This is a genomic window from Actinomycetospora sp. NBC_00405 (assembly GCF_036044095.1).
GTDB classification, from domain to species: Bacteria; Actinomycetota; Actinomycetes; order Mycobacteriales; family Pseudonocardiaceae; genus Actinomycetospora; species Actinomycetospora callitridis.
This window is the reverse complement of record NZ_CP107938.1, coordinates 4,083,061-4,195,228: the sequence shown is the minus strand read 5'-3', so window position 1 is coordinate 4,195,228 and position 112,168 is coordinate 4,083,061. Positions and strand designations below refer to the sequence as shown.

Annotated in this window: 117 protein-coding genes, 2 tRNA genes and 3 pseudogenes (2 of these 122 running past the window's edge); 65 read left to right on the top strand and 57 right to left on the bottom strand. The window is 73.2% G+C overall.

Features of this window, described 5'->3' with window-relative positions; all coding sequences use genetic code 11:
- The 3 genes from OG774_RS20725 to OG774_RS20715 form a co-directional block, all read right to left on the bottom strand.
- On the bottom strand, positions 1–125 hold the 5' end (the start) of the coding sequence (locus OG774_RS20725) for a glycosyltransferase family 87 protein (RefSeq protein WP_328303885.1). Its footprint begins 1,507 nt before the window's first position; the window shows 125 of its 1,632 coding nt (coding positions 1–125); the start codon lies at positions 123–125; its stop codon lies beyond the left edge, outside the window.
- A 30-nt stretch (positions 126–155) separates the two neighbouring features.
- Positions 156–2,684 carry a transglycosylase domain-containing protein gene (locus OG774_RS20720; RefSeq protein WP_328303883.1) on the bottom strand — a complete coding sequence of 843 codons (2,529 nt, stop codon included), beginning with the start codon at positions 2,682–2,684 and terminating at the stop codon, positions 156–158.
- A gap of 332 nt (positions 2,685–3,016) precedes the next feature.
- A complete protein-coding gene (locus OG774_RS20715; protein ID WP_328303881.1) occupies positions 3,017–3,424 on the bottom strand; it encodes a DUF5318 family protein in 408 nt (135 codons plus the stop codon).
- 173 nt (positions 3,425–3,597) lie between these two features.
- Here OG774_RS20715 and OG774_RS20710 point away from each other — a divergent pair, with 173 nt between their 5' ends.
- Entirely contained in the window at positions 3,598–4,293 is a 696-nt protein-coding gene (locus tag OG774_RS20710) for a PadR family transcriptional regulator (protein ID WP_328311067.1), read from the top strand.
- Between the two features lie 54 nt (positions 4,294–4,347).
- On the top strand, positions 4,348–5,424 hold the full coding sequence (locus OG774_RS20705; RefSeq protein WP_328303879.1) for an inositol-3-phosphate synthase: 1,077 nt from the start codon (positions 4,348–4,350) through the stop codon (positions 5,422–5,424).
- Positions 5,425–5,506: 82 nt separating this feature from the next.
- On the opposite strand, the gene OG774_RS20700 is transcribed toward OG774_RS20705, so the two are convergent.
- Both OG774_RS20700 and OG774_RS20695 read right to left on the bottom strand, forming a co-directional pair.
- Entirely contained in the window at positions 5,507–6,457 is a 951-nt protein-coding gene (locus tag OG774_RS20700; RefSeq protein WP_328303877.1) for a hypothetical protein, read from the bottom strand.
- Positions 6,458–6,705: 248 nt separating this feature from the next.
- Positions 6,706–9,609 (bottom strand): leucine--tRNA ligase, encoded by a 2,904-nt coding sequence (locus tag OG774_RS20695; RefSeq protein ID WP_442873897.1) that lies wholly within the window; start codon positions 9,607–9,609, stop codon positions 6,706–6,708.
- A 152-nt stretch (positions 9,610–9,761) separates the two neighbouring features.
- On the opposite strand from OG774_RS20695, the gene OG774_RS20690 reads away from it, so the two are divergent.
- Positions 9,762–10,232 carry an SdpI family protein gene (locus OG774_RS20690; protein ID WP_328303875.1) on the top strand — a complete coding sequence of 157 codons (471 nt, stop codon included), beginning with the start codon at positions 9,762–9,764 and terminating at the stop codon, positions 10,230–10,232.
- Between the two features lies 1 nt (position 10,233).
- On the opposite strand, the gene OG774_RS20685 is transcribed toward OG774_RS20690, so the two are convergent.
- Both OG774_RS20685 and OG774_RS20680 read right to left on the bottom strand, forming a co-directional pair.
- Positions 10,234–10,722, bottom strand: a complete 489-nt coding sequence (locus tag OG774_RS20685; RefSeq protein ID WP_328303873.1) for a DUF427 domain-containing protein — start codon at positions 10,720–10,722, stop codon at positions 10,234–10,236.
- Positions 10,723–10,828: 106 nt separating this feature from the next.
- Positions 10,829–11,419 (bottom strand): YqgE/AlgH family protein, encoded by a 591-nt coding sequence (locus OG774_RS20680; RefSeq protein WP_274192131.1) that lies wholly within the window; start codon positions 11,417–11,419, stop codon positions 10,829–10,831.
- A gap of 203 nt (positions 11,420–11,622) precedes the next feature.
- On the opposite strand from OG774_RS20680, the gene OG774_RS20675 reads away from it, so the two are divergent.
- Positions 11,623–13,077, top strand: a complete 1,455-nt coding sequence (locus OG774_RS20675) for an MFS transporter (protein WP_328303869.1) — start codon at positions 11,623–11,625, stop codon at positions 13,075–13,077.
- A 545-nt stretch (positions 13,078–13,622) separates the two neighbouring features.
- Here OG774_RS20675 and OG774_RS20670 read toward each other — a convergent pair.
- Complete coding sequence (locus OG774_RS20670) at positions 13,623–15,113, bottom strand: CCA tRNA nucleotidyltransferase (RefSeq protein ID WP_328303867.1); 1,491 nt, start codon at positions 15,111–15,113, stop codon at positions 13,623–13,625.
- A 191-nt stretch (positions 15,114–15,304) separates the two neighbouring features.
- Here OG774_RS20670 and OG774_RS20665 point away from each other — a divergent pair, with 191 nt between their 5' ends.
- The 9 genes from OG774_RS20665 (at position 15,305) to OG774_RS20625 (ending at position 26,889) form a co-directional block, all read left to right on the top strand.
- Entirely contained in the window at positions 15,305–15,733 is a 429-nt protein-coding gene (locus OG774_RS20665; protein ID WP_328311064.1) for an NUDIX hydrolase, read from the top strand.
- On the top strand, positions 15,730–18,042 hold the full coding sequence (locus OG774_RS20660; protein WP_328303865.1) for a DUF6049 family protein: 2,313 nt from the start codon (positions 15,730–15,732) through the stop codon (positions 18,040–18,042). The genes OG774_RS20665 and OG774_RS20660 overlap by 4 nt, the downstream gene beginning before the upstream one ends.
- A gap of 626 nt (positions 18,043–18,668) precedes the next feature.
- Positions 18,669–20,468: a murein biosynthesis integral membrane protein MurJ gene (gene murJ, locus OG774_RS20655; RefSeq protein ID WP_328303863.1), complete on the top strand. Its 1,800-nt coding sequence runs from the start codon at positions 18,669–18,671 to the stop codon at positions 20,466–20,468.
- A 131-nt stretch (positions 20,469–20,599) separates the two neighbouring features.
- The gene (locus tag OG774_RS20650; protein WP_328303860.1) at positions 20,600–22,573 is read left to right on the top strand and encodes a protein kinase family protein; all 1,974 of its coding nucleotides are present in this window, start codon (positions 20,600–20,602) and stop codon (positions 22,571–22,573) included.
- A 60-nt stretch (positions 22,574–22,633) separates the two neighbouring features.
- Positions 22,634–23,284, top strand: coding sequence for an RNA polymerase sigma factor SigM (gene sigM, locus OG774_RS20645; protein ID WP_328303858.1), 651 nt, complete (start codon positions 22,634–22,636; stop codon positions 23,282–23,284).
- A complete protein-coding gene (locus OG774_RS20640; protein ID WP_328303856.1) occupies positions 23,281–23,982 on the top strand; it encodes a hypothetical protein in 702 nt (233 codons plus the stop codon). Before sigM ends, OG774_RS20640 begins: the two co-directional genes overlap by 4 nt.
- A gap of 49 nt (positions 23,983–24,031) precedes the next feature.
- On the top strand, positions 24,032–25,138 hold the full coding sequence (trxB, locus tag OG774_RS20635) for a thioredoxin-disulfide reductase (protein ID WP_328303854.1): 1,107 nt from the start codon (positions 24,032–24,034) through the stop codon (positions 25,136–25,138).
- 37 nt (positions 25,139–25,175) lie between these two features.
- Entirely contained in the window at positions 25,176–25,502 is a 327-nt protein-coding gene (gene trxA / locus OG774_RS20630; protein ID WP_274197712.1) for a thioredoxin, read from the top strand.
- 229 nt (positions 25,503–25,731) lie between these two features.
- Positions 25,732–26,889: an N-acetylmuramoyl-L-alanine amidase gene (locus tag OG774_RS20625; protein ID WP_328303849.1), complete on the top strand. Its 1,158-nt coding sequence runs from the start codon at positions 25,732–25,734 to the stop codon at positions 26,887–26,889.
- Positions 26,890–26,916: 27 nt separating this feature from the next.
- On the opposite strand, the gene OG774_RS20620 is transcribed toward OG774_RS20625, so the two are convergent.
- The 8 genes from OG774_RS20620 to OG774_RS20585 form a co-directional block, all read right to left on the bottom strand.
- A complete protein-coding gene (locus tag OG774_RS20620) occupies positions 26,917–27,600 on the bottom strand; it encodes a GNAT family N-acetyltransferase (protein WP_328303847.1) in 684 nt (227 codons plus the stop codon).
- Between the two features lie 197 nt (positions 27,601–27,797).
- Complete coding sequence (locus OG774_RS20615) at positions 27,798–28,934, bottom strand: ParB/RepB/Spo0J family partition protein (protein WP_328303846.1); 1,137 nt, start codon at positions 28,932–28,934, stop codon at positions 27,798–27,800.
- A complete protein-coding gene (locus tag OG774_RS20610) occupies positions 28,931–29,821 on the bottom strand; it encodes a ParA family protein (RefSeq protein WP_328311062.1) in 891 nt (296 codons plus the stop codon). Before OG774_RS20610 ends, OG774_RS20615 begins: the two co-directional genes overlap by 4 nt.
- 127 nt (positions 29,822–29,948) lie before the next feature.
- Complete coding sequence (gene rsmG / locus OG774_RS20605) at positions 29,949–30,740, bottom strand: 16S rRNA (guanine(527)-N(7))-methyltransferase RsmG (protein WP_328303845.1); 792 nt, start codon at positions 30,738–30,740, stop codon at positions 29,949–29,951.
- Between the two features lie 57 nt (positions 30,741–30,797).
- A complete protein-coding gene (locus tag OG774_RS20600; protein ID WP_328303843.1) occupies positions 30,798–31,376 on the bottom strand; it encodes a Jag family protein in 579 nt (192 codons plus the stop codon).
- A 151-nt stretch (positions 31,377–31,527) separates the two neighbouring features.
- Positions 31,528–32,757 carry a membrane protein insertase YidC gene (gene yidC, locus OG774_RS20595; protein ID WP_328303841.1) on the bottom strand — a complete coding sequence of 410 codons (1,230 nt, stop codon included), beginning with the start codon at positions 32,755–32,757 and terminating at the stop codon, positions 31,528–31,530.
- A complete protein-coding gene (yidD, locus tag OG774_RS20590) occupies positions 32,751–33,146 on the bottom strand; it encodes a membrane protein insertion efficiency factor YidD (RefSeq protein ID WP_328303839.1) in 396 nt (131 codons plus the stop codon). The genes yidC and yidD overlap by 7 nt, the downstream gene beginning before the upstream one ends.
- The gene (locus tag OG774_RS20585) at positions 33,136–33,258 is read right to left on the bottom strand and encodes a hypothetical protein (RefSeq protein ID WP_328303837.1); all 123 of its coding nucleotides are present in this window, start codon (positions 33,256–33,258) and stop codon (positions 33,136–33,138) included. The genes yidD and OG774_RS20585 overlap by 11 nt, the downstream gene beginning before the upstream one ends.
- A 71-nt stretch (positions 33,259–33,329) precedes the next feature.
- On the opposite strand from OG774_RS20585, the gene OG774_RS20580 reads away from it, so the two are divergent.
- On the top strand, positions 33,330–34,100 hold the full coding sequence (locus tag OG774_RS20580) for an FkbM family methyltransferase (protein WP_328303834.1): 771 nt from the start codon (positions 33,330–33,332) through the stop codon (positions 34,098–34,100).
- Here the strand turns inward: OG774_RS20580 and rnpA are convergent.
- Together rnpA and rpmH are read right to left on the bottom strand one after the other, a co-directional pair.
- Complete coding sequence (gene rnpA / locus OG774_RS20575) at positions 34,090–34,512, bottom strand: ribonuclease P protein component (RefSeq protein WP_442873896.1); 423 nt, start codon at positions 34,510–34,512, stop codon at positions 34,090–34,092. The genes OG774_RS20580 and rnpA overlap by 11 nt on opposite strands.
- A gap of 76 nt (positions 34,513–34,588) precedes the next feature.
- Positions 34,589–34,732 (bottom strand): 50S ribosomal protein L34, encoded by a 144-nt coding sequence (gene rpmH, locus OG774_RS20570; RefSeq protein ID WP_274197702.1) that lies wholly within the window; start codon positions 34,730–34,732, stop codon positions 34,589–34,591.
- Positions 34,733–35,128: 396 nt separating this feature from the next.
- Between rpmH and dnaA the strand changes: the two genes are divergently transcribed.
- The 10 genes from dnaA to OG774_RS20520 all read left to right on the top strand — a co-directional run bounded on the left by dnaA (position 35,129) and on the right by OG774_RS20520 (position 49,554).
- Positions 35,129–36,778 (top strand): chromosomal replication initiator protein DnaA, encoded by a 1,650-nt coding sequence (gene dnaA, locus OG774_RS20565; RefSeq protein WP_328303832.1) that lies wholly within the window; start codon positions 35,129–35,131, stop codon positions 36,776–36,778.
- 726 nt (positions 36,779–37,504) lie between these two features.
- On the top strand, positions 37,505–38,743 hold the full coding sequence (gene dnaN / locus OG774_RS20560; RefSeq protein WP_328303830.1) for a DNA polymerase III subunit beta: 1,239 nt from the start codon (positions 37,505–37,507) through the stop codon (positions 38,741–38,743).
- A gap of 86 nt (positions 38,744–38,829) precedes the next feature.
- A complete protein-coding gene (gene gnd / locus OG774_RS20555) occupies positions 38,830–39,729 on the top strand; it encodes a phosphogluconate dehydrogenase (NAD(+)-dependent, decarboxylating) (protein ID WP_328311057.1) in 900 nt (299 codons plus the stop codon).
- Positions 39,730–39,796: 67 nt separating this feature from the next.
- Positions 39,797–40,975: a DNA replication/repair protein RecF gene (gene recF, locus OG774_RS20550; protein WP_328303828.1), complete on the top strand. Its 1,179-nt coding sequence runs from the start codon at positions 39,797–39,799 to the stop codon at positions 40,973–40,975.
- Between the two features lie 319 nt (positions 40,976–41,294).
- Complete coding sequence (locus tag OG774_RS20545; RefSeq protein ID WP_442873895.1) at positions 41,295–41,696, top strand: DciA family protein; 402 nt, start codon at positions 41,295–41,297, stop codon at positions 41,694–41,696.
- 216 nt (positions 41,697–41,912) lie between these two features.
- Positions 41,913–43,934: a DNA topoisomerase (ATP-hydrolyzing) subunit B gene (gyrB, locus tag OG774_RS20540; RefSeq protein WP_328303826.1), complete on the top strand. Its 2,022-nt coding sequence runs from the start codon at positions 41,913–41,915 to the stop codon at positions 43,932–43,934.
- Between the two features lie 176 nt (positions 43,935–44,110).
- Positions 44,111–45,511 (top strand): MFS transporter, encoded by a 1,401-nt coding sequence (locus OG774_RS20535; protein ID WP_328303824.1) that lies wholly within the window; start codon positions 44,111–44,113, stop codon positions 45,509–45,511.
- A gap of 179 nt (positions 45,512–45,690) precedes the next feature.
- On the top strand, positions 45,691–48,198 hold the full coding sequence (gyrA, locus tag OG774_RS20530; protein ID WP_328303822.1) for a DNA gyrase subunit A: 2,508 nt from the start codon (positions 45,691–45,693) through the stop codon (positions 48,196–48,198).
- 37 nt (positions 48,199–48,235) lie between these two features.
- Positions 48,236–49,405, top strand: coding sequence for a DUF3566 domain-containing protein (locus tag OG774_RS20525; RefSeq protein ID WP_442873894.1), 1,170 nt, complete (start codon positions 48,236–48,238; stop codon positions 49,403–49,405).
- A gap of 75 nt (positions 49,406–49,480) precedes the next feature.
- A tRNA-Ile gene (locus OG774_RS20520) sits at positions 49,481–49,554 on the top strand.
- A gap of 80 nt (positions 49,555–49,634) precedes the next feature.
- Here OG774_RS20520 and OG774_RS20515 read toward each other — a convergent pair.
- The 4 genes from OG774_RS20515 to OG774_RS20500 form a co-directional block, all read right to left on the bottom strand.
- Positions 49,635–50,048 (bottom strand): histone-like nucleoid-structuring protein Lsr2, encoded by a 414-nt coding sequence (locus OG774_RS20515; RefSeq protein WP_274187552.1) that lies wholly within the window; start codon positions 50,046–50,048, stop codon positions 49,635–49,637.
- 116 nt (positions 50,049–50,164) lie between these two features.
- Complete coding sequence (locus tag OG774_RS20510) at positions 50,165–50,608, bottom strand: SRPBCC family protein (RefSeq protein ID WP_328303819.1); 444 nt, start codon at positions 50,606–50,608, stop codon at positions 50,165–50,167.
- The gene (locus OG774_RS20505; RefSeq protein ID WP_328303817.1) at positions 50,608–51,468 is read right to left on the bottom strand and encodes a phosphoenolpyruvate hydrolase family protein; all 861 of its coding nucleotides are present in this window, start codon (positions 51,466–51,468) and stop codon (positions 50,608–50,610) included. The genes OG774_RS20510 and OG774_RS20505 overlap by 1 nt, the downstream gene beginning before the upstream one ends.
- On the bottom strand, positions 51,465–52,658 hold the full coding sequence (locus OG774_RS20500; protein WP_328303815.1) for a Tm-1-like ATP-binding domain-containing protein: 1,194 nt from the start codon (positions 52,656–52,658) through the stop codon (positions 51,465–51,467). Before OG774_RS20500 ends, OG774_RS20505 begins: the two co-directional genes overlap by 4 nt.
- 125 nt (positions 52,659–52,783) lie before the next feature.
- Here OG774_RS20500 and OG774_RS20495 point away from each other — a divergent pair, with 125 nt between their 5' ends.
- The 9 genes from OG774_RS20495 (at position 52,784) to OG774_RS20455 (ending at position 58,373) form a co-directional block, all read left to right on the top strand.
- Positions 52,784–52,906, top strand: a complete 123-nt coding sequence (locus OG774_RS20495; RefSeq protein WP_328303813.1) for a DLW-39 family protein — start codon at positions 52,784–52,786, stop codon at positions 52,904–52,906.
- A 7-nt stretch (positions 52,907–52,913) separates the two neighbouring features.
- Positions 52,914–52,986 (top strand) — tRNA-Ala (locus OG774_RS20490).
- Between the two features lie 252 nt (positions 52,987–53,238).
- A complete protein-coding gene (locus OG774_RS20485) occupies positions 53,239–54,144 on the top strand; it encodes a site-specific integrase (RefSeq protein ID WP_328303811.1) in 906 nt (301 codons plus the stop codon).
- Between the two features lie 125 nt (positions 54,145–54,269).
- Entirely contained in the window at positions 54,270–54,470 is a 201-nt protein-coding gene (locus OG774_RS20480; protein ID WP_328303809.1) for a GntR family transcriptional regulator, read from the top strand.
- A gap of 294 nt (positions 54,471–54,764) precedes the next feature.
- The gene (locus tag OG774_RS20475) at positions 54,765–55,031 is read left to right on the top strand and encodes a metal-sensitive transcriptional regulator (RefSeq protein ID WP_328303807.1); all 267 of its coding nucleotides are present in this window, start codon (positions 54,765–54,767) and stop codon (positions 55,029–55,031) included.
- A 100-nt stretch (positions 55,032–55,131) separates the two neighbouring features.
- The gene (locus tag OG774_RS20470; protein ID WP_328303805.1) at positions 55,132–56,511 is read left to right on the top strand and encodes an MBL fold metallo-hydrolase; all 1,380 of its coding nucleotides are present in this window, start codon (positions 55,132–55,134) and stop codon (positions 56,509–56,511) included.
- Positions 56,512–56,587: 76 nt separating this feature from the next.
- Positions 56,588–57,226: a rhodanese-like domain-containing protein gene (locus tag OG774_RS20465; protein WP_328303803.1), complete on the top strand. Its 639-nt coding sequence runs from the start codon at positions 56,588–56,590 to the stop codon at positions 57,224–57,226.
- Positions 57,223–58,017 (top strand): sulfite exporter TauE/SafE family protein, encoded by a 795-nt coding sequence (locus OG774_RS20460; RefSeq protein ID WP_328303800.1) that lies wholly within the window; start codon positions 57,223–57,225, stop codon positions 58,015–58,017. Before OG774_RS20465 ends, OG774_RS20460 begins: the two co-directional genes overlap by 4 nt.
- 41 nt (positions 58,018–58,058) lie before the next feature.
- Positions 58,059–58,373, top strand: a complete 315-nt coding sequence (locus OG774_RS20455) for a rhodanese-like domain-containing protein (protein WP_328303798.1) — start codon at positions 58,059–58,061, stop codon at positions 58,371–58,373.
- A 143-nt stretch (positions 58,374–58,516) separates the two neighbouring features.
- On the opposite strand, the gene OG774_RS20450 is transcribed toward OG774_RS20455, so the two are convergent.
- From OG774_RS20450 to OG774_RS20440, 3 genes are read right to left on the bottom strand one after another with little or no spacing between them, the layout of a single operon-like run.
- Positions 58,517–59,044, bottom strand: a complete 528-nt coding sequence (locus OG774_RS20450; RefSeq protein WP_328303796.1) for a DinB family protein — start codon at positions 59,042–59,044, stop codon at positions 58,517–58,519.
- Positions 59,045–59,068: 24 nt separating this feature from the next.
- On the bottom strand, positions 59,069–59,806 hold the full coding sequence (locus OG774_RS20445) for a methyltransferase domain-containing protein (RefSeq protein WP_328303794.1): 738 nt from the start codon (positions 59,804–59,806) through the stop codon (positions 59,069–59,071).
- A gap of 1 nt (position 59,807) precedes the next feature.
- A complete protein-coding gene (locus tag OG774_RS20440; protein WP_328303792.1) occupies positions 59,808–60,332 on the bottom strand; it encodes an ArsI/CadI family heavy metal resistance metalloenzyme in 525 nt (174 codons plus the stop codon).
- Between the two features lie 88 nt (positions 60,333–60,420).
- Between OG774_RS20440 and OG774_RS20435 the strand changes: the two genes are divergently transcribed.
- The 4 genes and pseudogenes from OG774_RS20435 to OG774_RS20420 all read left to right on the top strand — a co-directional run bounded on the left by OG774_RS20435 (position 60,421) and on the right by OG774_RS20420 (position 62,674).
- Positions 60,421–60,849 (top strand): ArsR/SmtB family transcription factor, encoded by a 429-nt coding sequence (locus OG774_RS20435; RefSeq protein WP_328303790.1) that lies wholly within the window; start codon positions 60,421–60,423, stop codon positions 60,847–60,849.
- Positions 60,846–61,967 (top strand): ACR3 family arsenite efflux transporter, encoded by a 1,122-nt coding sequence (arsB, locus tag OG774_RS20430; protein WP_328303788.1) that lies wholly within the window; start codon positions 60,846–60,848, stop codon positions 61,965–61,967. The genes OG774_RS20435 and arsB overlap by 4 nt, the downstream gene beginning before the upstream one ends.
- A pseudogene (locus OG774_RS20425) lies at positions 61,964–62,233 on the top strand (three-helix bundle dimerization domain-containing protein); the annotation flags it as partial. The gene arsB and the pseudogene OG774_RS20425, both read left to right, overlap by 4 nt.
- A gap of 30 nt (positions 62,234–62,263) precedes the next feature.
- A complete protein-coding gene (locus OG774_RS20420) occupies positions 62,264–62,674 on the top strand; it encodes an arsenate reductase ArsC (protein ID WP_328311053.1) in 411 nt (136 codons plus the stop codon).
- 33 nt (positions 62,675–62,707) lie between these two features.
- Here OG774_RS20420 and OG774_RS20415 read toward each other — a convergent pair whose 3' ends face one another.
- Positions 62,708–63,034, bottom strand: coding sequence for an ArsR/SmtB family transcription factor (locus tag OG774_RS20415; RefSeq protein WP_328303786.1), 327 nt, complete (start codon positions 63,032–63,034; stop codon positions 62,708–62,710).
- Positions 63,035–63,099: 65 nt separating this feature from the next.
- Between OG774_RS20415 and OG774_RS20410 the strand changes: the two genes are divergently transcribed.
- Positions 63,100–63,717 (top strand): cation transporter, encoded by a 618-nt coding sequence (locus OG774_RS20410; RefSeq protein ID WP_328303784.1) that lies wholly within the window; start codon positions 63,100–63,102, stop codon positions 63,715–63,717.
- 77 nt (positions 63,718–63,794) lie between these two features.
- Here OG774_RS20410 and OG774_RS20405 read toward each other — a convergent pair whose 3' ends face one another.
- Positions 63,795–65,153: a bifunctional PIG-L family deacetylase/class I SAM-dependent methyltransferase gene (locus tag OG774_RS20405; RefSeq protein WP_328303782.1), complete on the bottom strand. Its 1,359-nt coding sequence runs from the start codon at positions 65,151–65,153 to the stop codon at positions 63,795–63,797.
- Between the two features lie 168 nt (positions 65,154–65,321).
- Here OG774_RS20405 and OG774_RS20400 point away from each other — a divergent pair, with 168 nt between their 5' ends.
- A complete protein-coding gene (locus tag OG774_RS20400; RefSeq protein ID WP_328303780.1) occupies positions 65,322–65,786 on the top strand; it encodes an ArsI/CadI family heavy metal resistance metalloenzyme in 465 nt (154 codons plus the stop codon).
- A 47-nt stretch (positions 65,787–65,833) separates the two neighbouring features.
- Here the strand turns inward: OG774_RS20400 and OG774_RS20395 are convergent, their stop codons facing one another.
- Positions 65,834–66,454 carry a sigma-70 family RNA polymerase sigma factor gene (locus OG774_RS20395; RefSeq protein ID WP_328303778.1) on the bottom strand — a complete coding sequence of 207 codons (621 nt, stop codon included), beginning with the start codon at positions 66,452–66,454 and terminating at the stop codon, positions 65,834–65,836.
- Positions 66,455–66,676: 222 nt separating this feature from the next.
- On the opposite strand from OG774_RS20395, the gene OG774_RS20390 reads away from it, so the two are divergent.
- The 4 genes and pseudogenes from OG774_RS20390 to OG774_RS29865 all read left to right on the top strand — a co-directional run.
- Complete coding sequence (locus tag OG774_RS20390; protein WP_328303776.1) at positions 66,677–67,837, top strand: MFS transporter; 1,161 nt, start codon at positions 66,677–66,679, stop codon at positions 67,835–67,837.
- Positions 67,834–68,625, top strand: coding sequence for a helix-turn-helix domain-containing protein (locus OG774_RS20385; RefSeq protein WP_328303774.1), 792 nt, complete (start codon positions 67,834–67,836; stop codon positions 68,623–68,625). The genes OG774_RS20390 and OG774_RS20385 overlap by 4 nt, the downstream gene beginning before the upstream one ends.
- Positions 68,626–68,684: 59 nt before the next feature.
- On the top strand, positions 68,685–68,948 hold the full coding sequence (locus OG774_RS20380) for a YnfA family protein (RefSeq protein WP_328311051.1): 264 nt from the start codon (positions 68,685–68,687) through the stop codon (positions 68,946–68,948).
- A 159-nt stretch (positions 68,949–69,107) separates the two neighbouring features.
- Positions 69,108–69,365, top strand: a pseudogene (locus tag OG774_RS29865) (HD domain-containing protein); the annotation flags it as partial.
- A gap of 253 nt (positions 69,366–69,618) precedes the next feature.
- Here the strand turns inward: OG774_RS29865 and OG774_RS20370 are convergent.
- Positions 69,619–70,527, bottom strand: coding sequence for an alpha/beta fold hydrolase (locus tag OG774_RS20370; RefSeq protein WP_328303770.1), 909 nt, complete (start codon positions 70,525–70,527; stop codon positions 69,619–69,621).
- Between the two features lie 216 nt (positions 70,528–70,743).
- Complete coding sequence (locus OG774_RS20365; protein WP_328303768.1) at positions 70,744–71,766, bottom strand: L,D-transpeptidase; 1,023 nt, start codon at positions 71,764–71,766, stop codon at positions 70,744–70,746.
- A 481-nt stretch (positions 71,767–72,247) separates the two neighbouring features.
- Between OG774_RS20365 and OG774_RS29860 the strand changes: the two genes are divergently transcribed.
- Entirely contained in the window at positions 72,248–72,538 is a 291-nt protein-coding gene (locus OG774_RS29860) for a maleylpyruvate isomerase N-terminal domain-containing protein (protein ID WP_442873893.1), read from the top strand.
- A 197-nt stretch (positions 72,539–72,735) separates the two neighbouring features.
- On the opposite strand, the gene OG774_RS20360 is transcribed toward OG774_RS29860, so the two are convergent.
- Entirely contained in the window at positions 72,736–73,080 is a 345-nt protein-coding gene (locus OG774_RS20360; RefSeq protein ID WP_328303766.1) for a DUF6223 family protein, read from the bottom strand.
- A gap of 242 nt (positions 73,081–73,322) precedes the next feature.
- On the opposite strand from OG774_RS20360, the gene OG774_RS20355 reads away from it, so the two are divergent.
- From OG774_RS20355 to OG774_RS20345, 3 genes are all read left to right on the top strand, one after another.
- Positions 73,323–74,498 (top strand): sensor histidine kinase, encoded by a 1,176-nt coding sequence (locus OG774_RS20355; protein ID WP_328303764.1) that lies wholly within the window; start codon positions 73,323–73,325, stop codon positions 74,496–74,498.
- Positions 74,495–75,187 carry a response regulator transcription factor gene (locus OG774_RS20350; RefSeq protein WP_328303762.1) on the top strand — a complete coding sequence of 231 codons (693 nt, stop codon included), beginning with the start codon at positions 74,495–74,497 and terminating at the stop codon, positions 75,185–75,187. The genes OG774_RS20355 and OG774_RS20350 overlap by 4 nt, the downstream gene beginning before the upstream one ends.
- A gap of 212 nt (positions 75,188–75,399) precedes the next feature.
- A complete protein-coding gene (locus tag OG774_RS20345; RefSeq protein WP_328303760.1) occupies positions 75,400–75,609 on the top strand; it encodes a hypothetical protein in 210 nt (69 codons plus the stop codon).
- Positions 75,610–75,638: 29 nt separating this feature from the next.
- Here OG774_RS20345 and OG774_RS20340 read toward each other — a convergent pair whose 3' ends face one another.
- Complete coding sequence (locus OG774_RS20340) at positions 75,639–77,687, bottom strand: fatty acid desaturase (RefSeq protein WP_328303758.1); 2,049 nt, start codon at positions 77,685–77,687, stop codon at positions 75,639–75,641.
- Between the two features lie 108 nt (positions 77,688–77,795).
- Here OG774_RS20340 and OG774_RS20335 point away from each other — a divergent pair, with 108 nt between their 5' ends.
- Positions 77,796–78,398: a TetR/AcrR family transcriptional regulator gene (locus tag OG774_RS20335; RefSeq protein WP_328303756.1), complete on the top strand. Its 603-nt coding sequence runs from the start codon at positions 77,796–77,798 to the stop codon at positions 78,396–78,398.
- 34 nt (positions 78,399–78,432) lie between these two features.
- On the opposite strand, the gene OG774_RS20330 is transcribed toward OG774_RS20335, so the two are convergent.
- Together OG774_RS20330 and OG774_RS29855 are read right to left on the bottom strand one after the other, a co-directional pair.
- Positions 78,433–78,576, bottom strand: coding sequence for a hypothetical protein (locus OG774_RS20330; protein WP_328303754.1), 144 nt, complete (start codon positions 78,574–78,576; stop codon positions 78,433–78,435).
- Positions 78,577–78,627: 51 nt separating this feature from the next.
- Positions 78,628–79,092 (bottom strand): SDR family NAD(P)-dependent oxidoreductase, encoded by a 465-nt coding sequence (locus OG774_RS29855; RefSeq protein ID WP_442873892.1) that lies wholly within the window; start codon positions 79,090–79,092, stop codon positions 78,628–78,630.
- A gap of 274 nt (positions 79,093–79,366) precedes the next feature.
- Here OG774_RS29855 and OG774_RS20325 point away from each other — a divergent pair, with 274 nt between their 5' ends.
- On the top strand, positions 79,367–80,011 hold the full coding sequence (locus tag OG774_RS20325; RefSeq protein ID WP_328303752.1) for a hypothetical protein: 645 nt from the start codon (positions 79,367–79,369) through the stop codon (positions 80,009–80,011).
- A 14-nt stretch (positions 80,012–80,025) separates the two neighbouring features.
- On the opposite strand, the gene OG774_RS20320 is transcribed toward OG774_RS20325, so the two are convergent.
- Both OG774_RS20320 and OG774_RS20315 read right to left on the bottom strand, forming a co-directional pair.
- On the bottom strand, positions 80,026–80,457 hold the full coding sequence (locus OG774_RS20320) for a hypothetical protein (protein WP_328303750.1): 432 nt from the start codon (positions 80,455–80,457) through the stop codon (positions 80,026–80,028).
- Between the two features lie 91 nt (positions 80,458–80,548).
- Complete coding sequence (locus OG774_RS20315; RefSeq protein WP_328303748.1) at positions 80,549–80,971, bottom strand: CBS domain-containing protein; 423 nt, start codon at positions 80,969–80,971, stop codon at positions 80,549–80,551.
- 1,003 nt (positions 80,972–81,974) lie between these two features.
- Between OG774_RS20315 and OG774_RS20310 the strand changes: the two genes are divergently transcribed.
- Positions 81,975–82,430, top strand: coding sequence for a PRC-barrel domain-containing protein (locus tag OG774_RS20310; RefSeq protein WP_328303746.1), 456 nt, complete (start codon positions 81,975–81,977; stop codon positions 82,428–82,430).
- 85 nt (positions 82,431–82,515) lie between these two features.
- Positions 82,516–83,379 (top strand): sulfurtransferase, encoded by an 864-nt coding sequence (locus OG774_RS20305; protein WP_328303744.1) that lies wholly within the window; start codon positions 82,516–82,518, stop codon positions 83,377–83,379.
- A 61-nt stretch (positions 83,380–83,440) separates the two neighbouring features.
- Here the strand turns inward: OG774_RS20305 and OG774_RS20300 are convergent, their stop codons facing one another.
- The 6 genes from OG774_RS20300 to OG774_RS20275 form a co-directional block, all read right to left on the bottom strand.
- A complete protein-coding gene (locus tag OG774_RS20300) occupies positions 83,441–83,860 on the bottom strand; it encodes a nitrile hydratase accessory protein (RefSeq protein WP_328303742.1) in 420 nt (139 codons plus the stop codon).
- The gene (gene nthA, locus OG774_RS20295) at positions 83,857–84,465 is read right to left on the bottom strand and encodes a nitrile hydratase subunit alpha (RefSeq protein WP_328303740.1); all 609 of its coding nucleotides are present in this window, start codon (positions 84,463–84,465) and stop codon (positions 83,857–83,859) included. The genes OG774_RS20300 and nthA overlap by 4 nt, the downstream gene beginning before the upstream one ends.
- A gap of 8 nt (positions 84,466–84,473) precedes the next feature.
- A complete protein-coding gene (nthB, locus tag OG774_RS20290) occupies positions 84,474–85,169 on the bottom strand; it encodes a nitrile hydratase subunit beta (protein ID WP_328303738.1) in 696 nt (231 codons plus the stop codon).
- Positions 85,170–85,211: 42 nt separating this feature from the next.
- Positions 85,212–86,768 carry an amidase gene (locus OG774_RS20285; protein WP_328303736.1) on the bottom strand — a complete coding sequence of 519 codons (1,557 nt, stop codon included), beginning with the start codon at positions 86,766–86,768 and terminating at the stop codon, positions 85,212–85,214.
- 137 nt (positions 86,769–86,905) lie between these two features.
- Positions 86,906–88,351 carry an ABC transporter substrate-binding protein gene (locus OG774_RS20280; RefSeq protein WP_328303734.1) on the bottom strand — a complete coding sequence of 482 codons (1,446 nt, stop codon included), beginning with the start codon at positions 88,349–88,351 and terminating at the stop codon, positions 86,906–86,908.
- A gap of 22 nt (positions 88,352–88,373) precedes the next feature.
- The gene (locus OG774_RS20275) at positions 88,374–88,712 is read right to left on the bottom strand and encodes an ArsR/SmtB family transcription factor (protein WP_328303732.1); all 339 of its coding nucleotides are present in this window, start codon (positions 88,710–88,712) and stop codon (positions 88,374–88,376) included.
- Positions 88,713–88,877: 165 nt separating this feature from the next.
- Here OG774_RS20275 and OG774_RS20270 point away from each other — a divergent pair, with 165 nt between their 5' ends.
- From OG774_RS20270 to OG774_RS29850, 7 genes are all read left to right on the top strand, one after another.
- Entirely contained in the window at positions 88,878–89,531 is a 654-nt protein-coding gene (locus tag OG774_RS20270; RefSeq protein WP_328303730.1) for a GntR family transcriptional regulator, read from the top strand.
- Between the two features lie 247 nt (positions 89,532–89,778).
- On the top strand, positions 89,779–91,179 hold the full coding sequence (locus OG774_RS20265) for an MFS transporter (RefSeq protein WP_328303728.1): 1,401 nt from the start codon (positions 89,779–89,781) through the stop codon (positions 91,177–91,179).
- 26 nt (positions 91,180–91,205) lie between these two features.
- Positions 91,206–92,084: a transketolase gene (locus OG774_RS20260; protein WP_328303726.1), complete on the top strand. Its 879-nt coding sequence runs from the start codon at positions 91,206–91,208 to the stop codon at positions 92,082–92,084.
- Complete coding sequence (locus tag OG774_RS20255) at positions 92,081–93,130, top strand: transketolase family protein (protein ID WP_328303724.1); 1,050 nt, start codon at positions 92,081–92,083, stop codon at positions 93,128–93,130. The genes OG774_RS20260 and OG774_RS20255 overlap by 4 nt, the downstream gene beginning before the upstream one ends.
- A gap of 25 nt (positions 93,131–93,155) precedes the next feature.
- The gene (locus OG774_RS20250) at positions 93,156–93,917 is read left to right on the top strand and encodes an SDR family NAD(P)-dependent oxidoreductase (protein ID WP_328303722.1); all 762 of its coding nucleotides are present in this window, start codon (positions 93,156–93,158) and stop codon (positions 93,915–93,917) included.
- A 195-nt stretch (positions 93,918–94,112) separates the two neighbouring features.
- Positions 94,113–94,316: a hypothetical protein gene (locus OG774_RS20245; protein WP_328303720.1), complete on the top strand. Its 204-nt coding sequence runs from the start codon at positions 94,113–94,115 to the stop codon at positions 94,314–94,316.
- A gap of 29 nt (positions 94,317–94,345) precedes the next feature.
- Positions 94,346–94,777, top strand: coding sequence for a hypothetical protein (locus OG774_RS29850; RefSeq protein WP_442874005.1), 432 nt, complete (start codon positions 94,346–94,348; stop codon positions 94,775–94,777).
- 47 nt (positions 94,778–94,824) lie between these two features.
- Here the strand turns inward: OG774_RS29850 and OG774_RS20240 are convergent, their stop codons facing one another.
- Positions 94,825–95,565 carry an ANTAR domain-containing protein gene (locus OG774_RS20240; RefSeq protein WP_328303718.1) on the bottom strand — a complete coding sequence of 247 codons (741 nt, stop codon included), beginning with the start codon at positions 95,563–95,565 and terminating at the stop codon, positions 94,825–94,827.
- 265 nt (positions 95,566–95,830) lie between these two features.
- Positions 95,831–95,965, bottom strand: a pseudogene (locus tag OG774_RS20235) (GNAT family N-acetyltransferase); the annotation flags it as partial.
- Positions 95,966–96,187: 222 nt separating this feature from the next.
- Here OG774_RS20235 and OG774_RS20230 point away from each other — a divergent pair.
- Genes OG774_RS20230 through OG774_RS20220 form a run of 3 tightly spaced genes read left to right on the top strand, consistent with a single transcriptional unit; the run spans position 96,188 to position 99,052 of the window.
- A complete protein-coding gene (locus OG774_RS20230) occupies positions 96,188–96,943 on the top strand; it encodes an enoyl-CoA hydratase-related protein (protein ID WP_328303717.1) in 756 nt (251 codons plus the stop codon).
- Between the two features lie 46 nt (positions 96,944–96,989).
- Positions 96,990–98,177 (top strand): CaiB/BaiF CoA transferase family protein, encoded by a 1,188-nt coding sequence (locus OG774_RS20225; protein WP_328303715.1) that lies wholly within the window; start codon positions 96,990–96,992, stop codon positions 98,175–98,177.
- Positions 98,177–99,052, top strand: a complete 876-nt coding sequence (locus OG774_RS20220) for an FAS1-like dehydratase domain-containing protein (RefSeq protein ID WP_328303713.1) — start codon at positions 98,177–98,179, stop codon at positions 99,050–99,052. The genes OG774_RS20225 and OG774_RS20220 overlap by 1 nt, the downstream gene beginning before the upstream one ends.
- Before the next feature lie 162 nt (positions 99,053–99,214).
- On the opposite strand, the gene OG774_RS20215 is transcribed toward OG774_RS20220, so the two are convergent.
- Positions 99,215–99,466, bottom strand: a complete 252-nt coding sequence (locus OG774_RS20215; protein WP_328303711.1) for a hypothetical protein — start codon at positions 99,464–99,466, stop codon at positions 99,215–99,217.
- 150 nt (positions 99,467–99,616) lie between these two features.
- Between OG774_RS20215 and OG774_RS20210 the strand changes: the two genes are divergently transcribed.
- Positions 99,617–100,201, top strand: coding sequence for an amphi-Trp domain-containing protein (locus tag OG774_RS20210; protein WP_328303709.1), 585 nt, complete (start codon positions 99,617–99,619; stop codon positions 100,199–100,201).
- A gap of 72 nt (positions 100,202–100,273) precedes the next feature.
- Here OG774_RS20210 and OG774_RS20205 read toward each other — a convergent pair whose 3' ends face one another.
- The 9 genes from OG774_RS20205 to OG774_RS20165 form a co-directional block, all read right to left on the bottom strand.
- On the bottom strand, positions 100,274–101,317 hold the full coding sequence (locus tag OG774_RS20205) for an alcohol dehydrogenase catalytic domain-containing protein (RefSeq protein WP_328303707.1): 1,044 nt from the start codon (positions 101,315–101,317) through the stop codon (positions 100,274–100,276).
- 163 nt (positions 101,318–101,480) lie between these two features.
- Entirely contained in the window at positions 101,481–103,349 is a 1,869-nt protein-coding gene (locus tag OG774_RS20200; protein WP_328303705.1) for a helix-turn-helix domain-containing protein, read from the bottom strand.
- A gap of 40 nt (positions 103,350–103,389) precedes the next feature.
- The gene (locus OG774_RS20195) at positions 103,390–103,800 is read right to left on the bottom strand and encodes a VOC family protein (RefSeq protein WP_328303703.1); all 411 of its coding nucleotides are present in this window, start codon (positions 103,798–103,800) and stop codon (positions 103,390–103,392) included.
- Between the two features lie 90 nt (positions 103,801–103,890).
- On the bottom strand, positions 103,891–104,688 hold the full coding sequence (locus OG774_RS20190) for a maleylpyruvate isomerase N-terminal domain-containing protein (protein WP_328303701.1): 798 nt from the start codon (positions 104,686–104,688) through the stop codon (positions 103,891–103,893).
- A 26-nt stretch (positions 104,689–104,714) separates the two neighbouring features.
- Positions 104,715–105,116, bottom strand: a complete 402-nt coding sequence (locus OG774_RS20185) for a thiol-disulfide oxidoreductase DCC family protein (protein WP_328303699.1) — start codon at positions 105,114–105,116, stop codon at positions 104,715–104,717.
- A gap of 14 nt (positions 105,117–105,130) precedes the next feature.
- Entirely contained in the window at positions 105,131–105,274 is a 144-nt protein-coding gene (locus OG774_RS20180; protein ID WP_328303697.1) for a hypothetical protein, read from the bottom strand.
- Positions 105,275–105,293: 19 nt separating this feature from the next.
- Positions 105,294–105,671, bottom strand: coding sequence for a VOC family protein (locus OG774_RS20175; protein ID WP_328303695.1), 378 nt, complete (start codon positions 105,669–105,671; stop codon positions 105,294–105,296).
- Positions 105,672–105,686: 15 nt separating this feature from the next.
- Positions 105,687–106,742, bottom strand: a complete 1,056-nt coding sequence (locus OG774_RS20170; RefSeq protein WP_328303693.1) for an IS110 family transposase — start codon at positions 106,740–106,742, stop codon at positions 105,687–105,689.
- Positions 106,743–106,980: 238 nt separating this feature from the next.
- Positions 106,981–107,823 carry a helix-turn-helix domain-containing protein gene (locus OG774_RS20165; RefSeq protein WP_328303690.1) on the bottom strand — a complete coding sequence of 281 codons (843 nt, stop codon included), beginning with the start codon at positions 107,821–107,823 and terminating at the stop codon, positions 106,981–106,983.
- 47 nt (positions 107,824–107,870) lie between these two features.
- On the opposite strand from OG774_RS20165, the gene OG774_RS20160 reads away from it, so the two are divergent.
- Together OG774_RS20160 and map are read left to right on the top strand one after the other, a co-directional pair.
- Positions 107,871–109,352: a flavin-containing monooxygenase gene (locus tag OG774_RS20160; RefSeq protein ID WP_328303688.1), complete on the top strand. Its 1,482-nt coding sequence runs from the start codon at positions 107,871–107,873 to the stop codon at positions 109,350–109,352.
- Between the two features lie 102 nt (positions 109,353–109,454).
- Positions 109,455–110,240: a type I methionyl aminopeptidase gene (gene map, locus OG774_RS20155; protein ID WP_328303686.1), complete on the top strand. Its 786-nt coding sequence runs from the start codon at positions 109,455–109,457 to the stop codon at positions 110,238–110,240.
- A gap of 20 nt (positions 110,241–110,260) precedes the next feature.
- Here map and OG774_RS20150 read toward each other — a convergent pair whose 3' ends face one another.
- Complete coding sequence (locus OG774_RS20150; protein WP_328303684.1) at positions 110,261–110,878, bottom strand: hypothetical protein; 618 nt, start codon at positions 110,876–110,878, stop codon at positions 110,261–110,263.
- Positions 110,879–110,965: 87 nt separating this feature from the next.
- Here OG774_RS20150 and OG774_RS20145 point away from each other — a divergent pair, with 87 nt between their 5' ends.
- Positions 110,966–111,529 (top strand): ester cyclase, encoded by a 564-nt coding sequence (locus tag OG774_RS20145; RefSeq protein WP_328303682.1) that lies wholly within the window; start codon positions 110,966–110,968, stop codon positions 111,527–111,529.
- Here OG774_RS20145 and OG774_RS20140 read toward each other — a convergent pair.
- Positions 111,526–111,765 (bottom strand): helix-turn-helix domain-containing protein, encoded by a 240-nt coding sequence (locus OG774_RS20140; RefSeq protein WP_274196815.1) that lies wholly within the window; start codon positions 111,763–111,765, stop codon positions 111,526–111,528. The two genes, OG774_RS20145 and OG774_RS20140, sit on opposite strands and share 4 nt — an antisense overlap.
- A gap of 151 nt (positions 111,766–111,916) precedes the next feature.
- On the bottom strand, positions 111,917–112,168 hold the 3' portion of the coding sequence (locus tag OG774_RS20135; protein WP_328303678.1) for an MT-A70 family methyltransferase. Its footprint extends 441 nt past the window's final position; only the last 252 of its 693 coding nucleotides appear in the window; the start codon falls outside the window, past its right edge; it ends in the stop codon at positions 111,917–111,919.

The window sequence follows — 112,168 nt, the reverse complement described above, 5'->3', positions numbered from 1 at the left end:
AGCGACGCGACGAACGGGTCCTCGTGGGTCGGGCGGACGCGCTGGTCCGGGCCGAGCGAGGCGGGGTCGTGGGTGCGGGCGCGCCCCGACGTCGGGACGCCGCTGCGGGTGGGCGCCCCGGTCACGGCGTGCCGTCCTGAGGGCGCCCGTCAGCCCTAGAAGAGGGCACCGTCGCCGCCCTGTTGGCCGCCGCCCTGGTCACCGCCCTGGTCGCCCTGTCCCTGATCGCCGCCATCTTGGTTGCCCTGGCCCTGGTCGCCGCCGCCCTGGTCGCCGCCGAACTGGCCCTGATCGCCGCCGTCGCCGCCCTCGTCACCCTGACCCTGGTCACCGAAGAAGCCGCCCTGGTCACCCTGACCCTGGTCGCCCTGGCCCTGGTCGCCGCCCTGGTCCTGGTTCTCCGGCGGGCACGGCTGGCCCTCGACGCAGCCCGGCTGGTTGGGCGGCGCCGCAGGTGTGGTCTGCGGCGGGGTGCCGATCGGCCGGAAGTCCGAGAACTGCTCGACCGGGTCGCCGCGCAGGGCGTCGTTCATGTAGCCCTGCCAGATCTGGCCGGGCACGCCGCGCCCGTAGATCGGGCGCCCGTCGCCGTTCTTGATCGGGGTGTTGTCGTCGGTGCCGACCCACACGGCGGTCGAGATCGACGGGGTGGAGCCGACCATCCAGGCGTCGTTGTTCTGGCCGTCGACCGAGGACTGCACGGTGCCGGTCTTGGCCGCCACGGGACGACCGCCCGAGAGCGGGATCTCGGAGTGGTCGGCCACCGGCAGCATCGCCTCGACGACGTTGCGGGCGAGCTGCTGGGTCATCCGCGTCTCGCCGGCCGGCACACCCGCGTCGAAGAGCACGCGACCGTCGGCCGTCGTCACCCGGCTCACGAGGTGCGGCCGGTGGTAGACGCCGTCCGCCGCGAACGTCGCGTAGGCCGCGGCCATGTCGCTGGGCCGGACCTCGCGGTCACCCAGCGAGATACCGCCGCTGGGCGCCTCGAGCGGCGCGGAGACGCCCGCCTGGTGCGCCGCGTCGGCGACGCGCTGCGGGCCGACCTGCACGCCGAGCTGGTAGAAGACCGTGTTGATCGACTGGGTCATCGCCGTGCGCAGGTCGCAGTTCCCGCAGTTCTCGCCCTCGTTGTTCTCCACCTCGGTGCCCGCGATCGTCTGCGGGCTCGAGCCGTCGAACGTCGTGCCGAGGCCGATCGGGTTGGGGTTTCGCTGGAGCCCGGCGAGCAGCACGAACGGCTTGAACGACGACCCGGGCTGGCGCTCGCTCTGCGCGTAGTCGAAGCCGGACCCGTCCTCGCCGCCGTAGTAGGCCAGCACCGCTCCGGTGCGCGGGTCGACCGACACGAGCGCCGTCCGCAGGTTCGCCGGCTGACCGCGCAGGCGTCGTTCGACCGACTCGACGGCCTGGTCCTGCCGGCGCGGGTCGATCGTCGTCGTCACCTGCAGGCCCTCCTGGTTCACCTGGGTCTCGGTGATGCCGTAGGAGTTCAGCTCCGCGCGCACCGCGGACACGATGTGGCCGCGGTCGTTGTCGGGGATGCCGCTGCGCCGCGGCTGCGGCGGGATGGCGGCCGGGAACGTCTGCGCGCCCCGCTCGGCGGCCGGCAGCCAGTTCTGGCCGACCATCCCGTCGAGGACGAAGGCCCACCGCTGCTCGGACATCCCGCGGTCGACCGCCGGGTCCCAGCGCGACGGGGACTGGATGAGGCCCGCGAGCATCGCGCCCTCGGAGACCGAGAGCTGCGAGACGTCCTTGTCGAAGTACGACTGGGCCGCCGCCTGGATGCCGTAGGCACCGCGACCGAAGTAGATCGTGTTGAGGTAGTTGCCGAGAATCTCCTCCTTGCTCTGCTCCTGGGAGATCTTCGCCGCGATCACCACCTCGCGGTACTTGCGCCACAGCGAGTACTCGTCGCCCACGAGCACGTTCTTCACGTACTGCTGAGTGATCGTCGAGCCGCCGCCGCTGCCGCCGGTGGCCTGGTTGAACGCCGCGCGCAGGATGCCGACCGGGTCGAAGCCGAGGTTCGAGTAGAACGACCGGTCCTCGGCCGAGAGCACCGCCTGCTGCACGTGCAGCGGGACCTGGGTGATCGGCACCTTGATCCGGTTGCCCTGCTCGGGCACCAGCGAGGCCAGCGAGGTCCCGTTGGCGTAGGAGATCGTCGCGACCTGGTTGTTGGTCGCGTCGTCGGGCGTCGGCACGCGGAAGAAGATCCAGCCGACGGCGAAGGCCAGGACCGGGCCGAGCACGAGCAGCCCGATCAGCAGGAAGACGATGCGCCGGATACGGCGCTTGCGGCCCCTGGGCTCGGGCGCGGAGCCGTCGCGTCCCGGGCGGCGTCCGCGGGGCGGCTCGTCGTCGTCCCCGCCCCGACCGGGACGGGCGGGTCGCGGGGACACCGCCGTGCCGGACAGGCCGCCGCTCGCCATCGCCGAGCGCGAGGTGGCGGCCGTCGCGGTGGGGGCCATCGCCCGCGTCGCGCTGCCGGTGCCGTTGCGGCTGCCGGTGCGCCCGCTGTCGTGCGTCAGCAGACGCGGCTCGCGGGTCCGGCCGGCGCCCTCGGGGGGCGTGACCGTGCCGACCGCGCTGCGACGCGTCGCGCCGACGGCCTCGGTGTTGGTGACGGTCGGCTCGTCGAAGGCGGAGTGGTGGGTGGGGTTCTGCGACGGGGGCACCGGCCGCCAGCCTGCGGGCAGGGCGCCGTCGGGGGCGGGAGACGGGGGTGGGCCTGCGGGGCGGCCGTGTCCTCCGTTGCGTGGACCGGGGGAACCCTGCGGAGGACGGGGCGGTCCGGGCGGTGGGCCGGGTGGGCCCTGCGCGGTGCGCGGTGGGCCGGGCGGGGCACCTCGCGCGTCACCTCGCCCGTCTCCGCGCCCGTCTCCGCGGGCCGGGGGTCCGGGCGGGGTGGCGCCGGGTCTGGCACCGGGGGGTCGTTCTCCCCCGCGGTCCGTGCGCCGCTCGTCGTCCACCGATCGCCTCCCGGTATCGGGTGGTTCTCTCCGAACCGTCAGGGCGAGGCGGTCCGGCGGCGCCGGCGGCCCCCTCCCGACGCGTCGTCGGTTCCCAGGACGTATGACTGTACGAGGTGGTTCCACCGGCACGACCGGCAGACCTCCACGACGTGCACGGTGAACTCGCTGACCGCATCCGCCAACCGGCTGATCTCGTCGGCAGACCGGGCGGATCCGGCGGCCCCGCCGAGGCGCTCCCCGAAGATCCAATGCACCTCGACGAGGGGATCGCGCCGGCAGAGCGGGCAGGTCCGGGTGGTCGGGCGGCCGTGGTGCGAGGCGGCCTGGAGCAGGTAGACCCCCGCGTCGCAGGCGTCCGCGGTGGCCACGCGGCCCGCCGACACGTCGGCCAGGAGCGCACGGCGCTGCAACGCGTAATCGACCACCTGACGGACTCCCGGCACGGAGACCAGCGTAGCCACGACGGCACCGGACGTCCCCTGCTCCGGCGAGGTCCCGGCACCCGGCGGGGGTGTGACGTGATCGTCGATGCCCGACGCCTGATGTATCGCTCCGATATGGTCGGGCGGTGCTCGCGGAGATCGCCGTGGGCGATCCGGTGACCGAGGGGGTGTCCGTGCTCGAGCTCGCGGTGCTCGGCCTTCTCCACGAGTCGCCGATGCACGGCTACCAGCTGCGCAAGCAGCTGCACGCCCGCCTCGGGACCTTCCGTGCCTTCTCCTGGGGGTCGCTCTACCCGACCCTGCGCCGGCTCCAACGTGCCGGCCTGATCGCCGAGACCGACGAGCCTCCCCCGGACGACACCGCCGACGAGGGCGAGCCGGCCGGGTCCGCCCGGTCGCGGCCGGCGTCCCGCGGCTCGTGGGGGCGGCGCGGCCGCCGGACGTTCGAGCTCACCGCCGAGGGCAAGGACCGGTTCGAGGAGCTCCTCGGCGACGCCGGCCCGCAGACCTGGGACGACGAGAGCTTCGGCGTCCACCTGGCCTTCTTCTCGCGGACGCCGGTCGAGGTGAGGATGCGCATCCTCGAGGGCCGGCGCCGTCGTGTGGAGGAGCGCCGTGAGGGCCTGCGGTCGACCCTGGGCCGCGCGGGCGAGCAGATCGACCACTACACCCGCGAGCTCCACCGCATCGGGCTGGAGTCCACCGAGCGCGAGGTCCGGTGGCTCAACGAGCTCATCGCCGCCGAGCAGGCCGCGGAGCCGGTGGCCGACACACGGCCGCCCGGCTCCCCCGACACCGGCCCTGATCCCGGGCCCGACTCCAGCCCCGACGACGGCGGCATCCGTCCGCCGTCACCCCGCGACGCCTGAGCCCCAGGTCCGTCCGACACCTGTCACCGAGAAAGAGACAAGAGGAGAACTGCCATGGGTTCGGTCCGAGTGGCGATCGTGGGCGTGGGGAACTGCGCCTCCTCACTCGTACAGGGCGTGCATTACTACGCCGACGCCGACCCGGCCGCGCGCGTGCCGGGCCTCATGCACGTCGACTTCGGCGGCTACCACGTGGGCGACCTCGAGTTCGTCGCCGCGTTCGACGTGGACGCCAAGAAGGTCGGCCAGGACCTCGCCGACGCGATCTCCGCGTCCGAGAACAACACCATCAAGATCGCGGACGTCCCGCCGACCGGCGTGACGGTGCAGCGCGGTCACACCCTCGACGGTCTCGGGAAGTACTACCGCGAGATCATCACCGAGGCCGACGGCGACCCCGTCGACGTCGTCGCCGCCCTGCGCGAGGCCCGCGCCGACGTGCTCGTGTCCTACCTGCCGGTGGGCAGCGAGGACGCCGACAAGTTCTACGCGCAGTGCGCCATCGACGCGGGCGTCGGCTTCGTCAACGCCCTGCCGGTGTTCATCGCCTCCGACCCCGAGTGGGCGGCCAAGTTCACCGCGGCCGGCGTGCCGATCGTCGGTGACGACATCAAGTCGCAGGTCGGCGCGACGATCACCCACCGCGTGCTCGCCAAGCTCTTCGAGGACCGCGGCGTGCAGCTCGACCGCACGATGCAGCTCAACGTCGGCGGCAACATGGACTTCCAGAACATGCTCGAGCGCGAGCGCCTGGAGTCGAAGAAGACGTCCAAGACGCAGTCGGTGACCTCGCAGGTCGACCGTGAGATGGGCAAGGGCAACGTCCACATCGGCCCGTCGGACCACGTGCCGTGGCTCGACGACCGCAAGTGGGCCTACGTGCGCCTCGAGGGCCGCGCGTTCGGCGACGTCCCGCTGTCGCTCGAGTACAAGCTCGAGGTCTGGGACTCCCCGAACTCCGCGGGCATCATCATCGACGCCGTCCGCGCCGCGAAGATCGCGATGGACCGCGGCATCGGCGGTCCGCTGCTCGGCGCCTCGTCGTACTTCATGAAGTCCCCGCCCGAGCAGTACCGCGACTCGGTGGCCTACGACCGCGTCGAGTCGTTCATCCGCGGCGACGACAGCTGACCGGGCGCGTTCCGGGTTTCGCGCGAAGGGCACCTTCAGCCGGATAGAGCGGCGGAAGGTGCCCTTCGCTGTCTCGTGCTGATCACCGGCGCCGGATGGCCGGACGCGGGCGGGTGCGGGCCTGGGCGAGCGCCTCCCAGAGCAGTCGCTTCACCGTCTCCGGCTCGTCACGGAGCTGGCGGGGCGTCACCGGCACGAGCAGCACGCCGGCGGCGATGAGGCGGGCCTGGCGCCTCATGGTCTCGTCGAACGCCTCCGGGTCGCCGTGGTGCTCGAACGACTGGATCTCGATCGCCAGCGCGACGCCGTCGACGAACCCGTCGACGCAGGCGAGGAACGTCCCGTCGGCGTGCTCGAGGCCGGCGTTCCAGATCACCGGCGGGAAGCCCGGCATCTCCGCGACGATCATCCGGCACCAGGCCTCGGCGACGGACCGCACGCCGTCCTCGATCTCGACGAGGACCCGTCGTACGAGCGCCGTCCCGCGGCCGGAGCCCTCCTCGAGCTCGCCACGCAGGGCCACCACCGCGGTGAGGCGGCGCTGCACGGCCTCGGCCAGGAGCGCACGGACGTCGTCGATCCGGCGCATCCGCCGCGCGGCATCCAGTACCGCGCGGTGGACCGGGGCCACGGGCACGTCGTCCCGATGGTGGGGACGGGGCAGCCGCAGGGTGCGCTCGGCGAGGACGAACCGCTGCGAGCGTCGGCGCGTGGCGTGGGGTACGAGGACGTGGACGGTGTCGTCGTCCGGGAGGCGTCTCAGGCCGTACAGCCGGCAGGCGGCGACGCCGGTGACCAACGCCCGCGGGCCGGCGTAGAGCAGCGCGGCGGCGAGGCGCTGGCGACGGGTGAGCACCCCGCGGGTCAGCGCGATGACGCCCGAGATCACCCGCACCCAGATGCCCCCGGGGACGCACCGGGAGGAGATGGTGCTCGACGGGACGCCGAGCTGGGCGAGGTCGCGGAGATGGATGACGTCGAAGGGGGCGGCCGCCGCGACAGCAGCCCAGTCGACTCGGGAACGTCGGGGCACATCGTGTTCGACGCACGCCGGGCTCCGCCGGATCCATCGACGTCGCCGCGGGCGGACCTCACCGGGCGCGCCGATCCGGCGAAGGGGCACCCTCGCCGCTCTAGCCGCGCGAAGGGCACCTTCGGCCGAAACGGCGGCGCCCCGCCGCGCCCCGCCCGCGCGCCGGACCCCGTCAGCGAAGGGCACCCCTCGCCGCTCTATCCGGCTGATGGTGCCCTTCGCGCGGAACTTCGAGACGCGCTCCGGCGTCAGCGGACGACGTTCACCAGGCGGCCGGGGACGACGATCACCTTGCGCGGCTCGGCGCCCGCGAGCAGCTCGGCGACCTTCGGGTCGGCGAGGGCCGCGGTGCGGACCTCGTCCTCACCGGCCGCCGCGGGCACGGTGATGCGCGAGCGCACCTTGCCGTTGACCTGGATCGGGTATTCGGTCGAGTCCTCGACCAGCAGGGCCGGGTCGGCCTCGGGGAACGGCGCGAACGCGAGCGTGTCCGGGTGCCCGAGACGCGACCACAGCTCCTCGGCCAGGTGCGGGCACAGCGGCGCGAGCATGAGCACCAGCGGCTCGACGACCGAGCGGGGCGTGCCACCCGACGGGTAGGTCTTCGTCAGGTGGTTGGCCAGCTCGATGAGCTTCGCGACCGCGGTGTTGTAGTGCATCGCGGGCAGGTCGGTGCGCACGCCGTCGATCGCGCGGTGCAGCGCGGTGAGGGTGTCGCGGTCGGGCTCGGTGTCGGCGACGCGCAGGTCGCCCGTCTGCTCGTCGATCACCAGGCGCCACACCCGCTGCAGGAAGCGGTGCGAGCCGACGACGTCGCGGGTCGACCAGGGGCGCGAGGCCTCCATCGGCCCGGTGGACATCTCGTAGAGCCGGAAGGTGTCCGCGCCGTAGGCGTCGCACATCTCGTCGGGGGTCACGACGTTGCGCAGCGACTTGCCCATCTTCCCGTACTCCTGGCGCACGGCTTCGCCGTTCCACGTGAATCCGGACGCCGCGTCACCCGCCACCTCCTCGGCCGGCACGTAGACGCCACGGGCGTCGGTGTAGGCCCAGGCCTGGACGTAGCCCTGGTTGAACAGGCGCCGGAAGGGCTCCGACGACGAGACGTGGCCGAGGTCGAAGAGCACCTTGTGCCAGAAGCGCGCGTACAGCAGGTGCAGCACCGCGTGCTCGACGCCGCCGACGTAGAGGTCGACACCGCCCGGGTCGCCCGGCCCCTGCGGACCCAGCCAGTAGCGCTCGACGTCGGGGTCGACGAAGCGCTCGGTGTTGTGCGGGTCGAGGTAGCGCAGGTAGTACCAGCAGGAGCCGGCCCACTGCGGCATCGTGTTGGTCTCGCGCAGGTACTCGGTCCAGCCGTGCTCGGGGTCCGACGCGAGGTCGGCCTCGAACGCGACCCACTCCGTGGCGCGGGCCAGGGGGGACTCCGGCGAGGAGTCCCGGTCGTCCGGCGCGAACGACTTCGGCGAGTAGTCCTCGACGTCGGGCAGCAGCACGGGCAGGTCGGCGTCGGGCAGCGCGCGCGGGATCGAGGGCCCGCCGTCGGTCTCGCCCTCCGCGACGTAGGCGACCGGGAACGGCTCGCCCCAGTAGCGCTGGCGGGAGAACAGCCAGTCGCGCAGCTTGTACTGCACCACCGACTCGCCGGCCCCGCAAGCGGCCAGCCACGCGACGATCGCCGTCTTGGCCGCGTCGACGTCCAGGCCGTTGAGGCTGACCTCGTCGTTCGCGGAGTTGATGGCCGCGCCCGCGCCGACGTAGGCCTCGCCGTCGAAGTCCTCCGGCGGCTGCACGGTCCGGCGGATCGGCAGGCCGAAGACGGTCGCGAAGTCCCAGTCGCGCTGGTCCTGGCCCGGGACGGCCATGATCGCGCCGGTGCCGTAGCCCATGAGGACGTAGTCGGCGACGAAGACGGGCAGCGCCTCGCCGTTGACCGGGTTGGTGGCCCACGCGCCGGTGAAGACACCGGTCTTGTCGCGAGCCTCCTGGCGCTCGAGGTCCGAGCGCGACGCGACGACGCTGCGGTACTGCGCGACCGCGTCGGCCGGGGTGTCGGCGCCGCCGGTCCAGCGCCCGTCGAGCTCCTCGCCGGTGGGCGGCGACGGCCAGGCGGCCGGCACCAGCGCGTCGACCACCGGGTGCTCGGGGGCCAGCACGAGGTACGTGGCGCCGAACAGGGTGTCCGGGCGGGTGGTGAACACCTCGATGTCGCCGGCGTCCGACGCGAACCGCACCTGCGCGCCCTGCGAGCGCCCGATCCAGTTGCGCTGCATCGCCTTGACCGAGTCCGGCCAGTCGATGCCGTCGAGGTCGTCGGCCAGGCGGTCGGCGTAGGAGGTGATCCGCATCATCCACTGGCGCAGGTTGCGCCGGAAGACGGGGAAGTTGCCGCGCTCCGAGCGCCCGTCGGCGGTGACCTCCTCGTTGGAGAGCACCGTGCCCAGCGCCGGGCACCAGTTCACCGGGGCGTCGGCCAGGTAGGCCAGGCGGTGGTCGTCGAGGACGCGGTCCTGCTCGGGACGCGACAGCGTCGTCCAGTCGCGGCCGTCGGGCAGCGCGCGGATCCCCGCCGCCAGCTCCTCCTCGAGCTCCGTGATCGGGCGTGCGCGGTCGGCCTCGCTGTCGTACCAGGCACCGTGGATCTGCAGGAAGATCCACTGGGTCCACCGGTAGAAGTCGATGTCCGTGGTGGACACCGAACGGTGCTGGTCGTGCGCGAGCCCGAGCTGGCGGATCTGCTGGCGGTACCGGGCGATGTTCGCCTCGGTGGTGGTGCGCGGGTGCGTGCCCGTCTGCACCGCGTACTGCTCGGCCGGCAGGCCGAACGCGTCGAAGCCCATCGTGTGCAGCACCGTGCGCCCGGTCATGCGCAGGTAGCGGCCGAGGACGTCGGTCCCGATGAACCCCAGCGGGTGCCCGACGTGCAGTCCCGAGCCGGAGGGGTACGGGAACATGTCCATCAGGTAGAACTTCTCGCCCGCCGGCGCGGGGGGCGGGTTCGGCACGGCGAACGTGTCCGCGGCCTCCCAGCGGTCCTGCCAGCGCCGCTCGATCGCTCCGGCGAGCGCGGCGGTGTAGCGGTGGGGCGGCACACCGGAGGCACTCTCGGCGTCGGGTCGCACGTCCGGCGCCACCTCGGGCTCGGCGGTCACGGGGGTTCCTCCTGGTCTCGACCGGCGGTCCTCGCCCTCCGGATGCGGCCGGTCGGCACCTGCCACGGCATCCGCCGTCGACCCGGGGCCACGCCCCGGCGAGGGGGGCACCGCGGATCCCGCGAGGACCACATCGAGCCTACTCTGGGGGTGTGATCGTCCCGGCCCTGGTCCTGACCCTCGCGGCGCTCGTCGTGGGCGGCGCAGGCGTGCTCGCCCTCCTCCACCGGCTGCCCCGCAACCGCGTGCTCGGGGTCCGGACGCTGTGGACCATGGGCAGCGTCGACGCCTTCCGCCGCGCGAACCGTGCCGCCGCGCCGGCGTTCGTCGGCGCGGGCCTCGTCGGGCTCGCGGGGGCCGGCGCCGCGCTGCTGTCGGCGACGACGGTCGCGGGTGTGACGATGCTGGTGCTCGGCGGCCTCGGGCTCGTCGGGCTGCTGGGGGCCGGCGGCATCGTGGGCGCGCGCTTCGCCGCCGCCGAGGAGGCCGAGCACGAGGCCCTCGCCGCCCTGCCGCCGACGTCGTGCATGCCGCCCGAGCCTGCCGAGCCGGACTGCGCGCCCGCCGCCGGGGTGTGCGGCGGCTCGTGCGCGATCTGCCCGCGCGACCGGACCCAGGCCTGACTCACCAGCCCCAGGTGCCCGGGCTGCCCTTGAAGGGGCCGACGACGTCCGCGGTGATCCAGCCGCCGTAGAACCCGCCGGGCTGGGGCTCGACGCGCTCGCCGTCGAGGGTGATCTCGCCGAACGGCGCGGGATAGAGCGCGACACGGTCGGCGAGCACGGGGTAGACCGCGTCCTGCGGGTACCACCAACCGATGTCGCGCAGCGGCTCCACGCCGGGCACGACGATGTCGACGTAGCGCGCCGTGCCCTTCCACTCGCACACCGTCCGCCGCTGCGCGGGGCGCAGGACGCCCTCGGTGAACGCGGTGCGCGGCAGGTACCAGGTCGGCGGGTGGCTGGTCTCGAGCACGCGGACCACGTCGTCGGTGTCGGCGACGACCGTGCCGCCGTGGGTCACGACCGCGCGCCGGTGCACCGCCTCGGCCCGTGGCGGGCGGGGGTAGTCCCACACCGATTCCTGACCCGGACCTGGCTCGACACGTCGCACCGGGACGACGCTAGGCGCGGTCGGCGGGCCCGGCGCGGCGAGCGAACGGGGAGTTCGCGCGCATAGAAGCAGCGAACAGCGCGTTCGTTGCCCCAGAAGGGCGCGCTCAGTTCCGGCGGGGCTCGGCGAGGTGGGTGGCGAGGAGGGCGAGGGGGACGCCCTGGCGGCGCAGGACGCCGCCCCAGAGGTCGTAGCCGGGCGGGGCCAGGACGTCGTCGGGCAGGGCGGGGACGACGTACCAGTCGCCACGCCCGATCTCGCCGGCGAGCTGGCCCCGGTCCCAGCCCGAGTAGCCCGCGAAGACCCGCAGGCCCCGGACGCGGGGGGCGAGGTCGTCGGGGTCGCCGTCGAGGTCCACGAGCGCCACGGGCCCGCGCACGCCGACGACACCGCCGGTGCGCGCCGGGTCCTCGCCGGCGCGCAGGGCCGCGAGGCACAGGGCCGTGCGCTGCTCGACCGGGCCGCCGACGAACACGGCGTGCGGCGTCGAGGTGTGCGGGCCCCAGGTGGGCAGGACGTCGGCGACCGAGACCTCGCTGGGCCGGTTGAGCACGACGCCGAGGGTGCCGGCCGGCCGGTGGTCGATCACGAACACGACCGACCGTGCGAAGTTGGGGTCCGTCAGGGTCGGCGCGGCGACGAGCAACGTCCCCGCCTCGACCTCGGCCTGCTGATGTTCCTCCACACCACTGGCCACGACGCCCATCGTCGCACCGCCGGGAGGGCGGGCGGCAGGCACGGTGGGGTGTTCGGCGGCACGCGTGCCGGGCGCGTCACCGCGCGGTCACACACGGATGACAGCGGCGTCGCGAGCGCGGGAGGACGGCCGCCGGGGGTTGCGCCGGGCGGACGCCGGAGCACCACGCCGCAGGACGCAACGGACGCGTAGCGTGGGCCCCCGTGCCCGTCGCGTCCGATACGACCGCAACCACGGTCGGGGGCCCGTCGCCGGCCCCGGGGCGCGCCGGACGCCTGCGCGAGCTGCTCCTGCACCCCGGGTTCGGCCGCCTGCTGACGGTCCGGCTGGCCGCCCAGTGGGGCGACGGCGTGTTCCAGGCCGCGCTGGGCGGGCTGGTGCTGTTCAGCCCCGAGCGCGAGGCCGACCCGGTCATGGTCGCCCTCGGCCTGGCGACGGTCCTGCTCCCGTACTCCCTGATCGGCCCGTTCGCCGGCGCCCTGCTCGACCGCTGGGACCGCCGGCGCGTCCTCGTCGTCGCGGGTGCCCTGCGCGGCGTACTGACGCTCGCCACCGCCGGCGTCGTGCTCGCCGGGATCACCGGTCCACCCCTCTACCTCGGCGCCCTGGCGACGATCGGCGTGAGCCGCTTCATCCAGGCCGGGCTCTCCGCCGCGCTGCCCCACGTCGTGTCCTCCGAGCACCTCGTCGGTGCGAACTCGCTGGTCACGACGTCCGGAGCCGTCGCGGCAGCGATCGGCGCCGGCTGCGCGATCGGCCTGCGCGGGCTCCTCGGCCCGGCGGACGTCGACGCCGCGTGGACGACGATGGTCGCGGGCATCGGGTCGGTTGTCATCGTCGTGGTGGCGACGACGATCGCCCGCGGCTCGCTGGGGCCCGACGAGCGCCGCGAGGCCGCGCAGGCCCTGCGCGCGGTGGCCTCGGGGCTCGCCGACGGCGCCCGGGCCGCCCGCGACGCCCCCGGCGTCGTCGCCGCGTTCTGCGCGGTCGCCGCGCACCGCCTCGCGTTCGGCGTCACGACGCTCGTGGTGCTGCTGCTCATGCGCAACTCGCTCACCGACGTCGGGCCGTTGAAGGCCGGGATCGCCGGCCTGGGCGAGGTGGTGGTGGCCGCGGCCGCCGGTCTCGGTGTCGCCGCGGTGGTGACGCCGTGGCTCACCGGGCGCGTCGGGCGCACCGGCACCGTGCGGATCATGCTCGTGCTCGCCGCGGTGGCCCTGCTCTCGCTCGGCCTGCCGATGACGCTGCCGACGATCCTCGGTGGGTCGTTCGTGCTCGGGCTCGTGGGCCAGGCGATCAAGCTGTGTTCTGACGCCGCGGTGCAGACGGAGGTGGGCGACGCGGTGCGCGGGCGGGTGTTCTCGCTGTCGGACACCACGTTCAACGTCACCTACGTCATCGCCGTGGCGGGCGCCGCGTTCCTCGCCCCGCCGAGCGGCCGCTCGCCGCTCCTGCTGGCGCTCGCAGCCGGCCTCTACCTGCTGGGTCTGGTGGTGCACGAGCTCGCCCTGCGCAGCCGGGCGTGCGGGCCGGCTCAGGGCGGGACCCAGCCCACCGCCCCTTCGGCGACCAGCGTGTCCACCGCCCCGTCGGCGTCGGTGTCGGTGAGCAGCACGTCCCAGCGGGCCGAGGGCGAGCCCGGCGCCGACGACAGGTAGGCGAGCTCCGCCCGGCCGTCGTGGTCGGCGTCGACGAGCAGCTGCTCGGCGCGCCCGTCGCCGTCGAGGTCGCACACCACCTCGGTGCCGTCCTCGTGGTCGGCCTCCACGGTCGCGCCGTCGAGCGCCCCGTCGCCGTCGGTGTCGACCGCGGGAGCAGCGCTCGCGGACCGGCCGCGGACGTCGCTCCAGGTCAGCGCGGCGCCGGCCGTCACCGGGTCGGGCCCGGCCGCGAACGGCACGCGCGCGTCCCACAGCCCCTGCCCCGAGGGATCGGCGTAGGCGTGGTCGGGACGGCCGTCGTCGTCGAGATCGAGCACCGAGCGGTCGGCGGCGCCGTCGCCGTCGGCGTCCCAGAGGGCGTCGTCGACGCGGCCGTCGCCGTCGAAGTCGAGGGCCACGGCGTCCCGGAGGCCGGCCGGACCCAGCGCGACGTCGGCGGGGGAGACGTGGTGGTGCACCGGGTCCTGCCCGGTGCCGAAGACGTAACTGATCGCAGGGGATCCCACACGGGGTTCGACGCAGCCGCCCCCCGACCGGTTCCGTCAGCTCTCCGGTTCGCCCTCGTCGTCCGGAGCCCCGATCCCCTCCGCCCCGATCCCCTCGTGGGCCGCCCACCGCAGCAGCTCCGCGCGGGCCTCGTCGTCGTCGAGCGGGCCGCGCTCGAGACGGACCTCCTTGAGGTGCCGCCACGCCCGCCCGACCAGCGGACCCGGCGGGATCCCGAGCAGCTCCATGATCGCGTTGCCGTCGAGGTCGGGGCGGACGCGGGCGAGGTCCTCCTCCTCCGCGATCCGGGCGATCCGCTCCTCGAGATCGTCGTACGACCGCTGCAGGGCCGCGGCCCGGCGCTTGTTGCGCGTCGTCGAGTCCGAGCGCACGAGCTTGTGCAGCCGCTCCAGCAGGGGGCCGGCGTCGGTGACGTAGCGCCGCACCGCGGAGTCGGTCCACTCACCCTTGCCGTAGCCGTGGAAGCGCAGGTGCAGGAACACCAGCTGGGCGACGTCCTCGACGACCTGCTTCGGGTAGCGCAGCTCGCGCAGGCGCTTGCGGGTCATCTTGGCCCCGACCACCTCGTGGTGGTGGAAGCTCACCCGCGTCCCCGGCTCGACCTTGCGGGTGGCCGGCTTGCCGATGTCGTGCAGCAGCGCGGCGAGGCGCAGGACGAGGTCCGGCCCGTCAGTCTCGCGGCCGATGGCCTGCTCCATCACCGTCAGCGAGTGCTCGTAGACGTCCTTGTGCTGGGCGTGCTCGTCGATCTCCAGGCGCATCGCCGGCACCTCGGGCAGCACGACGTCGGCGAGCCCGGTGTCGACCATGAGCTCGATCCCGCGGCGGGGGTGCGCGCCGAGCATCAGCTTCGAGAGCTCCGCCTGTACCCGCTCCGCGGTGATCCGCCCGAGCTGGGGTGCCATCGCCTCCATCGCCGTGCGCACCCGCGGCGCCACCTCGAACCCGAGCTGGGAGACGAAGCGGGCTCCGCGCAGCAGGCGCAGCGGGTCGTCGCCGAAGGACGTCTCCGGGTCGGTCGGGGTGTCGAGGACGCCGCGGGCCAGGGCGGCGAGCCCGCCGTACGGGTCGACGAAGGTGCGGTCGGGCAGCGACAGCGCCATGGCGTTGGCCGTGAAGTCGCGCCGGACGAGGTCGCCCTCGACGGAGTCGCCGAACGCGACGACGGGGTTGCGGCTCACGCCGTCGTAGGCGTCGGCGCGGAAGGTGGTGATCTCGCAGGTCACGCCCCGACGGACGGCGCCGACGGTGCCGAAGGCGATGCCGGTGTCCCACACGGCCTCCGCCCATCCGGACACCAGCGCCTGGATCTGCTCGGGCCGCGCGTCGGTGGTGAAGTCGAGGTCCGGCGACAGCCGTCCCAGCAGCGCATCCCGCACGCTGCCGCCCACGAGGTAGAGCCGGTGTCCGGCCGCCGCGAAGCGCTCGGCGAGGTCGTCGGCGACCGGCGAGTAGCGCAGCATCTCCACCACCGCCGTGTGATCGGCGCCGGTGGACGTGGAGGGGGCCTGGGCGGGAACGGGCACGGCAGGGCAGCGTACCGCGACGGCGGGCCGGGGACGGGACACCGGCCGGACACGGGGGCACGACCCGGGCGACACCTCGCCGTCGGACGGCCGACAGATCCCCGTCACCGCCACGGCGCCGTACGATCGCGATCGTGTCCACCCCGTCGCGACGGTCCGGCGACCGGCGCCGACGGGGCTCCCGGCGGCGGATGCGCACGGTCGACGAGACCTCGGCGGGCGGCCTCGTCGTCGACGCCGCCGGCACCCGTGCCGCCCTCATCGGCCGGCTCGACCGTCGCGGTCGTCTGCTCTGGTCGCTGCCGAAGGGCCACCTGGAGGACGGCGAGACCGCCGAACAGGCCGCGGTGCGGGAGGTCGAGGAGGAGACCGGCATCATCGCGTCCGTGCGGGCGTTCCTCGGGAGCATCGACTACTGGTTCGTGGCCGAGGACCGCCGGATCCACAAGACCGTGCACCACTACCTGCTCTCGGCCCACGGCGGCGAGCTCTCCGACGCCGACGTCGAGGTCACCGAGGTCGCGTGGGTGCCGCTGGCCGAGCTGGACACCCGGCTCGCCTACGCCGACGAACGCCGGCTCGTCCGGCGCGCGGCCCAAATCCTGGAGGAGTCGGCGTGAGGGCTCCCCGCCGACCGCGGGGAGCCCTCCGTCGTGCCGTCCTCGTCCTCGTCCTCGCGGTCCTGCTACCCCTGGGCCTGGGTGCCCTCACGGCCCCGGCGGCGGGTGCGGCCGAGCCGCCCGCGGTGGGTGACGAGCCGGTCGCGGTGGTGCTCGACGGCATGGCGCCGCGCGTGGTCACGGCCGACGGCCCCGGCGAGCTGGTGGTCACGGGACGGGTCGTCAACCGCTCGGCGGTACCGGTGCGCGACCTCGGGGTGCGCCTGGAGCGCGGGGCGGCCCTGTCCGGCGGCCGGGCCGCGCTCGGCGTGCTCGCCGGCGACGAGTCCTCCCAGGCCGTCCGCACCGGCTTCACCGAGATCGCCGGGGTGCTCGCGCCGGGCCAGGAGGTGCGGTTCACGCTGCGCGTGCCGCTGGTGGGCGACGCCGCCCGCTCGCTCGCCCTCGCCGGGCCCGGCGTCCACCCGCTGCTCGTGAACGCGAACGGTGCCCTCGGCTCCGGGAGCGCGACGCGCCTCGGCGCGGTCCGCCTGCTGCTCCCGGTCCTCGGCGTGCCGGGCGGCGGGCCCGTCGCCGCGCCCGCGATCGGCCGGGCCACCGGCGTCTCCGTGCTCTACCCGATCGCCGACCGCCCACGGCGCATCGCCGTGGTGCCGGGCGCTCCGACGCTGCTCGCCGACGACGACCTGGCCACCTCGTTCGCCCCCGGCGGGCGGCTCGCGGGCCTGGTCGACGCGCTCGGACGCAGCGCGCCCGCGGGGTCCGCCGCCGCCCGGTCGGTCTGCCTCGCCGTCGACGCCGACCTGCTCGAGACCGCCGAGGCCATGAGCGCCGGCTACCGGGTGCGCACGCCGGACGGGGGCTCCGTCGCCGGCGCGGGCGCCGACGCCGCCGGGCGGTGGCTGGACGCGCTGCGCGACCAGGCCCGCGGGCGGTGCGTGAGCGCGCTGCCCTACGCCGACACCGACCTCGTCGCCACGGCCCGCGGCAACCTCACCGACCTGACCACCGCCGCCGTCGCCACCGGGACGCGCCGCGTCGCCGAGCTGCTCGGCGTCACGCCGGTCCCCGACACCGTGTGGCCTGCCGACGGGGTGGTCGACGAGCGCAGCCTCGCCGACCTCACCGGCGGCGGCACCCGGTCGCTGCTCCTCGACGGCGACGCGCTCGAGGGCGGGCTGCCCGCGGGCGCCCTCGCTCGCCTCCCCGGCCCGCCCGGGGCCGCGGCCACCGCGGTGGGCCTCGACCCGCTCGCCGCCACCGCGCTCGCGCCCCGGGTCGGCGGGCGCGACGGCGGCGACTCCACGAGCCCCGCGGGTACCTCGGGCGCCCTCGCCACCCAGGACGCCCTCGGCATCCTCGCCCTGCGCGCGCTGCAGGACACGCCCGACGACGAGGTCCCGCCCGTCGACGTCGTCGCCCCGCCGCTCGACTGGGCCGCGAGCACCGCCGAGGCGGGCGCCCTGCTCGGCGCCGTCGACGACCTGACCCGGCTCGGGCTCGCCCGCCCCCTCGACCTCGGCACCCTGCTCGCCGGGGTCGGGCCCACGACGCCGCTGCCCGCCACCTCACCGTCCGCGCCGGCGAACGCGGTCGACGCGATCGGGGAGACGGTGCTCACCCGGGCCGGCGAGGTCCGCGACCGCCAGCGCGAGCTGCTCGCCGCCACCGAGCGCGACGGCGTCGGCGCCCCGTCGCCCTCGGACTTCGTCGAGCCGCTCACCGACGGGGTCCTGCGCAGCCTCTCCGCGGCGTGGCGCGACGACCCGGCGGCCCAGGAGGCCGCGATCGGCGGCGTCGAGCGGCAGATCGACGAGCTGCGCTCGTTGGTGCGGGTCGTGCAGCCCGCCGGCTCGTACTCGCTGGGCAGCAACGACGCGCCCCTGCTGCTCACCGTCGAGAACCGGCTGCCGGTGGCCGTCCGGGTCGAGGTCGTGCTCGAGCCCACGAACGGGTTGCGGACCGGGCCGCTGCCCGCCATCACGGTGCCGGCGTTCGGCAGCCGGCAGGTGCAGGTCGAGGTCGAGGTGACCCGCGCGGGGCAGTTCGCGGTGGACGCGCAGGCCCAGACACCGGGGGGTGAACCTCTCGGGCCCTCGGCTCGTCTGCTGCTGCGATCGACCGCCTACGGCACGATCACGGTGTGGTTGACCGCGTCCGCAGCCGTCGTGCTGGTGATCCTGGCGAGCGTACGGATCGCTCGCCGGGTGCGGGCGGCGCGCCGGTCCCGGCGCAACCACCGCCACCGGGGACCCGGCCCGCCGACCGACGCGCTGGACCTCACGAACCGCGAGCTGCAGAAACGGTGACCTCCCGCGAGCCCGACGAGGACCGCGACGACGCAGGCCCCGCCGCCGACCCCGCTGCCGAGACCGGCCGCGAGGTCCCGGACGTCGTCCCGCCGCCGCCCCCGTCGGACGCGCGGCCCGAGACCCGTCCGGGTGGCCTCAGCGTGCCCGGCGGCCCCGCCGACCGGCCGGCCGCGCCGGCCGCGCCGGTGGCTCCGCCCGGGCCCCCCGCCGGACAGGCCCCCTCCGGACCGGCCCCCTCCGGACCGGCCCCCTCCGGGCAGCCCCGCGGCGGGCCACCCGGTCCGCCCGCACGCCCGCCGACACCCCCGCCGGCACCCCCGCACGGGCCCGGACCCGCCGGGGCGCCCGGTCTGCCCCGCCCGCCGGCCGGGCCCCCCGGACCGCCGCGCACGCCCGGGCGGCCCCCGCCGGCCGGTGCGGGACGCCCGCCACCCCCAGGATCACCCCCGGGAGCTCCGCCCGGCCCGCCCCCGGGACCGCCCGGTCCGCCGCCGGGCCCCCCGCCCGCGAACCCCACCCGGCCCCTGCCCCGCGGGGGACCGCCGCCCCGCCCGCCCGGCTCGCCCGCCGGCGCAGCTGCCTCCGAACCGTCGACGACGGGCCTCACGGCCCCTACCGCCGCGATGGAGGCGGCCGAGGCCGCGTCCGCCGCGCCCGGGATCCGCGACGAGCGCACCGTGCGCGTCGCCCGCCCGGCCCCGCTCGCCTCGTGGAGCGTGGCCGGCTCGAACGACGAGACCGTGCTGCTCCCGCGCCCGCCGCTGGAGCAGGACGCGCCGGCGGTCCCGGCCCCGCGCTCGCCGGTCGACGACGCCGGCCGCGACGACAAGGCCCTGGTCAAGGCGTCCGGCGGCATGGCCGTCGCCACGCTCGTCAGCCGCCTGACCGGGTTCCTGCGGACCCTCGGGCTGACCGCGATCGTCGGCCTCAACCTCGTCGGCAGCGCCTTCAACGTGGCGAACACCCTGCCGAACATCATCTTCGAGCTGCTGCTCGGCGGCGTCCTGACCAGTGTCGTCATCCCGGTGCTGGTCCAGGCCGCCAAGGAGGACGGCGACGACGGCGAGGGGTTCGCCCAGAAGCTGCTCTCCGGGGCCTCCGTCGGCCTCGCCCTGGCCACCGGCATCGCCGTGATCGGCGCGCCCCTGCTGATCCGGCCCTACCTCGACCCGGGCACCGACCTCGAGCTCGCCACCGACTTCGCCTACCTGCTGCTCCCGCAGATCTTCTTCTACGGCATGGGCGCGCTGTTCGGGGCGATCCTCAACTCGCGGGCCAACTTCGGTCCCGCCGCCTGGGCCCCGGTGCTCAACAACGTGGTCGCGCTCATCGCGCTCGGCATCTACGCCTTCCTCCCGTCGCCCGAGGTGGGCATCTCCACCACGCAGCTGCTCGTGCTCGGGATCGGCAGCACGCTCGGCATCGTCGTCCAGGCCGGCGTGATGCTCCCGGCCATGCGCCGGGTCGGCTTCCGCTGGAAGTGGCGCTTCGGCTGGGACCAGCGGCTGAGCGCGTTCGGCGGGCTCGCCGCCTGGGTCGTGGGCTACGTCCTCGTCAGCCAGGTCGGCCTCGCCGCGATCCTGCGCGTCGCGTCGGGCTCGAGCGACGGCGGACCCGCCGTCTACAGCTACGCCTGGCTCCTCATCCAGGTGCCGTACGGCGTCCTCGGGGTCTCGCTGCTCACCGCGCTCATGCCCCGGATGAGTGCCGCCGCCGCGAACGGCCGCCTCGACCAGGTCGTCTCCGACCTCTCGCTCGGCTCGCGCCTCTCGACGGTCACCCTGCTGCCGATGAGCGCGCTGCTCACGGTGTTCGGCTCGCAGCTCGGCATCGCGCTGTTCAGCATCGGGCGCTCCGGCCCCGAGGGCGCCGCCTCGCTCGGCGGCGCCATGGCCGCGTCGGCGTTCGGGCTTGTGCCGATGGCGGTCGTCATGCTCCAGATGCGCGTCTTCTACGCGATGAACGACGCCCGCACACCGACGCTCATCATGGTCGTCATCACGGCCGTCAAGGTGCCGATGGCCTACCTCTGCCCGGTGCTCCTTCCTCCGGAGCAGGTCGTGCTCGGGCTGGCCGCGGTGAACGCGTTCGGGTTCGTCGTCGGCCTGGTCGTCGGCAACATCTGGCTGCGGGTGCGCATCGGGCACCTCGACACGCGCCGCGTGCTCCGGACCTTCGTCCTGACCCTCCTGGCCTCGCTCGTGGCCGTCCTCGTCGCCGTGCTCTGCGTCACCCTGCTCGAGCGCCTCGTGGGCGGCGGCGTCTCGCTCGTCCTGCGATCGTGGCTCGTGCTGGTGGTCGGCTCGGGCGTCTTCCTCGTGGTCGTCGCGGTGGCCATGCGCGTGCTCAAGGTGCCCGAGCTCGATCCCGTGGTGTCGCGGCTGCGGCGCCTGCTCGGACGGGGCCGCGCGCCGGCGCAGTGACACGACGGCGTCACAGCGGCCATCGGGGTGGTCCCGGCCGCTCGGCGCAACCAGGACCGGTGCCCCGGCGTCCCCCGAGGCGGTACCGGAGTCCCGTAGGCTCCGACGTCGTCGAGGGGGAGGTGAGGGACGTGGCCGGCGAGCCGTCGGGGGAGCGCACGTCCACCGGCCCCGCGTCCGATGCGGCCGGGCCCGCGACGCCGGAGCGTGACACGCCCGGCCGCGACACGCCGTCGACGCCCACCCCGCCGCCCTCCACGCCTGCCCGCACGGGTGTCGGGATCGACGGGCCCACCGCCCACGTCGCCCGCGCGTCCGACCGGCCCGCCGCGGACGGCGGCGCGTCGTCCGCGAACGGCAACGGCAGCACCAACGGCGCCACGAACGGCAGCACCGGCACCGTGGCCCCCGGCGCGCCGAGCACCTCCGGGGGCGCCGGCCGTGCCCCGCGGGGTCCCGCCGCCCGCAGGCCCGGACCCGGTGGCCCGCCCGGGCCCCCGTCCGGCCCGTTCCCGGCGCCGCCCCGCCGCCCCGGCCGCGGCGCCCCGGGGCGTCCGGCCGCCGGGCCGCTGATGCCCGGCACCCTGCTCGCCGATCGCTACCGACTGGTGGCCGAGGTCGGCCGCGACCGCAACGCCGAGGCGGCGATGTGGAAGGCCCGCGACGTCATGCTCGAGCGCGACGTCGCCATCACCCTGCTCGTCGGCACGTGGCAGGGCGACGCCCGCGCCTCGGCGGCGCTGTCGCGGGCCACGCGGTCCGCGCACTTCGAGCACCCCCACGCGGCGCGCATCCTCGACGTCGTCCGTCCCGGCGGCAGCCCGCTGCCCACCGGCGTCCTCGGGGCCGCGGTCGCCGAGTGGACCCCGGGCCGCGACCTCGTCGAGCTCGTCGCCGACGGCCCCCTGCGCCCCAGCACCGCGCTGCGCGTCATCGAGCCGCTGGCCGACGCGGTGGCCGCGGCCCACCGCTCCGGTCTCGTCCTCGGCCTCGACCACCCGCAGCGCGTGCGCGTCAGCACGCGGGCGGCGACGCGGCTCGCCTTCCCCATGCCGCGCGGCGACGCCACGAACGCCGATGACGTCCACGGGCTCGGTGCGCTGCTCTACCTCATGCTCACCGCCCGCTGGCCCGGTCCCGAGGGCAGCCAGGCCCCGGCCGGCCTGCGGCTCGCCCCGCACGCGCCCGGCGGGGGCCCGGTGCCCGCGCGCCAGCTGCGGCCCGACCTGCCGGTCGAGCTCGCCGCGCTGGTCGACCGCACGCTCGACGAGGACGGCGGCATCCGGACGGCGGCCGCGGTGCACCGTCTCGTCACGCAGATGCGCGAGGGCCTCGAGGACGACGGCGTGCTGCTGCCGGTCCTCGAGAACGGCCAGACGATCGACGCCGACGACCCCACCGAGGTGTGGCACGACGACGCCGTCCCCGAGCCCGGCCCCGACCCCGCGCGTCGCCGCAAGCTGCGCATCGGCGTGACCGCCCTGGTCCTCGCGACGCTCGCGATCCTCGGCTTCGTCACCTACCAGGTGATCACCGTCGTGGCGGGCGGCGGCTCGTCCGGACCCCCGGTCGTCGTGATCCCGGAGACCGCGACGCCCGCGCCGGTCCCCGCGCCGGCCTCGCCGTCCCCGGCCCCCGTGTCGCCGCCCCCGGTGGCCGGCGGGCCGGTGCAGCTCTCGAGCGTCGCCGTCTACAGCCCCGCCGGCAGCCCGGACAACCCGACGCGGATCAACCGCGCCGCGGACAACGACCCGTCGACGACGTGGTCCACCTCCGAGTACCGCCAGCAGCTCCCGGCGCTCAAGCCCGGGATCGGCATGATGAGCACGTTCACCGCGCCGGCCTCGGTGGCGTCGGTGACGGTGCGCTCGCCCAGCCCGGGGACGCGCATCGAGGTCCGCAGCGCGCCCACCGCCGACGTCCCGCTGGCCCAGACCCAGCTCCTCGGGGCCGGGCAGGTGGACGGCGACCTGCTGGTCATCCCGCTGCAGGCCGCGCCGCCCACCGGCAACCTGCTGATCTGGATCACGGCGCTGGGGCAGGACGACGACGACCGGTACGTCAGCGAGCTGGCCGACGTCAGCATCCAGCGCGCCGGACCCTGATCGGAGCGGGCTTCCCCGAACGGCCCCGGCGGGCGGCGCCCGCTCGCTAGCGTCACCGGCGTGCCCGACTCGCGCAGCGACCGCGAGCTCCTCGCCGCGCACGTCGCCGGGCAGGACGGCGCCTTCGACGAGATCGTCCGCCGCTACGCGGAGCGGCTGTGGCTGCTGGCGTTCCGCACGCTGGACCACCGCGAGGACGCCGCCGACGCGGTCCAGGAGACGTTCGTGTCCGCGCTGCGCGGCGCCGCCCGCTACCGCGGCGAGTCCGAGGTCTCCACCTGGCTCTACCGGATCACGATGAACGCCTGCCTCGACCGGATCCGGCGCCGCCGCACGCGCTCCACCGAGCCCCTCGCCGGCCACGACCTGCCCACACCGCGGGACGGCATCGACGACCAGCTCACCCGCCTCACCGTCGCGGGCGCCCTCGCGACGCTGCCCGACGGCCAGCGCCTGGCCGTGGTGCTCGTCGACGTGCACGGGTTCTCCATCACCGAGGCGGCCCGCATCCTCGGGGTGCGGGAGGGCACGGTGAAGAGCCGCTGTGCCCGGGCGCGGGGGCGCCTGGCGGGCCTCCTGGGCCACCTGCGGCCGCGTCACCCGACGACGGTGCCGGGTGACCGGGACGACGCCGGGAACGGCGGGGGCGCCGGCGACGTCCAACCCACGAGGAGCGCGACCAGGGCCGACCGGACAGGAGGCGGACCGTGACCGACGACCAGCACGCCGCCGACGCCCGCGCCGGCGAGCCGCCCGACCTGCCCGACCTGCCCGACCTGCCCGACCCGGAGGACCCTGCCGTGGCCACCGCGCTGGCCCGCACGCGCGCCGATCTCGCCGCGCACGGCGAGCGCACGCCGCCGATGCCCCACGGCCTGCTCGCCGACATCGACGCCGCCCTCGCGGCCGAGCGCGGCGCGGCGGCCGCCGACGGGCCCCGGCCGGCCGCCACCCCAGCCGCCCCCGGCCGGGGTCGGCGGACGGGCCGGCGCACCGTCCTGGTCCTCGTCGCGGCCGCCGCCGCGGTCGCGGCGGTCGTCGTCGGGGTGCTCACCACCACCGCGGCGCCGGCCGGTGCCCCGGCCCCGAGCGCCCTGCCGACCGCCCCGGCCCCCGAGGTGCCCGTCCTGGCCGGGGGCGACGGGCCGTCGGCACTGCGGGCCGGTCTCGGCCGCTCCGACTACGGACCGCTCGGCGACCCGGGACGACTCGCGGGCTGTCTGGGCGCGCACGGCGTCCCCGCCGGCGCCCGACCGGTCGGCGCACGCCAGGTCGTCGTGGACGGCCGGGCGGGCGTGCTGTTCGTGCTGCCCACCGGGGTGGCCGCCCGGTTCCGAGTGCTCGTCGTGGAGCCCGGCTGCGCGGCCGGGGCACCGCTCACCCTGTCCGACACGCTCGTCGGCCGGTGAGCGGCACCGCACGGGGAATCCTGCGGGGGCCCCGAGCGTTGACGCACACGTGAGCGACCAGACCATCCACGACGTCATCATCGTGGGCTCGGGACCGGCCGGGTATACCGCCGCGGTGTACTCCTCGCGCGCCCAGCTCGACGTGGTGGTCTTCGAGGGCAGCCAGTTCGGCGGCGCCCTGATGACCACGACGGGAGTCGAGAACTACCCGGGCTTCGCGGACGAGATCCAGGGCCCCGAGCTCATGGACCGCATGCGACGCCAGGCCGAGCGCTTCGGCGCGCAGCTGCGGCCGGAGGACGTCGAGTCCCTCGACCTCACCGGCGACGTGAAGTCGGTGCGTGTCAACGGCACCGACCACCGCGCGAGGGCCGTCATCCTGGCGATGGGTGCGCAGGCGCGCTACCTCGGCGTTCCCGGCGAGCAGAAGCTGCTGGGGCGTGGCGTCAGCGCCTGTGCGACCTGTGACGGCTTCTTCTTCCGCGACCACGACATCGTCGTGGTCGGGGGCGGCGATTCCGCGATGGAGGAGGCCACCTTCCTCACCCGGTTCGCCAAGTCGGTCACGATCCTGCACCGGCGCAACGAGTTCCGGGCCTCCGGGATCATGCTGGAGCGTGCGCGCCAGGACCCGAAGATCACCATCCGGACGAACACGGTGGTCGAGGAGGTCCTCGGCGACACGACGGTCGAGGGAGTGCGCGTGCGTGACACCGCCACCGGCGAGGAGGAGACGCTGGCCGTGTCCGGCTTCTTCGTCGCCGTGGGCCACGACCCGCGCTCCGGGCTCGTCCGCGACGTCGTCGACACCGACGACGAGGGCTACGTCCGCGTGGCGCTGCCCGGCACCGGCACCAACATCCCGGGCGTCTTCGCCTGCGGGGACCTCGTCGACCACACCTACCGCCAGGCCATCACCGCGGCCGGCAGCGGCTGCCAGGCCTCGATCGACGCCGAGCGCTGGCTCGCCGAGACCGCCGACGCGCCCGTCGACACCGCCCCGCCGCCCACCCCCGGGGTGGACGGTGCGCAGGTCGACGGCCTGGCCTCGATCGGAGCCTCCACCGGGGCCTCCGACGGCCCGCGCAACAACGGTGGTTCGGTGGACGAGGGATCTCCCGAGCCCGCCGGAGACGCCGTTCCCGCTCCCTCCTGATCCCGTTCGACCCGCTCCACCGGAAGGAAACCAGCGCATGAGCGCCCCCGTGAACGTCACCGACGCCACCTTCGCCGACCAGGTGCTCGGCAGCGACAAGCCCGTCGTCGTCGACTTCTGGGCCACCTGGTGCGGCCCCTGCAAGATGGTCGCCCCGGTGCTGGAGGAGATCGCCGCGGAGCACGGCGACAAGCTGACGGTGGCCAAGCTCGACATCGACCAGAATCCGGCCACGGCGCGGGACTACCAGGTCATGTCGATCCCGACGCTGCTCGTCTTCCAGGACGGCAAGCCGGTCAAGCAGATCGTCGGCGCCAAGCCGAAGTCGGTCCTGCTCGACGACCTCTCCGACGTCCTGGCCTGACGGCCCACGTCGGTCTGATCGCTGACGCTCGTCGCTCCGGCGCCGGGCGGCCGCCCTCCGTGGCGGCCGCCCGGCGCTTCGGCGTGTCCGCCCGTCGTGGCCCGACCGTGACCACCCGCGGCGCCCCGCTGCGCGGCGGGACGGCCCCGGCAGGGCACAATGAGATGCCAGTGAAGTGCGACCACACCTGGCGCCCGGCACCCGGGCGCGACGATCGGGAGCGAACTGCATGCAGCTGCTGAGCCGCGGTGACGCCGGCCCGCCGGTCGCCGAGGTCCGCGCAGCACTGGAGGCGCTCGGCATCGTGGAGCCCACGGGCCCCGGCCCGGTGCTGTTCGACGAGCAGCTCGAGCACGCCGTCCGCATCTTCCAGCAGCGCCGCGGCCTGATCACCGACGGCGTCGTCGGGCCCGCCACGTACCGCGCCCTGCGCGACGCGCGCTGGGCCCTGGGCGACCGGATGCTGCTGCTCAACGCCGCCTCCCCCCTCACCGGGGACGACGTCTTCGCCCTCCAGGAGCGTCTCCTGGAGCTCGGCTACGACTCCGGGCGCGCCGACGGCGTCTTCGGCCGGCAGACCGAGCAGGCCCTGCGCGGCTTCCAGCGCGACTACGGCATGAGCCCCGACGGCATGTGCGGGCCCCGCACGCTGCGTCACCTCGGCTACCTCGGCCGCAAGGTCACCGGCGGGCGCCCGGGCCTGCTGCGCGAGCAGGAGCGCCTGCACCGCGCCGGCCCCCGCCTCTCGGGCAAGCGCATCGTCATCGACCCCGGTCACGGCGGCGCCGACCGCGGCGTGTCCGTCGGCAGCGGGGCCGACGCCATCACCGAGGCCGGGCTGGTCGACGACATCGGCCGCCGCCTCGAGGGCCGCATGGCCGCCGCCGGCATGGAGGCGCTGCTCTCGCACGGCCCGAACGACTGCCCGACCGACGCCGAGCGCGCCGGCTTCGCGAACTCCGCGGGTGCCGACGTCGTGCTCTCGCTGCACGTCGACGCCAACGCGAGCCCCGCCGCCAACGGCCTCGCCGCGTTCCACTTCGGCACCGGCACGGGCGCCACCTCCACGGTGGGCGAGGCCCTCGCGGGCTTCATCCACCGCGAGCTGCTCGCCCGCACCCGCATGCTCGACTGCGGCGTGCACCCGCGGCCCTGGGAGCTGCTGCGCCTCACGCGCATGCCGGCCGTGCGCGTCGAGATGGGCTACCTCACCAACGAGCGCGACCGCGCCGCCCTGCTCGACCCCGGCTTCCGGGACATCGTCGCCGAGGGCATCCTGGTCGCGGTCAAGCGGCTCTACCTGCTCGGCCAGGACGACAAGCCCACCGGCACCTTCACCTGGGCCGAGGTCCTCCAGCGCGAGAGCAACCGTCCCGCCGGGGTGTGAGCCACCCCCGGCGGACCGGGAGGTCCGTCAGGACCCCGAGCACACCCGTGCGGGCTGCGGCGAAGCCGCCGGGGCCGTCGAGATCGTCACCGAGCCCAGCAGCTGGGCGATGGCGGCCTCGACGTCCTCCTTCCAGTTGAAGCCGGTCTGCATCTCGTAGCGCAGCCGCGGCCAGCGTGCGTGCGGCGCCACGGTCTTGAACCCCACGTTGCGCAGGAACGCCGCCGGCAGCACGCAGGTCGGTGTGCCGCGCTCGGTGCGGCCGTGGGCCTCGGCGCGGGGGCGCTCGGTGTCGTCACCGAACGCCTCGACGGCCTTGACGCCGCGGCGGGTCAGGTCGCGCACGACGTCCTGGACGAGCAGGCGTCCGATGCCCTCGCCGGCGAAGTCCGGCATCACGTGCACGCCGCACAGCAGGACCGCGTCCGCGGAGACCGGCGACGTGGGGAACGCCGCGGCGCGCGGCACCACGTTGGGCGGCGCGAAGAACGCGAAGCCGGCCGGGACGCCGTCGACGTGGGCGATCCGCCCGCACGAGCCCCACTCGAGCAGGACACCGGAGACCCAGGCCTCCTTCTCGAGCTCGACCGTGCCGAACTCCTCGGCCTGGTCGCTCAGGTGCGGCGGGATCTCCCAGTACACGCAGCGCCGACACTGCTTGGGCAGCTCCTCGATGTTGTCGAGAGTGACCCCGACACAGCTCCGCGACACGCGACCCGCCTTCCCCGACCGTCTTCGTGCGAGAGGATACGGTGCCCGGTTCGCCGGGTCCCGATCACGGGGTCGCCCGTCCGGACGACCACCTCTCGTGTCGTGCGATGCCGCGCCCCGAGCAGGCGGCCGATCTCTCCGTCGATCTCAGGGCGCCCCCAGATCGACGGAGAGGGCCCCGTCGACCACCCCTGAGGTCAGGAGCCCGAGGAGGGGTCCCGACCCATCAGACGCGCGATGCGCTCCAGATCGTCCACCGAACCGAACTCGACGACGATCCGCCCCTTGCGCTGGCCGAGCTCGACCTTCACGCGGGTGTCGAACGTGTCGGAGAGCCGCTCGGCCAGGTCCTGGAGTCCCGGCGCGTGCATCGGCTTGCGCGCCGGTGCCCGCTTTCCCGCGTTCGGTGTGCCGCCGCGCGCGAGCGTGACGGCCTCCTCGGCCGCGCGTACCGAGAGCCCCTCGGCGACGATGCGGGCGGCCAGCTCCTCCTGCGCACCCGGGCCCTCGAGGCCGAGCAGCGCCCGCGCGTGGCCCGCGGACAGCACGCCCGCCGCGACCCGCCGCTGCACCGCGACGGGCAGCCGCAGCAGGCGAATGGTGTTGGTGATGGCCGGGCGGCTGCGCCCGATGCGGTCGGCGAGCTGCTCGTGCGTGACGTCGAACTCGGTGAGCAGCTGCTGGTAGGCCGCCGCCTCCTCCAGCGGGTTGAGCTGGGCCCGGTGGATGTTCTCGAGCAGCGCGTCCCGCAGGAGCGTGTCGTCCGGCGTGTGCCGCACGATCGCGGGGATGAGCTCCAGGCCCACCCGCTGCGCGGCGCGCCAGCGGCGCTCGCCCATGACGAGCTCGTGGGTGAGGGACGGGCCGCCGTCCGCGCCCGCCTCGGGCACGGCGAGCTCGCGGACCACGATCGGCTGCAGGAGCCCGAACTCGCGGATCGAGTGCTCGAGCTCGGCGAGGGCCTCCTCGTCGAAGACCTGGCGCGGCTGCCGGGAGTTGGGGCGGATCCCGTCGATGCGCACCTCGCGGTACACCGCGCCGGCCACCTCGCCCGAAATCTCACCCGGGACCGTGCCCGGGCCGTCCCCCGTGTTTCCCGTGGAACCGTCGCCGGTCGTGGCGACGTCGCCGGGCTCCTCGTCGGGGCGCCGGGCGCCGAAGACGACGTCGGCCGCGCGGTTGCCGAGCCCGTGCCGCGAGGGGGCGGGGGCGTCGGCCTCCGGGGGGCCGGTCGGGATGAGCGCGGCGAGACCGCGTCCCAGCCCGCCACGCCGCTCGGTGCGCGCCGGGCCACTCATCGTCGACGGCCCCGCGGCATCCTGTCGCTCGCTCATCGCGCCCCCTCCGCACCCTCGGTCTGACGACGCACGCCGCTGCGCGCAGCGACCTCGCGGGCCGCGTCGAGATAGCTCATGGCCCCGCGCGAGCCCGGGTCGTAGGTCAGCACGGTCTGGCCGAAGCCGGGCGCCTCGGACACCTTGACGCTGCGGGGGATGACCGTGCGGAGCACGACCTCGCCGAAGTGGGTGCGCACCTCGGAGGTCACCTGGTCGGCGAGCTTGGTGCGGCCGTCGTACATCGTCAGCAGGATCGTCGAGACGTGCAGCCGCGGGTTGAGGTGCGACTGCACGAGCGCGATGTTGTTGAGGAGCTGGCTCAGACCCTCGAGCGCGTAGTACTCGCACTGGATCGGGATGAGGATCTCGGGCGCGGCGACCATCGCGTTCAGCGTGAGCAGCCCGAGCGACGGCGGGCAGTCGATGAGCACGTAGTCGACGTCGAGTCGGTCCAGCGCCTCGGTGGTCAGCGCGTTCTTCAGTCGCGACTCGCGGTTCAGCATCGAGACGAGCTCGATCTCCGAGCCGGCGAGGTCGATCGTGGCGGGGACGCACAGCAGGTCCGAGGAGCGCTCGCAGACCGCCGCGGCCTCGTCGATGGTCATCTCGCCCAGGAGGACCTCGTAGACCGAGGGCGTCCCGCTGCGGTGGTCGACACCCAGCGCCGTGCTCGCGTTGCCCTGGGGGTCGAGGTCGATCAGGAGCACCCGGGCGCCGTGCAGCGCGAGCGCGGCCGCGAGGTTGACGGCGCTGGTGGTCTTCCCGACGCCGCCCTTCTGGTTCGCGACGGTGATGATCCGGCGCTCGCTGGGGCGGGGGAGGCGGTGGTCCTCGGGGTGCAGGACGCGCGCGGCGCGGGCGGCCTCCTCCGCGATCGGCGTCATCCCCTCGTCGCCACCCGGGTAGAGCACCTCGCCCGCGCCGAGCACCCCCGCGCCGGCGCTCGCGGCGGCGTCGCTGACCGCCTCGCGGACCTTCTCCGCAGACGGGCGCTCGCCGGAGCGAGCGGTTTCACGTGGAACGGTGCGGCCGGACGTCGGTCGATCGGTCACGGGCTCGATCCTTCCTGCCGCGTGCGCGGCGTCCGGCACCGGGGGACGGGCCGCGTCGCTCGCTCCGGCTTACCAGCACGACGGTGGTGGCAGCGTCTCCCACGCCGCACCGCACCACCCGGGGGTCCTCCCCGCCCGCCGCGCGAATCTCCTTCAGGTCGCGCTCCACCTCACCGGCGGCGCTCGCGCCCTTCATCGCCGCCAGGGTCCCACCCGGCCTCACCAGAGGGAGCGTCCAGGTGGTCAGTCGTCCCATCGGGGCCACGGCGCGGGCCGTGACGACGTCGCTCTCCCCGCACTGGCGGCGGGCCTCCCGCTCCTCGGCCCGGCCCCGGACGACCGCGACCGGGAGCCCGAGCTCGGCGATCACCTCCTCGAGCCACGCGACCCGGCGGGCCATCGGCTCGAGGAGCGTGATGTGGAGGTCCGGGCGCGCGAGCGCCAGCGGGATGCCGGGGAGCCCGGCGCCGGAGCCGACGTCGACCACGGTGGCGTCGAGGGGGAGGACCTCGCCGACCGCCGCGCTGTTGAGCACGTGGCGGTCCCACAGGCGGGGGAGCTCGCGCGGGCCGATGACGCCCTGGTCCTGACCGGGGCCGGCGAGCAGTGCGACGTAGCGCTGCGCGGCCGCCAGGCGGTCACCGAACACCGCCGCCGCGGCCGCGGGCGGAGCGGGCACCTCCCCGGCCGCGGCCGGGGCCGGCCCGTTCGAGCCGGTCCCGTCCGCGGAGTCCCCACGGGTGGTGCTCATGCGCGTGTTCCACGTGGAACGTACGGAGCCCGACCCCTCGTGCGTGCCACGGCGTGCTCAGCCCTCCGTCGGGTGGACCACGACGCGCCGGCGGGGCTCCTCGCCCTCGCTCTCGCTGCGCACCCCGCTGATCCCCGCCACGGCGTCGTGCACGATCTTGCGCTCGAACGGCGTCATGGGCCGCAGGCGCTGGAGGTGCCCGGTGTCCTTCGCCTCCGAGGCGGCGGTGCGCCCGAGGTCGGTGAGCTCCGACCGGCGCTGCGAGCGCCAGCCGGCGACGTCGAGCATGAGGCGGTTGCGGGTGCCGGTCGACTGCTGCACCGCCAGGCGTGTGAGCTCCTGCAGCGCCTCGAGGACGTCGCCGCGGGCGCCGACGAGCTTCTCGAGGTCCTTGCCGCCGTCCACGCTGACGACCGCGCGCCCGGCCTCGACGTCGAGATCGATGTCCCCGTCGAAGTCGAGGATGTCGAGCAGCCGCTCGAGGTAGTCACCCGCGATGTCGCCCTCGCGGACCAGCTGGTCCTCCGAGCTGCGCTCCGCGCGCGACGCGTCCTCCGGGGGCCTCCCGGTCTCCGCGCCGGCCTCCGCCCCGGTCTGGTCCTCCGCCTGGTCCTGCGACGTCACCGTCTCCGACACGCCGTCTCCTTCCGCCGGGCCCCATCGGGCCTCTCCTGGCACGCGTCGCGCCGACCGTCGCGCGCGTGCGGGTTCGTGGTCCCGGTCCGCGCTGCGGGTGACGCGCGTCGGGCCGGGGGGTCGCGACGGCCCGGAGGCCGTCCGCGTGGCTCTACTTCTTCTTCTTGTTGTTCGGGCGCTTGCCCTGACCCGACGACGCGAGCTGTCCGTTCTTGGCGCCGGCGCCGTTGCCGCTGCCCTTGCCGCCGTTCTTCGCGGAGCCGTTGGGGGAGCCGTTGCCGGACCCGTTCGCCGAGCCGTTCGCACCGACCTTGCCGGGGGAGGCGTTGCCCGAGGTCTGCCGTCCGCCCGAGCGCACGGGTCCGACCTTGCCGGGGGCACGGCGGCCCGAGCCGCCGCCGGCCTTCTTGCCGCCGGGCTTCGCGCCGGGCTTCGGTGCGGTGCCGGGCGCGGGGCCCTCGACCACGCCGTCGTCGGCCACGAGGTCGTCGCTCGCATCGACGTCGGCGTCTGCCGCGCGCTGGCGCTGCGGCTTCTGACCGGGCCGCGGTGCGAGCGCGTCACGCTGCTCGCGCGCCTGCTCGCGCTTCTCCTCCTCCTCGCGGGCGATCTTGCGGTAGATGAGGAACTGCTGGGTGAGCGTCCAGGTGTTCTGGCTCAGGAAGTAGATGAGGATCGCGATCGGGAAGAAGACACCGAAGACCAGCAGACCGGCCGGGAACAGCCACATCGTGATCTTGCCCATGATCGCCGCCTGCGGGTTCGCCGCGGCCGCCGGGCTCTGGTGCTGCTGCGAGACGCGCGCGGTGAAGTGGGTGGCGACCGCCGCGAGGATCATCAGCGGGAGGGCCACCGGCAGGACGTGGGCCTGGAAGTCACCGAAGTTGAAGCTGAAGGTGCCCAGCGACTGCATCCCGCCGGCGACCGCCTCGTTCAGCCGCACGCCGAAGATGTCGGCGTTGGTGAACGACTCGATGTCCGCGCGGTCGAAGACGTAGTTGTACGGGTAGTTCGGCTGGAACCCGCGGAGCACGTGGAACAGGCCGATGAAGACCGGCAGCTGCACCAGGAGGGGGAGACAGCCGCCGAGGGGGTTGACCCCGTGCTCCTTCTGGAGCTTCTGCATCTCCTCGGCGAGCTTGGTGCGGTCGTTCTTGTACTTCTCCTGCAGCTTCTTGATCTGCGGCTGGAACTCCTGCATCTTGCGCATCGAGCGCACCTGGCTGATGAAGGGCTTGATCAGCAGGGCCCGGAGCGTGAAGACGAGGAAGATCACCGACAGCGCCCAGCCGAGGCCGCTGGCGGGCCCGAGGAGGAAGCCGAACACCTCGTGCCAGAACCACATGATGGCCGACACCGGGTAGTAGATGAAGTTCAGCACGACTCTCGCTCCTCGGTGTGGGGGTCAGCCCCCGTGTCGGCGGCGCGGCGGGGCCACCCGCACCACGTCCGGTGCCCGCGGGGTGGCACCGGGTCCAGGCCTCCAGGGTGCCAGGGGGCGCACTTGGCCACCCTGACCAGGGTCAACCCCGTGCCGATCACGACCCCGTGGGTACGCAGCGCGTCGATCCCGTAGGCGCTGCAGGTGGGGTGGAAGCGGCACGAGGGCGGGAACATCGGCGAGATCCAGCGCCGGTAGAAGCCGAGCACCGCGACGAGCACCCGGACCGCGATCGACGGCCGGGCCGCGGGGGCGTCAGCGGGGGCGGCGGGGGCGTCAGCGGGGGCGGCGGGGCCGTCTGCGGGGACGTCCGGGGCGTCAGCGGGCACCGGGGATCCCGTCGCCGATGCGGCGCGCACCGGTGCTCGGTCCTCCACCGATGCCGTCCTCCTCGTCTCCGACCGGACCGTCCGCCGGGCGGACGACGGTCGTCGCCTCCATGGTGCCTGTCCACGGGCCCGGAAGCGACCGCCGCCCGAACGTGGCCGGAGCACCGTGGGAGCATCCGCGCCGTGTCGATCGCCGGAGGCCCTCCCACCGAACGGACCGCCGGCGGCACCCGCCGTTCGCGCGTCGTCCGCACCACCCTCTCGGCCGCCGCCCGCCGGGGCTCGGTCGTCGAGAAGGAGATCCTCGGCCTGGCCGACGTCGTCGGGCCGGGCGACGTCTGCCTCGACGTCGGCGCCGAGTTCGGTCTCTACACCCACGTGCTCGCCGACCTCGTCGGATCCGCCGGCGCCGTGCACGCCTTCGAGCCCCAGCACGGGGCCCACCGGGCGCTCGAGCTCGGGGTGCGCGCCGCCGGCCTGTCCTGGGTGTCGCTGCACCGCATCGCCCTCGGCGCGACGCCCGGGACGGCGCACCTCTCGGTGCCCCGGCGACGCGGACTGCCCGTGCACGGCCGGGCCTACCTCACCGCGGGCGCGCAGGACGCCGGCCCGAACCGCGAGTTCGCCGGGCACCGGCTGGAGTCCGTGGCCGTCGAGACCCTCGACTCGATCGTCGCCGACCTCGGCATCGAGCGCGTGAGCCTGGTGAAGGCCGACGTCGAGGGTGCCGAGGGGGCGCTGCTGGACGGCGCCGCCGGCCTGCTCGCCACTCATCGCCCGCACCTGCTGCTCGAGATCGAGGACCGCCACACCCGCAAGTACGGCGTGGGCGCCGACGAGCTCTTCGCCCGCCTCACGGGCACGCACGGGTATCGGGCGCACACCTGGTCCGCGGGCTGGCGGCCCGTCGCGGGGATCGTCGACACCGAGCGCAACTACCTCTTCAGTCCGTGAGCCGCGGCCCGGTGAGGCCCAGCCGCGCGAGGGCGGCGTCGAGGTCGTCCCCGAGCTCCGAGGAGGTCGCCCCCGCCGCGGCGGGCTGAGCGCGGATCACCAGGTCGGTGCCGGGCGGCAGGCTCTCGAGGCGCGGGCGCAGCAGGTGGCGCAGCTGCCGGCTCACGCGGTGGCGCGTGACGGCCGGGCCGACGCCCCGTCCCACGACGAGGCCGGCCCGGGCGGGGAGCTCCGGCGTGGACGCCGCGAGCGCGTGCACCACGAGGCGGCGACGCCCGGCGCGACGGCCCCGACGCAGCACGAGGCGGAAGTCCTGGGGCCGCGTGATGCGGCGGGGGCGGGGGAGCACGACGGCGCGGGGGCGCAGACACGGCACCGACGCGGCAGCACCGGACGACGCGGGGCCCGACACACGACGACGGGACCGCGTCCGGAGGGAGCGGTCCCGTCGAGGAGATCGTGCCGGCCGGTCGGGCCGGTGGCGCCGATCAGGCGCTGAGCTGGTCGCGGCCCTTACGGCGACGAGCGGCGAGGATCGCTCGGCCGGCGCGCGTACGCATGCGCAGCCGGAAGCCGTGCGTCTTGGAACGCCGACGGTTGTTCGGCTGGAACGTGCGCTTGCCCTTGGCCACTTTCGGGTTCTCCTGCTCCAACGCGCCACGTGATCGCGGCGCCACGGTCAGTGCCGACCACCCCTCGGGCGCCGACTCCGGTCGCGACAAGGGTAGCCGGTGCCACGCCGAGGACGCGCACCCCGGTCGCCGCACGGCCCGCACCGCCGTCCGGGGGGAGGTTGTGGGCCCTGCCGGACGCTTGTTAGCGTCCTTCACCCGTCGAGGACGCGGCCTTCGCCCCGCGCTCACCGTGCCGTCGACCGGAACCGAGCCCGGGCGCCGGGGGGCCGCCCCGCACCCGCGCGCCACCGTCCGTACGACGTCGTGCACAGTTGTGGACAGGACTGTGGATGCGCGCGCCTTCGGCCGGCCGGGCGAGCGCACACAGCGGGCAGGGGACGGAGGGGGTGCCCGGTGTCGGACCAGCTCTTCGACCTCGACGAGACCTGGGGCCAGGTCGTCGCCGAACTCACCGCGGGCTCCGTCGACGGTGCCGCGCTCTCCCCCCAGCAGCGCGCCTGGGTGCGGGTGACGCGCCCCCTCGGGCTCCTCGACGACACCGCCCTGCTGGCCGCCCCGAGCGAGTTCGCCAAGGAGGCCATCGAGCGCGCGCTGCGCGACCCGATCGTCGCCGCGCTCTCCCGCCACATCGGCCGGCCGGTCTCGCTGGCCGTGCGGGTGGACCACAGCGCCCGCCCCGCCCCCGAGGTCGGGCCGAGCACGTCCCCGCTGCCGCGGCTCTCGATGCCGTCGTCGGACGGCGACCACGTCGGCAACGGTCACCACGGGCCCGACACCGGGTACCTGTCGGCCACCACCTCGTCCCACCGCGCCGAGGCGATCGCCGCGGCCGCCGGGGTCGGGCGCGTGACGCACAACCCGGACCGGTCGCACCCCGAGGAGGAGGTCGACGAGGTCCGCGACGGGCTCGCGGCGGTGCAGGAGATCTGGCCGCCGCGGGGGCCCGGGGAGCCCATGGGCGGGATGCGCGACACCGGTCCGGACCCGGCCCGCGGCGCGCCCCGCTCCCAGACGCGGCTGAACGAGAAGTACACGTTCGACACGTTCGTCATCGGCGCCTCGAACCGCTTCGCGCACGCCGCCGCCGTCGCGGTGTCCGAGGCCCCGGCCCGCGCCTACAACCCGCTGTTCGTCTGGGGCGACTCCGGACTCGGCAAGACGCACCTGCTGCACGCCGTCGGGCACTACGCCCAGCGTCTGTTCGCCGGCATGCGCGTGCGCTACGTGTCCACCGAGGAGTTCACGAACGACTTCATCAACTCGTTGCGCGACGACCGCAAGGTGGCGTTCCAGCGCCGCTACCGCGACGTCGACGTGCTGCTGGTGGACGACATCCAGTTCCTGGAGGGCAAGGAAGGCACCCAGGAGGAGTTCTTCCACACCTTCAACACCCTGCACAACGCGAACAAGCAGATCGTCGTGTCCTCCGACCGGCCGCCCAAGCGGCTGGAGACGCTCGAGGACCGCCTGCGCACCCGCTTCGAGTGGGGCCTGATCACCGACATCCAGCCGCCCGAGCTCGAGACGCGCATCGCGATCCTGCGCAAGAAGGCCGCCGGCGAGCGGATGGCCGCGCCGCCCGAGGTGCTCGAGTTCATCGCCGACCGCATCGAGCGCAACATCCGCGAGCTCGAGGGCGCCCTGATCCGCGTGACGGCCTTCGCGTCGCTCAACCGGCAGCCGATCGACCTCCAGCTCGCCGAGATCGTCCTGCGCGACCTCATCCCCGACTCCCGCCAGTCGGAGATCACCGCGCCGACGATCATGGCCGTGACCGCCGAGTTCTACTCGGTGTCCATCGACGACCTCTGCGGGCCGGGCAAGACCAAGGCCCTCGCGCTGAGCCGGCAGATCGCGATGTACCTCTGCCGCGAGCTCACCGACCTCTCCCTGCCGCGCATCGGCCAGATGTTCGGCAACCGCGACCACACCACGGTCATGCACGCGGACAAGAAGATCCGCAAGGAGATGGCCGAGCGCCGCCGGACCTACGAGCAGGTCCAGGAGCTCACCGCGCGCATCAAGCAGCGCGCCCGCGGCTGACCGCCTTCTCGACCCTGCGCACCCTCCGGGCCCTGGGCGGGGCCGCCAGGACGAGCGAGGGCGTCCTTGGCTGCCTCCCGCGCAGCCAGGGTGACCCTCGCTCCGATTCGCTCGCGGCCGCACCGCCCGCGCGGGTCCCGCTCGTCACGCTGCGTCGAGCGCTGCCCCTCCTCGAGCGACGCCGTGTGACCACACGAAGCACCGGCCTCGCGCCGAGTCGTCGCCGATCATCGACGAACACCGTGGTCGGTAGCACATTGCGATCGTTCGACTCCCGATCGACCCACAGCTGGGGACAAGTCTGTGGACATCTGTCCGGAGGCGGTGGAGGGAGATGAGAAAGGAGGGCGCCGGCGGGCTCTGTCCACCGGACACGCCGATCCGTCCCCGGATCCGGGCATCCGCCGCGCCGAGTGATCCCCACGGCGCCGCGCCGCCCCACCTGCGGCGACGTCCGCCGTCCACACCGTGCACAGGACCTATTACTCCTACTGTCTTTCCCTTCTAGGAGAACTACAGAAGAACAGGTGGTGTGGACGGGTCGATCGGCTCGCCGAACGATCGGGGCCGGAGTACCCGATCGGCTCCGATCGGGATCGGGCCCGGAGTGTCGGACCCCTCCTGCACGCTCTACCGTGATGCACCCGCGCCGGGGTGCGTCCCAGCCGGCAGTCCAGACCGCCAGCACCACCTGGCACAGACCGGCCCACAGGGGGAGGACCCGCGATGAAGTTCCGCGTCGAACGAGACGCCCTCGCCGACGCCGTGGCCTTCGTCGCCCGCAGCCTCCCGAGCCGCGCGCCGGTCCCGGTGCTCGGCGGCGTCCTGCTCGACACCGAGGGCGACGGTGCGCTGACCGTCTCCGGCTTCGACTACGAGGTCTCCGCGCGGGTCGAGGTGCCGGCGATGATCGGCGACGCCGGTCGGGCGCTGGTCTCGGGCCGCCTGCTCGCCGACATCACGCGGGCCCTGCCACCGCACCCGGTCGACGTCACCGTCGACGGGCCGCGCGCCACCATCGCCTGCGGCAACGCCCGGTTCAGCCTCCCGACGATGTCGGCCGAGGACTACCCGCAGCTGCCCGACATGCCGCCGGTCGCCGGGGCCCTCGCGCCCGAGGTGTTCGCCCAGGCCGTCTCGCAGGTGGCCGTGGCCGCCGGCCGGGACGACACGCTGCCGATGCTCACCGGCATCCGCATCGAGATCGACGGCTCGACGCTCACGCTCGCGGCCACCGACCGCTTCCGCCTCGCCGTCCGGGAGTTCACCTGGGAGCCGGGCGAGAGCGCGGGCGGCGGCGAGTCCGGCGAGGTCGCGCTGCTCGCCCCGGCCAAGACCCTGGCGGAGGCGGCCAAGACGCTCACGTCGTCCGGCTCGCGCATCGAGCTGGCGCTGGCGCGCGGCGACGGGCTGCTCGGCCTCGCGGGCGGCGGGCGCCGGTCGACGACGCGTCTGCTCGACGCCGAGTTCCCGCGCTACCGGCAGCTGCTGCCCAAGGAGCACACGTCGGCGGCGGTGCTCGAGATCGCCCCGCTCGTCGAGGCCATCAAGCGCGTCTCGCTGGTGGCCGAGCGCGGCACCCAGGTCCGCCTGGAGTTCGCCGACGACACCTTGCGGCTCACGGCGGGCGGCGACGACGAGGGCAGCGCGGAGGAGGAGATCTCCTGCCGCTTCGTCGGCGAGCCGCTGACCATCGCGTTCAACCCCGGCTACCTGCTCGACGGGCTCTCCGCGCTCGGCGCCGAGCACGCCCACCTCTCGTTCACCACGCCCAGCCGCCCGGCGCTGCTGCGCCCGGCGATGCCGCCCGGCGAGGACGCCGCCGCCGCGTCCGGCGACGGTGCCGAGCCCGCAGGTGGTGGCGCCACCGCGGTCGAGCCCGGACCGGGTGATGCCGTGGACGATCTCCCCGAGCCCCGTCCCGGGTATCTCTACCTCCTGATGCCGGTGCGGTTGCCGGGCTGAGCCCGAGCCGCCCCGCACACCCACCCGAGCCCAGGAGCCGTCCCCAGCGGGCGGCCGACCGAGAGGAACGCGACGTGCAGCTGGGGATGGTCGGGCTCGGACGCATGGGCGGCAACATGGCCGAACGGCTGCGCTCCGCCGGCCACGAGGTCGTCGGGTACGCCAACGACGGATCCGGTGACGTGCAGTCGCTGGACGAGCTGGTCAAGGCGCTCTCCGCGCCGCGCACGGTGTGGCTGATGGTCCCGGCGGGCTCCGCCACCCACTCGACGGTGCAGAGCCTCGCCGAGCTGCTCGAGGCTGACGACCTGGTGATCGACGGCGGCAACAGCAAGTTCACCGACGACACCGTCCACGCCGAGCTGCTCGACGGGCACGGCATCCGCTACGTCGACTGCGGCGTCTCGGGCGGCGTCTGGGGCCGCACCGAGGGCTACGGGCTCATGGCCGGGGGCGACCCCGCCGACATCGAGCGGCTGCTGCCGGTGTTCGACGCCCTGCGCCCGGAGGGTCCGCGCGAGGAGGGCTTCGTCCACGCCGGCCCGGTGGGGGCGGGCCACTACGCGAAGATGGTCCACAACGGCGTGGAGTACGGCCTCATGCAGGCCTACGCCGAGGGCTACGAGCTGCTCAGCGCCGGCGGCCCCGTGGACAACGTCGGCGCGGTGATGAAGGCGTGGAGCCGCGGCACCGTGGTGCGCAGCTGGCTGCTCGACCTCATGGTCCTGGCGCTCGAGGCGGACCCGCACCTCGACGCGATCACCGGCTACGCCGAGGACTCGGGCGAGGGCCGCTGGACCGTGGACGAAGCCATCAAGCACGCCGTGCCGGCCCCGGTGATCTCTGCGGCGCTGTTCGCACGGTTCGCCTCCCGCCAGATCGACTCGCCGGCCATGAAGGCGGTCGCGGCCCTGCGCGCCCAGTTCGGCGGCCACGCCACCCACAAGGCGGGCGACGCCGCCAACGAGCCGCCGACGGGCGGCTGACCGGGCCCCCTGGGCGAGCGGAGCGACAGGAGGGCGGCCGGGCCGAGCGGCAGCGACGGGAGGACGGATGTACGTCAGACACCTCTCGGTCACCGATTTCCGCTCCTGGGAGCAGGCCGACCTGGACTTCGCGCCGGGGGTCTCGGTGCTGGTGGGCGCCAACGGCCAGGGCAAGACGAACCTCGTCGAGGCGGTGGGCTACCTCGCCACCCTCGCATCGCACCGGGTGGCCGGCGACGCCCCGCTGATCCGGCGCGACGCGAGCTCGGCGAGCATCCGCGCGGTGGCCGTCAACGAGGGTCGCGAGCTCACGGTGCAGGTCGAGATCGCCAGCGGGAAGGCCAACCGCGCCCGCGTCAACCGCTCGCCGGTGCGCAGCCCCCGCGAGGTGCTCGGCATCGTGCGCACGGTCGTGTTCGCGCCCGAGGACCTCGCGCTGGTACGGGGCGACCCCGGCGAGCGCCGCCGGTTCCTCGACGACCTGCTCGTCGCTCGCGCGCCGCGCTGGGCCGGGGCGCGGGCCGACTACGACAAGGTGCTGCGCCAGCGCTCGGCCCTCCTCAAGACCGCCCGCCACGCCCGCGGTGACACGAGCACCCTGGACGTCTGGGACGCCCACCTCGCCCGCGCCGGGGCGGTGCTCGTCGCCGGGCGCCTCGAGCTCACCGCCGCCCTGGCCCCGCACGTGCGGGACGCCTACGCCGCGGTGGCCCCGGAGTCCGAGCCGGTGGGGGCGCGCTACCGCTCGCGCGCCGAGACGGTGGACGCCCTGGGCGGCGAGGCGGCGGCCCCGGCCACGCCCGAGGAGATCGAGGTGCTGCTGCTCGACGAGATGCGCCGACGCCGCAACCAGGAGATCGAGCGCGGGGTGTGCCTCGTCGGCCCGCACCGCGACGACCTCGAGCTCACACTCGGCACGGGCCCGGCGAAGGGGTACGCCAGCCACGGGGAGTCGTGGTCGCTGGCGCTCGCGCTGCGCCTCGGGGCGTTCGAGCTGCTCCGGGGCGAGGGCTCCGAACCCGTCCTGATCCTCGACGACGTCTTCGCCGAACTGGACGCCCGCCGGCGCCGGGCCCTGGCGCGGACCGCGGTGAACGCGGAGCAGGTGCTCGTCACCGCGGCGGTGGACGACGATGTCCCGGATGACCTGCAGGGGGCACGCTTCGTGGTCGATTCGGGCACGGTGCGTGAGATGAGTGCGGCGGCACGGACGACAGGGGGTGCGCCTGGTGGGCCGGACGCGTGACAACGGTGGAGGTCCTGGGGACAGACCTGTGGATGCTGTGGACAACTCCCCGAACAGATCCCCGGGAGCCCCCCGCGGCGGCCCGGATCCGGGGCGCGAGCAGGGACGGCGCCCCGGAGACACTGTCCACACACCCGAACGGCGCTCCGACGGGGGCAGTCCGGACGACCGGAGCACCCCCGGGACGGGCGAGGAGAAGCGGGGCGCGGACCTCGCTCGCGACGCCCTCGCCGCCGCCCGGGCCGCGAGCGCCGCGCGGCGGGCCGCCGGCGGGGGTGCGGCGGGGATCCGCAAGCCGGTGCGTCGTACCGGGACGGGCATGGGCCGCCCGCGCCGTCGTGGCTGGTCGGGCTCGGGTGCCGACGAGCGCGACCCGCAGATGCTCGGGCGGCTGGCGTCCCGGCTGTCCGGCGACCGCGGGTGGGTGCCGCGCCTCGCGAACGGGTCGGTCTTCGGGCGCTGGGCCGAGCTGGTGGGCGAGGAGGTCGCCGAGCACGCCCGTCCCGTGTCCCTGCGCGACGGCGTCCTCACCGTCGCGGCCGACTCGACGGCCTGGGCCACCCAGCTGCGCCTGCTGCAGCGCCAGCTGATCGGGAAGCTGGCGGCCGGGCTCGGTGACGGGGTCGTGAAGACGATGCGCATCCACGGCCCGACCGCGCCGAGCTGGCGCCGCGGGCCCCGCCACGTCTCGGGCCGCGGACCGCGCGACACGTACGGCTGACGGTCCGCGCGGGCGGTCCGACGACGGGCCGTCAGAGGCGCGCGGGACGCCTCGCGGGCGGTCGGACCCTCCCGATGCCGATTCGTGCGCCGTGTGACGCGCTGAGCCGCGTGCCCGGGCCGTTCTGGGATGGGTGACCCGGTAGACTGGAGGCAGATGTTCCGCCCGCGCGCGATGCGCACGGGCCGTGTCCACGCGAGGGAGACACCAGAGCCCGTGGCAGCCGCACCGAACTCGGCCCAGAAGAAGAACAACGGGGACTACAGCGCCTCGTCCATCACCGTCCTCGAGGGCCTCGAGGCAGTCCGCAAGCGGCCCGGCATGTACATCGGCTCCACGGGCGAGCGCGGGCTCCACCACCTCATCTGGGAAGCCGTCGACAACTCCGTCGACGAGGCGATGGCCGGCTACGCCAGCAGCGTTTCGGTGACGCTGCAGGCGGACGGCGGGATCGCCGTCGTCGACGACGGCCGCGGCATCCCGGTCGACGAGCACCCGGTGGAGAAGAAGCCCGCGGTCGAGATGGTCATGACCATGCTCCATGCCGGCGGCAAGTTCGACGACAAGTCGTACGCGGTCTCCGGCGGTCTGCACGGCGTCGGCATCAGCGTCGTGAACGCGCTGTCCACCGCGCTCGACGTCGAGATCCACCGCGACGGCCAGATCTGGACCCAGCACTACGACCACTCGGTGCCCGGCACGCTCAACCAGGTCGGCAAGACCAGGAAGACCGGTACGTCGATCACCTTCTGGGCCGACCCGACGATCTTCGAGTCGACCACCTACAACTTCGAGACGATCTCGCGCCGCCTGCAGGAGATGGCCTTCCTCAACAAGGGCCTGACCATCCACCTGCGCGACGAGCGCAAGCCCGAGGGCGCCGACGCCGACGGCACCGATCTCGACGAGGTCCCGGACGCCGAGGGCTACGTCTCGAAGGTCACGGAGCGCACGTTCCACTACCCGGGCGGCCTCGAGGACTTCGTCGCCCACATCAACCACGCCAAGGACCCGATCCACCGCAAGCCGGTGGGGTTCCAGGCGGAGGGCACCGGCCACCAGGTCGAGGTCGCGATGCAGTGGAACTCGGGCTACTCCGAGTCCGTCTACACGTTCTGCAACACGATCAACACCACCGAGGGCGGCACCCACGAGGAGGGCTTCCGCTCCGCGCTCACCGCGACGGTCAACCGCTACGCGCGGGACAAGAAGCTCATCAAGGACAAGGACCCGGCACTCACCGGCGACGACATCCGTGAGGGCCTCGCCGCGATCGTGTCGGTGAAGGTCGCCGAGCCGCAGTTCGAGGGCCAGACCAAGACCAAGCTCGGCAACACCGAGGTGCGCTCGTTCGTCCAGAAGGTGTGCAACGAGCACCTCGGCGACTGGTTCGAGTCCAACCCGGCCGAGGCCAAGACCATCATCAACAAGGCGGTCGGCTCGGCGCAGGCCCGGCTCGCGGCCCGCAAGGCCCGCGAGCTCGTCCGCCGCAAGACGGCCGGCGACCTCGGCGGCCTGCCCGGCAAGCTCGCCGACTGCCGCAGCAACGACCCCGAGCGCAGCGAGGTCTACATCGTCGAGGGCGACTCGGCGGGCGGCTCGGCCAAGTCGGGGCGCGACTCGATGTTCCAGGCGATCCTCCCGATCCGAGGGAAGATCATCAACGTCGAGAAGGCCCGCATCGACCGCGTCCTGAAGAACAACGAGGTCCAGTCGATCATCACGGCGCTCGGCGCGGGCATCCATGACGAGTTCGACCTGACGAAGCTGCGCTATCACAAGATCGTGCTGATGGCCGACGCCGACGTCGACGGTCAGCACATCCGCACCCTGCTGCTGACGCTGCTGTTCCGGTTCATGCGCCCGCTGGTGGAGAACGGGCACGTGTTCCTGGCGATGCCCCCGCTGTACAAGATCAAGTGGGGTGGCCGGAACGCTGAGCCGGAGTTCGCCTACAGCGACCGCGAGCGCGACAGCCTGATCGAGGCCGGCCGCGCCGCCGGCAAGAAGATCAACAAGGACGACGGCGTCCAGCGCTACAAGGGCCTCGGCGAGATGAACGCCAAGGAGCTGTGGGAGACCACGATGGACCCCGCGACCCGGCTGATGCAGCGGGTCACGCTGGACGACGCCGCCACGGCGGACGAGCTCTTCAGCGTGCTCATGGGCGAGGACGTCGAGTCCCGGCGCTCGTTCATCACCCGCAACGCGAAGGACGTGCGCTTCCTCGACGTGTAGTCGAGGTCGAGCCTCGAGGGCCCGGGCGCCGCGGGATGTTTCCCGTGGAACCCGGGCCCTCGTCGTGGGCGGGGTGTGCGGACGGCCCCGTCCCGGACGCCCGTCGTCGTGCGCACGGCCCAGTTCTGGGCCGGGTTCTTTGCCGGTCCTTGACCTCGTCGTGGGCTGGTCGTCTCATGACCGGGCACCCCGACGACGAGGAGCACGCCATGGTCACCGACGCCTCCGGGCCCGACACCGTCGGCGGCGACCGCCCCGGCCCCTCGCTGCGCGTTCCCCGCAAGGTCGCTCTGGCCAGCCTGGTCGGCACCACCATCGAGTGGTTCGACTTCTTCATCTACGGCACCGCGGCCGCACTGGTGTTCGGGAAGCTGTTCTTCCCGTCCGCCTCGCCCACCGCCGGCACCATCGCCGCCTTCGGGACGTTCGCGGCCGGCTTCCTCGCCCGGCCCTTCGGTGGCGCGGTGTTCGCGCACTTCGGCGACCGCGTGGGCCGCAAGCCCATGCTCGTGTGGTCGCTGCTGCTCATGGGCGCGTGCACGGTCGCGATCGGGCTGCTGCCCAGCTACGGCGCCATCGGCGTGGCGGCCCCGATCCTGCTCGTGGTGCTGCGCATCGGGCAGGGCTTCGGCGTCGGCGGGGAGTGGGGCGGCGCCGCGCTCATGGCCGTGGAGAACGCGCCTCCGAACCGTCGCGGCTTCTACGGGAGCTGGCCGCAGGTCGGCGTGCCGCTCGGCCTCGTGTGCGGCACGGGGGCGTTCCTCATCCTCGACCTCACGTTGACCGAGGAGCAGTTCCTGTCCTGGGGCTGGCGCGTGCCGTTCCTGGCCAGTGCCGCGCTCATCGCCGTCGGGATGTGGATCCGCCTGACCGTCGCCGAGAGCCCGGTCTTCCGCGAGTCCATGGAGACGAAGTCCGCGGCGCGGATGCCCGTGGTCGAGGCGTTCCGCACCTACCCGAAGGAGATCCTGCTCGCCTCCGGGTCGTTCCTCGCCACCAACGCGACCTTCTACGTCGGGTCGGTCTGGCTGGTCTCCTACGCCACGACGACCCTGGGCTACGACCGCACCGAGATCCTCGCGGCGAACACCGCCCTGTCCGCCTCCGACATCCCGATGATCCTGCTGCTCGGCCTGCTCTCGGACTACGTGGGCCGACGACGGATGTTCCTCGCCGGTATGGGGCTGCTCGCGGTGTTCGGCATCCCGTACTTCCTGCTCGTGGGCACGGGGAACCTCGCGCTGTTCATCCTCGGCGGCCTCGTCGTGCAGGCCTGCCGGAGCGCGGTCTACGGCCCGCAGTCGGCCTACTTCGCCGAACAGTTCCCCACCCGCCTGCGCTACAGCGGCGCCTCGCTGGCCTACCAGCTCGCCTCGATCCTCGGCGGGATCGCTCCGACGATCTGCGCAGTGCTGGTGGCCTGGACGGGCAGCCTGATGTCCGTCGCCGTCTACGTCGTGGGCATGGCGCTGATCTCCCTCGCGTGCTCGTACGCCATGACCGAGACCCTCTCCCGCGGCCTGCTGGACGACCCGCGGGCGACGCAGGACGCCACCGCGGGCCGCTCCGCCGGCTGATCCCCGGACGCGGTCACGGACGCGCCGCCCGGGGGAACCGGGAGCGCGTCGGCGTCGTCGGTAGAATCGGGTGGTTGGGTCCACGGCCGCGCTGGTCGCGGGCCCGGTGAACGGGCCGCCCCCCTCGAGACGGCGCGGTGTCCGCCGCGCCCGGGGCGCCAGAAGGGGAGACCGACCGCGTGACCGAGACGACCCTGCCTCCTGACTCCGGCGAGCGCATCGAGCCGGTCGACATCCAGCAGGAGATGCAGCGCTCCTACATCGACTACGCGATGTCGGTGATCGTGGGTCGGGCGCTGCCGCTGGTGGAGGACGGGCTCAAGCCGGTCCACCGCCGCGTCCTGTACTCGATGTACGACTCCGGGTTCCGGCCCGACCGCAGCTACGTGAAGTGCGCCCGCGTCGTCGGCGACGTCATGGGCAACTACCACCCGCACGGCGACTCGGCGATCTACGACGCCCTCGTGCGCCTGGCCCAGCCGTGGTCCATGCGCTACCCGCTGATCGACGGCCAGGGCAACTTCGGCTCGCCGGGCAACGACCCCGCCGCCGCCATGCGCTACACCGAGTGCCGGCTCACGCCGCTCGCGATGTCGATGCTCGCGGACATCGACGAGGAGACCGTCGACTTCGCGGACAACTACGACGGCCGCACCCAGGAGCCGACGGTCCTCCCGGGCCGCGTGCCCAACCTGCTGATCAACGGCAGCGCGGGGATCGCCGTCGGCATGGCCACCAACATGCCGCCGCACAACCTGCGCGAGGTGGCCGCGGGCGCGATGTGGGCGCTCGACAACCCGGAGGCCTCCGAGGAGGAGACCCTCGAGGCCCTCATGGGCTTCATCAAGGGCCCGGACTTCCCCACCGCCGGCCTCGTCGTCGGCTCCGACGGCATCGAGTCGGCCTACCGCACCGGCCGCGGCTCGATCCGCATGCGCGCGGTGGTCGAGGCCGAGGAGGACGCCAAGGGACGCACCATCCTGGTGGTCACCGAGCTGCCCTACCAGGTCAACCCGGACTCGCTGATCGAGTCGATCGCGACGCTCGTGCGCGACGGGCGCATCGCGGGCATCGCCGAGATCAACGACGAGTCGTCGGACCGCGTGGGCCGCCGCATCGTCATCACGCTGCGCCGCGACGCCGTCGCGAAGGTCGTGCTGAACAACCTCTACAAGCACACGCAGCTGCAGTACAGCTTCGGCGTCAACATGCTCTCGATCGTCGACGGCGTGCCGCGCACCCTGCGGCTCGACCAGATGATCCGGCACTGGATCCGCCACCAGATCGACGTCATCGTCCGGCGCACCCGCTACCGCCTGCGCAAGGCCGAGGAGCGGGCCCACATCCTGCGCGGGCTGGTCAAGGCCCTCGACGCGCTCGACGAGGTCATCGCCCTCATCCGCGCGTCGGAGACCGTCGACGTCGCGCGCTCCGGCCTGATGGACCTGCTCGAGATCGACGAGATCCAGGCCCAGGCGATCCTGGACATGCAGCTGCGTCGCCTGGCCGCCCTCGAGCGCCAGAAGATCATCGACGAGCTGGCCGAGATCGAGGAGACGATCCGCGACCTCGAGGACATCCTCGCCCGCCCGGAGCGACAGCGGCAGATCGTCCGCGACGAGCTCGGCGAGATCGTCGAGAAGTACGGCGACGATCGCCTGACGCGTCTCGTCGGCTACGACGGCGAGGTCGCCGACGCCGACCTCATCGCGGTCGAGGACGTCGTCGTCACCATCACGCGCACCGGCTACGCGAAGCGCACCAAGACCGACCTCTACCGCGCGCAGAAGCGCGGCGGGCGCGGTGTCCAGGGCGCGACGCTCAAGCAGGACGACCTCGTGGCGCACTTCTTCGTGTGCTCCACGCACGACTGGCTGCTCTTCTTCACCAACAAGGGCCGGGTGTACCGGGCCAAGGCCTACGAGCTGCCCGAGGCCAACCGCAACGCCCGCGGCCAGCACGTGGCGAACCTCCTCGCGTTCCAGCCCGAGGAGCAGATCGCCCAGGTCATGCACATCAAGGACTACGACGCCGCGCCGTACCTGGTGCTCGCGACGAAGGCCGGCCTGGTGAAGAAGTCGCGCCTCACCGACTTCGACTCCAACCGCGCCGGCGGTCTCATCGGCATCAACCTGCGCGAGAGCGACGAGCTCGTCGGCGCGGTGCTGTGCTCCGGTGACGACGACCTGCTCCTGGTCTCCGCCGAGGGGCAGTCGATCCGCTTCACGGCCACCGACGACGCCCTGCGTCCGATGGGCCGGGCGACGTCCGGCGTCACCGGCATGCGCTTCAACTCCGGCGACGAGCTGCTCTCGCTCGGCGTGGTGCGCGAGGGGACGTTCCTGCTGGTCGCCACCGGCGGGGGCTACGCGAAGCGCACGCCGATCGACGAGTACCCGGTGCAGGGTCGCGGCGGCAAGGGCGTGCTGACCCTGCAGTACGACCGTCGTCGCGGGACCCTGGTCGGTGCCTTGATCGTCGAGCTCGACGACGAGCTCTACGCGATCACGACGAGCGGCGGGGTGATCCGGACGACGGCCAAGTCGGTGCGCAAGGCGGGTCGCCAGACGAAGGGGGTGCGCCTGATGAACCTCGGGGAGACCGGCACCCTCCTCGCCATCGCGCGCAACGCCGAGGAGGCGGCCGATCCCGACGCGGGCGGCCCGACCTCCCCGCCGCAGCCGTGACCCCTGATCCCGTCACCGACCGACGAGACGAGTCCTCGTGAGCACACCGAGCAAGCCGGACGACCCGGACCCCGCCCCGTCGTCGGAGACGTCGGGAACCGGTGGGGCCCGGACGAGCACCGAGGAGGCCGCTCCGGCGGAGTCGACCACCCGGGTCCCGGCCGTGGAGGACGACGGTAGCCCGAAGGGCTCGTCGGGCACCGCGTCGGGCAAGGGGACGCCGAGCACCGACAAGCCCGGCACGGAGGCCCCGGCCACGGAGACGTCCGGGACGTCCCCGACGACCCAGACCACCCAGACCTCCGAGGCGCCGGACGCCGGTGGTGAGTCGACCTCCTCCGGCGGCTCGGCCGGTCCGCCGCCGCCGTGGCAGCGCGGCGGCGCGGCGACCGGTCCGCCGTCGAGCCCGATGCCGACCGCGGGGCGGCCCGGTCCGCGGCCCGCAAGCCCGCCCACCCCGGCCGGCGGCCAGCCGCGCGCCGGCGGTCCTCCCGGCGGCGCCCACCCGCCGTCGGGTCCGTTCCAGCGACCCGGCGGACCGGGACCGCAGGGCGGCCCGGGCGGTCCGGGCGGTCCATCCAATGGCCGTCCTCCGCAGGAGGGCATGGGCACCCCGGCCGGCGGCATCACCGCCGCCGTGCGGACCTCGGCGCCCACCGGGACCGGACGGCCCGGCGGCACGGGTGACGGCGGGGGCGCCGGGCAGCCGGCCTCGTCGGGCATCGACGCGCCCACCAACCAGCTCTCCCCGGAGCAGCTGGGGCTGCGCGGTCGTGAGTCCGACGAGCCGCGGCGTGAGCCCGACGACGTCGCCGAGCTCGCGGCGGGACGCCCCCGCAGCAGCAAGGCGCCCCGGCGGGCGAGCCTGCAGGTGCGGCGCTTCGACCCGTGGTCGGTGCTGAAGCTCGCCCTCGTGCTGGGTGTCGCGCTGTTCTTCGTGTGGATGTTCGCGGTGGGCGTGCTCTACGCCGTGCTCGACGGCATGGGCGTCTGGGCGCAGCTCAACGGCACCTACCAGGACCTGACGTCGGACTCGGGTGGCGGCGGCGAGCTCATCACAGCCGGCGGCGTGTTCGGTGTCGCGGCGGTCATCGGCGTCGTGAACATCATCCTGTTCACCGCGCTCGCGAGCGTGTCGGCGTTCATCTACAACATCTCGGCCGACGTCGCGGGAGGCATCGAGGTCACGCTCTCCGAGCGCGACTGACGGCCTCGGGGCGGGTGCTCGGCGGCCGGTGCCCGTCGGGTACCGTGACGCCTGCACTCGGGTTCGTCCCTGCGAGGGCCCATAGCTCAGTTGGTTAGAGCGCGTCGCTGATAACGACGAGGTCGCTGGTTCAAATCCAGCTGGGCCCACCCACTCGGTGCGACCTCACCGGACACGAGAACGGCCCCGGAGCATCGCGCTCCGGGGCCGTTGTTCGTCGACGCGGGCTTCAGCCCGAGAACGACGCGGCGTGGTCGGAACCCTTGCGCTGGGCCTCCCAGGCCTCGACCACGTTGTTCGGCACGCGGCCGCGGTCGGAGACCTCGAATCCCTGGCCCTTGGCCCACTCGCGGATCTGCTTCGAGGTCTCACGGTCGTAACCGCCGGGGGACGTCGCCCGCGGGGTGCCGGTGCCGGCGCCCGAGCGACGACGGCCGTTGCCGCCGGCGGAGGAACGCCGACCGCCGGTGCGACGCGCGGCAGCGACGTACTCCGCGAGCGCGTCCCGGAGCCGGGCACTGTTCTTGTCGTCGAGGTCGATCTCGTACGTCACCCCGTCGAGCGCGAACTCGACCGTGGTGATGTCCTCGGCCTCTTCGCCGGTCAGGTCGTCGACCAGGGTGACGATGGTCTTCTGGGCCATGGCGGGCGTGACTCCTCACTTGTCCATGGAATCGACGCGGGTGTCGTTCGATGTCACTCGACATTAGCAAAGGAAAGAGCGCCTGATCGCACCGCACTCCTTTCGTGCCGCGGACGTCACTCTCCGGGCGACAAATACGAGACCAGGCCCTTCAGCCCCTCGCCGAACACATCGCGGCCGAACAGAGTACAGAGCTGCTCACTCTCGGCGGGATGGCAGTCGAACACGACGCCCCACGCGACGAAGGATTCCCCGGTCGTGGTCACGGGGAAGACCCGGAGCGTGGATCGGTAGTCCTGGACCGCGAACGGCGAATCGAGGATCGCGTAGGTCAGACGTCGTTCCCGGTCGTCGAGGGCGACGAGTCGTTCGCGCACGGTTCCGCCGTCGCCGAGGGTCAGACGGCGCACGGCGCCCACCTGGTCGCCGCGCAGGTCGCCCTCCAGTTCGCTGGCCTCGATCGCCGGGACCCAGGACGGCAGACCGTCGAAGTCGCGGATCGTGCGCCACACGGTGTCGACGTCGGCGGGGATGACGGCGGTGCTGGTCACCTCGGGCATCAGGCGTTCTCCTCGTGGTTCCGGTTGTCGTTCCCGTGGTCGGGGCGCAGGGCGACGAACGCCCGGGTCGTGGCGGTCAGGGCCTGCTCGGTGGGCAGGCGTTCCATGCTGCTGGCGCCGTAGAAGCCGTGGCAGGTGCGCGTGCGGGACAGGACGTACGCCGCGTCCTCGGGCGACGAGACGGGGCCGCCGTGCACGAGCACGAGGACGTCGTCGCGGACCTCCCGGGCGGCGGCCGCCCATTCGTCGACGAGTGCGACGCAGTCGTCCAGCGACTTCGCGGTCCGGGCGCCGATCGATCCGCCGGTGGTGAGGCCCATGTGACACACGACGATGTCCGCGCCGGCGGCGGTCATCGCGCGGGCGTCGTCGACGGAGAACACGTAGGGCGTGGTGAGCAGATCCTCGTCGTGCGCGGCGGCGACCATCTCGACCTCGCGGTCGAACCCCATCCCGGTCTCCTCGAGATTCACCCGGAAGGTGCCGTCGATGAGTCCGACCGTCGGGAAGTTCTGGATGCCGGCGAAGCCGAGTTCGCGCAGCTCGCGGAGGAACCGTGTACGCAGCAGGAACGGGTCGGTGCCGTTCACGCCGGCGAGCACCGGGGTGTGCCGTACGACGGGGATGACCTCGCGCGCCATCTCCACGACGATGTCGTTGGCGTTGCCGTAGGCGAGCAATCCGGCGAGCGAACCCCGCCCGGCCATCCGATATCGGCCGGAATTGTAGATGACGATGAGGTCGATCCCGCCCTCTTCCTCGCAGCGGGCGGACAGGCCGGTGCCGGCGCCGCCGCCGACGATCGGCTCGCCACGATCGACCTTGGCGCGGAGGCGCTCGACGATCTCGGCGCGGGTCACGGGCGTCCTCCGGTGATCTCCTCGAGCGCGGCGACGAGGGTCGCGGCGAACTCGGGGTCGTTGACGTGGTGGGGGCTCTCGACGATCCGGTGGTCGTCGTCGACGCGGACCCGCTCGCGCAGGGTGTCGAACAGCACGGCGTCCGCCTCGGCGTCGGCGAAGGGCATGCCGGGCGCGTCGAGGGCCGAGACGCCGCCCGTCGGCAGGACGAGGCGCACCGGCCCGGGGCAGGCGTTGAGCTTGTCGGCCAGGAACTCCGCGGCGGCCCGGCACTCCTCGGGGGTCGTGCGCATCAGGGTCACCTGGGCGTTGTGCTCGTAGAGCGTCCGGCCCCGGAACTGCTCGGGCACGGTGTCGGGCGCCCCGAAGTTGACCATGTCCAGCGCACCGACCGACCCCACCCACGGCACCCCGGTGCGGGCGATCGCACCGAGACGGTCCTCGTTGGCGGCCATGATCCCGCCGACGACGAGGTCGGCGATCTCGGTGGTGCTGACGTCGACGACGGCCTCGACCAACCGATCGTCGACGAGCTTCTCCATCGCGCGCCCACCGGTGCCGGTGGCGTGGAAGACGAGGCAGTCCCAGCGGTCGGCGACCGCCTCGGTCACGGCGGTGACGCACGGCGTCGTGACACCGAACATCGTCAGCCCGAGCGCCGGCTTGTCCTGGGCCTCCGGCACGGGTGCCGCGATGGCCCCGCCCAGGGCGTGCGCGGCGTTGGACAGCACCCGCCGGCTGATGCGGTTGAGCCCCGCCACGTCGGTGACCGAGTACATGAGCGTGAGGTCCACCGAGCCGACGTACGGCGCGACGTTCCCCGAGGCCACCGTCGACACCACGATCTTCGGGACACCCACGGGGAGACGCTGCAGCGCGGGCGTGACGAGGGCCGTGCCCCCGGATCCGCCGAGCGCGAGCACGCCCGCGAGGTCGTCGCGGGCCGGGAGCCACCGCTGCAGCGCCTCGCTCATCGCCGACACCGAGCTCCCGCGGTCGCCGGTGAACGCCTCCGCGCCGGCGACCTCCCGAGGCCCGACGTCGGCGGTGGTCGCGCCGGGGTCGGAGGTGCCGACGTCGACCGTCGTCACCTCGTGGCCCGCGTCTCGCAGGAGCCCGGCGACGTAGCGCAGCTCCTCGCCCTTCGTGTCGAAGGTGCCCACCACGTAGGCACGACCCGTCCCAGCCATCCGCGCTCCCGTCCACGACGTCGTCCGCCGGGACGGTTCCTACCGCCCGCGCCCGGTCCCGCGCGACCGGCAGGCGGCGCCGGGCCCTGAGGTACCGTGAACGGGTCGTCGACGGGAGGGGTGCGGTGAAGACCGTCGTTGCCCTCGCCCTGGCTGCCGGGGCCGCCCTGCTGCTCCGACGACAGCGGGACCAGAACCCCGCCAAGGAGGTCTGGCGCGACGCGACGAGGCCGTCGACGTCGTCCTAGCCTCCTCGGGGACGTAGCTCAATTGGCAGAGCACCGCCTTTGCAAGGCGGGGGTTGAGGGTTCGATTCCCTTCGTCTCCACCCACCGTGACCAGCAAGGACGTTGGTCCGAACCGGGTAACTTCTTCGCTCGTGGCACGGTTCATGGCACGAGCTGACCTACCTCCCTGCTCATGGCGAAGCCTGCCCGCCCTTCCTCGCGCGAGAAGGGCAACATCGAGTTGCTCCCGAGTGGAGCGTTGCGGGTGCGCGTCTACGCCGGGCAGGACCCCGTCACGAAGCGACGGCACAGCCTCGTCGAGACGGTGCCCGCCGGGCCCAAGGCCTGGGAGCGTGCCGAGGAGGTACGTCTCGGCTTCCTCGCCGACATCCGCAAGAGGCGCAACCCCGCGGACGACGGCCACCGTCAACCAGCTGCTCGACCGCTACCTCGACCAGCACACCGGCGGCCGGCGCACGGTGGAGGGCTACCGGGAGTACGTCGACAAGCACGTCCGCCCGTTCATCGGTTCATCGAAGGCCGGCGCGATCGACGCCGAGATCCTGGACTCCCTCTACGCCGAGATGCGGCGGTGCCGGGAGCACTGCCGCGACCGTCGAGGAGTCGATCACCGCACGACCCACCTTCACGAGTGCGATGTCCGGTGTCGACCGCACCGATGCCGACCCCTCGGGGCCGCGACGATCCGCAAGATTCACTACATCCTGAGCGGCGCCTACAAACGCGCGGTGCGGTGGCGGTGGGTGGGCTCGAGCCCGATGGACCAGGCCGAGCCCCCGCCGGTGCCCGCACCCGACCCGCAGCCGCCGACACCCGAGGAAGCCGCGCGGCTCGTCGCCGAGGCGGGGCGCCGCGACCCCGACTGGGGGATGGTCGTATGGCTTCTGACGGTCACCGGCGCTCGCCGAGGAGAAGTTTGCGGGCTCCGTTGGCGCTACGTCGACCTCGAGCGAGGCGTGATCACGATCCGGCGCGCGATCGCCGAGGTCCGCGGCGAGACCGAGGAGAAGGACACCAAGACCCACCAGCGCCGCAACGTCACCATCGACCCGGGCACCATCGAGGCCCTCGACGAGCATCGCCGCCGGTGGAAGGAGCGCTGTGCCGCGCTCGAGCTCGAGCTGGCGCCGGACGCGTTCGTCTTCTCAGCGTCGCCGACTGGGGCGACGCATCTGACCCCGTCCTCGGCCACGGCGGCGGAGGCACGACGACACTTCGCGTCTACGCGGCATGGGTAGCGGAGGCTGATCAGCGGGCAGCGCGGGGACTGGCCGAGCGTCTGCCCGAGCGCCCTGCGCCTCCAGAGACCGACGACGTCGAGCGCGCCAAGGCGGAACCGCGATACCCGTTCAAGCACATTGCGGTGGCCCTGCGCGACCGCATCGCCGCCGGCGAGTGGCCGCCCGGCGCCCAGCTTCCGACAGGGAAGCAGATCGGCGTGGACTTCGGCGTCTCGACTGCGACTGCTCAGCGATCCGTGACTCTGTTGCAGGTCTGGGGTCTCGTCGAGGTGAGTCGTGGTCGGCGACCCAGTGTGCTCGCTCCCCAGGCGTGCTCCGACTGAGTCCTGCTGCGCACGGCCCTTGTCGACGGGTCCTGGGGCAGTGGCTCAGCTCCACCCACGCGCGACGGCCCAGAGGCTGAGCCCACGACCCTGTCGGCGGAGAGCGCGCCACGTCCTGATCGTCCGCATGGAGCGCAGAGTGCATGCCGGACGGGTTCGAGACCATCGAACAGGTGTACGACGCCAGGAGATCGGTCAGTTGCACGGGTCACCAAAGGGTGTGTGGAGTACCCCCGGGGGTACCGTTGGTTGTGCCCGATACAGGGTAGGCAAGAACGAGGACAGGGGACGGCGATGCAGGTTCAGGCCGCACAGCTCACCGACGTGGTCGACCGGCTGCGTCGGGTGGAGGGCCAGATTTCGGGCATCGTGAAGATGATCGAGCAGGGCCGCGAGTGCAAGGACGTCGTCACCCAGCTCGCCGCCGCGTCCCGGGCACTCGACAAGGCCGGGTTCAAGATCATATCGACCGGCCTGCGGTACTGCCTGACCGAGGACGACGAGGGCGAGCAGACCGTCAACGTCGCCGAGCTCGAGCGCTTGTTCCTGTCCCTGGCCTGATCGCCCTCGGGTCCTCCAGGGGCGGCGCGGACCCCTGAACGACCAGCAAGACGACCACCCATCCACGAACGGTAGATACCCTACCGGGTAGGGAACCAAGATGATCGACATCAGGACCGTCGAGACCTCCGGGCTCGGTGACCGCAGCTACCTGGCCAGCGACGGCACGGTCGCGGTCGCCATCGACCCCCAGCGCGACATCGACCGGGTCCTCGACCTCGCGAACGAGGTCGGGGCGGGTATCACACACGTCGCCGAGACCCACATCCACAACGACTACGTCACCGGTGGGCTCGACCTCGCCGCCCGCACCGGCGCGACCTACCTGGTCAACGCCGCCGACGAGGTCGGCTTCGCCCGCACCCCGATCGCGGACGGCGACGAGGTCACGGTCGGGTCGATGCGGCTGCGGGCAATCGCGACCCCCGGGCACACCCACCACCACCTGTCGTACGCCCTGCTCGACGAGAGCGGGACGGTGGCCGCGGTGTTCACCGGCGGGTCGATGCTCTACGGCACGACCGGACGCACCGACCTCGTCTCCCCCGACGACACCGTGGAGCTGACCCACGCCCAGTACCACTCGGTGCGCCGCCTGGTCGCCGAGCTGCCCGGCGAGGCCGCGGTGTATCCCACCCACGGCTTCGGCAGCTTCTGCGCCAGCACCCCGGCCTCCGGGGCCGACGGTTCCACCGTGGGACAGGAGGCCACCACCAACCCGGCCCTGACCCAGGACGAGCAGGACTTCGTCGACACCCTCATCGCCGGGCTCGGGGCCTTCCCGACCTACTACGCCCGCATGGGCCCGGCCAACGCCGCCGGCCCGTCCCCGGTCGACCTGACGCCACCCGAGCCGGTCGACCCCGCCGAGCTACGCCGACGCCTGGAAGCCGGTCAGTGGGTGGTCGACCTGCGTGATCGCACCGCGTTCGCCGCCGGACACCTCCCCGGCTCGCTGGGCTTCGAGCTCTCCACCCCGTTCGTCACCTACTTCGGGTGGACCTTCGACTTCGACGCCGAGCTCACGCTCATCGGCGAGACCCCCGAGCAGGTCGCCGCGGCCCAGCGCGAACTGGTCCGGATCGGCATCGACCGGTTCGCCGGCGCCGCCACCGGCCCCCTCGACTCCCTCGAGGCCGGGCAGGGCCTGCGGTCCTACCCGGTCTCGGACTTCCCGGGCCTCGCGGCGGCCTTCGACGAGCGCGACCCGTTCATCCTCGACGCCCGCCGCGATGAGGAACGCGCGTCCGGAGGGGTCCGGGGATCGGTGCACATCCCGCTGCACGAGCTGCTCGCGCGCCGCGACGAGGTGCCCGAGGGTGAGGTCTGGGTCTACTGCGGCTCCGGCTACCGCGCCTCGATCGCCGCCTCGATGCTCGACCGCCCCGGCCGCGACCTGGTCCTAATCAACGACGACTGGCCGAACGCCGCCGAGGCCGGGCTCGCCGACAGCAACGAGCCCGCGACCGCCAGCCACTGACCATGAGTAGGCACCGGTGGCCCGGCCCCCCTTGGATCGGGCCACCGGCCTCCCCCGTGTGAAGGACACCACACCCATGAGCGCCCTCTCCAGCCGCACCACGGCCCCCGAGCCGGGCGGCAACATCGACGCGGTCACTCTCGCTGCCCGCTCCACGGACAACAGCGACACCAGCAGCGATGGACCGATGGTCCTCGACGTCCGCAGCGCCGCCGAGTACGAGGCCGCCCACATCCGCGGCTCCTACCACGTCCCGCTCGCGACCCTGGCCGAGCACACCCGCGACCTCGCCGCCCACCTCGACACCCCCGTCGTCCTGGTCTGCCAGTCCGGGGTCCGCGCCGAGCAGGCCCGCCGCCACCTCGCCGCCGTCGGGCTCGACCGCGCCCACGTCCTCGACGGCGGCCTGCCCGCCTACACCGCCGCCGGCGGCGACGTCGTCACCGGCCGCAAAGCCTGGGCCCTGGAACGCCAGGTCCGCCTCGTCGCCGGGACCCTCGTCGTCCTCGGGCTCACCGCAGGCCGCCTCGTCTCCCCGAAGGCTCGGCTGCTCGCCGGCGGGATCGGTGCCGGGCTGACGTTCTCCGCGCTCACCGACACCTGCGCCATGGGCGCCGCGCTCGCCCGGCTACCGATCAACCGCGGGACCACCGAACCGGGCACAGCCGACACCCTCGCCGCCCTCCGGGCAAGACGACGGAGTACCGAGCGGTGAGCCTGCTCGCAGCGGGGTTCGGGCTGGTCCTCGGCGCCCTGCTCGGCCTGGTCGGAGGCGGTGGCGGCATCCTCGCCGTCCCCGCCCTGGTCTACGGACTCGGTCTCCCGCTCGCCTCCGCGGTGCCGGCATCGCTGGTGGTGATCGGGCTCGCCTCGGCCGTCGCCGTCGCCCCCCGCGCCCGCCTCGAGGTCAACTGGCGCCTCGCCATCGTCATCGGCGCCGCCGGTATCCCCACCTCCATCGCCGGCGGGGTGGTCAATCACCGGCTCGACGACCAATGGCTCATGCTCGTCTTCGCCGTGGTCATGGTCCTCGCCGGACTACGGATGTTGCGCGGCAACGACGAGAGCGGCGGAGTCTGCGACCTGCCCGGCGGCGGAGTCGCCTGGCGCCGCTGCCTACCCCGCGCCGTCGCCGTCGGGCTGCTCGTCGGGTTCCTCACCGGCCTGCTCGGCGTCGGCGGCGGATTCCTGCTCGTCCCCGCCCTCATCGTCGCGCTCGGCCTGCGCACCTCCACCGCAGTGGCCACCTCGCTGGTCATCATCGTCATCAACGCCGTGGCCGGGCTCGTGCCCTACCTCGCTGGCGCCAGCAGTCGCAGCGGAGCCGGGTTGGACTGGACGATCGTCGGCCCGTTCGCCGCCGCCGCGGTCGTCACCTCGCTCCCCGCCAGCTGGTTCGCCCGCAGGCTTCGTGCCGCCACCCTGAGGCGCGGATTCGCCGTCCTGGTCCTGATCGTGGCCGCAGGCGTGGCCACTCGCACGATCGTCACGCTCACCACGACCTGACCGTCCCGTCGATCGAGAACGCCCGAGAGGAAGGAACACCCATGGACATCCGCGAGACCACCGTCGACGACCTCGCCGCCGCCCGTGACGCAGGCGAGGTCACGCTCATCGACGTCCGCTACCCCGACGAGTACGCCGAGGGCCACATCCCGGGCGCTCACCTCATCCCGCTACCCGAACTCGGCGACCGCGTCGCCGAAGTCCCCGCCGACAGCGAGGTCCACGTCGTCTGCCAGTCCGGCGGTCGCAGCGCCCAGGGCGCCGAACTCCTCGGGCGACACGGTTTCGACGCCGTCTCGGTCGCCGGCGGCACCAAGGGCTGGATCGCCTCCGGGCGCCCCGTCGACAAGAACTGACCCGCGCGGACCCGCACTCGACCGGCTCCTGAGCCCTGGCTTCGGAGGAGTTCGACGCCGACAATCACCTCGGGCTGGCAGATGATCTCTGGCGCTGGAAGGCCGTCGGCCGCGCCCGGCTCGGGGCCGGAGCTGCTGGCAGTTCAGCGCTGCTCGCTCGGGTGGAGGGTGAGCTGTCGGCGGTGGAAGTCGAAGTGCCGGGTGGGGAAGCGGTAGAGGTCGGCGAGGGTCATGTAGGGCGTGAAGAACGGGTCCCAGCGTGTGGGGTAGTGCATCCCGAGGGCGAGGTCGGCGTCGGTCTCGGCGTCGAGGCGGTGGTGCAGGGCGTCGATGACGCGGTCGAACAGCGCGGTCTGCCCGCGACGGCCCAGCACGGTGCCGCCGGCCCAGGAGCCGACGTAGTTGGCGACGTCGAACGGGCGGGTGCCGGCGTCGAGGACGGCGGCGTAGGCGCGGCTCACGTCGGGCGGCAGCCGCCCGAAGAGCCTGACGAGGTTCCCGAGAGCCCGGATGATCAGGTAGCCGAGCAGCATGTGGAACAGCAGTTGCTGGTTGTTCCACCGGGTGCCGTGCGAGCGGCGCTGCAGGTCGGCGGGCGTCGCCTGCGCGTGCAGGTCGTGGAAGGTCGCCCGCGTGCGGTCGAGCTCCTGGTGAACCGCCTGCCGGTCCATCGGTCGAGTGTGCGCCTGGCTGGTTCAGGGGCGCGAGGCCTGGATGATGGCGGACAAGACGCCGGCGGCGACCTCACCGGTGGCGGTGATGGCGACGTCGGTGAGCCCGGCCTCCTCCAGCTCGGCGCGGTAGGCGCTCTGGCGCAGGACGCCGGTGATGGCCCCGACCGACGCAGCCGCCTCCGCCAGGGTGGCGGCGTCGGCCTGGTCGTCGGTCGTGAGGTCGGAGAGCCCGAGGCGTCCGCCGGGTCGCAGGACACGGGCGATTTCGGCGAACACGGCCGGCTTGTCCGCCGACAGGTTGATCACGCAGTTGGAGATGACGACGTCGACCGAGGCGTCGGGCAGCGGGATGGCCTCGATGTGCCCGTGCAGGAACTCGACGTTGGTGGCGCCGGCCTCCCGGGCGTGCTCGCGGGCGAGGCCGAGCATCTCGTCGGTCATGTCCAGCCCGTAGGCGAACCCGTCGGGTCCGACGCGGCGGGCGGAGAGCAGCACGTCCAGCCCGGCGCCGGAGCCGAGGTCGAGCACGGTCTCCCCGGCGACGAGCTCGGCGACCGCGAGCGGGTTGCCGCAGCCCAGACTGGCCGCACCCGCACCCCCGGCGTCCGCGAGCTGGCCGGGGTCGTAGGCGTCGCCGCACATGCCGGTGGGGTCGGCCTCGGAGCAGCTCGGTGTCCGGCCGGCCCGGACCTGGCCGGCCGCGGTGGCGTAGCGGGCGCGGACCCGCTCGCGCGCCGCGGCTGACCCGTCCCGCGTCATCTCACGCATCCGCACCAGACGCGGTCTTGGCCTCGGTGACGGTCACTCCGGGCTCGATCGGCGCCTCGTCGTGCGAGCAGCAGGCGGTCTGACCGGTGGCGCTCTCGGCGCTGGCGTCGTCGGGCATCGTGGTGAGGATCCCGGTGGTGCCGTAGACCTGGGAGTCCTCCTTGACGGTGTAGACCTCCCACGGCTCGTGGCCGGGGCCCTGCACCCACACCTTGTCCTGGCGGGCGTAGCAGCAGGTGGTGTCGTCCTCGACCTGCGTGAACAGGCCCAGCGTCGAGAGGCGCCCGGTGGCGTCGTGGACCTCGTCGGTCGACCCGACCTCGACCCCGAGGTGATCCATCACCGTGGGACGGTCCGCCTCGCCCTCGAGGAGCACGAGTTTCAGCGGGGGCTCGGTGACGGCGAAGTTGGCGTAGCCGGGGCGGCGCTTGGCCGGCTCCACCCCGAACAGCGACGAGTAGAAGCGGATCGAGCCCTCCAGGTCCGAGACCCGCAGGGCGAGCTGCACACGGGACATGATTGCCTCCTAGTGTTCATCTCTTGTTTCGACGTCTGTCGAGGCAGTCAACCTTGCGCCTCGTTTCGACGGGTGTCAAGGTAGACGTATGTCGAAGCAGGGTGACGAGGAGCGGGTGCTGGCCCAGCTCGCCGAGGTCGTGGGGTGCTGCGAGCCGCTCGCGCGTGAACCGCTCTCGGCGCAGCAGTCGATCGAGCTGTCGCGGGTGTTCAAGGCGATGGGCGACCCGGTGCGGCTGCGGCTGCTCTCGCTGATCGCCTCGCACGTCGGCGGCGAGGCGTGCGTCTGCGACCTGACCGACGTGTTCGACCTGTCCGGCCCGACGATCTCGCACCACTTGAAGGTGCTGCGCGAGGCCGGGCTGATCACCGGGGAGCGCCGCGGCACCTGGGTCTACTACCGCGTGCGACCCGAGCTGCTCGCCACGGTTTCCGCGGTGCTCGTGCCCGCCACCGCCCAGGACTCGCCCGCCGCGGTGCCCGCCGACCGCGAGGCCCTTCCGGTGGTCGAGGCGTGAGCACCGAGAACCTGACCTCCAACGACCCGGGCGAGGCCGGGGTCGTCGCGAAGCTCTCTACCCTCGACCGGTTCCTGCCGATCTGGATTCTCGCCGCGATGGTCGTGGGCCTGCTCGCGGGCCGGCTCGTCCCAGGGCTCGGTGAGGCCCTGGGCGCGGTCGCGATCGACGGAGTCTCGCTCCCGATCGCGCTCGGGCTGCTGATCATGATGTATCCGGTGCTGGCGAAGGTCCGCTACGACCGCCTCGACACCGTTACCGGCGACAAGCGGCTCCTGGTCTCTTCGCTGATCCTGAACTGGGTGCTCGGGCCGGCGCTGATGTTCGCCCTCGCGTGGCTGCTGCTGCCCGACCTGCCCGAGTACCGCACCGGGCTGATCGTCGTCGGGCTCGCGCGCTGCATCGCCATGGTCATCATCTGGAACGACCTCGCCTGCGGCGACCGCGAAGCCGCCGCCGTGCTCGTCGCGCTCAACTCGCTGTTCCAGGTGATTGCGTTCGGCGCCCTGGGCTGGTTCTACCTCGCCGTGCTGCCCGGCTGGCTCGGGCTCCCGACGGCGGGTCTCGACGTGTCGGCCTGGGCCATCGTCAGATCGGTGCTGATCTTCCTCGGCATCCCGCTGCTCGCCGGCTATCTGACCCGACGTCTGGGGGAGCGGGCGAAGGGTCGCGAGTGGTACGAGGCGAAGTTCCTGCCGCGCATCGGTCCGTTTGCGCTCTACGGGCTGCTGTTCACCATCGTCGTGTTGTTCGCCCTCCAGGGCGATGCCATCACCAGCCAGCCCCTCGACGTCGTCCGGATCGCGCTGCCGCTGTTGATCTACTTCGCGCTGATGTGGGCCGGCTCCTACGCCCTCGGCCGCGCCGTCGGGCTCGGCTACGAACGCACCACCACCCTCGCCTTCACCGCCGCCGGCAACAACTTCGAACTCGCCATCGCCGTCGCCATCGCCACCTGGGGCGCCACCAGCGGGCAAGCCCTCGCCGGAGTCGTCGGCCCGCTCATCGAGGTCCCGGTCCTGGTCGCTCTGGTCTACGTGTCGCTGTGGCTGCGCCGCCGACTCTTCCCGCCCCGCACCGGGGACGTGGAGCCCACCGGATCAGGAGCACACGGATGAGCAACGACGCCGTCCACCCCGACCCCACCACCGGCCCGGCGAGTCCCGTCGTTCCGCCACGACGCGACCTCGAGGCGCTGAGCCTGCTCTCCACCGACCACCACCTCGCTCACACCGCCGAGGTGCTCGCCGAGCGCTTTCCCGGGGTGTTCTCCCCCGAGACCGTCGCGGCCTGCCTCGTGGAATCCCACGAGCTGCTGTCGGCCACCGCGAGGATCACGAACCACCTGACCGTCCTCTCCGAGCGGTTCGCCCGCGAGCGCCTGACCGCCGCCGCCCAAGCCCAGGGAGTACTGGTGTCCGACGTCCCCGAGGTCCTGTTCGTCTGCGTGCACAACGCCGGCCGCTCCCAGATGGCCGCCGCCCTGCTCGACCACCACGCCCAAGGCACGGTCCACGTCCGCTCCGCCGGCTCCACCCCGGCCAACGAGATCAACCCCGCAGTCCGCGAGGTCATGGCCGAGCTCGGCCTCGACCTCTCCCGCGAGTTCCCCAAGCCACTGACCACCGACGTCGTCGAAGCCGCCGACGTCGTCATCACCATGGGCTGCGGCGACGCCTGCCCGATCTTCCCCGGCAAGCGCTACCTCGACTGGGAACTCACCGACCCCGCCGGCAAGGGCGCCGACGACGTCCGCCCCATCCGCGACGACATCGACCAGCGCGTCCGGGCCCTGCTCGCCGAGCTCGTCCCCGCTGCCCGCTGAGTCGGGGCTCGTGTGCCCGCTTGGCGGTCGAGGTCAGTCCTCGCCCGGCGTCGCCGGTGCGAGTGCGCCGAGCATGGTCGCCACGCGGTCGAGGTCGGGACTGCGTAGCCGGTAGCGATTGCTGCGACCCTCGGCCTCCGCGGTCACCAGGCCCGCGTCGCGCAGGTGCCCCAGGTGGTAGGAGACGGTCGACTGCGGCAGGCCGGTCACCGCCTGCAGCTCGCGCACCGACTGAGCCCCGTCGGTCAGCCACAGCACGATCAACAGGCGGTCCGGATTGCCCAGCGCCTGCAGCACCGGCGCCCACTGCACCGCCAGCGCGCGGCACCGCTCGACTTCGGCGACGTCCGGCTCTGCCACGACCCCCAGCCTAGCGGCATCGGGATTTCTGGATGCCAACGGGGAAGCCCGCTACCGTCCGGAGGGTGGCTGTTCCTCCAGTGTCGGACGCGCGCATGACGGCGCTCGCGTCACGCATCCGGCGGGTGTCGTGGGCGAGCTTGGTGTGGCTGGCGGTCGAGGGTGTCGTCGCGATCATCGCGGGCCTCTCGACCGGCTCGATCGCTCTGTTGGGCTACGGGCTGGACAGCGCCGTGCAGAGTCTGGGCAGCGGCGTGATCGTCTGGCGCTTCACCGGGCGGCGCATCGGCTCGGCCGCGGCCGAGCAGCACGCCCAGAAGATCGTGGCGACGAGCTTCTTCCTGCTCGCGCCCTACCTCGTCGTGGCGGCGCTCTCCCAGCTGCTCACCGGCACACCTCCTGAGGGGAGTTGGGTCGGCGTGGCGCTGGCGGCGGTCGGGATCGTGCTGATGCCGCTGTTCGGGCGGGCCAAGCGGCGCCTCGGTGTGCTGGCCGAGTCGGCGGCGACGGCCGGGGAAGGAGCACAGCACCTGATCTGTGCGGGCCTGTCGGCCACCATCCTCGTCGGGTTGTTCCTCAACGTCGCCTTCGGCGTCTGGTGGGCCGACCCGATGGCGGCGTTGATCCTGGCCGCGGTCGCGGTCCACGCCGGCACCCGCACGTGGCGCGGTGAGAGCTGCTGATCCTCCCCCGGCCGACCCGTACGGCATCCGAACGGTCAGGTGCGGCGGGTGGTGAACGGGCGCCCGAACCTCTCACGCTAGGTGAGGCTGCGCCGCGCGGTCACCAGGAGGTATTCCGCCTGGTACCTGGTGCGTCCCGGCGTGTCCGCCTCGTTCCAGGTGGTCAGCAGCTCGAGGAAGTCGCGATCGAGCGCGGCGACCCGGTCCGGGTCGGTGGCGTTGTGCTTGTACACCGCGATCGTCGGGCCGTAGTTGCGCTTCCAGTACTCCCGGAACCCGGCGGGGTCGCCGTTGTGCTCCATGACGACGGTGCGCCGCTGCACGTCGATATCCGTGATGCGGTCGCCGAACAGGGCGCGCACGTGCTCCTCGTCGCCCCACAGCGGGGCGGGGCTCGCGCCGGGCGGCGGCGGTGGCGCGTAGGGCTTCATCGTCGCGAACAGCTGCCCGATGAAGCCGGGCGGTGTCCAGTTGATCGTCCCGATGGTGCCACCCGGGCGGGTGACACGGATCAGCTCGTCGGCGGTGGCCTGGTGGTGGGGCGCGAACATCGCCCCGACGCAGGACAGCACGACGTCGAAGCTCGCGTCGGCGAACGGCAGGGCCTCGGCATCGGCTTCGACCCATTCCGGGGCGACACCCCGCTGCGCTGCGATCCGCCGGCCGGCGCCGAACAGCTCGGGGGTGAGGTCGGAGGCGACGACCGAGGCGCCGGTGGCGGCCGCCGGGATCGCGGCGTTGCCCGACCCGGCGGCGACATCGAGCACCCGGTGGCCGGCGCGGACGCCGGACGATTCGACGAGCGTCGGCCCGAGTGTCGGGATGAGATCGGTGGCCACGGCGGGGTAGTCGCCCGCGGCCCAGAGAGCCCGGTGCTTGGCCTTCAACTGCTCGTTCGCGCCCATCACGTAGACGTGGCGCACCCCGTCCCACGGCGCGTAGCCCTCGTCGAGCAGCTCCGGGAAGATCCACCGGTTGCCAGCGTCGCGCGTGGCGTCGAGGACCGCGACGCCGACGGCCCGGTGGTCGGCCTGGCTCAGGATGTGCTGCCCGGGGCCCATGCCGTAGGTCAGCTCGAAGGTCGCGGTGACCAGCACCTCGGGGCGGAACCGGCGAACCTCGCGGGCGATGTCGCGGCGCAGGTCCAGGCCACCCTCGACGACGCCGTCGTGGTGTCCGAGGAAGGCCACGTCGCCCACTCCGACGAGTGCGGCGCTCGCGACCTGCTCCTTCTGCCGCACCGGCCCAGCCTCGAGCGGGTGGAGACCGTCGATCCCGGCCTCGCCGTCGGTGACCATGACGTAGGCGACCGACCGGCCGGCCCGGGTCCAGCGCGCGATCGCGCTGGCCGCGCCGTACTCCAGGTCGTCGGGGTGGGCGACGATGGCCATCGCCCGATTCCAGTCCTCCGGCACGGCCTGCAGCTGTCCGTTCATGGCGGCACCTCCGAGACGTCCTGTGACGCCGGTACTGACGACGACCCCCGACGAAGGACGCAGGCTGCGTCCCTCGCCCTCTGCTGCCGTCAGTAGCGGTGACACCACGACAAGCGGCGCTCGACGGGGGAGGACTCGGCCGGTTGCCGCAGATCAGGGAGGCCCACCATGCCCACCACCCGCGTCCAGCTCGCGCTCAACGTCACCGACCTCGCGGCCGCGACGGCCTTCTACACCGCGATGTTCGGCGTGCCGCCGCACAAGCAGCGCGAGGGCTACGCCAACTTCGCCGTCGAGGACCCGCCCCTGAAGCTGGTGCTGATCGAGAAGCCGGGAGACGGAGACCGGCTGAACCACCTCGGGGTCGAGGCCGAGACCTCCGAGGAGGTGACCGCTGCCCTGACCCGCTTCCGAGGGGCCGGTCTCGAAGCGACGCTGGCCGAGAACGACGTGTGCTGCCACGCCGCACAGGACAAGGTGTTCGTCACCGCTCCGGACACCCCTACCGGCTGGTGGGAGTACTACGCCGTCACCGACGACTCGGCCACCAACCCCGACGGGGAATCGACATCGGTGTGTGCCGCCTCGTGCGAGGCGAAGGCCGCCGCCGACGGCGGAACGTGCTGCAGCTGACGGCGCCGGGTCGGGGTCCCGCCGTCAGCGGGACCCCGACCCGGGACTCAGCCACACCGACAGCCGGGCGGCCGGGTGTAGTCCATCGGCGTGCCCTGCGCGTCGAGGGTCAGCTCGCAGCACCGACCGAGCAACTCCGCCAGTCGACGCCGGCCACGTTGCACCCTCGACTTCATCCCCGAGACCGACACACCCTCGCGTCCGGCAGCGTCGACCTGGGTCAGCCCCTCCAGATCGGTCAGCTCCAACGCTCGGCGCTGCTCGGGTGGCAACCCCTCGAGCAGCGGCCGCATGCAAGCCGCCAGCTCCCGGAGCACCGTCGGGTCATCCTCGTCGTCGACCTCGCCGGCTAGCTCAGCAGCGTCGTCGGGCAGAGCGCGCTCCCGGGCACGCTCTCGCTCGGCCCGCCGGTACTCGTCGACGATCGCGTTGCGGGTGATCCGATAGACCCACCGCGTCAGGTGCTCCTGGTCCTCGACGCGACCGAGGCTGCGGTGGATACGCAGGACGATCTCACCGAGGACGTCCTCCGCGCGCTGCGGATCGGCGACCCGTCGGTGCACGAACGCGCGCAGCTGCGCCCCGAACTCCCGCCAGACGTCCTCCGTCCGGCTGCCCGGGTCGACCACAGGCTTATGAGTTGATGTTGTCACGCCGACCCCCGTCATGGGTGCGGGATAGAGATGGACAGTCCCACAGACGGCAGACCGGTCGAAAGGACGCAGCACCGCGACAGCGATCTCGCGGCCTGGCGCGCGTGGCAGTTGGGGTGAACACGCCGCTACTGCCACGGGGAACCCGGCGCCGCTGCTACGGAGGGTCGGCCGTGGCGCCACTCGAGATCCGCGTCTGAGCGACGATGCAGCAACTCAGCCGTCACCATGTGATCCGTGGCCGAAACCGGCGCCGCAACGGCCAGCAAGCGACGCGCACTCACAGGCGCCGTCCTGCTCGACCTCGCCGTCAGCCCGTTGTTCGCCTGGGACGTCTTCACCGACTCCCTCGGCCGGGACCTCGGCGTCAGCCACGCGCTGCTGGCCGGCGTCTTCTCCGTCGGCCTGGCCGCCTTCATGCTCGGCGTCCTGGCGGGCGGACGAGCAGCGGATGCGTTCCCACCGCGCCGGCTCGCGCTGATCGCCCTCGGCGGCACCGTGCTCGGCCTGCTGGGCAGCGCCGCCGCCACCTCGGCAATCGTCCTGTTCCTGACCTTCGGCGTCCTGGTCGGCGGCTCCACCGGCCTCGGCTACGCCACCGCCGTCCGCGTCGCCGGCACCGTCGCCTCCGGACGCGGCCTCGCCCTCGGCCTGGTCGTCAGCGCCTACGCCGCCGGCACCGCCGTCCTCGCCCCGCTTGCATCAGCGCTGCTGGCCGCCGTGGGTCGCAGCTGGACCTTCGTGGTCCTCGCCGGCGTGCTCGGAGTCCTGCTCGCCATCGCAGCCACGCTCGTATCTGGCGGAGTGCCCACCTCACGTCGACCGCGCGACCGCAGTGTCCGACCGACCCGCCCGAGCCGGCCCGTCATCGCCCTGTGGCTGGCTTTCGGCCTCGGCAGCGCTCCCGCTCTCGCGGCCTTCGCCCAGGCTGGAAGTCTCGCCGGAGACGTGGCCGTCGTGACGCTCGCGGTGGTACTGCTCAACCTCGGCAACTTCGTGGGCCGGCTCATCGCCGGCCCCCTCTCCGACCGCATCGGCCGGCGCGCCGCACTCCACGCCAACTCGGCGCTGCTGGTGCTCGCTTGCATCCCCCTGGCTCTCGGCGCGAGCGGAGCCCTCGCCCTGGCCGCCCTGCTGCTGCTCGGCATCCAATACGGGGCGCTATCGACACTGACGCCAGCGGCCACCTCAGACGTGGTCCCGGCCGAACGCTTCGGCACCACCTACGGCCTCGTGTTCACCAGCTGGGGCATCGCCGGCCTCGTCGCACCCGTCGGCGCGGCCACGCTCGCCCCGCAGCTCGGCTACGACGGCGTCTTCGTCGCCTTCCTCGTCGTCGCGACCGGGGCCTGGGCATGTGTGCTCGCGTTCACCCGCCTGACCCGGTCTCGAGCTTGACCTTCGAGTCGACTTCGAGGTTTAGCGTCGATGAGGTGAACGGGTTGAAGGTGTCCGAGGTGGCGAGTCGCAGCGGGGTCCCGGCGAGCACGGTGCGCTTCTACGACTCGGAAGGTCTCCTTCCCGCACGGCGATCGTCCTCGGGCTACCGCCTCTTCGACGACGACGCGGTGGACCGGCTGAACTTCATCGGCACGGCGAAGAGCCTCGGTCTGCCGCTGCCCGAGATACGTCGTCTGCTCGACCCGTGGGAGCACGGCCTGTGCTCGGACGTCCAAGGGGAGCTCGCGCCACTGCTGGAGCGCCACCTCGCCGACACTGAGGAACGCATCGCCCAGCTCCGCGACTTCGCGGGCCGGCTCCAGCGCGCCCAGCAGCAACTCGCGGCCATCGATCGGGACGGTCCCTGCGACCCCTCCTGCGCCTTCCTCGGTCAGGACCATCCGACAGCGCCCAACCTCATGGCGCTGCCCCTCGCGTCTACGAACGACGGTCCCGCCATCGTCTGCACCCTCGACGGCTCCGAGCGCACCGAGCGTGCCGACCGGTGGCGAGCGGCTCTCACCGCGGTGACAGGTCGGGTCGCCATCCCGGACGGGGTCAGGTTGACCTTCGACCCGGCGAGGGCCCACGTCGGCGAACTCGCCGAGCTCGCCGCGGCCGAGTCCGGTTGCTGCAGCTTCTTCGACCTCAGCCTGCACTTCGGTGACCCACCCACCATGGAAGTGCGGGCACCGGCAGACGCCCTGGTCCTCGTCCACGAGCTGTTCGGCGAGCCCGACGCGTGACGCTGCGATCGATCGCTCTCTTCGTCGTCGCGGCGCTGTGCGAGATCGGCGGCGCCTGACTGGTCTGGCAGGCCGTGCGGGAAGGACGGGCCTGGTGGTTCGCCGCTCTCGGGGTGCTCGCACTCGGCCTCTACGGCTTCGCCGCCTCGTTCCAACCCGACGCCCAGTTCGGCCGCATCCTCGCCGCCTACGGCGGCATCTTCGTCGCCGGTTCGCTGGCCTGGGGCATGGCGCTCGACGGCTACCGACCTGACCGGTTCGACGTCATCGGCGCAGCGGTGTGCCTGGTCGGAGTCGGGGTCATCATGTACGCCCCGCGGTGACGGGAGCGCCCCGACCCGGTTTACGAACAGGGAGGCGAGTGCTCGTGCGGCTGGAGTCGAGAGCTCGGCACCAGCTCAACGGGCCCGTCGAGGTGGGACGGATACCGACGTCCCCGTCGAGATGACGCACGCGAGCCGGCCGCCTCTAGGCTGCTTCAGATGTCTCTCGAGCCGTCGGATGCCGGACAGCAGGCGCGGCGACTCCTCGCAGAGTCACGACCCAGGCGCTGGTCCCATGTGGTTGCCGTTGCTGGGAAGGCGCGGCTCACAGCGCGCGAACTCGGTGAGGACGGTGAGCTCCTCGAGGCGACGGCTTGGGTGCACGACGTCGGGTACGCGCCGGACCTCGCGATCACCGGCTTCCATCCTCTCGACGGAGCGCGCTATCTCCGCGACCACGGCGCTCCGCAGCGCGCCGTCGACCTCGTCGCCTTTCACTCGTCGGCATGGGCGGAGGCCGAGGAGTTCGGCGTTGCCGACGAGCTCGCCGAGTTCGACGACGAGCAGACACTGCTCCGCGACCTGCTCTGGTACTGCGACATGACCACCGGCCCGGGCGGCACGGACCTCGGCTTCGAGGACCGCATGGCTGAGGTGCGGGAGCGCTACGGCCCCGATCACTACGTCACGTGGGCCTCGCGATCGGCCATCTCGGCAAGGACCCGAGACGTCACGCGCCGCTGCGCACCAGGAGGTCCACGACGCGCCCATGGGCCGCGCCGGCGTCGGGGTGGGTGTAGAGGGCGAGGTGGGTGCCGGTGTCGAGGCTCAGCAGCTCGGCACCGGGGATCGTCTTCGCCGCGGAGTAGCTCTGGGCAGGCGGGAGGTCGCTGTCGGAGGTGCCCTGCACGACCAGGGTCGGTGTGGTGATCTTCTCGAGCTCGAGCGAGATGATCGCGGCGAACTGGTCCAGATCGTTGTGGTAGCCCGCGCGGCGATGAGCGTCGGGGACGGCGGTGGGGCCGAGCGCGAGGGCCAGGTCGCGCTTGGCCGGATCGGCCAGGACCTCCTCGACGCGCTGGGCGAGCTGCTCCTGGGTGAGGTCGCCCTCGCTGGCGAGCTCCCCCTTGATGTACCGCTCGGGCTGGTGGGCCGCGAGCAGCCGTAGCAGCCACTGGCCCGCGCCGGTGGTGAACATCAGCCGGGTGGCGAGATCCTGGTGCGGCGCCTCGTACGCCTGGCTCACCGCGGCGTTCGCGACGAGCCCGTTGACCCGCTGCGGGTGACGGACGGCGAACCGGTAGCCGGCGGGCCCGCCCCCGGACCAGGAGTAGACACCGGCGCGCTCGATGCCGAGGTGGTCGAGGAGCGAGGCGATGAGGTCGGCCTGCGCGTCGATAGTGAGGCGTCCGTCGAGCGGGGTGCCGAGGTAGCCGGGGCGCGACAGCAGGATCGCCGAGACGCGGTCGCGGGGCAGGATCCGCGCCATGAGAGCGGCGGCGTCGATGCCGCCGGGGCTGCCGTGCACGACGACGACCGGTGTTCCGGTGCCCGCGACCGCGTACTCGACCGGCCCGAGGGCCGTCTCGGCGACCTCGCTGACGTACTCGTGCTCGTCGGTGCGCGTGGCGTGGTCCATCGGGGCTCCTGGGCTCGGCTGGGTCTCGTGCGACGTGATGATCCTGCTGCCCCGCACGACGACGAACATCCGCCAGTGCACTGACGTGGACGGCCTGCCGAGCAGGGTGTTCCGGGTCCGGTCCGAGGTCAGTGTCGGGTCATGTCGACGAAGCCCGTGCCGGCGCAGCATCCGTCGACAGCAGGGGATTCGCTGCCGCGCCGGCTGGGATGTGCCTCAGGCCCCGCCGACGAGCGCCGAGCCCTGGCGGTACTCCTCCCACGGGATCGTCCAGTCGGCGATGTCCCCGTCACGGGTGGTCAGCGGGCGGCTCGAGCCGACGATCTCCACCGGGTCGCCCATCTGCACCCAGTGGTAGAAGAACTCGCCGTCGGCCGGGGACAGGTTCGCGCAGCCGTGCGAGACGTTGCTGCGGCCCTGCTGGCTCACCGTGGCGGCGTTGACGTGCACGAACTCGCCGTTGTTCGAGATGCGCACGGCGAAGGGCAGCTCCTCGTCGTAGAACCCCGGCGTGCCGGCGGCCGGCCCGCCCCACGTGTCCGATCGCATCCGCTTGACCTCGTACTTCTCGAACGCGACGTGGACGCCGGACTGGGTCGGGTAGATGTCGCGGCCGTAGGACGCCGGCAAGGTTCGCAGCTCCTGCCCGTCCTGGGAGAGCACGAGGGTGTGGGCGTTGACGTCGCCGCGAGCCCGCTGGTCGCGCCCGACGGTGAACGAGAACGTCGTGTCCTCCGCGCCGTAGAGGCCTTCGCCGCTGTCGACGCCGAACAGGCGCGCCTCGACGGTGACCTGCGTGCCGGGGCGCCAGTAGTCCTTGGGGCGCCAATTGAGCTGTTCGTCGGACATCCACCGGAAGGAGCCCTCGGTGGGCACCGAGGTGGTGACGGAGACGCGGCGTTCGACCGCGGCGCGGTCGGTGACCGGCGCGTCGAAGGTGATCGAGATCGGCATGGCGACGCCGACGGTCTGGCCGTCGGTCGGGCGGATGCTCGCGACCTCGAGGGTCTGCTCGGGGTCGACCGTGCGGAAGGTCCGGTCGAGCGGGGTGCCGGGGCCACCGCCCTCGTCGACACCGACGGCTTGGACCCGGTACTCGGTGCCGTAGGCCAGGGAGGCGCTGGTCCAGCGGGTGCCGGTCGGGTCGAGGGTGCCGCTCAGGGCGGGCGTGACCGTCACCGAGGTCAGCCGCCCGCCCGTCGCGGAGACGACGAGGGGCTCGGCCGGCGCGACGTCCACCGCACCCGGGGGGACGGACGTGGTGAGGGAGAACGGCGGCGGTGTCCCGCCGGCGCGAACAGCGATCCGGGGAGCGTGCAGCCACTCAGGAGAGCGAGCAGCGCGAGCACCGCCACGACGGGCGCCGTCCACGCTCCCCGACCCGACCCCGTCCGGCCGCGCCGTGGTGGTTCGGTCGTGATCATCGGGGGCTCCCTCGGGCCGTGAGGCGGTGACACCAGAAGCGTCCGCCGCACGAGGGCGGCGCAGAATCACTGTCGTGGGCACAGAGGTCGTCCATCGAGGTCAGGGTCATGTCACCACGGGGCAAGCGTCGACGGACGTCAGGTCATCGACCACGCGGAGATCGGGACCGTGGCGTGTCTGGCCGGGCGAACACCGGCATCGCCTCCTCCCGGGGTCGCCGGCGAGCGCTTGTTGACGAGGAGTCGGGCGAGGTCGGGGACGAGGTCGGGCGTCCAGCGTCTCTCTGACGGGAGCGATGATGGACGTCGACGAGAAGTGGCAGACGATCGCCGGCCAGCGCGCCGTTCCGGCGGGTGTGCTCGCGGGGCTGTCCGACCGGGACCTCGACCGTCCCTCGTGGTGCGCGCGCTGGAGGGTGCGCGACGTGGCCGCGCACGTCGCCGTCACGTCGTGCTCCCCGGGCCTGGGAGCTCGCCGCCACCGACACCGACTGGGTGCGGGACGGGGAGTGAGGGGCGCCCCGGACGGGACGCCCCTCACTCAACTCCGTGCCCGCCTTCGCGGTGCCCTGCCCCGCCGCGTCTGACTGTGCGATGCGGTCGCGTGGCCGAGAAGGCAGTGGGCGGCTGCCCTCCCGATCCGAGAGCCAGGAACCGGTCGGCCAGCCACTACGAACGCTAGGAGCCGCGGCCACCTCCGGGACCCCGACATCAGGAACTACTTCCCGCCGACGACGTTGTCCCACGCCCGTTCGAGGACCACCGACGGCGAGCCCACGCAAGGTCACACCGACGACCGGGACCGCGTGAGGGCGAGCCCACCGAGGACGGCGCCGATCAGCCCCAGGACCACGGCGACGACAGCCCCGGCCAGACCGTTTCCGGTGCCGAGGCCGCCGGCGGCGCTCGCCGCGTGCAGCCCGCCGACGAGCGCGGCGACCAGCCCGAGCACCAGGGCCGCGAGGGGTCCGATGCGCGCGCCCGGGCGAGCAAGGGCCAGCACACCCACGACCACGGCGGCCAGTCCCACCACCGCCGCCGTGGTCGGCACGGTCCGGCCGACGCCGAGCTCGTAGCCGGCGGCGGCGATGTCCGTGGCTCGGAGCGCGGTGATCACGTCGTTGAGCATCAGGAGTCCTTCCTGGTCGGGAGCACGGCGCCGAGCGTGCGCGCGTCGCGACCCCGCCGGCATCGGCCCGCCGGCGTCTGTTCGGTCTGCCGTGCTCGCCGTACGGTCGGCTCCCGGGCGTAGGACCTACGGCGGGAGCGCTACGGCCGGAGCACGTTCCCGGGTGGATGCGTGCTCCCCTCGGTGACGCGCAGGATGAGGAACGGGCCGCGCACCCCGGGCTCGAGCGGGGAGGCGGACCGATGGGCGACACCGCGCTCGGGGCCGCGCACCGGCGCCCGGCACCGGCGGTGGTCGACGTCGGTCTCGGCGTCACGGGGGCCGCGGTGGTCGTCGTCGCCGCGCTCGCGGGGATCGGCCCGGTGTCGACGACGAACGCACGCGCGCTCGACGTCGGAGCGTTCGCTCTGGTGGCGGCGCTGGCCGGCGCGCTCGGCATCCGTCGCCGATACCCGGTCGCGGCGCTCGTCGGGCTCAACGTGGTCGTCGTCCTCTGGTTCGTCGGTCCGTACCCCGGGCGGCTCGTCGCGCTGGCTCCGTTGCTCGGCTGCTACGCCCTCGCCGCGGACCGTGGCTGGCGCTGGGGCCTGGCCGGCGCGGCGCTCACGTCCGGGGTCCAGATCCTGGCGATCCGCGTCGTCCTCGGGGATGTCGCCACCGTCGGCGTGGTGCCGATCGCGGTCCTGCTCGCCGCCACCGCGGGGAGCGCGGGCGCGGCGGTCGGCTACTACCGGGCCCTGCTGACGAGCACGCGTGCCGAGCTCGAAAGGGAGACGTCGTTCCGCGAGGAACGGACCCGCCGCCTGATCGCCGAGGAGCGGCTGCGCATCGCCCGCGAGCTGCACGACGTGATCGGACACTCGATGGCGACGATCAGCGTGCAGGCCGGCGTCGGTCTGCACGTCCACGAGCAGCGCCCCGGCCAGGCAGCGGAGGCCCTCGCGGCGATCAAACGCATCTGCGACACGGGCCTGGCCGACGTCAAGGCCGTCCTCGGGGCCCTGCGCACCCCGAGCGGAGACGTCGAGCAGTCCTCGGGGCTCGACCGGCTGCCCGCACTCCTCGAGACCGTCGAGGGCGCCGGCCTCCGCGTCGAGCTCCACCTCGACGTCGACGGGCGAGCGCTGCCGGTGCCCGTCGACCTGGCCGCCTACCGGATCGTCCAGGAGGCGCTCACCAACGTGATCCGCCACGCCCGCGCCTGCACCGTGTGGCTGGCGGTGGAGCATCGGCCGCCCCGGCTGACCCTCCGCATCCGGGACGACGGCACCGCGCCCCCGGCGACCGACGACTGGGGACAGGGCATCGACGGCATGCGCGAGCGCGCCCGCGCGCTCGCCGGCTCGCTGACGGCCGGCCCGCACCCCGACGGCGGCTTCGAGGTCTGCGCGGAGCTCCCGGTCCCGGAGGCCCGGTGACGTCCACCGACGACGCCCTCCTCCGGGTACTGATCGCCGACGACGAGGCGCTGGTCCGGGGCGGCTTCCGCGTGCTGATCGATGCCGAGCCCGGGATGACGGTGGTCGGCGAAGCGGGGGACGGCGCGGCCGCGGTCGAGCTCGCACGTCGGACCCACCCCCACGTCGTGCTCATGGACATCCGGATGCCCGGGGTCGACGGGCTCGCCGCGACCCGGGAGATCACCGCCGATCCCGGGCTGGGCGGTGTCCACGTCCTCGTCCTCACCACGTTCGACCACGACGAGTACGTGATCGAGGCCCTCGGCGTGGGAGCGGCCGGCTTCCTGGTCAAGAACACCGAACCCCGCCAGCTCCTCCACGGGATACGGGTCGTCGCCGGTGGCGAAGCCCTGCTGTCCCCGGGACCCACGCGCCGCCTCGTGGCACGCCTCGTCGATCGTCCGGGAGCCCCCCGCGTCGACCACGCGGTCCTGGACCAGCTCACGGCGCGCGAGCGGGAGATCGTCGGACTCGTCGCTCACGGGCTGAGCAACGAGGACATCGCGGACGCACTCACGATCAGCCGGGCCACCGTGAGGACCCACGTCGGGCGGGCGATGTCCAAGGTGGGCGCCCACGATCGGGCCCAGCTCGTCGTCATCGCCTACCAGAACCACCTCGTCGCTCCGCCCGATCCCTCGTCGTGACGGCGATGGCTGTCGGCGACGACCTCACCGCCCTCGGGATCGTCGCCCTGCTCGGGGCCCAGCTGCCGGGCTACCGTGTGCTCGCTCCGGCCACCGACCCAGCATCGAGAGTCGAGGAGCCCCGTCGATGAGAGTCCGGACCGAGCCAGAGCCTCTACGTCGGCCAGGTCGCGAGCCAGGGGCGCCTCGAGATCACCGCCCTCGGCGACGAGATGAACGAGGCGACGCGGATCGAGCAGTGCGCCGCCGGCGGACAGGTGCTGGCGTCGAAGGCGCTCATCGAGAGGCTCGACGACGGGGACGTCGCGGCGCTCGGCCTCGACCCGTCCCGGGTCGTCTACCGGGCGATCGCCGACATCGAGGGTGTCGACGAGAAGGCCAGGCGCGACGCCGGCTCGGTCGCCGTCGCCGACCTGCTCTGACCTCGCGGTGACGTCGGCCGGCTCGGCCCTCATCGGTCGAAGTCGACCGCCACGGTCGGGCTGGTGGGGCGCGACTGGCAGGTCAGCACGGCGCCGCCCGCGACGTCGTCGTCGGAGAGGGCGTAGTTCTGCTGCATGTGCACGGTGCCGTGGGTGATCGTGGCGCGGCAGGTGCCGCAGATGCCGCCGGTGCACAGGTAGGGCACGTCGACGCCGCCGTCGAGGACGGTCTCGAGCAGGGAGGCGGTGCCTTCGCTCTCGACCACCGTCTGCTCTCCTCCGCTGGTGACGGTCACGGTGGCGGGCACGACGTCGGCGAGGTCGTCCTCGTCGAGGTCGTCGCCCGGAGCGACGAACAGCTCTCGGTGGACCTGATCGGCGGGGACCTCGTGGTCCTCGAGCACGGACTCGACGTCGTCGAGCAGAGCTGACGGGCCACAGAGGAACCACTCCGCGCTCTGCAGGCGGGGATCGCGCAGGTGGTGGCGGAGCCGATCGGCGTCGAGGCGGGCGGGCACGACGTCCCCGTGCTCGGTGGTGCTCGCGCCGCCGTCCCGCCCTTCGGCCCGCGAGTGGAAGTGGACGACCTTGAGCCGGCCTTCGAACTGGCGGGCGAGCATCGCCAGTTCGTCGGCGAACATCGCCGATCCGGCGTCGCGGTTGGCGTAGAGCAGCGTGGCGCGGCTGCCGGGCTCGGCGGCCAGGGCGCTGGCCAGGATCGAGATCACCGGCGTGATCCCGCTGCCCGCGGCGACGGCCGCGATGTGGCGGCGTGCGGCCGGGTCGGGGGTGAGGGCGAACTGTCCGCCGGGCGGAGTGACGCTCAGTTCGTCGCCGGCCGCGAGGCGGGTGTTCGCGTAGGTGGAGAACCGGCCGTCCTCGGTGAGGCGGACGGCGATGCGCAGGACCCCGGATCCGGCGGCCGTGCAGATCGAGTAGTTCCGGCGGACGTGCTCGCCGTCGATCTCGGCTCCGACGATGACGTTCTGGCCGGGCAGGAACCGGAAGGTCTCGCGCAGTTCGCCGGGCACGTCGAAGGTGATCGAGACCGCGTCGGGGGTGAGTCGACGGACCTCGGCCACGCGCAGCCGGTGCGGCCGGCGCGGCAGGTCGGCATCCCGGTCGATGTTGTCGGTGATCTGGCGCCAGGCCCGGTACTCGGCGGGGGAGAGCTCGCTGCCCCAGGCGGTGGAGATCGGGGCGCCGCGGTCGAGGTAGTCGGACTCGGCTCGCCGCCAGGCCTGGACGTAGCGATAGAACGGGATGGTCGGGTGGATGTGGTGCACCAGGTGGTAGTTCTGGTACAGCATCAGCGGGTTCATCACCCGTTCCCACCCGACCCGGACGCGGGTGGCCTGGAACCGGTTCGACGATGCGGTCGCCTCGAGCTCGTGGTGGGGGAGCCAGTCGAACCACCACGCGAGCAGCCCGATGCCGAGGCGCTGCGGGATCACGTAGATCACCAGCAGCTCCCAGCCGTGGCCGGTGAGGATCATCGTGGCGAAGGCGGCCGCGACCACCGCGAGCACACCGATCTGCTCGGCGACCTCGGCGCGCGGCCGGCGGGCGATCAGCGGGGAGTAGAACCAGAAGTAGTACAGATCCTGGGTCATCCACCGCAGCGGCAGCGCCCATGACGGCCCCAGCTCCGACCAGGCGTCGGGATCGGCCAAGCGGTCCTCGTTGGTGTTGCGGTGGTGCTCGATGTGGACGAAGCGCAGCACCGGGAACGATGCCCACGCGGCGACGAACACGATCGACAGGCGTCCGAGGACCTCGTTGACCCAGCGCAGCCGCCCACAGGCCAGGTGCGCGGTCTCGTGCAGCACCGTGAACATCACGAAGGTCACCACGGCGTGCGCCGGGATGGTCAGCGCCAGCCACCAGGGGCTGAGATCGGCGAGCACCAGCCAGGTGGCGCCGACCCAGAGCGCGAGGGCCCCGAAGAACAGACCCAGGGTCGGGAGCGCGACCGCGGGCATCGGTACCCGGGGATTCGGCACACCGCGACGGATCGCCCGGGACTCGTCCTCGCTGAGCACCCGTCGTTCGTCGGACGGGTCGGTGGTCGTCGTCATCGACGCCTCCTCACGCCTGGTGACCGGTCGAGACCCGGAGAGTATTTGACATATTGCCGTCAAGTGTCAACGGATAGGACACCTCGCCCCGAGATGTAAGGTGTCGCCATGGCGGGTGCCGGGACGTTCCGCGACGACATGCGCGCGCAGCTGCGCCATCGGCTGCTCGACGCCGCACGGGCGATCACCACCGCCGACGGCTGGTCGGCGCTCACGATGGGGGCCGTCGCCGGCCGGGCCGGCATCAGCCGCCAGCACCTCTACAACGAGATCGGCACGAAACAGGACCTCGGCGACGCCCTGGTCAGCAGGGAGACCGACGAGTTCCTGGCGGTCACGTCCGGCCAGCTACGGGCTCACCCCACCGACCTGGTGGCCGGAGTCGGCGCCGCGGTCCGGCACGCCCTCGACCACGGCGCCGACAACACCTTGCTCAAGGCGATCCTCCACGCCGAGGACTCGCGAGGCGACAGCCTGCTCCCGCTGCTCACAGCACGTCCCGACGCGGTGCTCATCCGCGCCAAGCAGGCACTGGCCGCCGAGATGGTCGCGCTGGGCTTCGACACGCGCCTCACCGCGGCCACCCTCGACGCCTACGTCGACGGGCTCGCTCGACTCGTGCTGAGCCATCTCACCCAACCGACCGGCCCGGGCGAGCACGCCGTCCTGCAGGCTCAGTGGCTCACCCGGGCGGCCACGCCGCCCAGCTGACCGCGTGGCCGTCGGCGAGCGCCGTCGATGGCTCTCACCGCTGATGGCCGGTGACCGCGACGATCCTCTCGGCCAGGCGGGGAAAGATCCGTCCGGCCACGTCGAAGGCTTTGAGCTGCCAGGGCAACAGCACCTCGCGACGCTCTCCCTCGATCGCCCGGACGACCGCGCTCGCCACCTGACCCGGTGTCCGCGGGGGATCAAGGCGTCGACCTCGGGGACGCGCTCCTCAGCGCCGGGGTTGTTGGCGAAGTAGTCGCTGTCGACCTTGGCCGGCACGACTTCGCTGACCCCGACGCCCGTGCCGCGCAGGTCTTGTCGCAGTGCTGCGGTCAGCCCGCGCAGGGCCCACCGGCGCTCCGGCATAGCCCGTGGCGCCGGCCCACGGCATCCGGGAGACGGGTGAGTTGACGTTGACGATCCACCCGCTGCGGCGTCGGAGCATGTCCGGCAGGAACTCCTGGGTGACGAACAGCGCCGCCGAGTACGGGACGGCCGTCATGCACTCCAGCTCGCGGGGCTCGGTCTCGTCGAGATCGAGGAAGCGGCCCGCTCCGGCGTTGTTGACCACGAGGTCAGGGACTCCGACGCGCTCGCCGCTGCCGATACCGGTCGACGCTCCGGTGATCAGAGCAACGGCGCCCTCCCGTCGCCCTCTGCTTCTCCCTGGGTCGAATGGCCGACGGCGGCGCACGTTACGGGTCCACGGAGCGGCGTCACGTGACCCGCACGCTCCGCGAGGAAGGACGTTCCTGCCTCCGGCTCCGGCGGGTAGTCCTGGTCCCTGCGCCGGTTGAACTCCGCAGCCGCATCGTCACCGCGGCCGGAAGGACCCCTGCGTGTTCGACTCGATGATGACCGCTGTCCTGCAGACTCTGGGCCGAGCGGTGGTGCGATGTCCCGACGACCACGAACCGCACCCCCGCCGTCATGAACGGAGCTCGGTCGAGTCCGGTCGGGGTGGTGCGGTGGTGCTCGTCGGCGGCTTCGCCACCACCGACCCCGTGCTGGAACCGATGAATCGGTGGCTCACAGCCCGCGGGTGGGACGTCACGCCGGTCACCGGCGGGGCGGGGATGGGGTGCGCCGGCTTGACCGTCGAGGCGCTGCGCGCCCGCACCGCCGCGGCCGCCGAGCGCACGCGGTCCCCGGTGTGGCTGGTCGGGCACAGCCGCGGCGGGCAGTTCGCCCGCGCCGTCGCCGGTGCCGCTCCCGGCCACGTCGCGGGCCTGATCACCCTGGGCGCTCCGTTCGACCTCTACGGGTTGGGCCTGCCCACCCTGGCCGCGGCGGCGATGGTCGCCGCCGCGGGCACCCTCGGGGTGCCCGGGATGGCGACCCTGCGGTGCCTGACCGGCTCGTGCTGTCGCGACTTCCGCGACACGTTGCGCCGCCCCCTGCCGGACGGGATGCCGTTCACCAGCATCTACAGCCGCTCCGACCGGACCGTCCCCGCCCACGCGAGCATCGACCCGGCGGCCCGCAACGTCGAGGTCACCGGTGGGCACCTGAGCCTGCTGACCGGCACGGCCGCCCGTCGCGCCGTGGCCGCCGCACTCGGCGAGCACGCCGTCCGTCCCGAGTACGCGTCGACGCTCTCGCTGGGCGCCTGAACTCCCGGTCGTCGTTAGCCGGCTCGTGGGCCCGGGATCACCGTGCCGCCGATCTGGTGGCCGTACTCGTCGCGGAGCTCGTCGGGCAGGTTGAGCACGGTCACGGCGGCGTCGACGACCAGACAGCGGATGCGCGCGTGGCCGAGCACCCGCGCCAGGCCGGCGTGGCAGCTGCGTGCGGCTGTCAGGTCGATCACGAGGTGCCGGTTCGCGAGGCGGTGGACGTCGCGGAGCACCGCGTCGATGTCGCGCACCGTCGCGCGGTCGACGTGCCCGCCCAGCGCCACGACGAGGGCGCCGTCGTCGAACCGGCGTATCGCGATCACCGCGCGACCCGAGCGGGCGCCTGCGAGAGCCTCGTCGACGGCCTCGGCCACTGCGGCACGGCGTCGTTGCTCGGTGGTGCCGGTACCCGTCGCTTCGCGCACCACGGTGTCGACGATCATCAGGACCCCTGGGTCTCGACTTCTGAGGAGGTCGCTGCTCGCTCAACGGCTCGTGGTCCGGGGCTACCCGGGACAGCCGGTTCGACTCCCGTCAGCTCGAGGTCGAGAGCACGTCCACGAGCTGCCCCGTCGTCGGGTTGTCCAGTGCCTTCGCCACGTCGGCGAGGGCGATCACGCCGACCAGCTCGTTGCCGTCGATGACCGGCAGGCGGCGCACCTTGTGCTCGCGCATGGTCGCCAGGATCTCGTCGGCGTCGTCGTCCGCGCCGATCGTCACGGCCTCGGGCTGCTGGAGCTCGCCGACCGTGACCGACGAGGCGTCCTTCCCGCCGGCCACGACCTTGATCACGATGTCGCGGTCGGTGATCATGCCCTTGAGCTTGTTGTCCTGCCCGCAGATGGGCAGTGCCCCGACCCCGAGACGCTCCATCGTGCTCGCCGCCGACTGCACGGTGTCGGTCTCGTTCGCGCACGTGCGCTCGGCCGTCATGATCTCGCGTGCCTTCGTCGCCATGACCGTCCTCCTCGTCGATGTCGGTCGGTCGCGGCCGGATGCTGGGTGAACCCGCCGCACCTGTCGGCTTGCCGATGCGGCCGCCGCGATAACACGCCACCCGAGCCCCTCCGGCGTGCGGTCCTGCACCGGAGGCCGGCCCGACGACCGCCGCGAGCACCCGGTCACGTCGACCCGAGGCCGGGCCATCCGCCGTCGTCCACCCGATCACGAAGAGCACGGCGACCCACCAGGAGATGTTCCGCGGCTGTGCACGCAGCGTCCCGTGGCCGACCTCGGCGATCTGGAGCACCGACGCGGCGAGGAAGAGGACGGAGCCGAGCATGCTCGTCGTCCACAGGCCGACGTGCTCGGAGACGAGCCCGAGGCCGGAGAGCAGGGCGGCGATCGTCTCATAGTTGAGGACCAGGGCGCCGACGAGGAGGACGAAGGGCACCAGCCAGCCGAGCTCGGTCGGCCTCCAGGCCCACCACCGCCACGACTCCGGCGCCAGGCTGCCGTCCTCCTCGGTGATGCGGTCGTCCTCGTTGAGGTACTCCAACAGCTGGCCGCACACGCTGACGGTGTAGAGCGCGGCGCCGACCGTGTAGAAGATCTCGGCCACCACGGACATCGTGTGCTGGCTGCCGAACAGGCTCGGGACCAGGGACGCGGCCGCGCCGAGGACGAAGCAGATCGAGCCGACGACGAAGAGGATCGCCACCCACCAGGCGAGGCGGTCGGGCGCCCAGAAACGGACCCACGGACTGCGTTCGGACGGCTCGCTCGTGGGTCCCGCACGGCGCGGTCCGTGGCCTTTGCGCCCCAGTCGGGTCTCGTACCGGTAGACCGACCCGTCCGGGCGCTCGTGCTACCCGACGCCGTCCCCGACGAACACGTGCCCGCTCGACGCCCGGGACGTCGTGCGTGCCGCTCGCCGACAGTGGCCGGGCGTGCTGTGTGAGCCCCGACGATCGGGAAGACCGTCGTGCGACGTGGTGGAGCGACGTGGGAGGAGTGCCCGATGCTCGAGAACGTGTCCGATCCGGGGAAGCTGATCGGCCTCGGCGTGACCGGTAACCGGGAGACCGAACTCGGCACGGTCGACGCCGTGTACCTGGACGACGAGACCGGGCGCCCGGAGTGGGTGGCGGTGACGACCGGCTTGTTCGGCTCACGCGTCTCCTTGATGCCCCTGAACGAGGCCGAGTACCGCGACGGGGTGCTGCACCTGCCCTACACCCGCGAACAGGTCCGCAACGCGCCGCACCAGGACCTCGACCACGAGCTCTCGCCCGACGACGAGCGGCGCCTCTTCGGCCACTACGGCCGCGACCACACCCGTGTCGCCGGACAGGACGACCGCGGTGGGGGCGTCGACACGGCGAGAGGCCGCTCGGAGGAGCCGCTGCGGGTGGGGGTCGACACGCCACGCCGGGACGGAGTGCGGCTGCAGCGCTACGAGGTCACCGACCGGTAGGTAGCGGGCGAAGGCCAGCCACCGGGACGGCGCAGCGTCGAGTCGACAGATGTACACCTGTCGCGACTTCGTTACCATCGGCGACGTGCCCTCCGTACCCCCGTTGCTCTCCGCCGACGACCTGGCCGCTCTGGGCGACGACGTCGTGGTCCTCGACGCGTCGACCCACCTGACGACCTCGTCCGACGGGATCCCGTACGCCGTCCACCCGCACCGTGAGGAGTTCCTCGCCGAGCACATCCCCGGAGCGCGGTTCGCCGACCTGGCCTCGGAGCTGTCGGACCCGGAGGGCCGGTTCGCGTTCACCCTGCCGTCGCCGGAGGCGTTCGCGGTGGCCGCGACGGCGCTCGGAATCGCGGACGGCAGCCACGTCGTCGTCTACTCGAACACGGGAGCGGCGTGGGCGACCCGGGTCTGGTGGCTGCTGCGGGTGTTCGGCCACGAGCGGGTCTCCGTGCTCGACGGTGGGCTGCGGGCCTGGCGCGAGGCCGGGCATCCCGTCGAGGTCGGTGAGAGTGCCCCACCCGGTGCGGTGACGTTCACCCCGCGCTTCCGTCCCGAGCTCGTGGCCCGCACGGACGAGGTGTCCGCCATGGCGACGGCGGGCGGCACCGTGGTGTGTGCGCTCGATCCCGCGACGTTCCGCGGCGAGTCCGAGGTGAGCCCGTACTCGCGTCGCGGTCGCATCCCCGGCAGCAGCAACCTGCCGGGCTCCACGTTGGTCGATCGGGCCACGGGACGGTTGCTGGACCGGGACACGCTCGCGGAGGAGCTCCGGGAGTGCGGGCTCGTGGGCGGCGAACGGGCCGTCACGTACTGCGGCGGCGGGATCGCGGCGACCCTGCCCGCCTTCGCCGCCTACCTCGTCAGCGGCGCGGAGGTCGCCGTGTACGACGGCTCCCTGTCGGAGTGGACCGCCGACCCGGACCTGCCCGTCGCCGTCGGCTGAGCACGAGATCGCACCGAGGGCCCCGCCCACCGTCACCGGTCGGCGGGGCCCTCGGGACACGTCAGCGCGTGGCGGGATCGACGGCGACCGGCTCGCGGTGCGCCTCGTGGTGGTTCGCGGTCCTCGGGGTGGCGAGGACGGCCCTGGTGCGGTCGTCGAGGTCGGCCTCGGAGAGCAGACCACTTCCGGCGAGCACCGTCTCGAGGGCGGTAAGCCAGTGCTCGTAGTAGCTCCACGGCTCGGTGGAGGCGCTCGCGCCGTCGTCCTCCCACCGCCGGATCGACGCGATCAGCGAGAGCTGGAACTCCGACCACTCGTACTGACCGGCGTGGTACGCGGCGACCGCGAGAGCGAAGGCACGGAGCTCCCACGGCTCGCGGAAGGACGCCTGCTCCTCACCACCCGGGAGCCCCGCCACGAGGGTCTGGACGCGCCGGCGGGCGTCGCCGATCTCGGTGCCCTCGCGCTCCGGGGCGGTCACGCGGCGGCCTTCGGCGCACCCACGCCGATCATCGAGTCGCGCGTGACGAGGGCCTCGAGCTGCTCGACGGTGAAGTCCTCCGTGCCGGCCGGCCGCTGGGGGAGCACCCAGTAGCGCAGCTCGGAGCTGGAGTCCCACACGCGGATCTCCACCGACTCGGGCACGTCGTAGCCGAACTCCTCGCGCAGCACCTTGCGCGGCGCCTTCACCATCGCGGCCCGGTACGGCGGCATCTTGTACCAGTTCGGTGGCAGACCCAGGACCGGCCACGGGTAGCAGGAGCACAGCGTGCAGACGATCACGTGGTGGACGTCGTCGGTGTCCTCGACGGCCACCATGTCCTCGCCCTGCAGGCCGCTGATCCCGAGCTCCGCGCACGCGGTGCTGGCGTTCTCGAGCAGCCGGGACTTGAACTCCGGGTCGGTCCAGGCCCGGGCCACGACCTTGGCGCCGAGCTGTGGGCCGACCTCGTTCTCGTAGATCTCGGCGAGCCTGTCCACCGCCTCGGTGGTCATCAGGCCCTTCTCGATCATGATGGATTCGATGGCCTTGACGCGGGCGGCGATCTCCGCCTGGTGGTCGGTGGCCTTCTCGGGTGCGCTCACGGCGGGCCTCACTTGCTCGCGGGGACGATGTAGGGCTCCCAGACGTCGAAGGTGATCGAGCCGTTGGGCTCGCCCTCCCCGGCGCCCCAGATTTCCTCGGTGGTGAAGCGGACGGTGTAGACGTGCTCCGGTGACTCGCCCCTGTCGTTGCCCGCGGTGTCGGGATAGATCATCTCGCCGTGGGCCCGATCGATGACGCCGGTCTTGCCTCGGATGTAGCGCGCCCGACGGGTGTGGCCCTCGGTCGCGTCGGAGAGGACGGTGACGCGGTCGCCGATCGAGAACTTCGCCGCCTTGCCGGTGTCGCGCCCGGCCGGGGCGCCGACCGGGACGATGCCCTCGATGAACGCGACCAGCTCGCCCTCGGCGTCCTTGCCCTCGGGCAGCGGCGCGTCGGGGTTCTCCAGGTAGTACCGCGTGCGCCGGTCGAGCTCGTCGGCGTCGAAGTGCCCGTGCCGGACACCGTGGTGGACCACGGAGTGGACCCAGTGCTCGTAGTACGGGGTGTTCAGGTACTCGTCCGGATCCATCTGCTCCATGCCGGAGCGGAACTGGTCGAGGCCGAAGAACCCGGCCCGGAACGCCAGGGGGAACAGGGCGTGGGCGTGCTTCTCCCACTCCGCCTTCCACACCGGCTCGGCCGGGGTCGGGTTGATGGCGCCGACCCCTTCACGACCACCGAGATCATGGACTCCGCTGCTCATCGACTCTCCTGTGGTTGATCGAGAAGGGGTTGATCGCGACGGTCAGGCGCCGGTGGCGACCGGTGTGGCGGCCCGGGTCGTCGGGGCCGGGAAGCCGCCGACGGCCTGCTCGAAGGCGTGGGCGGCGCGCAGGACGGTGGCGTCCTCGAACTGGCGACCGACGATCATCATCCCGACTGGGAGGCCGTCCCCGAGCCCGGCCGGCACCGAGCAGGCGGGGTGGCCCGTGACGTCGAAGGGGCAGGTGTTGCCCAGCATCTCCAGCGCGCGGGCGACGACCTCGGTGATGCCGGCGTCGCGCGACGGGATGGCTGTGGCGCGCATGGGCAGGGTCGGCATGACGAGGACGTCGACGTCGGCCATGGCGGCGTCGTAGGCGGCCGCGAGCTTCGGCGCGAGGTTGCGCGCCATGGCGTAGTGCCGTCCGTGGGTGGTGTTGAGCCCGTACTTCCCGGCGAGCAGGACGAGCTTCACGGTCTCGGAGAACTGCGAGCCGTCCTCGGTCGAACGACGGCCGAAGTGGTGCATCAGCTCGGGGTCGTAGTGGCCCTTCCAGTTCAGCCCGAAGCCGTAGTTGTCGACCATCTGCGACGTGGCGCCCTCGGTGGCGATGACGTCCCAGATCTTCGCTCCGTGCAGGTGCCACGGCACCGAGACCTCGGAGACGCTCATCCCCGCGTCGCCGAGGACGGCGATCGCGTTCCGCACCGTCTCGTCGACGACCTCCTCGGACTCCGGACGCCCGAAGCCCTCTCGCAGCACCCCGACCCGCAGGCCACGGGCGCCCTCGGACAACGCCGCGAGGTAGTCCTGCGGGACGAGATCGCGCGGCTGGCGGGGGTCGAGCCCGTCCGGCCCGGCCATGACCGAGAGCATCAGCGCGGCGTCCGGGACGGTGCGCGTGATCGGACCGAGGTGGTCGATGGTGGCCTCGATGGGGAAGGCGCCGGTGTAGGGCACGAGACCCCAGGTCGGCTTGTGCCCCACCAACCCGCAGTTGGCGGCCGGCATGCGGACCGAGCCGCCCTGGTCGCCGCCGGTCGCCAGGTCGACGACGCCGCCGGCCACGAGCGCGCCGCTGCCGCTGGAGGACCCGCCGGAGTTGTGCGCGGTGTTCCACGGGTTCTGCACCGGCCCGGACACCGCGGTGTGCGAGCCGCCGGAGAAGCAGAGGTCCTCGCAGACCGCCTTCCCCGCGATGGTGGCGCCCGCGGCGAGCAGGCGCTTCACGATCGTCGCGTCCTCGCCGGGCACATAGCCCTCGAAGGTGCTCGAACCGTTGGTCATGGGGACGCCGGCGACCGCGGTGTTGTCCTTGACGGCCACCGTCCGGCCGGCCAGCGGGCCGTCGGTGGTCTCGGTGATCGAGGTCTGCACGTACCAGGCGTGGAACGGGTTCTCCGCGTCCGAGGGCTGCGACCACTGCCGCTGCGGCGTGATCGGGGCCTCCGCCTCGTACAGCTCCGCGACGGCGTCCCAGGAGCCCAGCAGGCCCGCCACGAGCGGCGCGTACTCGTCGAGCTGCGCCTGGTCCAGGCCCAGTCGGTAGCCGGCGGCGACCCCCTCGAGTGCGGCGTTGTCGGGGACGGGCAAGGACATGGCAGCTCCCTCGAGAAGCGGGCGGGGAGGACCGACCCTAGGAACTGCCGAGAAGACACGTCAATACTCAGCGACGCATCTACGCGTTTCGATCACGTGTCGCCGGCGCCTTGGTGCGCGTGACCGCGCCGGGATCGTCACGCCCCGGCCTTCTCCGGCACCGCCTCGACGATCTCCAGCCCGGACGGACCGGCCTCGGCGACGTAGAGCGCGGGAGCGACCAGGTCGCGGGACCCGATCGCGTCCCCCTGCGATCCACGACGTCGTCGTGACAGCGCGCGGCCGTGGTCGGCGGCGTCGCCCTCGGGATCGACGTGCAAGATCCGCGCGTACTGGTGGATCGCCTCGTACACCGTCTCGGACAGGGACGTCACCGGAGGCGCCCACGGCCCGTAGGCGGCGCGGTAGCGGGCCAGCAGGTCGGCGTTGCCCGGGAGCGGGTTGTCCTGGAAGTAGCTCAGCGCCGTCTGCAGCCCGGCGCTGGCACGGGGGCCGATGTGGGCGAGTGTCGACTCCTCGAGCACGAGCGAGACGGTCCGGGTCGAGCCGCGCAGCCCGGCCGCCTCGCTCTGCCGTTCGAACGCCACCTCGTCGGCCCCGACCAGCGTGCTGAGCACCAGGTCGGCACCGGAGAGCTGGATGCGGTCCAGGGTGTCCGAGAAGTCCGTGGTGCCGAGCGGGGCGAGGTCCTCGCCGGCGACCTGTCCTCCCGCCCGCGAGACCGCACGTCGGGCCGCAGCGTGTGCCCCGTGCGACCAGACGTAGGTCTGTCCGACGAAGAACCACCGCCGGGCGTCGGCCCGCCGCATCACCGGTCCCGCGAGGGCGTCGAGCTGGGCCTGCGGACGCTCGCCGAGACGGACGACCGTCGGCGACACGCCACCGCCCTCGTTCACGACGGTGTGCACCACCAGGACCTTGCGTCCGCGGACGGCGCGCCGGACCGCGTCGAAGCTGGCCGAGGTGCTGTTGACGAAGACGACGCGACATCCGAGCCGCACCATGCGTCGCGCCTCGTCGGCGGCCTGGTCGGCGTCGGTGGCGTCGTCGGCGATCACCAGCCGTGCCCGACGGCCCGCGATCCCGCCGTCGGCGTTGATCTCGTCGACGGCGAGCTCGGCCATGAGCTCCGCCGACATCGAGTACACCGCCCCCGTGCCGGAGGCCGACGTGATCACGCCCAGGCGTACCGCCCCGTCGTCGGCGGGCTCGGGCAGCGGGAGGCCCCGACGGTGCAGCAGCCACTGGACGCCTTCGAGCGGCACGCTCGCACGCACCTGAACGCGGGTACGGCGGGCACCCGCCGGCCGGAAGCGCAGGCTGATCCGCCCGCGCCAGGGCTGGGTGTGCTCGATGTCGATGATCGCGCCGGGCACGACCCGGGTCAGACGCCCGAGGATGTCGACGCCCCGGCTCCCGCCTCGCTCGTCGAGGGGCAACTGCATGGAGACGATGGCGCCCGGCGCGACGGCGTCGCACCGTGCACTGAAGAGCCATCCCGTCGCGTGCGCCGACCCGAACAGCGCGAAGACCTCGTGCGGGGCGAGCGACACTGTCTGCTCGGCGGCGACGGTCGTGTACATCGGGCCCCGTTGGCTTCAGGTGCTAGCCGACGCCGCGGTCGCTTTCCCGCGGCGCCGTGGACGTCGCCTGCTCGAGATCCGCGACGCTCGCTCGCATGATCGACTGCAGGTAGGTGAAGGCGTCACGGACGGCGCCGTCGGTGTCGAGGGAGTAGTAGCGATTCCGTCCGACCCGGCGCTCCCGCACGATTCCCGAGGTGCGCAGGACGCGCAAGTGGCTCGAGATCGTCGTGCGGCCGACCGCGCCCACGCGCTCGGTGATGTCGGTGACGGTCAGCTCGCCCTCGTCGCCCAGGGCGCTCAGGATCCGCCGCCGCACGCGGTCCGACAGCGCGTCGAACGCGAGGTTCTCGGACTCCACGGGCTGACTCTAGCATCCGTCGATGGTTGTCGACGTCTCCACGCTGCGCGACGCGTCCCGTCGGCAGCCGCCCTCGGTGATGCTGACCAGCACTCGGTGTCGACAGTCATCACTCTTCTGTCAGCAGAGACGTCTAGGATCGGGCTCCGAAGGGGGTGGCACCCGATGAGCGTGGAGCCGTTGTCGAGCCTGGATCGCAGCACGCTGCGTGAACGTTCGCTGGCTGCGCTCCGCACGGCCATCACCTCGGGGCGCTATCGCCCGGGCGACCACCTCGGCGAGGTCGAGCTCTCCACGCACCTCGGCGTCAGTCGCGGCACCGTCCGCGAGGCCCTCCGGCATCTCCAGCAGGAACGTCTGGTCACGGCCGGCAATCGAGGGATGCTGCGGGTCAACCAGCTCTCCGCCACCGAGGTGCGCGAGCTGTTCAAGGTCCGCGCCGCGCTCGAGGGGCTGGCCGTCACCGAGATCATCAACTCCGGCCACCGTGAGGAGGCGGCGCGGACGCTCCGCGACGCCCTCGCGGACCTCGGTCGCGGCGACTTCGCGGAGCGTGTCGAGGCCGACCTCGGCTTCCACCTGCTGCTCTGCCGTCTCGCCGGCAACTCGATGCTCGTCGAGGCCTGGCGCGCGCTCGAGGGTCGCATCCGGGTGGCAATCATGAACGGCGACGCCGAGGGCTCGCCGGTGATGATGGCCGGCGACCGGCACGCCCCGATCCTCGACGCGATCGAGAGTGGTGAGCCTGCCGACGCCGTGGCGGTCGTCGAGGACCACATGGCCGCGGCCGCCGAGCACTTCGCACCCGCCGCCGACTGAGTCCGACCGGGTCCGCGCTCCGCGCACGGCGGCGGGGAGCGCATCGATCTCCGCCGTCCCGGTACGGCGATCTCCACGTGATCATCGCAGGTCAGAGCGGGTCATCTCGTTGGGTGCTGACTGTTGACAGACGCGTTGTGTGACCTCACCATCGTGTCCAGCAGTTGACTGTTAACAGTCAACCGTCTGGGGAGGCCGACGCGCGGCAGCCGCCCCGTCGAGTCCTCATCGATCAGCGGAGATCACCATGACCGAACGGAACGCGCCACCGGCCGACCCCGGGCCCAGCAACCGCCATCCCGTCGAGGGCACCGCCTCTCGGAAGCGCGTCGCGATCGGCGCCTCGGTGGGCGCCACCATCGAGACCTACGACTTCATCGGCTTCGGGATCGCCGCGGCCCTGTACTTCAACACCGTCTTCTTCCCCGCGAACGACCCGCTGTCGGGGACCCTGCTGTCATTCGCCACGCTCGGCATCGGGTTCGCCGTCCGCCCGCTCGGCGGGATCATCGGCGGCTACCTCGGCGACAAGATCGGCCGCAAGCCGGTGCTCGTCGCGTCGCTGCTGCTGATGGGCGTCGCGACCGTCCTCATCGGCGCCCTGCCCACCTACGACCAGATCGGCGTCTGGGCCGGGGTCCTGCTCGTCCTGGTCCGTGTCGTGCAGGGCCTGGCCTTCGGCGCCGAGTGGGGCGGGGCCATCCTCATGTGCTTCGAGCACGCGCCGTGGCGCAAACGAGGTCTCTACACCGGCATCACCCAGGCCGGCTTCCCGGTCGGTCTGCTGCTGGCCAACCTCGCCTTCCTGGCCAGCGTGCCCCTCGGCGACGACTGGGCGTGGCGGGTGCCCTTCCTGCTCAGCGCGATCCTGATCGTCGTCGGCATCATCATCCGGCTCAAGGTCGAGGAGTCCCCCGAGTTCGAAGAGCTCAAGGACGAGGGCAACATCGCGAAGAACCCCCTGACCGAGGTCCTGCGCAACGACTGGCGCAACATCCTGCGCGCGTTCTGCCTGCGCGTCACCGAGACCGCGGGCTACGCGGTCACGGTCACCTTCGTCCTGTCGTACCTGGTGAGCGAGGAGCTCGCCGACCGCAGCATCAGCCTCACCGCAACGATGATCGCCTCCGCGCTCGGCATCGGCGCCACGATCGGCTGGGGCGCTCTCACCGACCGCGTCGGGCGACGCCCGGTCTATCTCTTCGGCACCATCGTCACGCTGCTGTGGGGCATCCCGCTGTTCCTGCTGCTCAATACCGGCACCGCGGTCGCGGTCGTCCTCGCCTTCGTCGTCAGCTACGCGATCTGCCAGAACTCGCTGGCCGGCGTGCAAGGGGCCTGGTTCTCCGAGCTGTTCGCCGCCCGCACCCGCACCACCGGCGCCTCGCTGGCCTACCAGCTCTCCGCCGTGGTCTCCGGCTTCACCCCGCTCATCGCCACCGCCCTCTTCGCCGGCTTCGGCTGGATCGGCCCCGCCCTGCTCATCTCCTTCTACGGCCTGCTCGGCATCGTCGCGACGCTGCTCACCCGCGAGACCTGGGGGCGCAGCGAGCGCGCCGAGGTGGAGGCTCTCGAGCGGTCGTTGGCCCTGACCTCCCCGGTGCGTGCCGAGGCGGCGTCCGCCGAGTCCACCGCCTCCGGCCGCTGACGGCCCGTCCCTCCGAGGAGGACCTCATGACCTCACTGACCAGCCCCACACCCACCGACACCCCCGCGTCGACCGACCCCGAGCGCATCGCGCGGCTCCGCGACGCCGCCTACCGCATCCGGCGCCACGCCCTGGACATGGGCGAGGTGCAGGGCCAGGGCTACATCGGCCAGGCCCTCGGCGTGGCCGACGTCCTCGCCGTGCTGTTCGGCGACGTGCTCCGGTTCCGCCCGGAGGACCCGGAGTGGCCGGACCGCGATCGCTTCCTGCTCTCCATCGGGCACTACGCGATCGCCGCCTACGCCGCGTTCGCCGAGGCCGGCATCGTCCCGGCCGAGGAGCTCGAGACGTACGGCTCCGACGACTCACGCCTGCCGATGTCGGCCATGGCCTCGTACACCCCGGGCATGGAGATCTCCGGGGGATCGCTGGGCCACGGGCTCGGCGTCGCCACGGGCATGGCCCTCGGCCTGCGGCACCTCGGCAACGACGCCCGCGTGGTGAACCTGCTCTCCGACGGTGAGCTCGACGAGGGCTCCACGTGGGAGGCGGCCATGTCGTGCGCCCACCACGGGCTGTCGAACGTCCTCGCCGTGGTCGACGTCAACGGCCTGCAGGCCGACGGCCCGACCGCGGGCGTGCTGCGGATCGACCCGCTCGAGGACAAGTGGCGCTCCTTCGGATGGAACACCCGGCGGGTCGACGGCAACGACGTCACCGCCCTCGTCGCCGCCGTCGACGAGCTCACCGCGGACCCGACCGGCCCGTCGGTCCTGCTCTGCGACACCCGCCCCGGGTACGGCGTCCCGATGCTCGAGACCCGCGAGAAGGCGCACTTCCTGCGGGTCGAGGAGCACGAGTGGCAGACCGCCCGCGACCAGCTCCTGGAAGGACAGACGCGATGACCACCGCCGCGACCACCGCAGCCCCGAAGAAGAAGCTCACCACCTCGGCGATGATCGCGTCGTTCGCCGACCCCGACCAGCGCACCACCTCCGCCCCCTTCGGGCACGCCCTGGCGCGATTGGCGGAGGAGCGGCCCGAGATCGTCGGGATGTCGGCGGACCTCGCCAAGTACACCGACATGCACATCTTCCGGTCCGCCCACCCGGACCGGTTCTTCCAGATGGGCATGGCCGAGCAGGTGCTGCTCGGCGCGGCCGCCGGGATGGCCGAGGTCGGACTGGTGCCGTTCGCGTCGACCTACTCGGTCTTCGCCACCCGCCGTGCCTACGACTTCCTGTGCCTCGACATCGCCGAGCCCGGGCTCAACGTCAACGTCGTCGGGGGCCTGCCCGGCCTGACCACGGGGTACGGCCCGAGCCACCAGGCCACCGAGGACCTCGCGATCCTGCGCGGCTGCCCCAACCTGACGATCGTCGACCCCTGCGACTCCGTCGACATCGAGGCCGCCGTCCCGGCACTCGCCGCCCATGACGGCCCCACCTACCTGCGGCTGCTGCGCGGGTCGGTGCCCACCGTCCTCGACGAGTACGACTACCGCTTCGAGCTCGGCAAGGCCGCCGAGCTGCGCACCGGACGGGACGTCCTGCTCATCTCCACCGGTCTGATGACCATGCGGGCCCTGCAGGCCGCCGCCCGCCTCGAGGCCGATCACATCGACGTCGCCGTGCTCCACGTGCCGACGATTAAGCCGCTCGATCGCGAGGCCATCGTCCGTGCCGCCCGTTCCGACCGGCTGATCCTGACCTGCGAGAACCACACCGTCATCGGTGGTCTGGGCGAGGCCGTCGCGACCTCGCTGGCCCTCGCCGGCGTGTCCGGCCGCTTCGGACAGATCGGGTTGCCCGACGAGTTCCTCGCCGCCGGCGCCCTGCCCACGCTGCACGACCGCTACGGCCTGTCCACCGACGCCGTCGTCGCCCGGGTCAAGGCCGAGCTGAACGACCGCGCGCCCTGGCCGGCCGACCCCTCGCCGCCGTCCGCCTGACCCGCCCGAACTCCAGGAGATCCCTGTGTCCACGTCCGACCTGACCGCCGTCGTCACCGGCGCCGGTTCCCGCCGCGGCATCGGCCGCGCCACCGCCCACGCCCTCGCCGCCGCCGGCTGGAACATCGCGGTGCTCGACCTCGACGAGGCCGGCGCCAAGGAGACCGCCGACTCGGTAGCCGCCGCGCACGGCGTCGCCGCCCTCGGCGCGGCCTGCGACGTCACCGACGACGCCTCGGTCGACACCGCACTGGCCACCGTCACCGGGGCCCTGCCCCCGGTCGGCGCCGTGGTGAACAACGCCGGCATCACCTCGCCGGTACCGTTCCTCGAGGTCACCGCCGCCGAGTGGGAGCGCGTGTTCGCCGTGAACATCCGCGGCGCCTACAACGTCACCCGCCGCCTCGCGCCCGGCATGGCCGAGCGCGGATTCGGTCGCATCGTCTTCCTCTCGTCGGTCTCCGCGGAACGCGGCGGCGGCGTCTTCGGGGGCGTCGCCTACTCCGCGGCGAAGGCCGGGCAGCTCGGCTTCGCCCGCGCCCTGGCCCGCGAGCTCGGGCCGGCCGGGGTGACGGTCAACAGCGTCGCGCCCGGGCTCATCGACACCGACATCACCGGCGGCGCGCTCGAGGGCGAGCGCAAGACCGCGTTGCTCGCCGGCATCCCCGTCGGCCGCAACGGGCGCGTCGACGACGTCGCCGACCTCATCACCTACCTCTGCCGGGAGGAGACCGGCTACATCACGGGCGCCACGTACGACGTCAACGGCGGATCGCACATCCACTGAGCCCGACCACGACGGGAGCCCGGCGCCGGGGGGCCGCCGGGCTCTCGGACGTCATCCGTTGTGCTTGAGGTCGCCGCCCCGCGGCGCGCGGCACAGTCGCCGCCATGACGACCACGGTGCGAGCTGTCGAGGACATGGACGCGGCGCGGCGGGCGATCGCGCTCCCCGACCGCGTGCCGTCCCCGCTCGGGGGAGATGACCTTCTTCGACGGGGTGCCCAGCGCCGATCCCGGCGACTACGACATGCTCGACCTGAACCGGGCGATCGAGGTGTACCTCAACACCCTGCCCGGTGCCTCACTGGTCGCCATGCCCACGGTTTCCGCAGCGTCGGCCTCGACGGCAACGCGACACTGGGCGTCATCACGCCTCGCGCGAACTCCGGCGCCTTCTTCCTGACCGCCAACACCGCGACGCCCTACGGCGTGATGTTCCTCGACCTCCGCGACGGCCCCCTCGTCCTGGAGAACCCGCCGAACACCCTGTGCGTCATCTTCTGGTTCTGCAACGTCGGCGACCTCGGCCTCGCCGGACCCGACCGGCGCCGGCGGGAAGTACGTGCTGCTGCCGCCGGACCACGACGGCCCCGAACCCGACGGCTACACCGTCTGCACACCCCGACCTTCTCGAACTCGCTGGTCGTGCGCGCCCTCGGCGGTGTCGACGACATCACCAGTACCCGCGTCCACCCGCTGGCGAGAGGCCACCCTCGACCCCGCCGTGAGCGCGAACGACGACGGCAGCGTCGACCTCTTCTTCGGGCCGACCCCGCCGGCCGGCCGGGAGCCGCACTGGTTCACCATCCTGCGGCTCTACGGCCCGCTCGAATCGTGGTTCGACAAGACCTGGCGACCCGGTGAGATCGAGCTGATCCCAGGAGAGAACCGGCCACGACCCGGGCGAGGGATCAGCGCTCGCGCTCGGTTCCGAGCCGGACGGAACGCTTCCCGGTCTCGCTGGTGAGCCACCGTGCGACGTCGGTGAGCTTCATGTTGGTGTCCTGGGAGGACTTGACCAGCATCTGGAACGCGGCCTCGTCGTCGAGGGAGAAGCGTTCCATCAGGATGCCCTTGGCCTGCCCGATCAGGTCGCGGCTGTCCACGGCCCGCTGCAGGTGGTGCGCGGTGTCGGCGCCGTAGAGCAGCACGGCGGCCTGGATGCCGAACAGCCCGGCCAGGGTGCGGGCGTGCTCGTCGAACGCGTCCGCACCGGCCGAGTACAGGTTCAGCGCGGCCCGCGGGCCTCCGTTGGCTGAGAGCTGGGTCGACATCAGCGCCCGGTAACCGGCCTCGACCGCCAGCGGGGCGAACCGCGGCCACCGCCGGGCGTCGCCACCGGCGAGGTCGCGCGCGATCACGATCCCGTCCTCGGGGGGGTCCTCGATCGCCGAGATGCAGGGCCCTTCGTTGAGCTCGCTCTGGGTGCGGTCGAGCTTGCCGATCGTCTCGGTCGTGGGGTGGCGGGTCTCGATGCGTCCGTGGTGGGTGATGGAGATGCTGCCCGCGTCGACTCCGGGGATCGTGGCCACCGCCGAGGTGACGATCTGCCCGAGCGTCTCCTCGAGGTCGCGGATGCTGCGCCGGCTCGCCAGGCCACGGGCGGCCTGGCGCAGGGCGGTGACGAGATCGTCGTGTCGGGAGGAGTTCATGGGGGTCCCACCTCGTGCGTCGCGGCGGGGACGAGCGCCACACATCGACCGTGCTGGTGCGCCGAGCAGAGCCGAAGCGCCATGGGCTGCGATCTGCCCGCCACCCGCAGATGGGTCGGGACGCACATGATCAACGGGACCGCCGGGAGCGCTCGTTCCGAGCGGAGCGCTCCGCGTCCGATCAGCGCCCGTCAGGTCGAACGCCGCGAGGCCCACCGTAGCGCGGATGCGCGCACGACGACGGCACAGCGAGGTCCGGGCTCTTCGCGCAGGTCATCGCCCCCGCAGGGGCGGAGCCGCGGTGGTCGGCGCGCACGAACAGGTCCTCGAGGTAGATGCCGTGGACGCCGTCCCACGTGGAGTAGTTGAGGAACCAGAGCGCGCACCCGACCACGGCGCCGGAGCTCGGTGACGGTCCCGACGTCGGTCGGGGCGATCCGGCGGACACCCACGGCCGGGGGACACTACCCGCGTCGACGGACGGGCGGCCCGCGCTCCTCCGCCGCGAGGGAGGACGTCCATGCCGCTGCATCGCAGTGTCCACGTCCGCGGCCCGGACCAGAATCTGGTCGAGATCAGCAGGTACTGACCCGTCCGGCCCGTTCGACGAGGGAGGCTCTCGATGACCGTCAGCACCGACCGGCACGGCCGCGTCCTCGTCGTGCGGATCGAACGACCCGAGAAGCGCAACGCGATCGACGGGCCGACGGCCCAGGGCATCGACGCCGCCCTCAACGGGTTCCAGGACGACCCCGGGCTGTGGGTCGCGATCCTCACCGGCACGCCGGAGGTGTTCTGCGCCGGCACCGACATCGTCGCCGGCCCCGGCGAGCCGACACCCCGGGGCGGTCCCTACGGCATCATCCGGCGCCGTCACGCCAAGCCGGTGGTGGCGGCCGTCGAGGGGCTCGCGCTCGGTGGCGGCTTCGAGATCGCCATGGCCTGCGACCTCGTGGTCGCCTCCGCCGCGGCGTCCTTCGGCCTGCCCGAGACCCGGCGGGGCCTCGTGGCGAACTCCGGGGCGCTCGGTCGCGCGATGCGGTGCCTGCCGCTCAACGTCGCGCGCGAGCTGCTGCTGACCGGCGCCCGGCTCGACGCGCGGCGGGCCCACGAGATCGGCTTCGTGAACCGGCTCGCCGAACCCGGTGCCGCGGTCGAGGTGGCCCTCGAGCTCGCCGAGGAGATCTGCGTGGCCTCGCCGACCGCGGTCTCGGCGACGTTGGCGGCGCTCGAGGAGCAGTGGTCCGACGCCGAGGACGCGGGCTGGGCGGCGACGCACCGGGCCGAGGTGCGGATCGCCGAGGGCCCCGACAAGCGCGAGGGGTTGGCGGCCTTCGCCGAGAAACGCCCGCCGGTGTGGAGCGACCCGACGCCCTGAGTCGTCACGCCTCGCCCCGGCCCGGGGTGCGGCCGAGAGGAGCACGATGACCCCGCAGGGGCACACGGAGGCGCACGGTCCCCTCGCGGGGATCGTGGTCGTGGCGGTGGAGCAGGCCGTCGCGGCGCCGTTCGCGACCCGCCAGCTCGCCGACCTGGGCGCGGACGTCATCAAGGTCGAGCGCACGGGCGACGGCGACTTCGCCCGCGGCTACGACGCCGCCGTGCGCGGGCAGTCGAGCCATTTCATCTGGCTGAACCGGGGCAAGCGGTCGATCACCCTCGACGTCAGGTCCGACGAGGGACGCCGCACGCTGGGCGAGCTCGTCGCGCGCGCCGACGTCGTGGTCCAGAACCTGGCGCCGGCCGCGGCGCGGCGTCTCGGGATCGACGCGCACACCCTCGCCGCCGAGCACCCCCGGCTGGTCGCGTGCGACGTGTCCGGCTACGGGGCGGGCGGCCCGTACTCGGATCGCAAGGCCTACGACCTGCTCATCCAGTGCGACGCCGGCCTCGTCTCGATCACCGGGACGCCGGACGAGCCGGTGAAGGCCGGCATCTCCATCGCCGACATCGCGGCCGGCATGTACGCCTACACCGGCATCCTCACCGCCCTCTACGACCGCGAGCGGACCGGCCGCGGACGGGCGCTCGAGGTGTCGATGCTCGAGGCGCTCGGCGAGTGGATGGGCTACCCGGAACTCTACGCCCGCTACGGCGGCACGTCGCCCCGCCGGGCGGGCGCCGCACACGCGACGATCGCGCCCTACGGTCCCGTCGCGACGGCGTCGGGACACGTGATCACCATCGGGGTGCAGAACGAGCGCGAGTGGGCCGCCCTGTGCACCGACGTGCTGGAGCACGCGGGCCTGGCCGAGGACCCGCGGTTCCGCGGCAACGCGGCCCGCGCCGAGCACCGCGCGGAGCTCGACGAGGCGATCGAGGGCGTCTTCGCCGGTCTCGACGTGATCGAGGCCGAGCGCCGCCTCGACGCCGCCGGCATCGCCCACGTCCGCCGACGCAGCCTCGACGAGTTCGCCCGGCACCCCCAGCTGCAGGCCCGCGACCGGTGGATGACCGTCGGGACCCCGCAGGGCGACATCGAGATGCTCCGGCCCCCGGTCACGGCGGGGTGGCCGTCGCCGCCCGCCCGTGTCCCGGCGGTCGGTGAGCACGACGACGAGGTGCGCGCGTGGCTGCGCACGACCGACCCATCCCGGGAGGCCGATCACTGATGAGCGCCCCGATCCCGCCCGACCTCGCCGAGCTCGTCCGCGGGTGGTCCCCGGAACCGCTCGTCACCTCGGGCTCCACCGGCGCCTGGACCGTCGGCGCGGTGTCCGGCCTGTTCGACCTGCCCCCCGTCGCGGGCGGCGGGGACGACCTGCCGCCGCTGTGGCACTGGTTCGGGTTCCTCGACCACCCCCGCCAGGACCAGCTCGGCGACGACGGCCACCCGGCGCAGGGCCACTTCATGCCCCCGCTGCCGCACCGCAGGCGCATGATCGCCGGCGGCCGGCTGGAGATCGACGCGCCGATGCGGGTCGACGAGACCCTCGATCGCCACTCCTCGCTGCAGCGCTGCGACGTCAAGTCCGGGCGCAGCGGGCAGATGGTGCTGGTGACCGTCCGGCACGAGTTCGTGCGCGCGGGCACGACGATCGTCACCGAGGAGCAGGACATCGTCTACCGCTCCCAGCCGCCCGGCGAGGCCCGCGGCCTCACCCTCGACGCCCCCGACGAGGCCGCCCCCACGCCCGGAGCGGAGTCGGTGACGCTCACGCCGAGCGAGACGATGCTGTTCCGGTTCTCGGCGCTGACCTACAACACCCACCGCATCCACTACGACCTGCCGTACGTCACGCAGGTCGAGGGCTATCCCGGTCTGGTGGTGCACGGGCCGTTGCTGGCCCTGCAGCTGCTCGAGGTGCCGCGCCGGCACCGTCCGACGGAGCCGGTGCGACGGTTCGACTTCCGCCTCAGCCGCCCCGTCTTCGCCGGCCAGCAGGTCGTCGCCGAGCCCGCGACCGACCAGCCGGACGACGGGCTCGCCCTCCGGGCGGGCGTGCCCGGGACGTCGCCATCGGTCACCGGCACCGTGCGCGGGTAGGCGGCCGGACGGTCGATCGCACACCTGTTCGATGGACACCGACCGGGCTCCCCGGCAGCCTCCGCAGCCATGCGGACCCTGCGGACCTGGCTGGCCCTCCGTCGCGAGGGGCGCGGCCTCAGCCTCCTCGCGGTCGCCCGCGGCTGGAGCTGACCCCCGGGATCAGGCCTCGGGGTCGTCCTGACGGTCCGGGTCGAGGTCGCGGTAGGTGCTGTCGTTGCGCCGGCCGTCGTCGCGGCCGACGCCCTCCTGGCGGTCGAGGCCCATGATCTCCTGCACGAACCGCGCCTTCTGGCGCTGGACCTCGTCCTTGAGGGCGTCGTCCACCGCCGCCCCGAGCGCGGCCTCGACGTCGGCGTCGTCGGGGGGAGGCGTCGCGTCGTCGCCCCGGTCGTCTGCGATGTCCTCGGCCATGCGCGCTCCCCAGGTCGTCGGCCGTCCTGTCCCCGGGGTGCCCGCTCGAGGAGCAGTTCAGCCGGTGGATGTCACCGCGGCGCCGATCCGGGAGGCTGGACCCGGAGACGGCGCCCGGGACCGACCGGCGCCCCGACGAAGGGACGGCGCATGTCGGACGTCAAGGTCGAGCACGAGGTGACGCTGTCGCGCGAGGAGGTGGCCGACTGGCTGGCGGACCTCGCCGACGCCATCCGCGAGGGCGGATCCGCCGAGCTCTCGCTGTCCGGTCCGGTGCTCACCCTGCCGGTCGCGGACGAGATGGACCTCGAGATCGAGGTCGAGATCGACGGCGACGAGGTGGAGCTCGAGATCGAGCTGTCGTGGCGCCGGAGCACCCGGTCGGCGCCCCAGGACGAGGACGAGGACGAGGACGACGAGGAGGACGAGGACACCCAGGAGGAGCCCGCGGCCTCCGCGTCCGTGTCGACCCCCGCCGCGAGCACCTCGGTGACGGCATCGCCGGAAGGTCCCGGGGACGCGGCCACCGAGACCGCCACGTCGGCCACGGACACCGCCACGTCGGCGGCGAACGACGCCACGTCGGCGGCGAACGACGCCACGTCCACGACGCGGTCGACGACCAGGGCGGCGACGAAGGCACCGGCGAAGGCCGCGGGGAAGGCCCCGGCGAAGGCGCCGGCGAAGGCGTCCGCGAAGACCCCGGCCAAGGCCCCCGCCGAGGGCGAGGGCTGAACCGTCCCGTGACGCACGACGGCGCCGTCACGCGGAGGGGACGCGTGACGGCGCCGTTGCGGGCGGACCCGCTCAGGGCGTGATGACGACCTTGAGCGCGAGGTTGGCCGCCGCGTTGGCGAACACGTCGTAGGCCTCGTCGAACTGGTCGAACGTGAAGCGGTGCGTGCCCATCTTCTCCGCCGGGATGCGCCCGGAGGCGACCATCTTCAGCAGCGTCGGGATCGAGACGGTGTCGACCAGGCCCATGGTCAGCGTGACGTTCGAGATCCACATGTCCTGCATGGGCAGCTCGACCGGCGTGCCGTGGACGCCGACGTTGGCGATGGTGCCGCCGGGCCGGACCAGGGACGCCGCGGTCAGCAGCGTCTCGGGGTAGCCGACGGCCTCGATCGCGACGTCGACCCCGAGCCCGTCGGTGAGGCCGATGACGTCGCCGACCGTGCCCGGGCCGACCTCGACGATGTCCGTCGCGCCGAACTCGAGGGCCTTCTCCAGCCGGAACTTGTTCGAGTCGATGGCGATGACCTTCGACGCGCCCCACAGCCCGGTGGTCAGGACGGCGGACAGGCCGACCGCGCCGGCGCCCACCACCGCGACCGTGTTGCCGGGACGCACGCCGCCGGCGAGGACGCCGACCTCGTAACCGGTGGGCAGGGAGTCGGCGAGGAAGATCGCCTGCTCGTCGCTCACCCCGGACGGCACCGCGTAGAGCGAGGTGTCGGCGTAGGGCACGCGGACGAGCTCGGCCTGGGTGCCGTCGATGAGGTGGCCGAAGATCCAGCCGATGCCGCCGACGGTCTGGCAGTGCGAGGGCATCCCTCGCTGGCAGTACTCACAGCGCCCGCACTTCGTGATGGCGGGGACGAGGACGCGGTCGCCGACCGAGAACCCGCGGACGGCGTCGCCGACCTCGGTGATGGTGCCGACGGCCTCGTGGCCGAGGATGCGTCCGTCGGTGACCGCGGCGACGTCACCCTGCAGGATGTGCAGGTCCGTCCCGCAGATGGTGGTGGTCTCGACCTTGACCACGACGTCGGTGGGTTCCTCCACGCGTGCGTCGGGGACGTCCTCCCAGGCCTTGTTGCCCGGACCGTGGTAGACCAGTGCCTTCATGTGTGTGCCGCCTTCGTTGGCTTGCCGCGTCGTCCGCCGACCGACGCTAGTGGCGCAGGACACAGGTGCCTGTCCCATTCCGGGACCATCCGCGTCACGGGCGGGCGTCCAATGTGGATCACTGACCGGGAACCGGGACAGTGCTCATCCCGAGGGCCGGGCATCACGCGATGTAGCTGATCCCGAAGGCGTCGATCTTCCGGTAGAGCGAGGAGCGCGCGATCCCGAGCATCGCCGCCGCCCGGTAGCGGTTGCCGCGGGCCTCGTAGAGGGCCTGGATGATCGCGTCGCACTGGGCGGTCTCGAGCATCGACAGCTTCGGGGCACGGCTCGTGAAGCACAGGGACGGCAGGTCCGGCGCCTGGACGACGCCGACGGGCTTGCGGGCGACGACGTAGCGCAGCACGTCCTCGAGCTCGTTGATGTTGCCCGGCCAGGGATAGCCCTCGAGGACGCGCACCACCTGGTGGGAGAGGCGCAGCGAGCGCCCGGTGGTCATCGTCCGCAGCACCGACTGCGCGATGTCGCCCAGCTCGTCGGCCCGGTAGCGCAGGGCCGGCACCCGCACGGTCTCGTGGAAGTGGCGCAGGAGCAGGCCGTACGGACGGGTGGCATCGACCGACGCGGTGTCGAGGCACCCGACGACGACCACCGGGTCGGCGCGGGCCACCAGCACGCGCAACGACTCGTCGAGCCGGCGTGCGGCGACCGGCCCGAGCGCCTGCACCCCGCGCAGGAGCGCGAGGTGGGGACGGGACGGTGACGTCTGCGCGAGCCCGGCGAGGGGATCGGTCGCGGCCGGGGTGTCGCCGATCCTGGCGCACTCGACGACCGTGACCGCGCCGTCCGGGTGCAGCCGGTGGAACTGCTCGAGAGCCAGCGTGCGCTTGCCGACGCCGGTCTCGCCGAGGAGCACCTGGTGGCGCCGGTGCCCCAGGTTGGCGACGACCTCCTGGCGCGCCCGCAGGTACGGGCTGAGCAGCTCACGGTTGGCGCGGACCCGGGCCTCGGCGTGCGCGCGCTCCGCGGGGGAGCGGTCGTCGCGCAGGGGCGCGGCGAAGTCGCGGCGGGCGGTCGGCGCCACGTGCGAACCCTGCCGGCGGCGCGCCTCGGTCGCGGCCGGGGCCTCGTCGTGCTCGGCCGGTCCGCCGGTGAGCACGCAGCCGACGGGCACGCCGTCCGCCCGGATCTCGTGCACCGCCACCTCGGCGCAGGTCCCGGACGGGAGGTCGACGTGGTGGGGCCGCGGCGGTTCGTCGATCACCAGCGCGGCGAGCGCGCGGTCGCTGAGGGACTGCTGGTCCTCGGGCGCCACGCGCCGGACGCCGCTGCTGACGAGCACGACGTCGCCGTCGGTGGCCACGGCCCACGGCGCGCCGTCCGCGCCCGCCGCGTCGAGGGCGTCGTGCAGCGCGAGCACCCGGGCCCGCCGCCGGCGGTTGCCCTGGTCGTCGACGCGCCGCGCGAGCGCCCGCGCCCACGGCAGGTGGTCGGCGGCGCCGTCGGCGGCGTGGCGGACGACGACCAGCGCCAGGTCGGGCCGCCCCTGTCCGACGGGCGCGGCCGCGGCGGCCAGGGAGCTGAGCTGCGGGTGGAAGTGCTCGGGACCCTCGACGGCCAGCGCCGCCCCCTCGTGCAGCGCGAGGGTCGCCGCCGTCGTGCCCACCGCCGCCTCGGCGTGGCGGTAGCCGGGCACGAGGCGCACGGCATCGAGCAGGTCCGAGAGCGCGGGGTCGCCGTCGCGTCGGACGCGGACGAGACCGTCGGCGTCGACGAGCAGCAGCGACCCGGCGAACTCCGGGTTGTCGGCGTGCGCCTCGTCGAGCACGGCGCCGGCGGCCTCGAGCGGTGTCGCCGGGGGACCGCCGTGGCCGACGAAGGACGCCCCGAGACGCTCGGTGTCGACGGCGTGGGCCCTAGAGCGCTCCCAGGAGGCCAGCACCACCGCGCGGACCGCGCCGTCGCCGACCGCGGACGCGCCGCCGCGCAGGAACCGCCAGCGCGCCGCCTCCACCTCGCGCGCCCCGGTCACGAGAGCGACCGTAGGTCTCCGGGAGGCCCGGGGACAGGTGTCAGCCGGTCGGGGCCGCGATGTCGACCAGCCAGCTCACGCCGTAGCGGTCGACGCAGGCGCCGAAGGTGTCGCCCCACATCTGCTTCTCCAGCGGGGTCTCGACCTTCCCGCCGGCCGAGAGTTTGTCCCAGTAGCCGCGCAGGGTCGCCTCGTCGTCACCGGAGAGCGAGATGGTGACGTCGTTGCCGGACTCCCGGGTCACGCCGGGCGGGAAGTCCGACACCATCAGCGTGATGCCGCTGCCGGTCTCGATCTGGGCGTGCATGATCTTGTCGGCGTCCGGGCCCTCCATGCCCATCGATCCGAACGTCATGACGTTGGACGTGCCGCCCAGGGCGTCGGTGTAGAACGCGACGACCTCCGCGGCGTTGCCGTCGAAGTGCAGGTACGGGTTGAGACGGACGCCCACGACGTTCTCCAGGGGCTCGAGGGACCAGGACGAGCGGGCCAAGGTAGCGCCGCGCGACGACGGGTGGAACCGCCTCGCGGGCGTCCCGGGTCAGCCGAAGGCGGACCGCTCCCACCAGGTGCGCAGGAGGTCGGTGTCGCCGTCGAGGGTGGTGCCGTCCGCGTCGAGCGGGCGGCGCGCGTAGAGGACGAGCAGGAGCGTGGCGAGCGGCGCCCGCAGCGTCGCGGCGGCGGTCTCGTCCTGCGCGTGCCGGTGGATCATGACGTCGCCCGTGAGGTCCACCAGCCACGCGCCGTCGGCGGCGTCGGTGTCGGTCGCCTCGACGCGGATCGTGCGGCCCGGTCCGAGCAGCTCGCGGCGCGCGGGGTGGAAGTCGAGCATCTGCGGCAGTCCGCCGAGCTCCATCCACTCCGCGAGCCCGTCGAGGGCGAGGTCCTCGGCGATCGTGACGTCGAGACCGAGCGCCAGCGCGCCGTCGGCGCGGTGCATGAACGCCTCGTGGGCGAAGCGGCGGGCGAAGAACCCCGAGCGGCGATCGGGCAGCGGGGTCCACATCGGCGTGTCGGCGCCGGCCTCGCGGAGCGTCTCGGCCAACGCCTGCCCGGCCGCGGCGAGGCTCGCCCCCCGCTCCTCGGCGGTGACGGCGGGCGCGGGGTCGAGCACGCGCATCGCGGTGTCCGCCGCCGGCTCGCTCGCCCGGGTGCGGACCATGCCCTCGATCCACCGGAAGCCCTCGTCGGTGTGCTGGGTGAGCTGCGCGAGGTTCCAGCCCGGGCACGACGGCACCGGGGTGGCGAGGTCGGCGCCGGTCAGGTGGTCGGCGAAGAGCGTCGCCTGGGACGCCACCTCGTCGGCGTAGCGCTCGACGGGCAGGCGTGGGATCACCATGATCCCGGGACTGTACTGGAGAGTCCTTACTCAGGACCAGTACTGGCGCACTCCGCCGGGTGCGTCTGGCAGTGCGGTGTCATCCCGGGGAAGCGTCCGCGGTGCTCGGCCACCCAGCGGTAGGCGCGTTCCTGCACGCCGGAGGTCGCCCGGTACAGGGTCGACGGCGCGTCCGTGCCGATCACGGTGGAGAGCACCGCGTTGACCGCCTCGGCGCCGCTGCGGCGCACCCCGTCGGGCCCGCGCCACTGCACCGCGTCCTGGCACTGCTCGACAGTGGCGCCGACCGACGCGGGCACGCCCGGCGCCTGATAGGGCTGCACGTCGACCCGGCCGCGACGGTCGATCGCCCGCAGCCAGCCGACGCAGCGGGTGCAGAAGCCGCACTGCCCGTCGAACACGAGGCGGCCGGTCGCGGGGCTGTCCATCACCCCACGATGCCTCAGGACGGGTCGCGGTCGGCGCGCAGCCGCGGGTCGTGGCCGTCACCCGGACGCCGCCGGCGGCGTTCCACGACCGTCAGCGCGACGGACAGGATCGCGAGGACGACCAGGATCGCCAGCAGGACGACGATGAGGGTGCCCATGCACTCAGGATGGCGTCCCTCAGGATGCCGGGGCGCCGGGCCGGTAGGTGCCGAAGGACCAGACGTTGCCCTCGTCGTCGACGGCCGCGTACTCGCGGGAGCCGTAGTCCTGGTCGACGAGCTCCATGACCACCGTCGCCCCGGCCGCGACGGCACGGGCGTGGTGGGCGTCCGGGTCGTCGACGACGACGTACGTGACGGCCCGCCCGGTGGCGAACTGATCGCCCTCGCGGCGGGGCCCGAGCACCACGGCGCCGCCGCCGTGGACGAGCTCGGCGTGCTGCACCGTGCCGGAGTCGTCACGGTGGGCGGCGACGACGGTGAAGCCGAACGCGTCGCGCAGCAGCGTGATCGCCGCGTCGGGGTCCTGGTAGCGCAGGGTCGGGAAGACGCTCATGGCGTTGCTCCTATGTCAAGCCGCCGTGGGCTGCGAGGCAGGCACGGTGGTCGTCGGGGGTTGGAGGAGGTTGAACACGACGCGGGCCAGGCGTCGTTTGAGGGCTCGTAGGGCTTCCATGGTGGTGTCGCCTCGGGCGCGTCGCCGCTGGTAGTAGGCCTGCCCGAGACTGTTGGGCAGACGGGTCTGGGTGACTGCGATGCGGTGCAGAGCGACGTTGAGTTGCCGGTTGCCGCCGCGGGCGAGGCGGTGGCGGTCGGTGCGCCCCGAGGACGCCGGGATGGGGGCGGCGCCAGCGTGCATCGCGAAGCAGGCCTCGGAGCGGAACCGTCCCGGCCGGGCGGTCTCCCCAACGATCTTCGCCGCGGTCAGCGCCCCGCACCCGGGCAGCTCGAGCAGCCGGGGCGCGGCCTGCCGGGTCAACGTGGTGATCTCACGTTCGAGGGCCCGGATCCGCAGGGTGCGCTCACGGATGTCGGCGAGCAGCTCACCGGCCAGCCGGGCCACCATCCCGCTGTGCTGCTCGGCCACCCGCGCCGCGAGCGCGTCGAGCAGACCGATCTCGCCCAGGCGCCGCGCGGGCGGGTCGATCCCGGGGTCGAGCTCGTGCAGGTGCCAGCGCAGCCGGTTCTGCATCCGGGTGCGCTCGGCGACGAGGTCCTCGCGGTGATCGACCAGCAGCTTGAGCTCTCGCGAGCTCTGGTCGTGCTCGGCGACGGGCAGGTCGGGCTCACGCAGCGCGGCCCGCGCGATCGCCAGCGCGTCGATCGGGTCGGACTTGCCCCGCGTGCGCGCCGAGGACCGGGCGCCGGCCATCAGCTTCGGCGGCACCCGCACCACCTGCTCCCCGGCGCCGAGCAGGGCCCGCTCCAGGCGGGTGGAGACGTGCCGGCAGTCCTCGACCGCCCAGGTCCGCTCGCCCGCCGCGTGCCGGGCGGCCCAGCCGACCAGAGCGCGGTGACCGGTATCGGTGGCCGACACCGTGCGCTTGGCCAACTCGCGCCCCAGCTCGTCGGCCACCACCGCGGTATGGGTGTCCTTGTGGACATCGACCCCGACCGTGAGCACCATCGAGAGGTCTCCTCTCTTGAGCCGTGAGGGACACAGCTGGGCCGGCCGGCGGACACACCTCAGTGGGGGCGCAGCCACGCTCCTATCAAGTCACGCCGGCCGGTCCCAGCCACGGATGATCGGCACAACGCATGCTCGCCAGCCTCTAGGGCGGCACCGACGCTAAGAGCCAGATCACCAGCAGCCAGGTTCCCAACCACCGCAACAGCGGCGAGCTGACCCTGACACTGAGACGACGCTAGGTCGCCGCACCCGCCACGTCTTGGACGTCCGGGAACCCGCTGCGCCACTCCTGCACGTACCGGGTGGGGGTCACGCCGGCCAGGTCGCGGAACTCGCGCACGAGGTGGGAGTGGTCGGCGAACCCGCAGGCCGCCGCGACGTCGGCGATGGTCGCGGAGGACGGCTCGTGCCGGTGCCACGCCCCGGGGACCAGCAGCCGCGCCGCCTCCCGGAACCGCAGCACGCGCCCGGTGGTGGTCGGCGCGAGCCCGACCGCGTCGCGGAAGCGGGACAGCAGGTGCCGACGGCTCCAGCCGGTCTCGTCGGCGAGGGTCGCGACCGCCACCCGGCCGCGGGCCGCGCTCAGCCGGCCCCAGGCGTGGACGACCTCGGGGTCGGGCCGCGTGTGCGACCGGTCGAGGAGCCTGCGCAGCGTGGTGTCGACCAGGGCGTGGCGGTCCGGCCAGCTCGGCGTCTCCGCGAGGCGGCCGGGCAGCTCGGCGAGGGCGGGCACCTCGAGGTCGTCGAGCGTCACGATCCGGTTGGTCAGCAACGAGAGGGGCCGGTCGAGCAGGCGCAGGACACCGAGCGGGGCGAGATTCACCTGGATGCCCTGCTGGTGGCCGGCGAACGCGGTGAGCACGGCCCCGTCGTGCATGCCGGCGAGGAACGCGGCCTGGCGGCTGCTCCCGCCGGGACCGGAGGTCTCCAGGGGGTCGGCCCAGGACAGGATCAGCGTGCAGGCGCCGTGCGGCGCCTCGCGCCGCCGCAGCGGAGCCGTCGCGAGCTCGTCGTAGCCCTCGTAGCGACGCACCACGCCCGCGAGCGACGGGTGCGGTCGCCCCGCGGGTGAGGTCATGTTGGCAGCCTGCCAAAAGCGGCGCGGAACGGATACCGTCCCGGCCCGTGACGGGACGCAACGGGAGTCAGCAGGGGACGCAGAGACGGGTCGTGGTGGTCGGCGCGGGCTTCGGCGGCATCGCCGCGGCGATCGAGCTCCGCAGCCACGGCATCACCGACGTCGTGATCCTCGACAGCGCGCCGGAGATCGGCGGCACCTGGTTCTACAACAGCTACCCGGGCGCGGCGTGCGACGTCCCCAGCCACCTGTACTCGTTCTCGTTCGCCCAGCGCACCGACTGGTCCCGGCTGTGCTCCCCGCAACCGGAGATCCTCGAGTACCTCCAGGGCGTGGCGAAGGAGTACGGCCTCGAGGAGGTGTTCGAGCCGTCCGTGCTCGTCTCCACGGTCCGGCTCGACGAGGCGACGATGACGTGGACCGTCGAGGCGCAGGAAGGGCGCAGCTGGCAGGCCGACGCCGTCGTGCTGGCCACGGGCCAGCTGAACACCCCGGCGATCCCGCCGATCCCCGGCGCCGACGACTTCGCGGGTCCGACGATGCACTCGGCCCGCTGGGACCACGACGTCGACCTGCACGGCAAGCGCGTGGCGGTGGTCGGCACGGGCGCGAGCGCGGTGCAGTTCGTGCCGGCCATCGCGCCCGAGGTCGGGAAGATGACGGTGTTCCAGCGCAGCGGCAACTGGTTCTTCCCGCGCAAGAACCGCTACTACCCGCCGGCGCTGCGGGAGTTCTTCCGGCGCGTGCCCGGCGTGATGCGCGCGCGGCGCTTCTTCCTCAAGGGCTACCTCGAGTCCCTGACGGTGATGATCCGCCACCCCGCGACCGTCGGGCGGCTCGGGAAGCTGTACTCGACGCTGTTCATGCGCCGTCAGCTGCGTGACCCCGAGGTGCGGCGCAAGGCGTGGCCGGACTACACCTTCGGGTGCAAGCGGATCCTGTTCAGCTCGCACTACCTGCCGGCGCTCGAGCGCGACAACGTCGAGCTCGTCACCGACCGGGTCACGGCGATCGAGCCCGACGGCGTGCGCACCGACGACGGGCGTCACCACCCGGCCGACGTGCTGATCTGGGGCACCGGGTTCAAGACGACCGAGTTCATGTTCCCGATGGACGTCGTCGGCCGCGACGGGCGGACGCTGCAGGAGGAGTGGAGCGACGGCGCCCACGCCCACCTGGGGATGACCGTGCCGGGCTTCCCGTCGCTGTTCGTGCTCTACGGGCCGAACACCAACACCTCGGGCGGCTCGATCATCGTCTTCCTCGAGGCGCAGGTCGCGTACGTGCGCCAGGCGCTCGCGGAGACCGCGCGCCGCCGGGTCGCGGCCCTGGAGGTGCGTCGCGACGTCGAGCAGGCGTTCGACCGGCGGCTCCAGGCCCAGTTCGAGGGCACGGCGTGGACGCAGTGCGACTCCTGGTACCGCGACGAGTCGGGCCGCATCGTCGCCAACTGGCCGAACTACATGGAGCAGTACGTGCGGGCCGTCGCGCGGATCGACCCGGCCGAGTACGACTTCATCGATCGCTAGCCGGCGACGAGACGAGATGTCCACAGGGTCTGTCCACACTGGGGACGAACTACACGCCTGTGATTACCGGCCCGGATCCGGCCGGTGTCTAGGGTCGGAAGGATGTTGCGGCGTTCCGAGATCGAGCTCAAGACCTCCGGTGAGGTCGACGCGATGCGCGAGGCGGGGCGCGTCGTCGCCCGCTGCCTCGACGCGGTGCGGGCCGCCGCGACGGTCGGCACGTCGCTCAAGGAGCTCGACGGTGTGGCGCACGACGTCATGACGGACGCGGGCGCGGTGCCGGCGTTCCTCGACTACCACCCGCACTTCGCGCCCAGCCCGTTCCCGGGTGTCATCTGCGCGAGCGTCAACGACGCGGTCGTCCACGCCATCCCCGGGCCCCACCGGCTGGCCGAGGGCGACCTGCTCAGCGTCGACTGCGGTGCCTTCCTCGACGGCTGGTGCGGCGACGCCGCGATCAGCCTGGTGGTGGGCGCCGACCCGGACCCGGGTGACCTCGCGCTCATCGCCACCACCGAGCGGGCCCTGCAGGCCGGGATCGACGCCGCGGTGCCGGGCGGGAAGCTCGGCGACCTGGGCGCCGCGATCGGCGCGGTGGCCCGCGACGCCGGCTACGGGATGCTCGCCGACCACGGCGGCCACGGCATCGGGCGCGCCATGCACGAGGCGCCGCACGTGCCGAACGAGGGCCGCGCCGGGCGGGGCATGCGGCTGCGCGCGGGCATGGTCATCGCGATCGAGCCGATGCTGCACGCCGGTGGCGGGGACGACTACGTCCACGACGCCGACGGGTGGACGCTGCGGACCGCCGACGGCAGCCGCGCGGCGCACGTGGAGCACACCGTCGCGATCACCGCCGACGGCCCGCAGGTCCTGACCCTGGTCTGAGGTGTGCCCGGAGGGCAGCCCTAGGACTGGCTGGCCGCCCGGTCGTCCTGGGGCGAGTCGCCCTGCGCCGCGCCCTCGCGCGGGGCGTCCGCCCGCTCGCGGTGCGCCTGCTCCCACTCGGAGTCGTCGCGGGCCGCGTCCTCGCCGCCGTCCGAGGACGGCTTGCGGCGCACGTTGCGCCGGTCGAGGCGGTGGAGCATCCCGTTGCTGTCGCGGCCCCAGTGGGTCCCGTGGGAGTCGGTGAACCGCATCTCCGGCACGGCCGGCGCGGAGTACAGCTCGTCGCGGTCGACCTCGCCGGCGCCGAAGGGCAGCGAGTGGATCTCGTCGCTGGCCGGGGGCAGGAGCGCCATCGAGACGCTGTGCTGCTCGTCGCTGGAGGGCAGGCTGAACAGGCAGCGCACCTGGAAGACCGGGGAGTCACCCCCGTTGTGCACGATGAGGACGTAGTCCTCGTCGCGGTCGTGCCGGGCGCCCTCGTCGAGCCAGGCGGTGACGCCCTGCGCCTGCTGCTCCTGCCGGACCTCGACCTGGTCCCTGCGGTTCAGGAGCATGATCCAGACGTAGGCGGCGAAGCCGAGCAGCGAGCCGGCACTGCCGACCGCCGACACCCACTGCGCGGCGATCTGCGAAGTCATTCGTGGTCGTCCTCTGTGATGGTGGTGCGGGTGGGTGGGTCCGGACGAGGAGGTGCCCCACCGGATGGCGGTCTACGCTCCCGCGTCGTGAGCGAGTCCGATTCGTCTGCTGTGCCGTCGACCACCCGGCGTCCGGCGCCCGACCCGCCGCGGGCGTCGCCGCCCGCCGGCGGCTCGCCGGGTGCGATCGTGCGCTGGACCGTGGACATGATCAATGCCCGCGACGCGGCGGCCATGCGTCAGGTGTGGGCGGACGCGGTCCGCGTCCGCTTCCCCCCGCGCACCGTGCGCGGCATCGACGAGCTCGAGGCGTGGTGGGACGAGGTGTTCGCCGCGGTCCCCGACCTCACGCTGACGATCCAGGGTCTGGTGGAGCACGGGGACGAGGTCTTCATGCGCTGGCAGCTCACCGGGCACCACAGTGGCGGCGAGTGGGAGGGCATCGCGGCCACGGGCTCGCACGTCGACCTCGACGGGATGGACCACTTCACGTTCGCCGACGGCGTCATCGCGAGCAACTTCGTGGTCTTCGACCAGATGCAGTTCGCCCGCCAGATCGGCCTGCTGCCCGCCGACGGCTCGCGTCTCGACGCCGCCGCGAAGCGCGGCTTCAACCTGATGGCGCGACGCCGGGGGTCCAAGCGCGGTTAGGCGCTCTTGGTGCTGCTCTCCCGGCGGCTGCGGCCCTGCGTCCCGCCACGGCCGCGGAACTCCACGCCGGCGTCGACGAGCAGCCGGCGGACCCGGCCGATGCTGTAGCCGGTCTCCGAGCAGATCTCCCGGATGCTGGCACCCTTCTGATACCGCTTGAGCAGCTCGTTCCCGAGCTTGGTGCGCTCCGTCCCCGTCACCCGCTGGTTGCGCGCCAGCTCCGGTGTCTTCGCCATACGGGGGAGTATCACAGCGAGTGGCCGAACGTCGCCACCACCGGGGATTACTGCTGAGTCAAGCGGTCGGACGCGTACTGCGAACGAGATCAAGGTACGCCCGTTGGCGGATCTCGGTGACGGACCGTACCTGAAATTGTCCGAGCCTGTACTACCTGTAAGCGGGGTACTGGCGTCCGCGGGGAGCGACCTCCTCGGCCGACTCGGCACCCCAGCTCGACCACCCGGGACGGGCGTAGCGGGCGAACATCTCGAGGTACGGCCCTGGCGAGCACGCCTCGATGAGGTCGTAGGCCTCCTCGGGCTTGCGGGAGTGCTCCCGCTTGCGCGTCTCGATCATGTTGACCTGCCGGCGGCCCGGATCGAGCGTGCGCATCGACCCGCGCACCCCGAAGAGGATCAG

Excerpts from the sequence above, each read along its gene's own strand:
- OG774_RS20705 (WP_328303879.1), top strand. The coding sequence starts at position 4,348 with ATGGGTTCGGTCCGAGTGGCGATCGTGGGCGTGGGGAACTGCGCCTCC.
- OG774_RS20665 (WP_328311064.1), top strand. The coding sequence starts at position 15,305 with ATGCGCACGGTCGACGAGACCTCGGCGGGCGGCCTCGTCGTCGACGCC.
- murJ (WP_328303863.1), top strand. The coding sequence starts at position 18,669 with ATGGAGGCGGCCGAGGCCGCGTCCGCCGCGCCCGGGATCCGCGACGAG.
- trxA (WP_274197712.1), top strand. The coding sequence starts at position 25,176 with ATGAGCGCCCCCGTGAACGTCACCGACGCCACCTTCGCCGACCAGGTG.
- OG774_RS20625 (WP_328303849.1), top strand. The coding sequence starts at position 25,732 with ATGCAGCTGCTGAGCCGCGGTGACGCCGGCCCGCCGGTCGCCGAGGTC.
- OG774_RS20615 (WP_328303846.1), bottom strand. The coding sequence starts at position 28,934 with ATGAGCGAGCGACAGGATGCCGCGGGGCCGTCGACGATGAGTGGCCCG.
- OG774_RS20610 (WP_328311062.1), bottom strand. The coding sequence starts at position 29,821 with ATGACGCCGATCGCGGAGGAGGCCGCCCGCGCCGCGCGCGTCCTGCAC.
- rsmG (WP_328303845.1), bottom strand. The coding sequence starts at position 30,740 with ATGAGCACCACCCGTGGGGACTCCGCGGACGGGACCGGCTCGAACGGG.
- OG774_RS20585 (WP_328303837.1), bottom strand. The coding sequence starts at position 33,258 with ATGGAGGCGACGACCGTCGTCCGCCCGGCGGACGGTCCGGTCGGAGAC.
- dnaN (WP_328303830.1), top strand. The coding sequence starts at position 37,505 with ATGAAGTTCCGCGTCGAACGAGACGCCCTCGCCGACGCCGTGGCCTTC.
- gnd (WP_328311057.1), top strand. The coding sequence starts at position 38,830 with ATGGTCGGGCTCGGACGCATGGGCGGCAACATGGCCGAACGGCTGCGC.
- recF (WP_328303828.1), top strand. The coding sequence starts at position 39,797 with ATGTACGTCAGACACCTCTCGGTCACCGATTTCCGCTCCTGGGAGCAG.
- OG774_RS20545 (WP_442873895.1), top strand. The coding sequence starts at position 41,295 with ATGGGCCGCCCGCGCCGTCGTGGCTGGTCGGGCTCGGGTGCCGACGAG.
- OG774_RS20535 (WP_328303824.1), top strand. The coding sequence starts at position 44,111 with ATGACCGGGCACCCCGACGACGAGGAGCACGCCATGGTCACCGACGCC.
- OG774_RS20515 (WP_274187552.1), bottom strand. The coding sequence starts at position 50,048 with ATGGCCCAGAAGACCATCGTCACCCTGGTCGACGACCTGACCGGCGAA.
- OG774_RS20510 (WP_328303819.1), bottom strand. The coding sequence starts at position 50,608 with ATGCCCGAGGTGACCAGCACCGCCGTCATCCCCGCCGACGTCGACACC.
- OG774_RS20500 (WP_328303815.1), bottom strand. The coding sequence starts at position 52,658 with ATGGCTGGGACGGGTCGTGCCTACGTGGTGGGCACCTTCGACACGAAG.
- OG774_RS20475 (WP_328303807.1), top strand. The coding sequence starts at position 54,765 with ATGCAGGTTCAGGCCGCACAGCTCACCGACGTGGTCGACCGGCTGCGT.
- OG774_RS20470 (WP_328303805.1), top strand. The coding sequence starts at position 55,132 with ATGATCGACATCAGGACCGTCGAGACCTCCGGGCTCGGTGACCGCAGC.
- OG774_RS20465 (WP_328303803.1), top strand. The coding sequence starts at position 56,588 with ATGAGCGCCCTCTCCAGCCGCACCACGGCCCCCGAGCCGGGCGGCAAC.
- OG774_RS20455 (WP_328303798.1), top strand. The coding sequence starts at position 58,059 with ATGGACATCCGCGAGACCACCGTCGACGACCTCGCCGCCGCCCGTGAC.
- OG774_RS20450 (WP_328303796.1), bottom strand. The coding sequence starts at position 59,044 with ATGGACCGGCAGGCGGTTCACCAGGAGCTCGACCGCACGCGGGCGACC.
- OG774_RS20445 (WP_328303794.1), bottom strand. The coding sequence starts at position 59,806 with ATGACGCGGGACGGGTCAGCCGCGGCGCGCGAGCGGGTCCGCGCCCGC.
- OG774_RS20440 (WP_328303792.1), bottom strand. The coding sequence starts at position 60,332 with ATGTCCCGTGTGCAGCTCGCCCTGCGGGTCTCGGACCTGGAGGGCTCG.
- OG774_RS20435 (WP_328303790.1), top strand. The coding sequence starts at position 60,421 with ATGTCGAAGCAGGGTGACGAGGAGCGGGTGCTGGCCCAGCTCGCCGAG.
- OG774_RS20405 (WP_328303782.1), bottom strand. The coding sequence starts at position 65,153 with ATGAACGGACAGCTGCAGGCCGTGCCGGAGGACTGGAATCGGGCGATG.
- OG774_RS20400 (WP_328303780.1), top strand. The coding sequence starts at position 65,322 with ATGCCCACCACCCGCGTCCAGCTCGCGCTCAACGTCACCGACCTCGCG.
- OG774_RS20395 (WP_328303778.1), bottom strand. The coding sequence starts at position 66,454 with ATGACGGGGGTCGGCGTGACAACATCAACTCATAAGCCTGTGGTCGAC.
- OG774_RS20370 (WP_328303770.1), bottom strand. The coding sequence starts at position 70,527 with ATGGACCACGCCACGCGCACCGACGAGCACGAGTACGTCAGCGAGGTC.
- OG774_RS29860 (WP_442873893.1), top strand. The coding sequence starts at position 72,248 with ATGATGGACGTCGACGAGAAGTGGCAGACGATCGCCGGCCAGCGCGCC.
- OG774_RS20360 (WP_328303766.1), bottom strand. The coding sequence starts at position 73,080 with ATGCTCAACGACGTGATCACCGCGCTCCGAGCCACGGACATCGCCGCC.
- OG774_RS20355 (WP_328303764.1), top strand. The coding sequence starts at position 73,323 with ATGGGCGACACCGCGCTCGGGGCCGCGCACCGGCGCCCGGCACCGGCG.
- OG774_RS20345 (WP_328303760.1), top strand. The coding sequence starts at position 75,400 with ATGAACGAGGCGACGCGGATCGAGCAGTGCGCCGCCGGCGGACAGGTG.
- OG774_RS20340 (WP_328303758.1), bottom strand. The coding sequence starts at position 77,687 with ATGACGACGACCACCGACCCGTCCGACGAACGACGGGTGCTCAGCGAG.
- OG774_RS20335 (WP_328303756.1), top strand. The coding sequence starts at position 77,796 with ATGGCGGGTGCCGGGACGTTCCGCGACGACATGCGCGCGCAGCTGCGC.
- OG774_RS20320 (WP_328303750.1), bottom strand. The coding sequence starts at position 80,457 with ATGATCGTCGACACCGTGGTGCGCGAAGCGACGGGTACCGGCACCACC.
- OG774_RS20315 (WP_328303748.1), bottom strand. The coding sequence starts at position 80,971 with ATGGCGACGAAGGCACGCGAGATCATGACGGCCGAGCGCACGTGCGCG.
- OG774_RS20310 (WP_328303746.1), top strand. The coding sequence starts at position 81,975 with ATGCTCGAGAACGTGTCCGATCCGGGGAAGCTGATCGGCCTCGGCGTG.
- nthB (WP_328303738.1), bottom strand. The coding sequence starts at position 85,169 with ATGAGCAGCGGAGTCCATGATCTCGGTGGTCGTGAAGGGGTCGGCGCC.
- OG774_RS20285 (WP_328303736.1), bottom strand. The coding sequence starts at position 86,768 with ATGTCCTTGCCCGTCCCCGACAACGCCGCACTCGAGGGGGTCGCCGCC.
- OG774_RS20280 (WP_328303734.1), bottom strand. The coding sequence starts at position 88,351 with ATGTACACGACCGTCGCCGCCGAGCAGACAGTGTCGCTCGCCCCGCAC.
- OG774_RS20270 (WP_328303730.1), top strand. The coding sequence starts at position 88,878 with ATGAGCGTGGAGCCGTTGTCGAGCCTGGATCGCAGCACGCTGCGTGAA.
- OG774_RS20265 (WP_328303728.1), top strand. The coding sequence starts at position 89,779 with ATGACCGAACGGAACGCGCCACCGGCCGACCCCGGGCCCAGCAACCGC.
- OG774_RS20260 (WP_328303726.1), top strand. The coding sequence starts at position 91,206 with ATGACCTCACTGACCAGCCCCACACCCACCGACACCCCCGCGTCGACC.
- OG774_RS20255 (WP_328303724.1), top strand. The coding sequence starts at position 92,081 with ATGACCACCGCCGCGACCACCGCAGCCCCGAAGAAGAAGCTCACCACC.
- OG774_RS20245 (WP_328303720.1), top strand. The coding sequence starts at position 94,113 with ATGACCTTCTTCGACGGGGTGCCCAGCGCCGATCCCGGCGACTACGAC.
- OG774_RS29850 (WP_442874005.1), top strand. The coding sequence starts at position 94,346 with ATGTTCCTCGACCTCCGCGACGGCCCCCTCGTCCTGGAGAACCCGCCG.
- OG774_RS20240 (WP_328303718.1), bottom strand. The coding sequence starts at position 95,565 with ATGAACTCCTCCCGACACGACGATCTCGTCACCGCCCTGCGCCAGGCC.
- OG774_RS20230 (WP_328303717.1), top strand. The coding sequence starts at position 96,188 with ATGACCGTCAGCACCGACCGGCACGGCCGCGTCCTCGTCGTGCGGATC.
- OG774_RS20225 (WP_328303715.1), top strand. The coding sequence starts at position 96,990 with ATGACCCCGCAGGGGCACACGGAGGCGCACGGTCCCCTCGCGGGGATC.
- OG774_RS20220 (WP_328303713.1), top strand. The coding sequence starts at position 98,177 with ATGAGCGCCCCGATCCCGCCCGACCTCGCCGAGCTCGTCCGCGGGTGG.
- OG774_RS20215 (WP_328303711.1), bottom strand. The coding sequence starts at position 99,466 with ATGGCCGAGGACATCGCAGACGACCGGGGCGACGACGCGACGCCTCCC.
- OG774_RS20210 (WP_328303709.1), top strand. The coding sequence starts at position 99,617 with ATGTCGGACGTCAAGGTCGAGCACGAGGTGACGCTGTCGCGCGAGGAG.
- OG774_RS20205 (WP_328303707.1), bottom strand. The coding sequence starts at position 101,317 with ATGAAGGCACTGGTCTACCACGGTCCGGGCAACAAGGCCTGGGAGGAC.
- OG774_RS20190 (WP_328303701.1), bottom strand. The coding sequence starts at position 104,688 with ATGGTGATCCCACGCCTGCCCGTCGAGCGCTACGCCGACGAGGTGGCG.
- OG774_RS20185 (WP_328303699.1), bottom strand. The coding sequence starts at position 105,116 with ATGGACAGCCCCGCGACCGGCCGCCTCGTGTTCGACGGGCAGTGCGGC.
- OG774_RS20180 (WP_328303697.1), bottom strand. The coding sequence starts at position 105,274 with ATGGGCACCCTCATCGTCGTCCTGCTGGCGATCCTGGTCGTCCTCGCG.
- OG774_RS20175 (WP_328303695.1), bottom strand. The coding sequence starts at position 105,671 with ATGAGCGTCTTCCCGACCCTGCGCTACCAGGACCCCGACGCGGCGATC.
- OG774_RS20170 (WP_328303693.1), bottom strand. The coding sequence starts at position 106,742 with ATGGTGCTCACGGTCGGGGTCGATGTCCACAAGGACACCCATACCGCG.
- OG774_RS20165 (WP_328303690.1), bottom strand. The coding sequence starts at position 107,823 with ATGACCTCACCCGCGGGGCGACCGCACCCGTCGCTCGCGGGCGTGGTG.
- map (WP_328303686.1), top strand. The coding sequence starts at position 109,455 with ATGTTGCGGCGTTCCGAGATCGAGCTCAAGACCTCCGGTGAGGTCGAC.
- OG774_RS20150 (WP_328303684.1), bottom strand. The coding sequence starts at position 110,878 with ATGACTTCGCAGATCGCCGCGCAGTGGGTGTCGGCGGTCGGCAGTGCC.
- OG774_RS20140 (WP_274196815.1), bottom strand. The coding sequence starts at position 111,765 with ATGGCGAAGACACCGGAGCTGGCGCGCAACCAGCGGGTGACGGGGACG.